A 115,343-nucleotide genomic window follows, 5' to 3' on the forward strand; every position below is an offset into this window, starting at 1 on the left:
GGCGCTCAGTTTCATAAAAGTTAATTAATAAGCTGGCAAAATGCTCCGCAAGCATATGGCTGCTAGGCTCGCCACAGCAAATCAATTTATTGCCATTAATTAAAGTCTGAGAAATGACGTAGGCAGCCGTTTCTAGTTGTTCTGGAAGTGCCTCTCCCGCTGCTATTTGCGCTTGAATGCTTTCGGTAAAGATGGCTTTGATAGATTCTTGCATATTAAAAAACGTTCTTTATCCATTGTATCGCATGTGGGGTGTTCCCCTGTATTGCAACAAAGTCTACGCGCAGCGCTATATTATGCAAGGTAAAATCTTGCATATATTGATATATACTGCGCCTTAGACGCTGTTGTTTTTGTTGTGAAAGTGTATTTATCGCACCGCCATATTTGAGACTTTTGCGATATTTAACTTCCACAAATACCCAAGTTTGGGCATCTTTCATGATTAAATCAATTTCTCCATGTCTACACAAGTAATTACGTGAAACTGGTGTTAGGCCGTGTTTTTTTAAGTAACGTTCTGCAATAGTTTCAAAGTAAAGGCCTTTCTCTCGTGTATTAGTAAAAATTCCTTTTAGCATCTTTTCTGTCCCTAATTAATTGCTCCTAGCAGCCAAGCGTACCCCAGAACTATACTTTACTCTTTTTGCATGAAAAGAGGGGTCGGCAGGCGTTCATCTAAACTCACGAGGCGAATACTATTTTTATGATATTGCCCCCAACTTAATTTTCTGTGTATTTGATTGGCTTCTTTAATGCTCAAAGAGCCAGTTAAACCATCGAATTCTTTGCCCGGTATTTTACTTAACTGCTTAAGTTCCGGAATGAGATTGAGTGCATCATGCGCCATTGCAAATAGTCGCTGCTCAATATCTGCTTGTTCTGGCCACAGGCGGGCGTAGGTATCACGCAAATTTCGTTCATTGATAGCATCGGGGAGCATCCAAGGGAGCTCGGTAAAGTATAATCCCTCTAAATCACCTTTGTCTGTTTTGTCTATTTGTTTGCTGTAACTCCGTGAGCTGGCGTAGAGCGGGATCCGCTCTGCAAAGGTACTAACGTTGACATCAAGGTAAGGCTTGATCAAGCGGGTCTCAATTGCGTCACCTAAAATATAAATCGCGTCTATATCTCGTCTAGAGCGTGTTTCACTTTCGACTTCGCTACGGAATAAGCTTTTAACTTCTTTAATCCTAGCTTGCGAGCGATCTACTTCAAGTAGCTGAGTGATCACCTCGACCATGTCTTCGCTGTTGTTGTAAAACCCAGCCTCTGGTTCTGTTTCACTGAAGTTTTGCCACTGCGAATTAAAGTGAGCAATGAGACGTTGACCAGATGGTGTATTCGGTGCGAGCAGCATAGGTTTTTGAAAACCTTTTGCTAAAAAGTGCACCATTGCTTGTTCTACTTCGTGCTCTGGGTTTAGGGCAAAATAATAGTGTTCAGTATGGATGCGCTCGGCATCTTCTGGGTCTATTTCATTCAAAAAAATAGCAGCAGATTGAGCGACAAAACTGCTAGATTTAACTTTGACGATATTGGATTTTAAAAGAGGTCCTATGATGAAGTCTGCTTGAACTTTTTGTAGTTCTCTTTCGATCAATTCAGCGCTGTCCATTTCATCAATAAAGTAAATTTCGTTTACTTGGCTTTTATCCATCGCAGCAAGGAAACCATTTTTTAATGCAGCACCTAAGCGCTCGCTACTACCTGATTGCGGTAATAAAATTGCTAGCTTAGTGGCTTGGTAGGGCGCTAAATTGATGGTCGACTTGACTTCATTGGGAATAATGAAACTGCCAGGATGATTTTTATAGCGCCTTTGCCAATTATTCATGGCTTGATGCAGTTGCACTGTGGAGCCTAAATAGACTTGATGATATTTTGCGAGCTTGACCCACCCTTGTTGAATAACCGAGCCGCGGTCGAAGCGCTCGAGCGCATAGGAGGATAACTGTTGCAACGCGGACCAAATATCATTGTCTAGTCCTGCGATGGTGAGTTTATTTTGTTGCGCGATATCTGCGCTCTTAAAGTAGTGAACGAGCGCCTTTTTGGGAAGTTTTTGAGACGCAAAAATACTGCCTGTCAGATATTGATGCCATCCTCGATGTTCTGCAAGTTTTAGTTGTGCATCGACTGATTGCAATATGGTGTGGGCACTCTCAAATTTTCCTTGTTCTTTTTGGGCAAAGGCAATATATAGCTTGTTTTGCACATGATCGACACTTGCTTTAGTCTCTAGTTCAAAACATACCTGCTCTAGCACCAACCAATTTCGTTCGATGATAGCTGCTTCTCGCGCATTATAAAGTAACTGTATTCTGCTCGCGCCTTGCTTGGAAAGGGCAAGGGTATACAATGCATTTGCATCTAGGTTTTCCTGCGGCTGTGCTTTTTGGACCTGAGATTGTGGGTTACTTACAGGTTGTTGGTTTTTGGGGGTTGTACCACACGCTGATAACCCGGACAATATAGCCACTATTAGACTTAATTTTTTCAGTTGCACGCGTATACCTTCACTCATCACCTTGTATGTGAATATCTTACTGACTGATCTTGGAGAGCTCAATGACAAAAGCCGAAACCTTAGACAAAATAGGCACCCTTTACATCGTCGCAACACCTATTGGCAATTTAGACGATATTAGTGAACGAGCGCTGAAAACCTTAGCTGACGTAGATCTGATCGCAGCAGAAGATACACGCCACACAGGCAAGCTATTGAGCCACTTTAATATTAAAGCAAAAACCTTTGCTTTGCATGATCATAATGAAAAACAAAAAGCGCAACAAATCGTAGATTGGTTGAACGAAGGAAAAGACATTGCTTTGGTGTCAGATGCTGGTACACCTTTGATCAGTGATCCAGGTTATGCGGTGGTCAATTTGTGCAGAGATGTCGGCGCAAAGGTTACACCCGTGCCCGGCGCGTGTGCCGCGATTGCCGCTGTGAGCTGTTCCGGCTTGCCGACTGACAAATTTCAATTTGTCGGTTTTACACCTGCAAAAAGTCAGGCAAGACAACAATTCTTTAACGATGCGTTTGATTCGGGTATCACTAGTATTATGTATGAAAGCACCCACCGCATCATGGCCAGTTTAGGTGACTTGGCCACCGCGCTGGGAGATCAACAGCAGGTGGTTTTTGCAAAGGAATTGACTAAAACTTACGAGACGTTTTTTAGTGGTCCAGTGTGTGAATTGATTGAGTTTTTGACTGCTGAGCCGGAGCGCCAGCGAGGAGAGCTGGTGTTAATTTTGCCTGGAAAAGGGAAGGAAACGGCTGCAATCACACCTGAAGCTCAGAAACTAATCACACTTTTAGAGACTGAAATGCCGCTAAAGAAGGCGTGTGGAGTTGCAGCAGAGTACTTCGGATTAAAGAAAAATGCACTGTATAAAGCCATCATTGCTCAAAGAGAAGAATCCTAGAAAAATCGCTGTGATTTAGCCTAGAAAAGGGTATAATACGCGCCGAGTTGGCCGGATAATCGCTGCTTGTGACGAAAATGATCAAGGGGAGGAAAGTCCGGGCTCCACAGGGCAGGGTGCCAGCTAACGGCTGGGGGGTGAAAGCCCACGACAAGTGCAGCAGAGAGAAGACCGCCAATTTCGGTTGGTAAGGGTGAAAGGGTGCGGTAAGAGCGCACCGGACCACTGGTAACAGTTGGTTGCAAGGTAAACTCCACCCGGAGCAAGACCAAATAGGGTTCCTTATGGTGTGGCCCACATCGGAACCGGGTAGGTTGCTTGAGCCTAAGAGCGATTTTAGGCCTAGACGAATGATTATCACCTCGCAAGAGGGACAGAACCCGGCTTATAGGCCAACTCACACTTTCAACTGATCGCCCATTTGTTTGCTGGGCGATCAGAACTCACCTGACTAACTTATTATGCTTTATCTAGTGATCAAACTTCACTTTCACCATGGCACGCAAGTTGAATAAGCTCCTTTTTCATATCAATCCGGTAAGCATAGTTAATAATTACCTGTGATCTATATAATTTTAGTAAATACAATAATGTAGGAATAAAAGCGTAACTTAGTTGACATGTTCCTGAAATAAAAAAGTCATTTTTAAATCGTAGACTTGCCGCTGCTCACAATCGATTACGTTTTAGGAACATAAAAATGAAAATGAAGCTTATTGCGCTCGCGGTGTCCGCAGCTGTGCTTTCTGGGTGTAATGATGATACTTCGACAGTTGAAGTCCTCAAAGAAGTTGAAGTCGTCAAAGAAGTCCCAAAAGAAGTTGAGGTGATCAAGGAAGTTGAAGTAATTAAAGAAGTACCAACAACACAACCTGAACCACCTGCGCCACCAGCACCACCAACACCAACTACCTCAGTTAAAAATGTCATCTTAATGATTGGTGATGGTATGGGACCTCAACAAGTTGGTTTATTGGAAGAGTATGCTCAACGTGCACCGAACTCTATTTACAAAGATAAAAATAATCAAACAGCGCTATCCAAATTTGCCAATGCTGGACACCTAGGTCTTTCACTTAATGCACCTCATGGCCCTTCTGGTAGTCTGGTAACTGACTCTGCGTGCTCTGCAACTCAGCTTGCAACAGGTATTGCGGCCGGATCAGAGATGATAGGCCTAGATACACAAGGCAACAAAGTTGCGACTATCCTTGAAAAAGCCAAGGCCATGGGTAAGGCAACGGGTTTAGTTTCTGATACGCGTATTACCCATGCTACTCCAGCGGCATTTGCGTCACACCAACCACATCGCTCCTATGAAGATAAAATTGCGCAAGAACTTATTTCATCAGGCAATGTGGATGTCATGCTTTCTGGCGGTGCGCGAGTTTTCCTTCCTAAAAATGTGGCAACAGATACAAAAACGCGGGATCAGTTAGCTAAGCTAGGCATGCCTGCAAGTGTGTATAAGAAGTCAAAACGCGATGATTTGAAGAACCTTGTTTTAGATGCGAAAAATGAACACGGTTATGCGCTGGCTTTCGATAAGACACAATTGAGTAAAGTAGAAGGTGATAAGCTACTTGGCTTGTTTGCAAATTCAGGCATGGACGATGGTATTGCTTATAGAAAGTGCCAGCAAGCTAATGACTGTACTCAACCATCACTGAAAGAAATGACTGTCAAAGCGCTTGATATCTTGGCTAAAGATGAAGATGGCTTTTTCTTGATGATCGAAGGTGGCCAAATTGATTGGGCTGGTCATGCAAACGACGCGGGTTGGATGCTCAACGAATTACTGAAGTTTGATGAAGCTGTAGAAGCTGTTTATGAGTGGGTCAAAGATCGTGACGATACGCTAGTCGTAGTAACAGCGGACCACGAAACGGGTAGTTTCGGCTTTAGTTATTCCGATCACAATACACCAACAGCTGTGGCTTTACCAGGTGATGGTATGGGTGACTCTCTTTATAAACCCAAGTTTAATTTTGGCGCACTGTCTTTACTTGATACTTTGTACAATCAAGAAGGGACATTTTACGACATTATGGGTGACGTAGATGGCGACTATAATTTTGCCAATAGCAGCGCTGAGCAATGGCAAACTGCCATTACTAAACACACTCCTTACACTGTAACACTGGATCAAGCGGCAACCATTCATGCCTCTCACGAGGTTAATGACGATGGTCACCCTCTGCCTCATTTTGAAGATTTCTCTGACTTTTATGTCTATGGCACAGAAGACTTTACTGGAAAGATTGCACGTGTTGTTGCAACTCAGCAAAATGTGGTTTGGGGTACTGGTACCCATACCGCTGCACCCGTACCTGTCTATGCATTTGGTCCTGAAGACGTGACCAAGCAATTCTCAACACTACAGCATCATGTTGATATCGCAACTAAGATGATGAATGCGCTGGGTGTAAATAAATAATTGATTCAATCCAAACAACCAAAGCCATCTAAATGATGGCTTTTTTTATGCGTTGCCATGTTCTAGGTAAGAAATAAATGCTTCTTTTGGTAATGGTTTACTATAAAAGTATCCTTGTCCAAAATCACAACCTGCCTGTTTGAGAAGTTCATGCTGTGTTGCTGTTTCAATACCTTCAGCTATCACTTTGAGACCCAGTTGATGCGCCATCAATATCATTGTTTCGCACAGAACTAAATCATCTTCATTGATTTCAATACCGTCGACAAAGCGTTTATCAATTTTGATAAACTCAGTATCCATTTGCTTGAGGTACGCCAATGATGAATAGCCAGTGCCAAAGTCATCTAAAGCGATAGCAAACCCTTGCTGAATGAGTTTAGTAAGGCGTTTTTGGCTTCGTCCTTCACCTTGCATCATTAAACCTTCAGTGATCTCAAGTACCATCATATCAGGCGTGAGCTGATGTTTAGTGAGTTGATTTTGCCAAGCTAGTAGCGTTGTGTGCTTAGCACTAAATTGGATAGGTGACACGTTAATACTGAGTTGTAACTGACTATTCAGGCTACGCGTCTTCTGTAGTACTTCGACAGCCTGATCGAAAGCAAACTCGCCCAATTGATGGATCAACTGGGTTTCTTCCGCTAACGGAATAAATTGATCGGGGCTTATCATCCCTTTGTTAGGATGTTGCCAGCGGATCAAAGCTTCAGCTTTGGTGATTTGGCGCGTATGCATTGAAACAATAGGTTGAAAGTGCATTTCAAACTGGTTTTGTGCTAGTGCAAAGCGCATATCTTTCAGGAGTAAAATTCGTTGTTCTGCTTTTTCTCTGAGCTCGGAGCTAAATAAGGCAAAACCGTTTCTGCCAATCTGTTTGGCTTTGTACATGGCTTGATCGGCTGCTTTCAATAATTGCTCGGTGCTTTTACCATCCTCCGGAGCGAAAGCGATACCAATACTTGCGGCGATAGGGTAGGTGTCGTTTTCTAGCGTAAAAGGAACTTTTAGTGAGTCTAAGATCTGCTCGGCTAATTCAATGGCATTTTTACGATCTGTACAATGATCGTAGATCAATACGAATTCGTCACCGCCTATGCGCGTTAGTCGTGCTGAGGATTCAGATAATTTTTTGAGGCGTTTGGCAATTTGCTTTAGCAGGATATCTCCGTAATAGTGTCCCAGCGTATCATTTATATCTTTAAAATGATCAATATCGAGCAGTAGTATTGCAAAGGTATGTTCAGGCAGTCCAAACAGAGTATTAAGCTGTTTTTTTAGGCTGGTTCGGTTAGGGAGCTCGGTGAGCTCATCAAAGTGGCTTTGTCGCCAAAGTTGTTCATCCTTTAACTTTTTATCTGTGATATCAGCAAAAATACCAACTCGGCGATAGGGTTCATCATGTTCATCGTAAACCGTATCTATGGTCAGCCACTCAGTATAAAGCTCACCATTTTTACGCTTATTGATGATTTCACCTTGCCACTTTCCTGTCTTAATAATTGATTGCCAGAGTTGCTCATAAAAGCTGGCATCGTGGCGACCTGAACTAAGAATCGAAGTTGTTTTACCAACGACCTCATGCTGTTCAAATCCAGTTACTCGAGTAAAAGCAGGGTTAATATCTAAAATATATCCTTGAGCGTCCGTGATTACCATGCATTCACTGCTGTTATTGTATGTTAATGCTGCTAAGTTAAGTGCCTCTTCTTGCTGCTTCTTCTGGCTAATGTCGCGCATGATAAGTATGGCTTCATCCTTGTGTTCGATACGTTGTATACGGATCTCAAAAACTGTATTTTGGCCATGTTCTTTGTGAGCATACTCAAAATAGGTACTAGCTTGGTTTTCAAGCATTGCCATAGCGGCTTTAATGCGAATATTGATATGAGTGGGAAAGATTTCTTGAATGTATTGTTTATTGTTGACTCTATCACCATGTTTATCCAAGATCTTTGCCGCTTTGTTTAATCTGAGATAGTTATCAGGAAGGGCTTTTATCAAGGTATTAAGTTCGGCATTCTTATTCTGTGCAATGGTTTCAGCTTGCAGCCGCACAGCAGCCATTCGTTCAAAGTGTGCCGCAAGCTCAGCCAGCTCTTTGGGCATATCGGTGTGCTCAATTTTATGCTCTTTCCCGTGTGCCAATGCACCTATCGCCCGACTAAAGTTATTTAAAGGTGTTAACAAGGAGCGATTGAGTTGCGCACGGCCAGTCCAGAAAAGCACCAGTATTGTAAGTAAAAACAATGCTGTTACGAGCATAAATTGACTGTTTACTTCATGCAGTGCGTCATCAAATGGAAAATCAAAATATATACTTAGCTCAGATTGGGGGGCTTGTAGCGGTAACTTAAAATAAACGTGATGAAGTCCTTTATTATCTTTGACTGTTTTAGTTACATAAGCTTGAAGGTCACTAGGCCAATCGTCGCTTACTGAGCGGCCAAGTGTTTTTTTCGAATACGGGTATTCGGCCACTATCTGTGCGTAGTTGTCTGCAACCATAACACGAGTGCCGATTGGCAGGGGAAGATGAGAAAGTGATTCACTCCAATTTGTTAGTCTGCGCACGGCAAAAATTACCATCTTTAACTGACTTTGTTGATAGACAGGTTGAGCAAAATTGAGAGTTTCAGTATAGACACTCCGATCGTTTTGGTATTCACCGATGCTAAATGTTCCGGTTCTGATGGCCTGCAAGAAATAGGCTCTATCGGCAATGCTAATGGGAGCTTTGAGTGGGTGTAATGAACAAAAAACATGTCCAGTGGGGGTTGCTAAGCCAAAATTTGCAAACTCTTTATTAATGATCAACGCATGTTTTAGTAACTTTGGACAGCCTTGTTGTTGCGTATCTAACAGTGTCGCATCTTTGGCTAAATTATAGAGCAAATGCTGCGTGTCAGTAATGTCTACCCGTTGCAAGGTGGCGATCTGGTTAGCAAAAAATAGCGCATCTTGCTCTTTGCTATGCAAAATATCCGAGCGCTGTTCAACCAAAAGTGCTAATACCGCTAAAAAGCCTGGTATGGACAGCAGTAACATTAGTCTAAAAAAGCGCTGTTTTATTGATGAATAAAGAATAGTGAGATCTCAATTTGTAAATACATGTATATGATAACCGCGAGTTTGTAAATCGCCAAACACAAGCACTACTTATCTAATTCAGGAGCTGATTTTTATCGGATAGTTGTGTGTGAAGGACATACTAGGTAGTGATATTTTTCATTCATTAAAACCGGTTTTTCGCAAAATTTATTATTAATTTGCGCTTTATTTTCTTCTATTCCCACTTTTTACCACACTTATCATAAACTTCGTTGAAAGCCTGATTTTTTCTGGATTTTGGCTTGCTTTAAGACGCCCTGATAGCTTGACAAAATGGCTTGTCAAGCCCTAGACTTGTCAACTGTGGTAGAATGTGGGTTAAAGTGGATCAATTTGGATCAAAATGTACATTTCTTAGTGAACAGGGCAACAGCAAGATGTTTCGCGGCGCGAACTTAATTAGCCTGGATGATAAAGGGCGATTCTCGATACCGACTAAGTATCGCGATACCTTGCTGTCTGAAGAAATGGGCACAGTCATTTGTACCATTGCGATTAATGAACCTTGCCTATGGGTGTATCCCTTATCTGAGTGGCAGGATATTGAAGCGCGTTTACAAAAGTTATCGAATACAAATCCAAGAGTCAGGCGGTGGCAAAGAATGCTTTTAGGGCATGCTACTGAGTATCAATTGGATAAGAATGGCCGCATTTTATTAGCTCCTGCCCTGCGCAGTTATGCCAATTTGGGGAAGAAGTTAATGCTTGTCGGTTTGTTAAATAAGTTTGAGATCTGGGATGAAGCACGTTGGAATGAACAAATGCGTCTCGATACAGAGATCGAGCGCAGTGGTGACGTGGAAGAAAGTTCAGATCTTGATGGTTTTTCTTTATAGAGTACAGGTGTAGCTCACAATTATGAGTTCAGAATTAGAACATATATCGGTGTTAATGGATGAAACACTCGATGCACTAGATATCAAACCCAGTGGTATATATATTGACGGCACTTTTGGACGTGGTGGTCACTCGGGGCAAATTCTGAAACGTTTAGGTGAGTCGGGGCGTTTACAGGCGATTGATCAGGATCCTCAGGCGATCCAAGCTGCTCAGAAGTTTGCTCAAGATACACGCTTTTCTATTGCACACAATCGCTTTTCAAATATCGCGCAAGTTGCCAGTGAAGCAGGGCTAACTGGCAAAGTCGATGGTATTTTATTAGATATCGGTGTTTCATCTCCGCAACTGGATGATGCAGATCGTGGTTTCAGCTTTATGAAAGAGGGACCTCTGGATATGCGAATGAATCCGGAGGCAGGGCGCAGTGCAGCTCAATGGCTTGCAGAAGCAGAGCTGGAAGACATGGTATATGTAATTAAAAAGTATGGTGAAGAAAAATTTGCCAGACGTATTGCGCACAAAATTATTGAAACCCGTGAAGAGACTGATATCACGACGACAAAGCAATTGGCAGATTTAATTGATGAAGCTGTGCCAGTTAAAGATAAACATAAACACCCTGCAACACGCACATTTCAAGCTATTCGCATTTACATCAATAGTGAACTAGAAGAAATTCAAACGGCTCTGTCAGCATCTCTAGAGGTATTGAAGCCGGGTGGCCGTTTGGTTGTTATTTCTTTTCATTCACTGGAAGACCGAATCGTTAAACAATTTATAAAAAAGCAGAGCAAGGGGGAAGCAATTCCGAGAGGGTTACCTTTGACAGATGAGCAAATCAATAAAAACTTAACGCTCAAAGCGATTGGTAAAGCGATCAAACCAAGTAAGACGGAAATTAATAATAACCCTCGAGCGAGAAGCTCTGTACTGCGTATTGCTGAGAAATTATAAATGGCTAAACCTGCGCAACGTCAACCTCAGCTTTTTTTGGAGATTTGCCATGTTTTATTGGCGAACAAGCTGACATTTTTGCTGCTCGTCAGTGTGTTTATATCGTCTTTGGTGGTGGTACAAATAACACATTCGACTCGGCAACAGTTGATATTGCAAGATCAGTTACTCCAGCAAAGGGATGAGTTGGATCTGGAATGGCGCTACCTACTTGTAGAAGAAGAGTTTTATTCACAGCATGCGAGAATAGAAGAAATTGCAAAAACACAACTAAAAATGTTGCGCCCTACAAGTAAAGAAGAACAGGTGATAGAGCTGCCATGAAAACGAAGAATACGTCACCACAAAACTTAATAGCATGGCGGTTCATCCTTGTTTGCGTTATGTTGGGTTCAGTGTTTTTAGCATTGATTGCTAGAGCTGCTTATTTGCAGGTGATAGAGCCTGACAAAGCGCGAGAAGAAAATGCCAAGCGTACTGTGAGAAAAGAAAAATTGCATGTTCAGCGGGGTATGATCTATGACCGCAACGGCAAAGAACTTGCGGTAAGCGTTCCGGTTGTCAGTGTATATGCTGATCCTTATGCGCTGGAAAAAGCCTTGAAGAAAAAGGTGCTACGTCAGGCGAGAAAAAACCGTGAAGACCATGTTGCGCTGGCCGAAAACGAAGAGCAGCTCAAAACACGTACCCAACAATTGTATCAAGGGCAAGCTCGTTGGCGTGAGTTGTCCGATGTATTGCAACTTCCGTCTGATCAAGTTAACACTAAGTTGCGTGGTAACGCTAAGCGTCGTTTTGTCTATTTAAAACGTCAAGTAACGCCTGCGGTGGCAAAATATATCAGGCAAATGCGATTGCCTGGAATTCATTTACTTGATGAATCAAAGCGCTTTTATCCAAGTGGTGAAATTGCTGCACACGTTTTAGGTGTGACTAACATTGATGGCATTGGTATTGAAGGAATTGAAAAACGTTTTGATACGGCACTCACGGGCACCGAGGGGCTACGGACTATCCGTAAAGACGCACAAGGTCGAGAAGTACAAGTCTTATCTGAAGAAGAGCGTGTCGAACCGGAAGACATTCATCTCAGTATTGATCATCGTATTCAAACGATAGCGTATGTAGCGTTAAAATCAGCGGTTTTGACATACCAGGCAACCTCAGGATCAGCCATGGTTGTCGATGTGCATACCGGTGAAATCCTCGCAATGGTGAATAGTCCGAGCTTTAATCCAAATGATATGAGTACCGCTGCACCATATAAACGCCGTAATCGCGCTATTACAGATTTATTTGAACCAGGCTCAACGCTTAAACCTTTAGCAATATTAGCAGGCCTAGAATATGGTGCGATTACAGCTGATGAAATCATCGATACTTACCCCGGCTGGATGCGCCTAGGTGGTAGCTTAGTAAAAGATACGCGCAATCATGGTGAAATGTCACTGCGAGAAATATTAAAAGTATCGAGCAATATGGGCGTGGCTAAAATCAGTCAAAAATTACCCAAAGATTATTTTGTTGGCACGTATCAAAAAGCGGGATTTGGAGAAGATACTGGCACCATGATGATTGGCGAAAGCTCAGGATTATTCTATCCAAATAGACGATGGTCAGACTTTGAAATTGCTACATTATCATATGGTTATGCTGTTTCGGCCAGTACGGCGCAGATTGCTAGGCTCTATGCGATGATAGGTGCAGGTGGTATATCTAGGCCCCTAACAATACTAAAGCAGGATCAACCTCAACCTGGTGAGCGCATATTTAAAGAAGAAGACACCAAAGCGGTGATCTCAATGATGGAATCCATTTTCGAGAAAGGCGGGACGGCATCCATGATCAAAGTGGACGGCTATCGTGCAGCTGGCAAAACAGGAACATCGGAAAAAGCCATTGCTGGTGGTTATGGTGATGAATATGTTGGCTATTTTGCCGGCGTTGCTCCTGTCAGTGACCCTCGTCTGGCGGTAGTGGTGATGGTTAATGAACCCGGTGGTGATGTGTATTATGGAGGTCAGACCGCAGGCCCTGTTTTTGCCGAGATTGTTTCTAATTCATTGCGTATGTTGAACGTAGCCCCAGACAAAGAAAGCGTAGCATATTTATCAGGAAAAAATGACGATGCGTGACTTAACTAAAGTACTCAAAAACTTTGGCGTAGTAAGTCCCCAAATCAGCGTGAATGCACTGCGTTTAGACAGTCGCGAAATATGTGTGGGCGACTGCTTTATTGCTATTGCTGGGCACCAATTGGATGGTACACAATTTATATCTGCGGCGATTAAACAAGGCGCAACATGTATTTTGGTTGACGACAGTACACATCTTGGCAGTTTCGCGGTGCCCGTCATACGCGTTGCAAATTTAAAACAAAATCTATCGCAAATTGCAGCCCAATTTTATCAAGAGCCCAGTACAAAAATGACCGTTATAGGTGTCACAGGCACTAATGGGAAATCAACAACAACTGCTATGATTGCTAGCTTAGCACAGCAGTGTGGTACACCTAGTGCCGTGATAGGAACATTGGGTTATGGTGAACCTGAGCGACTAACTCCCTTAACCAACACGACCCCTTCGTCAGTATTGCTACAGCAAATATTGAGTGAACTACAGACACAATACCAGCAGGTGGCGATGGAAGTGTCGTCACACGGTATTGTGCAAGGGCGCGTTGAGCATATTGACTTTGACATTGCTGTTTTTACTAACCTAAGTCGTGATCACTTAGACTATCACGGTGATATGGAAAATTATGCACAAGCTAAAAAACGCTTGTTTACCGAGAGTAATGCCAAAGTTAACATACTTAATATCGATGACGCGTATGCACAGCAGTGGCTTGGCGAGTTAGACGCACAGCAGTGTGTTGTTTATGGCAAGCAGCCACAGGATAATGCGTATGAGCAATATGTATTTTTTGAAAATGTGCAATGTCACCAAAATGGAATTTCTCTAAACCTTAATACTTCGTGGGGCAATACTAAGATCACAACAGGCTTGTTTGGACAGTTTAATATTTATAATCTGTCGGCCGCGATAGCTTCTCTACTAATTCAAGGTTACGCCCTTGAACAGCTTCAGGTTGCAGCAACCAATTTGTTACCTGTTGATGGCCGTATGCAAGCATTTTATCAACCCGGATTCCCAACCTGTATTGTCGACTATGCGCACACCCCTGAAGCGCTGGAATTAACACTGCGGGCTTTGCAGCAACATGTGCCGGGGAAGGTTAGCTGTGTGTTTGGATGTGGTGGTGATCGTGATAAAGGGAAAAGACCATTAATGGCCCAAGCAGCAGAACAATTTGCTGATACAGTGATTATTACCAGTGATAACCCTCGAAGTGAAGACCCTAACACAATTATAAGTGACATTAAGGCTGGGCTCAGAGAACCTCAGTATGCTGTGTCACAACCTGATAGAGAAAAAGCCATTAGATATGCGATTGAACATGCCGATGAAAACAGCGTCGTATTGATTGCAGGTAAAGGCCATGAAGACTATCAAATTATAGGAAACCAGACACTAAGCTTCTGCGATAGAAGTTTAGTGAAATTAATATTACAGGGGGAAAGTGCATGATCAAGATGGATTTTTCTTGGCTTGCAGAAGTACTTGAGGCCCCTTTTTGTGGGCAGAATTTGGCAGTTGCCAATATCAATACAGATACAAGAACAATAACCGATAATGAAGTCTTTTTAGCACTCAAAGGTGCAAATTTTGATGGTCATAAGTTTGTTGAAGAAGCAAAGAGCAAAGGTGCCATAGCGGCCATTGTATCAGAGCGTGTCGACGCTGATATTGTACAGTTTGTGGTATCTGACACACGTGATGCGCTGGGCAAGCTTGGACAAGCGGTTATAAAGCAGGTAGCGCCAAAAACCGTAGCAATAACGGGCAGTGTGGGAAAAACCACAGTAAAAGAGATGACTGCGGCAATATTATCACGCCGTGGCAAAGTGCTCGCGACCAAAGGAAACTTCAACAATGATATTGGTGTCCCTTTGACTTTACTGCGTTTATCGGAAGATGACGAATATGCTGTTATTGAGCTGGGCGCTAATCATATTGGGGAAATAGCCTATACAAGCGGGTTAACCAACCCAGATGTCGCTGTTGTGTGCAATGTTGCCCCTTCTCATTTAGAAGGCTTTGGCTCTATTGAAGGTATAGGCCAAGCCAAAGGAGAAATATTTGGCGGGTTAAAGTCTGATGGTGTAGCGATTATAAACTGTGATAGTGAGTTTGCCCCCATGTGGGAGGACAGCTTGACCTCCCAATCAGTTCAACGCTTTTCTATGAACAGTAAGCTGGATGTTTGGGCTCAAGACATTCAATTAGATGAGTTTGGTTGTGCCGAGTTCGTTCTGTGTACGCCAGATGCGTCGCAAAATGTAAAGTTAGCACTGCCTGGCAAGCACAATGTGATGAATGCTGTGATCGCAGCATCTCTTACGCTGCCTTTTGATACGTCGCTGCAGGATATCGCCATTGCACTTAAAGATATGCCAATTGTAAAAGGTCGGGTCAATGTCATCGATGTTTCCAGTTCACTGCGCATTGTAGATGACACCTACAATGCCAACGTCCGCTCAGTCAAGGCTGCCATTGAGTTATTAAAAGACATGCCTGGTACACGAGTACTGGCGCTTGGAGACATGGCTGAGTTGGGTGAAGACGCTCGGGCTTACCACAAAGAAGTGGGTGAATATGCGAAGCAGCACGGTATTGACGCTGTGTATACGCTGGGTGTGCTGAGTCGCTATGCAAGCGAAGTATTTGACACGCCAAATCGTCACTTTTCTACCCGTGAACATATGCTAGAAGAGCTTTCACAATTCATTAAACACGAAACAGAGCAGTGCACACTGCTTGTCAAAGGATCGCGTAGTGCCCGCATGGAGCTATTGGTCGCTGATCTGATTTCAGCGCATACAAACTCAGAAAGTGGGGACCGATAATGTTAGTTTGGTTAGCAGAGTATTTAACGCAATACTACAGCGGTTTTAACGTATTCTCGTATTTGACTGTACGAGCTATTTTGGGGATTTTAACCGCTTTACTTATATCACTGTATTTTGGACCTAAACTTATCCGTGCATTACAGCGCATGCAGATAGGTCAAACGGTAAGAGATGATGGCCCTGAGTCTCACTTGTCTAAATCAGGTACGCCCACAATGGGAGGTTTGCTGATCCTAGGCGCCATCTTTGTCAGCTCCTTAATGTGGGGAGATTTGAGTAATAAATACGTGTGGGTCACATTGTTTGTGATAGGTTCACTGGGTATTGTCGGTTTTGTTGATGATTACAGAAAAGTGATCCGCAAAGACAGCAAGGGATTGATTGCAAGGTGGAAATATTTTTGGCAATCCGTTATTGCAATATCCGTCGCCGCATTTTTATATTCTACGACAACATCTGCCGCTGAAACGTCCCTTGTTGTGCCGTTTTTCAAAGATGTATTGCCACAGCTGGGACTGTTTTATCTCGTAATGAGTTATTTTGTGATTGTGGGAACATCCAATGCTGTAAATCTAACCGATGGCTTAGATGGATTGGCGATCGTACCTACAATTTTGGTGGCTGCAGCTTTGGCGATCATTGCTTATTTAACTGGTAACGTAAACTTCTCAAATTATCTCCACATTCCTCATATACCATTGGCCAGTGAGCTTGTGGTTGTCTGCACTGCTATCGTCGGAGCTGGACTTGGATTTTTGTGGTTCAACACCTATCCAGCCCAAGTATTTATGGGTGATGTTGGCTCTTTAGCGCTGGGCGGTGCTCTCGGAATAATCGCTATTTTAGTCAGACAAGAATTGGTATTAGTGATTATGGGGGGGGTATTTGTAATGGAAGCCTTATCTGTCATTTTACAGGTAGGTTCATATAAGTTACGTGGCCAGCGAATTTTCAGAATGGCACCTATTCACCATCACTATGAACTAAAAGGTTGGCCTGAGCCACGTGTTATTGTGCGTTTTTGGATCATCTCCTTCATCTTAGTATTGGCTGGTTTGGCGACCTTAAAGATAAGATAATGAATTATTTAGATACGTTGAAACAGAAAAAAGTCACTGTGTTAGGGCTCGGTATATCCGGGCTTGGCACCGTACGCTTTTTGTTACGACACGGGATCTTTCCTAAAGTTGTTGATACGCGACCGGTACCACCAGGCGCGGATTGGCTAGCGCACAATGCACCAGAATGTGAGGCTGTTTTCGGTCCACTTGCTGAAGGCGCGTTGGTTGATACCGATATAATTATTATTAGTCCCGGGATCCCGCTATATGACAGATATGTTGTAGAGGCGATAGCACACGGTGCTGAAGTGGTCGGTGATATAGAGGTTTTCGCGCGACTAAACACGACTCCAGTCGTTGCGGTCACTGGATCAAATGGAAAATCTACGGTGGTAAGCCTAGCTGAAACGGTTTGTCAGTCGGCGGGGTTGAAAGTTGGTTTGGGTGGCAATATTGGTACGTCCGTGCTGGATTTACTTGATCAAGATTTAGATATTGTCATTTTGGAGCTATCTAGCTTTCAGCTCGAGACCACTCAAAACTTAAAGTGCCACAGTGCTATGATCCTCAATATTACAGAAGATCACATGGATCGATATCCTGACTTTGAAGCTTATTGTGCGGCGAAAAAGCGTATCTATCAAAAAACAGACTTACTTGTTTTCAATGCTGATGATGAAAAAACACATCAAGCACACACACACTCGATTGGCGTTGGTTTACACAAAGCGGATTACTGTATTGCCACGACTGAGCAGGGCGACTTTTTTAGTATAAATGGCAAACATGTGTTCGCTGTGGATAGTTTATTGCTGTCTGGCAAGCACAACCAGTTTAATGCTTTGGCCGTCATGGCGCTATTGTCGCCTTTTACAATTGGTAAACGGGCTTATCAAGACGCATTTTCTCGCTTTGGTGGACTCTCACACCGCTGCCAACTGATTGCAGAAGTAGCCGGTGTAAAATATTTCAACGACTCTAAAGCGACGAATGTCGGAGCGACGGTTACAGCACTTGAGAGCTTGCAAGCTGAGGCTCAGAAAATAATTCTAATTTTAGGTGGAGATGCAAAAGGAGCTGATGTCTCACCATTGGCTGCACCTATCCAAAGCCATTGCAGGGCGATTTACTGTTTTGGCAAAGATGCGGCTCTGTTTTCTTCGATGCATACTCAAAGCCATCTAGTTGGTTCATTAAAGGATGCTGTTATTGGGGCAAGCCAGCAAGCACAGGCTGGCGATATTGTATTACTGGCTCCTGCGTGTGCGAGCATTGATATGTATCCAAATTACATGGCACGTGGTGATGAGTTCTGCAAATGGGTGGGAGAGCTGTAAATGATTGCGACCATCAACCTTAAAGGCATATTTAAATCAAGCAAGACAGATACATTGTTTGATTTGCCATTGTTGTATGCGATGTTGTGCTTAATTGGGGTTGGGTTTGTGATGGTCACCAGTGCCTCTATGCCTGTTGCAGAAAGGCTTTACGATAACCCTTATCATATCATTGTACGTCACGGCATGTTTCTGATTATGGGGATGGTACTTTTTTGGTTAAGTACATCTGTGTCCATGGCTTGGTGGAAACGTTTTAACCCTTACTTATTGCTCTTTGGCGTGGTGTTGTTGATCTTGGTTTTAATCGTTGGCCGAGAGGTGAATGGGGCGAAACGTTGGATCCCTGTTGGACCCGTTGGTGTGCAAGCTGCGGAAGTAGCAAAGCTTTACTTTATAAGCTATATCGCGGGCTACTTGGTTCGAAAACGAGATGAAGTGCAAGAAAACATTAAAGGGTTTGCAAAACCTATTGTAGTGTTTGCGGTTTATGCCTTTTTAATACTGATGCAGCCAGATTTAGGCACAGTTGTTGTGATATTTGTCACCACTGTTGGGTTATTGTTTTTAGCTGGTGCAAAGCTATGGCAGTTTTTTGTACTCATGCTCACCGGTATTTTTTTGGTGATTATGCTGATCATTTTTGAGCCTTATCGAATGGCCAGGGTAGTTGGATTTTTAGAGCCTTGGAAAGATCCATTTGGTAAAGGGTATCAGCTTGTTCAGTCTTTAATGGCTTACGGACAAGGCGGCTGGTTTGGTCAAGGACTTGGTAATAGTGTGCAAAAGCTACAGTATTTACCTGAAGCGCATAATGACTTTATTTTTGCTGTCATTGCCGAAGAGCTAGGCTTTTTGGGCGTTGTTTGTGTGTTATTTATGTTGGGTATGTTGGTCTTTCGAGCTTTGCTCATTGGCCAACAAGCGCTAAAGTCGCAAAAAGAATATGAAGGATATTTAGCACTGGGAATCGGGATTTGGTTTGCGTTTCAAACATTAGTCAATGTCGGGGCGAGTGCAGGGATGTTGCCAACGAAAGGGCTAACTTTGCCATTTGTATCTTATGGTGGCTCAAGTTTATTGGTCATGACAATTGCAGCTGGGTTGCTGCAACGGATAGATTTCGAAACCAAAATGTCTACGAGGCAGGCAACATCAAGAGGTGGTAAGCGATGAGTAGACGATTATTGGTTGCTGCTGGTGGTACAGGTGGGCACATTTTCCCAGGTATCGCTGTTGCAGAAAAATTAAAACAACTTGGCTGGGAAGTTTCTTGGGTTGGAACTGAGGATAGAATGGAAGCCCAGGTTGTACCTGGTCATGGTTTTGAGATTGACTTTATTAAGGTAAAAGGGTTGAGAGGCAATGGTTTAAAACGCCTGTTAAAGGCCCCTTTTATGATACTTAAAGCCATCATTGCAGCGAGAAATATACTCAAAACCCATAAACCGGATGCCGTACTTACAATGGGTGGGTACGTAACAGGGCCTGTCGGGATCGCAGCAAAAATGTTAGGCGTACCACTTATCATCCACGAGCAAAATGCGGTGGCGGGTTTTAGCAATAAACTGCTGGCTAAGTTGGCTACACGTGTATTGTGCGCTTTTCAAGGTGCGTTTGCAGATAGAGCGTGTGATATTGTAGGTAATCCAATAAGAGATTCGGTGACCCAGATTCAGTCTAAATCGATTACTCACCAAGTGAATTGCCTCGTGGTTGGTGGTTCTTTGGGGGCAAAGGCATTAAACGATATATTGCCTGATGTCTTTTCATCTCTTAATGAGAAAAATCACGCATCGTTAGCTGTTTGGCATCAGTCAGGAAAAGGGAATGGGGGCGGTGTAACCAAGCGCTATGAAGGTCAATCGTTTGACTATAAAGTTACTGAGTTTATCGAAAATATGGATCAAGCTTATGAGTGGGCTGATATTATAGTCTGCCGTGCGGGTGCCTTGACGGTCAGTGAAGTTGCAGCGGCAGGAAAAATGGCCGTTTTTGTACCACTGCCTCACGCCGTTGATGATCATCAAACATTAAATGCTCGTGCTTTAGTGGATAAGCAAGCAGCCTTGATTGTTCCTCAATCTGAGCTGAATATGTCAAATATGGTTTCACTATTAGAGCCGTTTTTTGCTGAACCACACTTAATTGAAGAAAAAGCACTGCGCGCCAAAGCGTGTGCGCAACTTGATGCCACAAATTCAGTGGTTGAAATAATTAAAGAAGTTACTAATCAAAGAGAAAGTTGTGAAAGAAAATAAATATCGCCGGGCTATGAGACGCATCAACACCATCCACTTCATTGGAATAGGTGGTGCTGGTATGGGCGGTATAGCAGAAGTGTTGGCGTATGAAGGGTATCGGATCACAGGTTCAGATATCGCGCAAAATGCTATGACAGAAAGGCTGTTAAAAATTGGCGCTGAGATTTTTATCGGTCACGATTCGGCCAATGTCACTGATGCAGACGTGGTGGTAGTCTCCAGCGCAATAGATACATCAAACCCTGAAATTATGGCGGCTCAGCAGGCACGCATTCCGGTTGTAAGGCGTGCTGAAATGCTCGCTGAGTTAATGCGCTTTAGACACGGCATTGCGGTAGCGGGTACCCATGGAAAAACAACAACGACTAGCCTAGTAGCAAGTATTTTTGCAGAAGCAAAGTTGGATCCAACATTTATTATTGGCGGATTGCTAAATAGCGCAGGAAGTAACGCTAAAGTTGGCAGTAGCGACGTGCTGATTGCCGAAGCAGATGAAAGCGATGCTTCTTTTTTGCATTTACAACCAATGGCTTCAGTAATCACCAATATTGAAGCAGATCATATGGATACGTATGGTGGTGATTTTGAAAAGCTCAAAGACACCTACGTTGACTTTATCCATAACTTACCGTTTTACGGTTTGGCAGTTGTATGTATTGACTCGCCAGTAGTAAGAGAGCTGTTACCGAGATTTGCTAGGCCAACGATTACTTATGGTGAGAGTGAAGATGCGGATTATCGAATGACCGACTATGTGCAAAACGTTGAGAGTTGTAGCTTCAAGGTGTTGCATAAATCTGGGTCAAGTATTGAGATCACGCTAAATATGCCAGGTAAACACAATGCACTTAATGCCACCGCAGCCATTGCAATAGCCAAAGATCACGATATTGATAGCAGTGCTATCCAAGTTGCTTTAAAAGAGTTTGCAGGTATCGGAAGACGCTTCCAGCACTACGGTACATTTACAAATGATTCTGGTGAAGTGATGTTAGTCGATGATTATGGTCATCATCCATCTGAAGTGGCCGTGACTATTGAAGCTGCGCGTGCCGGTTGGCCCGATAAGCGGTTGGTGATGCTGTACCAACCACATAGGTATACGCGTACTCGTGATCTTTATGAAGAGTTTGTTAAAGTGCTCTCGGAAGTTGATCAATTGATCTTATTAGATGTCTATGCTGCTGGTGAAGCGACCATTGTCGGTGCAGATAGTAAAGCATTGTGTAGGAGTTTGCGCCAGAGAGGGATTGAACCTATCCATGTGGCGGAGCATGAAGAGTTGATGACCGTTTTGGCGGATGTGATAGAAGACAATGATTTAGTGATCACTCAAGGTGCGGGCAACATAGGTCAGATCGTGAAGCAATTAGCTGCGACAGAGCTATCCAAGCAAAAGTTAAGAGCGGAGAGTTAATGAGTAAATTTGGAAAAGTTGCTGTATTACTGGGTGGAAGTTCAGCTGAACGAGAAGTCTCTTTGGCCTCAGGTAATGCGATCGTTGCGGCATTAAAAAGCCAAGGGGTTGATGTGATCGCCTTTGACCCTGCGCAGCGCAATATCTCGGAATTAACAGCTCTGAATGTAAAGCGTGTTTTTATCGCTTTGCATGGAAGAGGTGGTGAGGATGGTACGGTGCAAGGTGCCCTTGAGTTTATGGGGATCCCTTATACAGGTAGCGGTGTGTTGGGAAGTGCATTGGCAATGGATAAAATTCGTTGCAAGCATCTATTTGAATCGGCCAAGCTGAGTACAGCAAAATACGCGGTGGTTGATAAACACAGTGGCTATGATGCCAAAGCTATTATTAAAGAGCTAGGACAAGTCATGGTGAAGCCGAGCCATGAAGGTTCAAGCGTTGGTATGGCAAAAGCACAAGATGAAACGTCATTAATAGAAGCTTTGAATGCTGCGTTTAAGTTCGATAATCAAGTGCTAGTAGAACAGTGGATAGAAGGGCGAGAGTTTACAGTTGCAATCTTAGATGGGCAGCCGTTACCTGTTATTGAAATGCGCACACCACGTGGGTTTTACGATTATCAGGCAAAGTATAAAGAAACGACAACTGAATACATATGCCCAGCAGAATTAACGCCAGCTTATACTGAGCAATTGCAAGTGATGTCGCTACATGCATTTGAATTAGTTGGCGCTAGCGGTTGGGGACGCGTTGATGCAATGCAAGATGCAAATGGACAGTTTTATTTACTCGAAGTAAATACTGTGCCAGGTATGACGGAAACCTCTTTGGTACCGAAGGCGGCAAAAGCACAAGATATCAGCTTTGAACAGTTAGTCGTTCGCATTTTAGAGCAAACGTTATAATATGCGCTCAAATATGAAAAAAGCGTTTACGAAAGTCGGCAGGCTGAATTGGTCTGCGATACTTGGTGTGGGCTTTTTTCTAGGTGTATTGATTTTTCTAGTACGCAGTGTGTTTTGGGTCAGCGACTGGTTGGTCGAGCACAGAGATGCACAGATTAAAACGTTAACCGTGTTGGGAGATCCTTTTTACACTGAGGAACACGACATTGTTGAAGCGATAAAACGAACAGACTTAACCAGCTTTTTTCAGTTAAATGTGAAATCGGTTCAGGCTGCTGTTAAGGATTTACCTTGGGTTGCATCTGTATCGGTGCGTAAGCAGTGGCCTGATACAATTCAGGTTTATGTTGTTGAGCATAAACCTGTCGCATTTTGGAATAGTGATTCACTACTGAATGCGGATGGCGTCATATTTCAAGCTGATAGCACTAAGCTATCTACTAACTTACCTCAGTTATATGGTCCAGAGGGAAGTGAAGGTGAAGCTTGGGAAACGTTTTTGCAATTGAAGGCCATGTTGGCAGTCAATTCATTTGAATTAACTAGTTTGGCGCTTTCCGAGCGGTTTGCTTGGCAGCTATGGTTAAAAAATGGCATCGAACTAAATTTAGGCAGAGAAGAAAAAGCAAAGAGAGTGCAAAGGTTCATTGACGTGTATCCGCTTTTAAAAAGACCCGAAGGTGCACTGCTTGATGTGATCGATTTGCGTTATGATACAGGGCTGGCGGTAAGTTGGAGATACCCCCAGGTACATGAGAAAAAAGAAAAGAGTAAAGCATGACCAAGTCAGCAGAAAGAAACTTAGTGATAGGACTCGATGTAGGTACTGCAAAAGTAGTTGCTACTGTCGGTGAGATCACATCCGATAATCAATTAAGTATTGTTGGCGTTGGTAACCAAGTTGCGCACGGTATGGATAAGGGCGGAGTCAACGATCTTAATTTGGTATCTGATTCGATTAAACGTGCAATTGATGAAGCCGAATTAATGGCGGATTGCAGAATTAGCTCGGTGTATCTGGGTATTTCGGGTAAACATATTCAATGCCAAAACGAAAGTGGCGTAGTGGCAATTAATAACACAGAAGTCACAGATGATGATATTGCAAATGTTATCCATATTGCTCGGTCTGTGCCTATTTCGGCTGAGCGTAAAATGCTGCATTCGTTGCCACAAGAGTACAGCATTGATATGCAAGAGGGGATCAAAAACCCACTTGGTATGAGTGGAGTAAGGATGGAAGCGAAAGCGCATATTATTACTTGCTCCAATGACATGGCCAAGAATATAGAAAAGTGCGTAGAGCGATGCGGGCTTGAAGTTGACCAGCTTACCTTTACGGCCTTAGCTTCTTGTTATTCTGTTTTGACAGAAGATGAAAAAGAACTGGGGGCGGCTGTAGTCGATATCGGCGGCGGCACTATGGATATTGCCATTTATGTAAATGGCGCGCTGCGTCATACAGCAGTAATTCCTGTTGCTGGTAACCAAGTTACCGGAGATATTGCAAAAATATTTAGAACGCCACTCTCACATGCTGAGTCTTTGAAGGTACAATACGCGTTTGCTAGCAGTCAAATGGCCAGTGTTGAAGAAACAATTGAAGTGCCAAGCGTTGGTGGTCGTCCCTCTCGGATCATGTCTCGTCATACCTTATCAGAGGTAGTTGAGCCGAGATTTAGAGAACTATTTGAGTTGGTTCAAGAAGAAATTCGTCGCTCTGGTTTTGAAGATCAAATTGCGGCAGGTGTTGTCATGACTGGTGGCAGCGCCAAAATGAAAGGGGCTTTGGAAGTTGCAGAAGACATCTTTCAAATGCCCGTAAGGATAGGAAAGCCTGTTGGGATCACAGGATTAACAGATTATGTTGATGATCCGGCATATGCTACAGCGGTAGGTTTGTTACAATACGGCCGTACGCTGCAAGCCAAAAATGCACAAAAGGCGAAAGTAGATGCCGAAGAAGGTTGGTGGAGCCGAGTAACTAAATGGTTTCAAGGTGAGTTTTAAAGCTCAAGTCGGAGAGTGAAGATGTTTGATATTATGGAGCAACACGGCGAAGAGGCCGTAATTAAAGTAATTGGTGTTGGCGGCGGCGGTGGCAACGCCGTTGAGCATATGGTAAAGCAAGAAATAGAAGGTGTACGCTTCATTGTTGCCAACACTGACGCGCAAGCGTTAAGAAAGTCATCTGCGGATGTCACTGTCCAACTTGGTACGCAAATTACCCAAGGTTTAGGGGCGGGTGCTAATCCAGAAGTTGGTAAAAGTGCAGCCGAAGAAGATGTTGAAACGATTAAGGCGAGCCTTGAAGGTGCTGATATGGTCTTTATCGCCGCAGGTATGGGTGGCGGTACAGGTACTGGTGCTGCACCTGTGGTTGCGCGTGTCGCCAAAGAGCTGGGGATTTTGACCGTTGCCGTCGTTACGCGTCCTTTTGACTTGGAAGGTAAAAAGCGTATGGCTGCAGCTGATCATGGGATCGGTGAATTGTCTGAAATTGTAGATTCACTTATTACAATTCCTAACAACAAGTTACTGAAAGTACTTGGCAAAGGAACTACATTATTAGACGCATTTGCAAAAGCTAACGACGTTCTTTATGGCGCGGTGCAAGGCATTGCAGAATTAATTACCCGTTCAGGTCTAATTAATGTCGACTTTGCTGATGTAAGAACGGTAATGTCGGCAATGGGTACTGCGATGATGGGTACCGCAGCAGCATCTGGTCCAGATCGCGCACAAGAAGCTGCTGAAGCTGCTATTTCAAGTCCGCTGCTTGAAGATGTGGATTTGACAGGTGCAAAAGGTATTTTGGTTAATATTACCGCTGGTATGGATATCACCATTGAAGAGTTTGAAGTGGTGGGTAACCACGTCAAGGCACTGGCGTCTGAAAATGCAACAGTGGTGGTAGGTGCAGTTATTGATCCTGAAATGAGTGACGAATTACGCGTTACTGTTGTGGCCACGGGCCTTGGTGGCGAACGTAAACCTCAGTTTGGCATTGTTGATAAAGGCATTCAAGGTCTTGCTGGACAAGCTGCAACAGGGACTCATGGCCCAAGTCATACTAACGATGACTTTGTGCCAAGCTTTGGCGGTGCGGGCAATAAGCCTGTTGAATCACAGCCCAGCAGTGATACGGGTGCAGGGTTTAGCGCAGAGCCCAACACAATACAGACCAAAGAGACAATTAAAACGACTGAGCAACCAAAAGAAACTGGTGAAAAAGAAAAAGGTGACTATTTCGATATCCCAGCATTTTTGAGAAAACAGTCAGACTAGGATAAAAAATGACCGATTGGCAAGGGGTGTTATATGTGATACACTCCGCGGTCTATCTAACTTAAAGTGGGCGAATATATGATTAAACAACGTACAATTGCAGAAGTTGTTAAAGCCACAGGTGTAGGTTTACACAAAGGTGAAAAGGTCACGATCACTCTCCGACCTGCGAGCGCAAATACGGGCATTGTATTTCGTCGCGTAGATCTAGACCCTGTTGTCGATTTCGAGACAACTCCTGAAGCTGTGGGTGATACGCAATTGTGTACTTGTTTAACTAATAAAGATGGTGTTCGCCTTTCTACGACTGAGCATTTAATTGCGGCGGTCGCAGCTTTGGGCATCGATAATCTTATCGTTGAACTAGACAGTGCCGAAGTACCAATTATGGATGGTAGTGCATTACCATTTATATACTTGATACAAAAAGGCGGTATTGCTGAGTTAAATGTAGCGAAACGATTCATACGTATCAAAGAAACTGTACGTGTTGAAGACGGTGACAAATGGGCCGAAATCGAGCCGTACGATGGATTCCATATCGATTTTGAAATTGCATTTGATCACCCTGCAATTAATGCAAGTCGTCAACGCATTGGTCTAGATATTACTGCACAAAGCTTCACGCAGGAAATCAGTCGCGCGCGTACTTTCGGTTTTATGAAAGACATTGAGTATATGCATGCTAATAATCTGGCACTTGGCGGTAGCATGGATAATGCTGTTGTGTTAGATGAGTTTAAAGTGCTTAACCCAAATGGTCTGCGTTACAAAGATGAGTTTGTAAAACACAAAATACTAGACTGTGTGGGTGATTTGTTTATGACGGGTCACAACATTTTAGGTAAGGTGACATGTTATAAGTCTGGTCACGGTCTAAACAATAAACTACTGCGCGAAGTCATGGCAAATGAACAAGCGTGGGAGTGGGTTAGCTTTGACGAGCCAGTCACCATGCCAGCACCTGGTTTGGAAGCTGGACAACAAACAGCAACAGCATAAAAAAATGACGCGAAAGCGTCATTTTTTTTTAGCTATTGCCTCACAACTATTTACTGGCGTGTTTTGCCAATTTTAAAAGTTTTTCTTTTAGCCCTGCAGGTGCATTGTCGGCCAGCATTGTGAGTTGCTGTGCAGTAGACTCGCTCAAACGGTGCTGTTGGGTAGGCGGCTTTTTCGGCTCGACGACACGTTGTGATAACCGCTGTTGAGCCTCTGGGGTAGCGGTGATTTTCACTTGACTGCAATCATGAAAGCCTGATTGCCTGAACTCCGACAAGATTTCCATTTTGAGATATCCAAGGCGAGTAGCCAATGTTGCAGAAGCGGCTTCGATATGTAAAGTACCTTGACTGTAGTTAGATACACGGCACTTTTTACTTAGAATTGGACCCAGTGCCTTATTCAAGGGAGCTTGTAACGCTGCAATGTCTTGTGCTTTTTCGACATAGTTGGATAATTTGTTAGACCACTTAGGTGCCAACTCAGAGAGCGATTTAGGGTCAAATCTATTTTTAGCCATACCGTCTCCTCTATTTGAACATAGTGTATGATTTGCGCTTATTCAGCTTTATACCTAGCAAAGAGCATTGCAATATCTCTACCTGTTCTATTTTACCTTAATTTTACGCTAGGGTAATGCTTAGTCGCATCTGAAATGTCGATATCTAATATAGGAGAGCCTTGTTCTGTGTATTCGACTTGAAGTTTAGAGCGACTATCCCCATATCTGCATAATTGACAAACAATACCGTCATATCTGAAGGATATTATAGAGTGACCATATGCGTAATTACGTGTATTCTGAACCCCCCTTGCGATAGACATGTTATTAAATAGGAACAGTTTTCGCTTAGGTGGTTTGCAGATGCGCATAGTCTGGTATGATAGGGTATAAAATTAACTCGGCACACAGCACAAATTCGACTTTGTCGCCAACAGGACTTAGTAAGCCTTTTGGGAATACGCGAATGCACGGGCTTACAAACATAAGATTGAAATGGTTTAAACATGATAACTAAAATTTTTACCAAGATTTTTGGTAGCCGTAACGACCGGATGATCAAAAATTTACGCAAAACGGTCGCTTTAGTTAATGCTTTGGAAGAGCAGTATAGCAAGCTATCTGATGAACAACTAAAAGCAAAAACAGCAGAGTTTAGACAAAGATTTGAGCAAGGAACCAGCTTAGACGAATTACTTCCTGAAGCATTCGCTACTGTTCGTGAGGCCTCAAAACGCGTCTTTGAAATGCGTCATTTCGACGTGCAAATGATAGGTGGTATGGTTTTGCATCAAGGCCGTATTTCTGAGATGCGTACTGGTGAAGGTAAAACACTGACAGCAACCTTACCTGCATACCTCAATGGTTTAACAGGTAAAGGCGTCCACGTGATCACCGTGAATGATTACCTAGCAAAGCGTGATGCTGAAAATAATCGCCCGCTATTTGAATTTTTAGGTTTGAGTGTAGGCTGCAATATTCCAGGTATGATGCCAGCACAGAAAAAAGAAGCTTATGCCGCTGATATCACGTACGGCACCAACAACGAGTTTGGTTTCGATTATTTACGTGACAACATGGCGTTTAGCATTGAAGAGCGTGTACAGCGCCCACTGCATTATGCGGTTGTGGATGAAGTTGACTCGATCTTAATTGATGAGGCAAGAACACCACTGATCATTTCAGGTCCGGCAGAAGATAGCTCTGAACTTTACACCCAGATCAACAAAATTGTCCCTGAACTTATTCAACAAGAAAAAGAAGATGAAGAAGGCGTTGAAGGTGATGGTGATTACACAATTGATGAAAAATCAAAGCAAGCCCATTTAACCGAGCGTGGTCAAGTTAAAGTCGAAGAGCTGTTGATTAAGCACAGCTTGATTGAAGAAGACGATTCTTTGTATTCAGCAGGTAACATCACATTATTAAGCCATGTTTATGCGGCGCTACGTGCACATAAGTTGTATCAGAAAGATGTCGATTATGTGGTCAAAGACAATGAAGTAATTATTGTTGATGAACACACGGGTCGTACAATGGAAGGCCGCCGTTGGTCAGAAGGCCTACACCAAGCTGTAGAAGCCAAAGAAGGCGTTCGTATTCAAAATGAAAACCAAACTCTTGCTTCGATCACATTCCAAAATTACTTCCGTCTGTATGACAAATTATCAGGTATGACCGGGACAGCAGATACTGAAGCATTTGAATTTCAGTCAATCTATGGCTTAGACACTGTAGTTATCCCAACCAATAAACCGATGATACGTGATGATCGTGCAGATTTGGTTTACCTGACTCAAGAAGAAAAGTTTGAAGCAATTTTAGCCGATATTAGAGACTGCCAAAAGCGAGGACAGCCTGTTCTTGTTGGTACTATTTCAATTGAAAGTTCTGAATATCTATCTCACTTTTTACGTAAAGAAAAGATTGAGCACAATGTACTTAATGCTAAGTTCCATGCGCAAGAAGCTGACATCATTGCTGATGCCGGTTTACCGGGGAATGTTACAATCGCTACAAACATGGCGGGCCGTGGTACGGATATCGTACTAGGTGGTAACTGGCAAAATGATATTGCAAAAATTGACAACCCAAGTGAAGAACAAATATCAGAAGCAAAAACAAAATGGAAAGAGCTTCACGATAAAGTATTAGAAGCTGGTGGTTTACATATCATTGGTACTGAGCGCCATGAATCGCGACGTATTGATAATCAGCTACGTGGTCGTTCTGGTCGTCAGGGGGATGCAGGTTCAAGCCGTTTCTACCTGTCTATGGATGATGCATTAATGCGTATTTTTGCTGGTGAGCGTATGACAACCATGATGCGCAAACTTGGCATGCAACGTGGCGAAGCAATTGAGCACCCATGGGTAAACCGTGCAATAGAAAACGCACAACGCAAAGTAGAAGCGCGTAACTTTGATATTCGTAAGCAGTTACTAGAATACGATGATGTTGCCAACGATCAGCGTCGAGTTGTCTATGAGCAGCGTAATGAGCTACTGGAAGAAGGCGATATCTCAGAAACAGTGAATGCGATCCGCAGTGATGTACTCAACGGTACGATTGATCGCTTTATTCCACCGCAAAGCTTAGCTGAAATGTGGGATATCCCAGGTTTAGAAGAGCGCTTAAAAGCCGACCTACTATTGGACTTACCAATTGGTAAATGGCTTGAAGAAGACAGCAAATTGTATGAAGAGTCACTACGTGAGCGTATCATCGAAGAGGCCGAAACTGCATACAAGCAAAAAGAAGAACAAGTTGGTGTTGAAGTACTGCGACATTTTGAAAAAGCAGTCATGCTACAAAGCTTGGATCAACATTGGAAGGATCACTTGGCTGCAATGGATCACCTGCGTCAAGGTATTCACCTACGTGGTTATGCACAGAAAAATCCTAAGCAAGAGTATAAACGTGAGTCATTTGAACTGTTCTCTAATATGCTTGAAACGCTTAAAGTTGATGTGGTTGGTGTACTGAGCAAAGTACAGGTGCGTGCCGAAGAAGATGTTGAGAAAGTTGAAGAGCAGCATCGTCGTAGCGAACAAATGCCAAGACAATATCAGCATGAAGAAGCTGAAAAAGTCGGCGGTGAGGCCCCACAAGGCGCAGCGGTTGCGGCGAGAGCGGAACCTAAAGTTGGCCGTAACGAGCCGTGTCCGTGCGGTTCAGGTAAGAAATATAAGCAGTGTTGCGGTAAACTAAGCTAGGCGCACACTGAATTTAATACAAAAGCGACCTAAAGGTCGCTTTTTTTATGGGGTAAAAAGATGACTAAAAAAGTAGTCAATGTTGCAGTTGGTGTGATTGAAAAACAAGCACAGTACTTTGTCTGTAAGCGAAGTGATGAGCAACACCAAGGTGGACTCTGGGAGTTTCCGGGTGGAAAAGTGGAAGACAATGAAAGTGTTGAGCAGGCGCTTTCAAGAGAGCTCGCCGAGGAAATAGGTATTCAAGTTGAACGCTCGGAGCACTTAGTTACCATTGAACATGATTATGGTGATAAACAAGTCTGTCTTGTTGTACATGTCGTGACAGCGTTCTCTGGTGAAGCCACAGGGCTAGAAGGGCAACCAAGTCAATGGGTCAATTTTGAACAGCTTAAAAAGCTTGATTTCCCATCAGCCAATGTGGCTATTATTGATGCTTTGGCAACGTCAAAATAAGCAGTTACAAATGAATTAAATACCTTGGATTTTAATCTGATTTGCTGCAAGGTATGATTCATATATGATTTAAAAGGAGCCGACATATATGCGTAAAACATTCGCGGCAATTGGTGTGGCACTGGGCCTTGTTGGCTGTAGTGAGCAGCCACAAACAGAGCAAACTCAAGAAATAGTACAGCAACAAACGTTAATTTCAGGCATTGAGCTCGAAAATATAGACTCATCCGTTCGTCCTCAAGATGATTTTTATAGGCATGTAAATGGTAAGTGGTTTGAGAGAACTGAAATCCCTGCTGATAAATCAAATTACGGATCTTTTACTGAGTTAAATGAGAAATCGAAGGCTGCACTCAAGGTCATTTTAGAAAAAGCTGCCAACAACCCATCGGCTGCGCCGGGAAGTGACGAATACAAATTGGGTGCATTTTACAAAAGTTATACAGATGAGCTCGCGCGAGAAGAAATCGGTGTTTCGGCGCTTGACGAGTACTTAGAACCAATAAAAGCCTTAAAAAATAAGTCTCAGTTACCGGCACTGATTGCCAAATTGCAATTGCAAGGTGGCACGACTCCCTTTTCTTGGTATGTTCACAATGATGCTAAAAACTCTACCATCAACACTTTGTATCTGTACCAAACAGGCCTAGGGTTACCTGATAGGGATTTTTACCTGACAGAATCTGAGAAATTCAGCAAAACAAAAGCGGCATATCAAATTTATATTACCAATATTTTATTTGAGTTTGGATACAATGAGCAGCAATCTGAACAAGCCGCAAAGCAGATATTGGAACTGGAGACGAAAATAGCACAGGCACAATGGAGCCGTGTCGATAGCCGTGATGCATCAAAAACATATAATAAACTTAATGTCGGTGAACTAAACCAGCAAATGGCTGGGTTTGATGTTGTGGATTATTTCGAGGCTCTGGGCATTAATATTGAGGAGTTGGTTGTCTCTCAACCTTCATATTTTACCCAATTAGCAAACATCATTCAAAACACTGACGTTGAAGTTTGGCGTGCATATTTGACTTTCCATTTTGTGAGCAACTTTGCAGATCTACTCGAGCGCAAGTTAGTGGATTTACACTTTGGCTTTTATGGAAAGACGTTACGCGGTTTGGAAGCACAATCGCCAATGTGGAAAAAGGCTGCGGATGCCAGCAATGATGTGTTAGGTGAGTTACTCGGCAAAATTTATGTTAAAGAGCACTTTCCGCCAGAGGCCAAAGCTCGAATGCGCGAAATGGTTGACAATTTGATCCTTGGTTTTGATAAATCAATTGATGACTTGGACTGGATGAGCGCAGAAACAAAAGTTGCTGCAAAAGCGAAGCTCAAAAAGTTCACACCTAAAATTGGCTATCCAGACAAGTGGCGTGACTACTCCAAGCTGGAAATCAATGCGGATGACTTGGTGGGTAACTATGTTCGTTATAACCAGTGGTCATATCAAGCAATGATCGATGAAGTCGGAAAACCTGTAGATCGTTCAAGATGGTACATGACGCCGCAAACAGTGAACGCCTATTACAATCCAGTAAATAATGAAATCGTGTTTCCTGCAGCAATTTTACAACCGCCATTTTTCAATTTAGAGGCGGATGATGCCGTAAATTATGGTGCGATTGGCGCAGTAATTGGCCATGAGATTGGCCACGGTTTTGATGACCAAGGCGCTAAGTATGATGGCGATGGAAACTTAAGAAACTGGTGGAGTGATAATGATTTATCACAGTTTGAGGCCCGTGGAAAACAACTGATTGATCAGTTTAATGGGTATAAGCCTTTCGACGATGCCCATGTTAATGGCGAGCTGACTCTCGGCGAAAACATAGGTGATTTAGGAGGCTTAACTGTTGCTTATAAAGCTTATAAATTGTCTTTGCAAGGTAAAGAGGCCCCTGAGATTGATGGGTATACCGGCTCACAGCGATTCTTTATGGGTTGGGGGCAGATTTGGCGCAGAGAATACCGTGACGAAGAGCTCAGAAACCGCTTAATGACAGACTCTCACTCGCCTAGTGAATATCGCGTTATCGGTATTTTATCTAATATGCCGCAGTTTCATGAAGCCTTTGATGTGAAAGAAGGTGACGGTATGTACATAAAGCCAGATGAACGAGTAAAGATCTGGTAATTCTAAGTACACGTTAATAAAAGCCCGCTACAAGTAAATCTTGAGCGGGTTTTTTTGTGGAATAAACGGGCTTTTATAAAATTTGATAGCGCTGTCATTTTTTCTTCGATATGATGAAAAGCTAACAATAAGTTGGTTAGTATTATTCCCTTGAGTCGCGTCAATCGTCTGCAGTAACGCTATACCATAAAGTCGTATAATTCAGTATGCGCGGCAGCGACGAGTAGCTTTTGCTAGAATGTGGTTTCAAGGAATAGCCTTTAGGAGCGAATATGAATCTACGAAAAAACATGCTGGCGCATATGTTTGCGACGACCCTGATCACGTCCTCGTGGGGGGCGAGCGCAATGCTCTCTCAATCACAGCTTGATGCCTTTGCTAAAGACACGCAACTCACTTTCGCGGTAGAAAATAACTTTCATGGTGGTGCTGGCAGTTTTATCGGCTCCATCTCTTTAAAAAACAACTCGAAAATCGCACTACCTAAAGGTGAAAGCGATTGGCAGATTTATGTGCATTCGGTGAGAAAAATTAAGACCTTGGCGTCAGCAGGTTTACGTATTGAACATGTCAATGGAGACTTACATCGTTTTGTTCCTACACCGGAATTTGCGGGGTTAGCTGCAAATGGCTCCTTGAAGATCGAATTTGAGGCTGGCGCGTGGATTGCCGCTTATACGGATTTTATGCCTCGCGCATTTATTGTTTCGGGTCAATCACTACCAGTTGTGTTCGCTAATACTGATACAGAAGACATGCTGGCATTTGTTGCCCCCATCGAACGTGACAATCAGCTAAAAAGGCATAATGAGCCGCTTGATTACTCTCCGATTGCCAATGCCGCTTGGCGCTATGAGCACAATCAGCACAGTGTCAAAGTAAATAGAGAAGCGGCACTAAAGCGAATTATCCCTAAACCTCAGAATGTTGATTTTAATCGCGGCGTTGCTGAGTTAAATGGGCAGTGGCAAATTAGGTTTGCGGGCAGACTGAAGTCAGAAGTGAGCGTCTTCCAAGAGGACCTTTCTGAATTTGGATTAAAATTAGATGCCAAAGCAGATCATATTCCAACTGGTGAATCTCCAACTATCTATTTGAAAGTCGAATCAGAGCAGGGACGATATGAAAATCGTTCTGGGAGCTACAAACTAGAAATTGATGACGATAAAATTGAGATTATCGGTGTTGATAATGCTGGTGTATTTTATGGCATACAAAGTCTGTTGGCATTGCTATCAAAAGAGTCGAATGGCGGGGTAACTGCGCCAAACGTTGAAATTGAAGATACGCCGAGATATGACTGGCGAGGTATGCATTATGATAATGCGCGAAACTACCACGGCAAAGACGCATTATTTAAACTTGTTGAGCAAATGGCACGTTATAAACTCAATAAGTTTCATTGGCACTTTTCTGACGATGAAGGCTGGCGATTAGAGATCCCGGGTTTACCTGAGTTGTCAGAAATAGGCGGATATCGCTGTTTTGACTTAGAAGAGCGTCAATGTTTGCTAACCCAACTAGGCACAGGTCCATTCAAGTCAGGATCAGGTAACGGCTATTTATCGCGAGAAGATTTCGTTGAACTCCTCAAGTTTGCTAAAGCTAGGCATATCGACATAATTCCAGAGATAGAAGGACCTGGTCACGCTCGAGCAGCTATTATTGCGATGGAAGCGAGATATCACACGTTAATGGAGCAGGGTAAAGAAGCTGACGCGCGTGCGTTCTTATTAAGCGACCCTGAAGATAAGTCTGAGTACTTAACTGTTCAAAATTACACAGATAATTCATTCAATGTCTGTATGGATTCTACTTATGCATTCATAGAGAAAGTGACTTATGAATTGCAAGGTATGTATCGTGAAGCTGGCACCCGACTGGAGAATTTGCACTTTGGTGGTGATGAAGTTGGCGCGGGCTCTTGGACCCAGTCACCAGCTTGCGATGCTCTGTTTAAAGACGCTAACAACGGCATTGCTGGCCCTGCGGATTTAAAGCCCTATTTTACGCAACGCATCGCAAAGATCTTTGCTAAGCGTGGTATCGCACCGGGTGCGTGGGAAGATGGTTTAATGTATGACAGAGTGAATCCATTTAAGCGTGATGAGTTTCCAAATCAAGTGTTTACTGCCAATGTGTGGGATAATATCTGGGAATGGGGTGTGGCAGATAGGGCATATCGTTTAGCTAATGATGGATATCAAGTTGTACTATCTCATGGTACGCATCTTTACTTCGATCACCCGTATGAGGCACATCCTGAAGAGCGCGGGTACTATTGGGCTGCAAGGTACACAGATACTAAGAAAGCATTCGGCTACATGCCTGATGATGTATATGCCAATGCCGATTTCACGCGTAATGGTGAAGCAATTGACAACCTTGAAGCGCTAGTTGGTAGGCCGTTACCTAAATTAGAAAAACCGCAAAATATTCTAGGTATGCAAGGGCAGGTATGGACAGAAACCATTCGCACGGAAGAGCAGGTGATGGCGATGATATTCCCGCGTTTACTTACTGTTGCTGAACGTGCTTGGCACAAAGCAAGCTGGGAAGGTGAGCTGCCAAATGAAAAATTGCGCGCAGCAGATTGGCAAGAGTTCTCAGCGACACTGGCACTTAAAGAGTTAGATAAACTAGTTGCGTCAGGTGTCAATGTGAATTTACCAGTCCCAGGTGCGGTAATTGAAGGTGGTAAGTTACTAGCAAATAGCGCGTTTTCTTTCTTGACCATAGAAGTGAGCCAAGATGCAGGTAAAACATGGCAAACTTATACAGGTCCGATGACGGTTTCAAAGCCATCTGATATTCGTTTGAGAACGGCATTAGCTGGTAAAAAATACAGCCGAATTACAGGTTTAGAGTAATTTAATTGGGTCTTTTGGAATTAATTAGGGGCGTTTGCCCCTTTTTTAAATCCAGAATAGTATAATTTCTAACTAGAAATACGTGTAAAATTAACGTAAAGTTAAATGTCAGCGCTGTCATTTTGTTGCATTAGTTGTTTTTTGTATTCAACATCAGCTGAGCAGCGCGGCTATAAACCATGAATAATGGGTATAACAAAAACACATATCGTGTGCTTGTGACTTAAGAGTCGTGAGTACAACTTGTCATAAGATTTTATTGCAACAAGAAGAGTATTATGGAAGCAACAGTGGATATGAATGAAAAAGCGAAGCAGAGTGTCTGGTTGCCGATGACGCTGGCTGGTTCTATGTTTTTTATATTGGGGTGCATAACCTGGCTAAATGGTGCAATCACACCTTTTTTACAGCAAATGCTTGAGCTATCACCTTTACAAGCGTCATTTATTATATCGTCATTTTATATTGCGGTAACAATTGCAGGTATCCCTTCTGCGATGGTGATCAAAAAGGTGGGCTATAAAAATGGCATGGCAGTGGGTTGTGTGATTATGGCTCTGTCTGCGCTTCTTTATATTCCTGCGGCAAAAATGCAGGCGATTGAAGTATTCCTTTTAGCCCAGCTATTGATTGGTGTTGGTCAAACTGTGCTACAAACTGCGGTGAATCCCTATGTGGTAAAAATGGGATCTGAAAAATCAGCAGCTGTGCGCGTATGTATTATGGGCTTATTAAATAAGTCAGCTGGCGTGATTGTCCCAATTGTATTTGCAGCTGTTGTGGTTAGCGGTGTTGTAAATGGTGGTGAGAGCTTGTCTCAAGAACAGAAAGACGCAATGGCAAACAGCCTGATAGCACCATACTTGGCGATTGCTGGTTTGATATTCTTGTTTGCGCTTTTCGCAAAATTTGCGCCACTACCTGATTTGGTTTTCGAAGAAGAGAGTAAAACATCTAAAGGTGAATTGAGAGAAGCACTTCAGCATCCTCATCTTGTACTGGGTGTTGTAGGTATTGCTTTATATGTTGCTGTTGAAGTGATCGCAGCAGATACAATAGGCTCTTACGCGTTACATTTAGGTATTGCAGATTATTCAATTATGACATCCTATACTATGGGCTGTATGTTGTTAGGCTACGCGATCGGTATTGTATTGATACCGCGTTTTATGTCTCAGCAAAGTGCGCTGGTGATGTCTGGCATAGCCGGTATTATTACCGTATTGGCTGTTGTAATGGGTGACAACAACTCTTTTGCAATTTCTAACCTATTGTTAGTGCCTTTTGGTGGACCTCAGCTGCCAGATCCGCTATTGTGTATCGCATTACTTGGTTTTGCTAACGCCATGGTATGGCCAGCAATTTGGCCTCTGGCTTTAGATGGTCTAGGGCGATTAACTGGTACAGCCTCTGGTTTATTGATCATGGGTATTGCCGGTGGTGCTTTAGGTCCACTATTGATTGGTTTAGGGAATGTTGCAGGTTTAGGTGCGCAAGGTGCATATAGCCTGATGATCCCAAGTTATATATTTATACTATTCTATGCTTTGAAAGGTCATAAGATGAGAAGCTGGAAATAAGTGAACAGAATTTCTATTTATAAGTAGAAATAATCCCGTGTGTAATGCCACCTAGCTTTAGGTGGCATTTTTTGTTTTAAACTTCCTATCAAAGCTTAAAGATGCGAATTCACTCATAATTGGAGTGAGCTGCCAAGGGGTCCTGTAAGCTTGCGAGTAGAACTATACCCTTTTAGAACCATATATCGAAAGCGCGTACTCAAAATGCGCTAGAGAAGCTGTGCTGTGAAGGTTTATCGTATAAGTGAGTGGGTTTGAATGAAACAATCGTCGCAACGCAAATCCAATGCACAGAAGATATGTCAGTGTGAATCACAACGTTGAAAAGATGTTTTTATATTTTTTAGGGATGTTTTTGAATTATTTTAGATTACACGATAGAAGAAGGGGAGATGGGGCGACTGATGGGGCTCGAACCCACGACAACCGGAATCACAATCCAGGGCTCTACCAACTGAGCTACAGCCGCCACAATGTTTCGTGTAACACCTCTTGGGTGTGGCGCGCATATTACAGAACTTTTCATTTAATGCAAAGCCTTTTTTTATTTTTTTGAAGATTTTTGTCGGTTTGGGGAAAATTCCCACATTGTGACTAATATTTATACCTGTTGTTAATGGTTGTACAAAAATCTCGGTAACAGGAAACTTTATGGACATATTATTCGATTGGTTCAATAACAATTCAGATTTGGTTATGCACTATATACTCCAAGGTCTGCTCGCCTTACTCATCTTCTTTATAGGGCTCAGAGTTACACGCTTTTTATCGAGCTTAACTGAAAAGGCAATTTGCAATCGGAAGGTAGATAAAGCAGTTGGTGTGTTTTTATCGAATATTGTCTACGCATTAGGTTTTGTCGCTACGCTACTGATGGCATTGTCACAGGTTGGAGTTGAAACCACGTCTTTCATTGCTATTTTAGGTGCAGCAGGTTTGGCTGTTGGTTTAGCGTTGCAGGGTTCATTATCTAATTTTGCCTCTGGGGTGCTCATCATTATTCTGAGACCTTTTAAGTCGGGTGATTATATTGATGCTGGCGGTCAATCCGGCAGTGTTAGGAAGATTGAAATATTTTCTACAGAATTGATTACGCCTGACAACAAAGTCATTATAATACCCAATTCTTCAGTTATGTCTGGCGCGATAGTAAACTATTCCAGAGAGTTGACCAGACGTATCGATTTAGTCATTGGGGTTAGTTATGATGCCGACCTCAAGCAGGTTAAATCAGTGTTAGAAGGGGTCCTGACAAGTGAATCTCGAATCTTGAATGACCCAAGCTATACCGTGGCCGTGTTAGAGTTGGGAGACTCTAGCGTAAACTTTGCTGTTCGACCATGGGTGAACACCGGTGACTACTGGCCAACGTATTTCGATTTGCTTGAAAACATTAAAAATGCATTAGATGATGCACAAATTAATATTCCGTATCCGCAAATGGATGTGCACTTACAAAAAACTGAAAAATAAGGTTGATTTTAGAATGAAATTAAAACTGATCTCTCTGTGTGCATTAGTCGCTATGTCGTCACAGTTAGCAGCTAAAGAAACAAGCTCTGATAGTGTGCCTGCTGAAGAGAAAGAGTGGGATATAACGAGTGAAGTAGGCGCTATTGTGACGAGCGGTAATACGGAAACAACTACTCTAAAAGGTGAAATCAAAGCGAAACATCACTTAGATAATTGGCGCAACGAATATAAAATCGATGGTATTTTCAAAGAAGATGAAATAGAAAATGAAGATGGCGAAAGAGTAAAAGAGCGTACCAATGAAAAGTACTCTTTATCTGTGCAGGGAAATTACAAGCTAGTTGAGGACCACAGCCATTTGTTTATTTACGGTGCATATGACTCCGATTATTTTGGCGCGTATCGTAGCGAAACAGTATTTTCGGTTGGTTATGGATTGAGACTTGTAAAGCGCAGTGATATGTACCTTGATTTTGAAATTGGGCCGGGTATAAAGCGCTTTGAATATCAAGAAGACAGTACAGAGACTAACAAAGATGGGAAGTCTTTGGCAGGAGAAACGGAGAGTGAAGCGATAGGTGTTGCAAAACTTGATTACGAGTGGACACTGTCTGACAATGCTAAGTTTACCCAAGTAGTGGCAATAGAGTACGGTGATACGAACACAAAGACAGAATCAGAAACTGCACTGCTGGCAAAAGTTAATGGCTCTTTGCAAATGAAAGTGGCCTATAAAATCACTAACAATTCGGAGGTTGACGATGACAAAGAGAAAACGGACACAGAAACATCGTTGACTCTGGTTTACAGTTTTTAACGTGCTGGTACGTTTGATAACAAAGATATGACAAAAAAAAGGGCTTTGGCCCTTTTTTTATTGGTTTGATCTCGTGTAAAATGCGCAGTCTTAAATTTTTGATGTGCTTCAGGGTGTATAAATCAGATGATTCTTAAACGAATATTAGTTTTTGTTTTGCTAAGTTTTAGTGCTATTTCTGTGGCTTTTACGCCTACACCAGAGCAAATTGAACAATTTTCGAAGTTACCTAAAGCGCAACAAGAAGCACTTGCCCGCCAGTATGGTTTTGATGTCTCTAGCCTCAACAACTCAACAGATAAGAATAAAGATTCTGAAGGCTTCAAATCTAGCATTAGACCCCGAAATACTGATGAGGAAGACGTCGAAAAGCAAAAAGATGAATTTGACCCAACTGAAGACCCTTTGACACCATTTGGCTACGAACTGTTTTCTGGTGAGCCAACTTCTTTTGCACCTACTGAAATCGCATCTGTACCATCTGATTACATCATTGGCCGTGGTGACTCTGTCAGTGTAAATCTCTATGGTAAAGAAAGCACTACACATACTTTACTAGTAGACAACGAAGGCAGGTTAACTATTCCGGATTTTTCACCAGTACAAGTAGCTGGCCTGACATATGATGAATTAAAAAAGCTAGTCGCAAATAAAATTGCAAAAGAGGCGATTGGTTTAAATGTATTTATTTCAATGGCTGAATTACGCTCAATGCGTGTAATGGTGGTTGGTGAAGCTTATAAACCAGGTAGCTACACAGTATCTCCTTTATCTACGGTGACGCACGCTCTATATGTTAGTGGTGGACTGACAGAAATCGCAAGCTTACGTAATATTCAAGTAAAACGTGCAGGAAAGACCGTAGCGGTCTTAGATCTATACGATTTACTATTGAATGGTGATACAAGTGGTGATGTTAGTTTACGCTCAGGTGATGTTGTATTTATTCCTTCTGTAGGACCTCAAGTTTCAGTTGAAGGTGCAGTAAAACGTGCTGGCATTTTTGAATTGACCGCGAAGGACGACAAAGAATCACTTGTTAAAATGTTTGGTGGATTTAAAGAAAATGCGTTTACTAAACGTGTTCAAGTGCGCCGAATCATGAATGGTACTAAAAACCTTGCTGTGTCCGCAGACTTTTCGTCAGAAGATAGCGATTTCGCCCCACAAGGCGGTGACCACTATGTGGTACAAAGTGTTAACGATGAAGTGGTGGATTCAGTCACTTTAATTGGTGCAGTAGTAAGGCCTGGGCTATATGAGTGGCAGTCAGGAATGACTGTAGATCAGCTGTTAAGTAATTTAAAATCAGATTTACTACCTCAAGCTGATTATAGCTATGCGCTAGTGGTCAGGGAAAAGTCTGTTTTAGGTGATGTAGAAGTTATTCAATTTTCTTTAGCGGATGCCTTAAAAAGCAAAAATATGGCATTACAAAAAAATGATGAAATATATATCTTTAGCCGCTTTGAACTGAGAGAGACTGAAGAGCAAGCTCTGGCAAATTTGGCATTAACTGAAGAGCAAAAAATTCAGCAACAAAAAGTTAAGTTGTGGCACTTATTTGAGTATCAAGAGTTTAAAAACAAAGTACAAACTTTTGATGATATTGTACAAATTGAGTTAGAGAAGGCTGAGTTGCTAGAAGATGATTTAGAGCCTCAAGAAGGACAATATGCAACTTTCAGTCGTACAGAATTACTTAAACCTCTATTAAAACGACTTGAGTTTCAAGCTTCGTCATCTGATAAGTCTGCAACCATTGAAGTATTAGGGCAGGTACGTTTCCCAGGTGTATACCCGCTTGCAAAAAATGCGACTGTTGGTAAAGCCATTGATGCTGCCGGTGGTGTATTAGAGTCAGCCTATGCCCAGCGTGCAGAACTTACGCGTTTTATCAACCAGAAAGATCAGCAGTTTAAGCATATTCAAGTCAATTTTAATGAACACGAAGCGCTTGATATAAAGCTGCAAAGCAGAGACACGCTAAACATTCTTATGCAACCAAATTGGCTAAATGGCTATAAGGTAACGGTAGAAGGCGAGGTGCGTTTCCCCGGAACTTATACAGTGAGTCGTGGTGAAACGCTGCAAGATGTTATCAAGCGTGCAGGTGGATTATCTGAATATGCAGAGCCAAAAGCAGCTGTATTCACTCGTGAATCAATTAAAGAGCAAGAGCAGCTTCAACTAGCAAAACTATCCGATGAGCTAAGAAAAGATATCGCTTCTAAAAGCTTCCAAAATTCAATCGGACAGAACAATAGTATTAGCTATGACGAAATGAATATGCTTTTAAAAGATCTTGCTAGTGTTAAAGCAGTTGGTCGATTAGTAATTGATTTACCAAATATACTGGAAAATAAAGACTCTGTTGTTTTACAAGATGGCGATGCTTTATATGTTCCAGGAAAGCAAGATTCTATTTCTATTATTGGCGAAGTTAACTATGCTTCATCTCACTTATTTAAATCAGGTGTAACTATCGATCAATACCTTGAGTTGAGTGGTGGCGTGAAAGACAGAGCGAAAGAAGACCAGATTTATGTCATTAAAGCAAATGGTGCGGTATTTATCCCCAATTCATCAAGTTGGTTTGCTGTAAGTAATGAACATGAATTAGGCCCAGGAGATACTATTGTTGTTCCAATGGATGCCTCTCATATGGATAACCTAACGTTGTGGAGTACAGCAACACAGATCTTTTATCAGTTAGGTGTTGGTGTCGCTGCTATTGCGCGAATATAGGCATTACAGTGTATTCATTTTATAGTTTTTTAAATGTGCAGTGGTTAGAGAGTAGGAATAAGAGATTCAATGGAAACATCTAAATTAAATACTGAAGACGGTTATCAATCTAGATTCGAAAAAGATGAAGTTGATGTTTCTGAACTGTTTACCGTCGTTGCCTCAAGGAAGTGGTTTTTATTTGGCATCACATCGATTTTCGCAGTTTTATCTATTGCGCTATCTTTGTCATTACCAAATATATATAAATCAGAAGTGCTGCTTTCTCCTGCACATGAATCAAAAAGCTCGAACCTTGGTGGGTTAGCAGGTCAACTAGGAGGAATCGCTGGGCTAACCGGGATTTCTTTGGGTGGAGGCGATGATAAAACAACGCTTGCATTAGAAGTTTTAAAGTCGAGACAATTCATTAAGAGTTTCATTGAAAAACATGACTTACTGCCAGATTTAATGGCAGTAAAAGAATGGGAACAGGGCAAAAATGAAATTGTTTATGACGAAGAGTTATACGATGTTGATAGTAAAACTTGGGTAAGGGATGTTGAGCCGCCAAAGACAGCTAAGCCTTCTCGCCAAGAAGCATATATAGAATTTAAAAAGATCTTTGAGGTCAACGAAGCTAAGGATACTGGTTATGTAACAATCAGTATTGACCATCAATCACCAGAAATTGCACAGCGTTGGGTCGAGCTTCTTGTAATGGAAATTAATCAAACGATTAAAACTATGGATGTTGTTGAAGCTAAGAAAAGTATAAAGTTTTTAGAAGAGCAGCTTTCAAAGAACGATATCGCTGAGCTTAAAACGGTTTTATTTGGCTTAATTGAAGAGCAAGTTAAGACTATTATGTTCTCCGAATCTCGCGCTGAATATGTGTTTAAAACAATAGATCCTGCGATTGTACCTGAGTTGAAGCACTCACCTAAGCGCGCTGTAATCTGTGTCGCAGGTACTGTATTTGGATTTATTGTTGGAATTGTAATTATTCTTATTGGCTTATTTAGAAATGGTCAAAAGGGTTAGGTAAAGGGTTGCACCCTTACTAATTAAACTGAGTGAAGTCTTAGATGGTTTATTTTTTACCTTTTATAACATCTTTCGTTGCTTGCGTTTTAGCCGTTTATTTGGTGTATCCGTTATCTATTAAATATGGGCTAGTCGATTCGCCATGTGCGCGTAAGCAACATAAAGGAGAGATCCCTTTAGTTGGAGGGATTGCAATTTATATAGCCATATTGCTCTCTTCATTACTGTTTTTTAGAGATGACCTTTTAATCGTGTATGTAATATCAAGTACAGCCATACTGATTGTAGGGGTGTTAGACGATAGATTTGAGTTATCGGTAAAGTCACGCATCTTGATCCAAGTAATCGCTGCGCTATTTTTGATCTCACAATCAGGCCTGTACATAGATAGCTTCGGATATATTCTAGGTAACGATTTTGAGTTATACCTTGGCAAGTTTGGCGTGGTTGTTACTGTGATCGCTGTTGTGGGTGCGATCAATGCATTCAATATGGTAGATGGTATTGATGGCCTTGCAGGTATGTTGAGCTTGGTTTCATTCACTTGCTTAGGCTTCCTGTACTATTACACTGGTAGCCAATGGGCTATTTTACCAACTGTATTTATGGCCGCAATCTTGGCGTTCCTTATGTACAATTTGCGTTGGCCCTCTCGCTCAGTGCACAAAATATTTATGGGTGATGCAGGCAGCATGCTTATTGGCTTCACCGTTGTTTGGTTACTTATTGTTGGTGTCGATACGAAAGGAGACGCAGAGGCAATTTTAAAACCTGTCACAGCTTTGTATCTAATAGCTGTTCCATTTATGGATATGGTTGCAATTATGTACAGACGGGTGAAAAAAGGTAAATCTCCGTTTAAACCAGACAGAGAGCATCTGCATCATATTTTTGAACGTATCGGATTCAGCCGTAAAAGGTCGTTACTCTACATTTCCCTAATAGCAATTGTCATCGCAATTGCTGGATGTTTGATGCAAGTCTTAGGTGTACCTGAGTGGGTAATGTTTTCAATATTTTTGTCGCTGTTTTTAATTTACAACTTTGCTTTGATGCATGTATGGAAAATCACGACTTGGGTGAGAAAGCATCGTGATAAACGACTTTCCAAACGTTAGTAAAAGTTAATTTAAGAGATTCAGCATGAAACAAACTCTCAATTTGATTGGCAGAAAAGAAGCATTATTTACTCAAGATATCTTAGCTGCTGAAGAAGAACTAAAAAAAGCAGTATCTACATCTCGGTTTTTGGTGTTAGGTGGTGCAGGTTCAATTGGCCAAGCCGTCACCAAAGAAATATTTAAAAGAAACCCAAAGAAACTTCATGTTGTTGATATTAGTGAAAACAACATGGTGGAGTTGGTTCGTGATATTCGCAGTTCTTTTGGTTATATAGACGGTGACTTTCAAACGTTTGCTCTAGATATTGGTTCAATTGAATATGATGCCTTTATCAAGGCTGATGGCGAGTATGATTATGTTTTAAATCTATCGGCATTGAAACACGTACGCAGTGAAAAAGACCCGTTCACTCTGATGCGTATGATTGATGTAAATGTTTTCAATACAGAGAAGACAATTCAGCAGTCTATTGATAAGGGTGTAAAGAAATACTTCTGTGTATCAACTGATAAAGCTGCAAACCCAGTCAATATGATGGGGGCATCAAAGCGCATCATGGAAATGTTCTTAATGCGTCGCAGTGAAGAGATTGATATTTCTACTGCTCGTTTTGCGAATGTTGCATTTTCTGATGGTTCTTTGTTACACGGATTTAATCAGCGTATCGAGAAGAAGCAGCCTATCGTAGCTCCGAGTGATATCAAACGTTATTTTGTTGTACCTCAGGAGTCCGGTGAACTATGTTTAATGTCGTGTATATTCGGTGAAAATAGAGATATCTTCTTCCCTAAATTGAGTGAGTCTCTACACCTTATCACTTTTGCAGATATCGCTGTTAAATACCTCAACGAACGCGGTTATGAACCTTACTTGTGTAAAGACGAAGATGAAGCGCGAGAGCTTGCCAAAACACTACCTGCAGAAGGTAAGTGGCCTTGTTTATTTACTTCAAGTGATACAACGGGTGAGAAAGATTTTGAAGAGTTTTTCACCGATAAAGAAGTGTTGGACATGGAGCGATTCGAAAATCTAGGCATTATCAAAAACGAAGCGCTTTATGACAATGAGCTTTTAGAGTTGTTCGAAAATACTATTGCCAAATATAAGTCAGACAAGCAGTGGAGCAAAGAGGAAATCGTAAAGCTATTCTTTACTATGATCCCTGATTTTGGACATAAAGAAACAGGTAAGTACCTCGACAGCAAAATGTGATTTGGAGCCATAATGACGCCATTAAAAATCAATGACTTTGTGCGCGAACTTTACGCAACAAATGACTTTATTCCACTACATGCGCCTACATTTCAAGGTAATGAAAAAGCCTATGTTACTCAAACAATTGACAGTACATTTGTCTCAAGTGTGGGTAAATTTGTCGATGAGTTCGAAACAAAAATGGAAGAGTTAACAGGTTCTGCTAAGGCGGTTGCTACGGTAAATGGTACTGCTGCATTACATGCAGCTTTGTACATGGCTGGGGTTCGCGCCGGTGATCTTGTAATTACTCAGGCTTTAACATTTGTGGCAACGTGTAACGCTGTGCACCATATGGGGGCAGAAGCTGTTTTTGTTGATGTATCGCCAAAAAGCTTAGGATTATGCCCTAAAGCGTTAGATGAGTTTTTGCAGGAACATGCAATTCAAACTGAACAAGGGTGTATTCATAAACAAACTAAGCAGCGCTTTCAGGCTGTAGTGCCTATGCACACCTTTGGTCATCCTGTTGAGCTAGATGAGTTAATGCAAGTATGTAGTAAATGGAATATTACCATTGTCGAAGATGCTGCAGAAAGCTTGGGCTCATACTACAAAGGCGTGCATACGGGGACTTTTGGTGAGTTTGGTGCAGTTAGCTTTAATGGCAATAAAATAATAACAACGGGCGGTGGTGGTATAGTTTTGTGTAAATCAGCGGAAGCTGGCGCTCATACCAAGCATATAACCACTACAGCAAAGGTGCCCCACCCATTCGAGTTTTATCATGACGAAGCTGGCTTCAATTATAGAATGCCAAACTTGAATGCCGCATTAGGGTGTGCTCAATTGGAGCGGCTTGAATTATTTGTAAAACAGAAAAGATTGCTTGCAAACAAGTATTGTGGCTTTTTTGCAAACTCGGACTTTAAATTTGTTGTTGAGCCTGAATACGCACAATCAAATTATTGGTTAAACGCCGTAATATGCCCAGACAAAGAGGCAAGAGATAGGCTACTTAAAGAGACGAACGCAGCAGGTGTGATGACTAGGCCAATTTGGCAATTAATGCACAGATTACCTATGTTTGAAAGTGCACTGCGAGGCGATCTAAGTAACTCTGAATATATTGAATCTAGGCTAGTTAACTTACCAAGTACTCCTTTGGAATTAATATGAAAGTAGCATTAGTTACAAGCACAAGAGCTGACTTTGGCTTATTGTTGCCTCTGATACAAAAGTTAGAAGCCGACCCTTCTTTTTCTGTTAGCATTTTGGCTACGGGCAGTCACACAGATAGCTCGCGGGGTGACACACTTCAAGAAGTTCACAATGAGGGTATCCAAGACCTTCATGTGATAGAAGTTGATACTAATGATACGTCAGATGTGGGGGTTGCGGTTTCTGCAGCACACACTTTAGAGAAGTTCTCGACTAAATTCGAAGAGTTGAAACCGGATCTAGTAGTCTTATTGGGCGATAGGTATGAGATTTTATCGGTCACAATGGCGGCATTTTTATTAAAATTACCTATTGCGCATATCTCAGGTGGAGATGTAACCACGGGTGCTTTAGACGATTCTATAAGACATAGTATTACCAAATTATCTCACATTCACTTCCCTACAACTGAGGAATATCGACAGAGGGTTATCCAGTTAGGAGAACAACCTGACCGAGTATTCAACGTAGGGAACCTGTGTATTGATAACGTAAAGATGCTTGAGAAAGTTGAGCTTAAAGAGCTTGAACAGTTTTTAGAGTTTGACTTGAATAGATTCAAGCAAAACATATTAGTTACTCTGCACCCGGAGACAACGAGAGACAACCAAGCATCTTTGAATGATGCTTTTTTTAATGCGTTAGCACAGTTAGAGGACGTGGGTATAATTATTACCTACCCCAATCATGATGCCGGCGGGGATACCATTATCGAAAGCATTCAGAACCTTAAACGACAAAAAGGCGAAGCAGTATGTGTGCGCGAGTCGTTAGGCATGCGCCGTTATCATTCATTATTGACTCATGTAAATGCAGTAGTTGGTAACTCCTCCAGTGGGATCACTGAAGTACCGTCATATGGTATACCAACAGTTGATGTTGGTGACCGACAGCAAGGTAGGATCAGAGCTGAGTCCGTTATAAACGTCGATTATGGTGATGCAAGCATTCAGAATGCAATCACCCTAGCTCTGGGTGAGAAAATGCAGCACGCGTGTTTATCCGCAACAAATCCATATGGCGATGGCAATACCGCAGAGAGAATAGTTGAAACCCTGAAGCGTATCGAAACAAATGGGTTAATTAAGAAGGTTTTTTATGATGCATAATATTAAGCATGTTTACATTATTGCTGAGGCGGGCGTAAATCATAACGCAGACTATGATATGGCTAGGGAAATGATTAAAGTCGCAAAGGACTCTGGCGTAGATGCGGTTAAGTTTCAAATAGCTGTGCCAGAGCTTGTTATGACTAAGTGGGCCGACAAAGCTGATTATCAAGAAGCAAATACTGGCGGTGATGAAAGTCAGCTAGAAATGTGTAAAAAATTACACTTGAAATTGTCAGACTACGCTGGCCTTAAAGATTATTGTGATGAGCTTGGAATTACGTTTTTAGCAACTGCATTTGACCAACCTTCGTTCGAAGTACTCAAAGAGTTGGGTGTAGATACGTATAAAATACCTTCTGGTGAAGTAAATAACCTGCCTTATTTACGAATGCACTGTGAAAAGGGTATTAAGATTATTCTTTCAACTGGTATGGCAACAATGGCAGAAGTTAAAGAAGCTGTTGCTGTATTGACTGAAGGTGGTGTCGATAAAGCGGATATCACAGTGCTCCACTGTAATACTGAATACCCAACACCTATGGGAGATGTCAATCTTAAGGCTATGGCTCATATTCAGAAAGAGCTAGGGGTAGAAGTAGGTTATTCTGACCATACCAAAGGTATCGAAGTACCTATTGCTGCTGTTGCTCTAGGGGCTACTTGCATTGAAAAGCACTTCACATTAGATCGGACATTGCCTGGCCCAGACCACATTGCAAGCATTGAGCCTGATGAACTGAATTTGATGGTTAGTTCAATAAGGAATATCCAAGAAGCAATAGCTGGAAGTGGTGAAAAGAAGCCCTCGGAAAGTGAAAGTAAGAATATCGCCATTGCGAGACGCTCAATCGTTGCGAGTGGCGCAATCAAAAAAGGTGAAGTTCTCACGGAAAAAAATATCACAGCAAAGCGTCCAGCAACGGGGTTGAGCCCAATGCTTTGGGATGAAGTAATTGGTACTGCTGCGATTAAAGATTACGCTGAAGATGACCTAATTGAGTTATAAAATGAACAAGACTGTATTATTCCCAAATGCTGGCAGAAGAGTTGAGTTAATTAAACGTTTTAGAGCTGCGGCTGAAAAAAGCGATATTCAACTGACCATTATTGGAACTGATATTACAACGGATGCACCAGCGCTCCAGTTTTGTGATGCAACTTACATCTTCCCAAGAGAGCGTAATGAAGCAACAGTAGAAAAGTTTATCGACCTTATTGCAAAGCACAACATCGATATTGTTGTTTGTACTATTGATCCGGACCTTGAGTTTTTCTCTAAATACAGAGATCAACTATCCAACGTGAATGGACGTAAAGTCAATCTATTATTATCTGATGTGAGTGTTCTCAATGCATCTTCAGACAAACGTAAGACAGCTCGTTTTTTTGAAAGCATTAATGTTCGAACACCTGAAATTCTGAATAAACCGACTACTTTTCCTGTATTTGCAAAGCCAAATAATGGAAGTGGCTCATTTGGCGCCAAGTTACTTAAAGACGAATCTGAACTTGAAACGTATTTAAAAGAGTTTGGTGAGCATGATCCCATTTTCCAACAGTTTATTTCTGGGACTGAGTATACTATAGACTGCTTTGTAACCGATGACGGTGATGCTGTTGCTTCTCCTCGAGAGCGCGTAAAGGTCAGGGGCGGAGAGGTAACGGTCAGCAAAACAGTAGCACTTCCAGAGTTGGAGAAGCAAGCGAAAGAAGTTCTGTTATCAGGTGGTTTTTATGGCCCTGTAACACTTCAGGCAATTGTGGATGAAAAGCTAGGTGTTGGTTATTTTATTGAAATAAATGCACGCTTTGGTGGCGGCTCTATTTTATCTATTGAAGCAGGATTAAATAGCCCGAATTACATATTGTCAGGCAGTCCAGATTGGTTTGAAGGTCTGAGACGAAATCTCACAATGATGAGATATGACATGTCAGTATTTAGTGAAGGTTAAGATGAAGAAGCTGGTAATCTTTGATTTAGATGACACTATATATGCGGAACAGCAATATAACTTGGCATGTTATCGTGCAGCTGCTGATAAATTTCACGAAGACTTTAAAGTAGATATATATCCTTATATTTTTCAGGAGTTTAGTCAAGGTAATTACCGTGACTTATTCTCACTGGCAATACAAGAGGTCGGGGTGGAGTGTTCAGAGGACTATATTCGAAATGAACTCGTTTCAACTTATAGAAGTTACCAGCCTGAGTTAACCCCTTATGATGGGTTTGAGCGTCATATTAGTAATCTGCGTGATAAATATGCGTTAGCAATTATCACGGATGGACCTTTAGATATTCAAAAGGCAAAAATTAAGGCCTTGGGAATTTCAAAATACTTTGATGTTATTCTTTGCTCTTCAGAGTTGGGTTCTGATGTACGTAAACCAAGTGCTCAACCTTATGAATATGTGTTAAATAAGCTAGGTATGTCACACAAAGATAGCGTTTACATTGGTGACAACAAAAAGAAAGATTTCGTGTACCCAAATAGTTCAGGTATGCATTCTATCCATATATTAAATAAAGTGGAGAATGATAACCTCATCTACGGACGCCAAGAAGGCGAAAGTGCGCAACATTACTGTGAGTCGTATGAAGAATTAGTAGTGTTGTTAGAGTCTATTTTTGAATAATAGCTTTTTGTAGCTAAGTATGTTGTACAAAGTTAAATCGCTGAAAAAATCACTAACTGGTGATAGAGAGAGTATATGAGCCACTGTTGGAAAAACGCATTAATTTTTGAAAATTACACAATCAAGCAAGCCCTTGAAGTAATAAATAGAGAAGCTTTGCGTATTGCAATTGTTGTTGATGAAGACGGCAAATTAACAGGAATGATCTCAGATGGTGATATTCGTCGAGGTTTACTTGAGGAAGTAGCGCTAACTGATTTAGTTACTGAAGTAATGAATACTACACCAGTAACAGCGATAGAAGGCACGCCTAAGCATCAACTTGTTGAGTTAATGCGAGAAAAAGATATTTTATCTATACCTTTGCTTGATTCTGAAAATAAAATTGTAGGCCTCGAAACACTACACAGCGCACTTCAAATAGAAAAGCACGACAACCCTATATTTATTATGGCTGGCGGGTTTGGGACACGACTCAGACCGCTTACAGACAACTGCCCTAAGCCAATGCTTAGAGTCGGCGGTAAACCGATGCTAGAAACTTTGATAAATCACTTTAAATCAAGTGGATTCTATAAGTTTTATATTTCGGTCCACTATTTGCCAGAGGTGGTCACTGAGTACTTCGGCGATGGAAGTAAATTTGGCGTAGATATTACCTATGTATACGAAGACAAACCACTAGGCACGGGTGGTGCCTTATCACTATTGCCGGATGATATTCCTAAGTCTCCACTAATAATGGTGAATGGCGACATCTTAACAAATGTAGATTTTGCAAAGGTTGCGCATTTTCATGAACAAAATAGCGCAGAAGCGACTATGTGTGTTAGAGACTATGAAATCCAAGTACCGTTTGGTGTTATTGAAGGGGAAGGTCATACAATTTCGGGTATCGTGGAAAAACCTACCTATCGTTACTTTGTTAATGCCGGGATTTATGTGATCTCTCATAAAGTGATAGAGTCTCTAAAAGGGAAAAATGAGTATTTGGACATGCCGACACTGTTTGAGCTCAAACAGCAAGAAGGACAGAAAGTGCTCAAATTCCCAATTCATGAGTACTGGTTAGATATAGGCCGACATGACGACTTTAATAAAGCGCAAATTGACATTCACAATTTAGGCTTAGTTTAATATGTTGAAAGTATTAGCGATTGTACCTGCTCGGGCTGGAAGTAAAAGACTTCCTAAAAAAAATGTAAGAAAGCTTAATGGCATTCCGTTAGTTGGCTACACCTTGAATGCCGCAACGGCTTCAAAATATGTTAGCCACACTATCGCAACGTCAGATTGTCCAGAGGTTTTAGCGATAGCAAAAGAGTACCCAAATACAACGGCATTGCTACGTCCAGATGAACTTGCAAGTGATACCGCAACCTCAATTGATGTTGTAAAACATGCTATTGATTATGCGCAAGAGCAAGGCATTGAGTTTGACACGATTTGTTTGTTGCAGCCTACTTCGCCTTTGAGGGATTCGGAAGATATCGACAACGCGATAGAGCTATTTATAGATAAAAGTGCGAAGGGTGTCGTATCTATGACTGAATGTAGCCACTCACCGTTGTGGGCGACTCCACTGGAAACTGAGGGGCAATTTAAGCAATTTTTAAGTACGCTGACTGGAACACGTTCACAGGACTTGCCAAAATATTATCAACTGAACGGTGCGATTTACCTTGTTGATAGGGTCATTTTCAACCAGGAGGGGAAATTGCTTTTTGAACAGGAATTTTATCCTTTCATTATGTCTAGTGAAAACTCGGTTGATATAGATACAGAAATTGATTTTATGACAGCTGAGCTGTTAGTTAAAAATAGAATTTAGTCTTTATCTAATGTCTTTTGCATTAGCTCTTTTTATGGGTGCCAACTACTAACTGCGCTCAAGCCTCTATAAGTAACCAAAATTTAGTTGAATTTTATTATTCGGATGAAAAATATATGCAGTTAAGTGGTATCTATTACCAAAACGCAATTTCAAGGCTGGTATTGTTTCTATTTTTCTTTACACCATTTTTATCATTGTTAGTTTACAATGCCTTTGGAGTAAAGATTCTAGCTGCAGTACCTGCTTTGCTCAGAGACATGTTAGTATTGCTTTTTGTCGTGTTTGGTGTGATCTACAAATTCTTCTTAGATAGAAGAGTTCACTTTACTCTGTTACTTTTTTTCTTATTAATTACATCTATCTCCATTTCAATTCTATCTGTAAATTTAAATTCCGTAGGCTTTGATGAATTTGTAAGTGTTATTGCAAACAACATTAGACGCTTTATATTTCCATTTCTAATTTTTTACTTCTTCTTATTTTACTTTAAACACAAAGATATAAACTTACTCGCTAAGTTTATTACGGCATTTTGGATTTTTGGCCTTTTTGAATGGCTTATGCCACTCATGTTTTGGGAGAAAATGGGGCTTTTAGAATACTGGAACGAGTATGCCAATTCCGTATCGTCGACAGGGGGAACTCATGATGAACTGCAAGGTTACCCTCGATTGTTTACATTTGATACATATTATTTAATTGGACAAAAGTCTAGGCGATTGATCTCTTTTTATATCGAGCCAACAACGACTGCTGCATTAGCCCAGGCGTCTGTTATTTTTGGGTTGCTGTTCAAAAGAAAAGCGATTGTTTGGTTAGCGAGCATTGCTGGCTTTCTGACTTATTCCAAAGGCTTTATTATATTTTTTATTCTTTTAACGCCAATGTTAATTCTATATAAATATGTATCTCTTCGTTTGCTGAAATTTTACTGTAACATAATTGCTTCTTTGCTCTTTGGTATGCTATTCGCTGGCTTTTTTATCTTTTTAGCATTCCCTCAAATTGTTCAGTTCGGGTTGTTCGCACACTTGGAAGGGCTGTATGAATATTTCATTCACTTTAATATTCTTGGTTACGGTGTGGGTAACGTAGGTAGTTTTAGGTTTGATTCTATGTGGGGGGGAGTATACCACCGCGTTGGCGTCGAATCTTCATTGGCAAATTTAATATCTCAACTCGGTGTATTAGGCTTCTTAGCTGTTTATGGCTTATTCGTATTCTTCTTAAATAGGGCTATCACAGAAAAAGAGACCATTTATGTCTATTTTGGGGTGATCTTGTATGTATTTGTATACTCTACAAGTAACTCTTCCACAGGCTACTCAGGTAACTTCCTAATTTATTTGCTTGTTGTGATTGTTTATAAATATTCATCCATGAACTCCATTAAATTGGAAAAAGGGAAGTAAATGCCTAAGGTACTGTATTTAGATAATTTTAATAACTTTGACTTTTTTCTTGAGCTTTCTAAGCAGGCAAACAATATTGATATGGATTTCATTGTTTTTAACAACCAGAAAGATGTGGTGGTTAAAAAAACGGATGCTCAGAGCTTTATCTTAAAAGCAAACATGACAAAATCCCCTAAGAGTAATGCAATTACTGACCAAGAGTTTCGAATTGCAATAAAAAATGATCGCTTGTTAGGGTTACTACCAGAGAAGTTGAGCTTGAGGTTGATGAAGGGCTATATCAGTCAGCTTGAAGAAATCCTCGATGCTAAGCAATACGACATTGTATTAGGTGAAATTTCCTGGGCGCTGGAATATTTAGCGTTTTTGCTGTGCGAGAGAAAAGGGGTTAAATATAGGCATCTATTAAATTTACCTCTGCCGAAAGTGAGGGCCGTGGCGTTTGATGCTGACCATAGCATGGCAAGCTTAAAAGAATGTGCAAATTGTCCATCGGACTCTTCATTTGAAATTAGTTATCAAAGCATGTGTGTACGTGTAAAAGAATGCTTTGAAAAAGGCAATCTTCCAATGAATTATAAGCCACTCATTTCGAGCGATTATAGAGAGTGGAAACCTCTTTGGTGGTTGAGTGCGTTCTCGTACCATGCTAACAAGCGTACATATGTGCCCTTGTATGAGAAAAGAGCTGTAACATTGAAAGAAGCCTTGAGCGTTTCCAACAAAAAAGTGCTTTATTTCCCGCTCCATGTTCAGCCTGAGTCTACACCAGATTATGTATCGCCTTATTACAGTGATCAGTTTGAACTAATCGCAAAGGTGAGCGAGCAGCTCGGCGACGAGTACGTTATCCTAGTAAAAGAGCATCCAAATAAATTCTCCCCAAGATCTGTAAAATCATTTGAGAAACTGAACAAGATTAAGAACGTAATATTCTTGTCGTTATCAGAAAATGCAAAAGATATTATGGAAAAAGCGGATCTTGTGCTCACTATCGCTGGTACAAGTTGCTTGGAAGCAGTCAATATGCGCAAACCTTCGGTTGCCTTCTCTAATATCTATTACACAGATCTGCCGGGTGTATTCGACGGTAGGCAAGCACTAGAGAAAAATCAGCTAAAATTATTGCTTGAAACTGCGCTAGAACATACGGAATTTAGTGACAATGCTAACGGTCTTGTTGAAGAGTTTGGCGTAATCGGCTTTGTGCATGATCCAGCTTTATTTCCGGAGTTATTGGAAAGTCACAATCTGAAAGCGGTAGAAGACCTTGTTGTTCACTTGTGTGAAAGTAGGATTGATCCTTGAAAAAAGCAATAAGTGGTGTCCTTGGTATCAAGGTATTAAATCAGTTATGTGCATTTTTGGTATCTATCGGAATTGCACGGTTTTACGGTGAATACCAGCTAGGTCAATTTGCTTTGTTTACGACACTGGCTATGGTGTTTTGTATTGTTTCTTCTCTTGGTAGCAATATTTATGTACAGCGAGAGCTTTCCGGGGAGTCTTTAGAAGATAATAAGTACTTACTTGCGCAGGCTTGTTTATTTCGAGCCTTTAACACCGGTATTCTTATTATTTTAGCGGGTATATTTAATGCTGTAACGGACTCTTTTGATTGGGGTGAGTTTGCCGTATTTTTTGCAGTTCTATTTTTCTTTCAATTTCTTAATTTTGCTGCTTATCTACTCAAATCTCAAAGTAAATTTGTGGTGTCGGAATTGCTTGAGTGGGGTGTATTCAGACTCGGCATTGTTATTGGCTTTGTTGGCTCTCTGATTTATCTAAATGCTGATATCATTTACATGTCCCTATTGGTCGTCCTTGCGTTGACAAGCGGCTTTGTAATTTACAAAGGTCAGCCAAAGCTGAGGTTGGAATCGGCAAACTTTACTTTTGACTTCAAGAAAGTAAAAACCATTGCAGTCGGATCACTCCCATTTCTAGTAACGCAAATCTCCGCATTATTGCTTATTTACACTGATACGTTATTTATCGCGGCTTTGCTTGGATATGAACAGCTGGCTTATTATGATGTATGTTATAAATTAGCAGCAGTGGTGCTATTCTTAAATGCTTCGATTACATCGGTCATCTCTACCAGAATTAGCCAGCTTTATAAGGCTGGGGAGCTAAGCTCTGTACACAACTTGGTTAAAAAAGTTTGTGTTTACGCGTCACTTGCTGCAATTGTTGGCTTTTTTGTAGCCATGTTGCTATCTAAATTTGCATTAGGCTTATGGGGAGAGGAGTTTATACAGTATAATGATCTGTTTATGCTGTTATTAGTAGGAATTCTCTTGCAATTTGCTCTGAGCGCAACTGCGACGTACCTTTCTATGTCAAGCAAAGCGAAGTTGTGTGCTAAAATTACGCTTTTGTTTGGTACGGTGAACTTATTGCTCAACCCATTGCTAATCTCAATGTATGGGCTTATAGGGGCTGCAACTGCAACGTTGTCAGCTCAGGTGGCAATAACGTTATCATGTGCATATTTCTATTTAAAACAGCGCAAAGCTGAGCTACTCATCGTGGGTAAATAAGCTCGTTTGCGAGAGAGTTTTGTTAAATAAATATTTTCGTAGCTACTGTAGATGTCAACATTGAAGGTAGCTACAAACCTATGGTTTCCTAATGAAAAAAATGCTGTTTATCAGTCCGCGAGAGCCAGTCAATGTAGCAGGCGGCGGGTTATATAAAACTAAAAGGCTGTTAGCTTATTTTTGCGAAAAGTTTCAGGTCAAAGAGTTCTATCTAACTGAATCGAACCCTGTTAGCCAAGAAAATATGTATCAAGTTAAAATCAATGATAAGAAGTATCAGCCTACGCTGGCAAACTTGATAGGCAGCTATATTGAGGGAGTCCCGCTATCCGTATATAGAAACACTCCTGAAGACTTTGATCGTGAGCGATTTAACGAGTTGGCTAGTTGGGCTGATATAATTTTTGTTGATCACTTCTTTATGTATCAATTTGTACCAGACTCTTTTGCTGGTAAAATTATATTTCATGAACATAATGCGGAATTTAATATTTGGGAAAGGCGTGCTTCAATCGAGGGAAGTATTCTCAAGTCTTTATTGCTAAAGCGCGAGGCAAAGCGCGTTTTTCAATATGAGAAAAAAAGTGCATTGGCATCTGATCTGGTATTCGCTGCGCCAAATGATATTGCTTGCTTGAGAAATGCTGGTTGTGATTCTGCGAGCTTTGCAACAACCTATCACCTAGGTGAAGACAGCCTACTGGATACGACACCAAATAATTTTAAAGACCTTGGGAATAACTTGGTATTCCTTGGTGGGTTAGACTGGGAGCCAAACTTTAATGGTGTGCTGTGGTTCTTAGAAAATTGCTGGGATACTCTGCGCAGTGAAACGAATGGTGAAGTTCAGCTGCACTTAATTGGTAAAATAAGTGAGCAGCAAAAAGCCCAGTTGTCAGAGTATGAGGGTGTAGTGTGTTTAGGCTTTGTTGATGACCTCAATGATGCGTTGTCTCAAGCGAAAGTATTCATATGCCCGTTGCAGTTTGGCAGTGGTATGAAGGTAAAAAATATTACCGCCTGTTATAAAGGCCTGCCTATCGTAACTACTACTATCGGCGCTGAAAGCATTGAGTTTGTCGATGGTGAGAATTGTTTGATCGCTGATCAGCCCAAAGAGTTTGTTAACGCGATTAGTTCATTGTTAGGCAGCAATGAATTATGCGCAGAGATCGGGGCGAATGCTAGGGCAATGTCAGAGAAAGAGTATTCTTGGGATGAAATGCTAAACAGCATGTATCTTGAGATAATTAAATAAAAGGTTTATAGAGTTAATTTCATGTCTTTAAAAGTTTTTGGAATCGATTTTAAAGGGTTGTCTAAAAAAGAAGTAATGAACGTCGACGACGAGTTGAAGTTCGTAACAACGGTGAATGCTGAATTCATCGTTGAGGCCAATAAAAATAAAGACTTTCTTAAAATCCTAAACAACAGTGTGGCAACGTTCGATGGGCAAATTCCCTATATAATTGCCAAACTAAAGTCAGGTAAAAAGTTTGACAAGATCAGTGGCTCAGACCTGATTTACGATGTCATAAAAAAATCTAAAGATCGTCAAGAGCATGTTTTCCTGCTTGGGGATAGAGAAGAAGTCAATCAGCGCGCTGTAGATAAAGCAATAAATGAATATGGCGCTCGCTGCTCGGGGTTTTCGCCTCCATATGAAGCCAATGGGTTTTCTGAGCAATCCAATAACGCTATGTTGGAAAGAATTTCTGATGCTAAACCAACCTACTTGTTTGTTGCATTTGGAGCCAAAAAACAAGAACAGTGGATTTATGATAACTTAGAAGCCTTGAAAAAAATTGGCGTAAAGTGGGTTGTCGGGTGTGGCGGCAGCATCTCATTTTTCTCAGGAGAAATTAAGAGGGCGCCTTTATGGGTTCAGAAAGCGGGCTTTGAAGGGGTATATAGATTAGTCCAAGAGCCTAAACTATTTCGCTTAGTTCGACTAATTAAGAGCCTGAGAGTTTTCTTTTACGTCTGGAAGTAATCTTTTTACGATTGGATATAAGGTGCCTCTGCTGATACTAAATAAGTTGGCGTTAACCTTAAAGGTTGATATAGCTTAAATTGGGCCTTAAGCCTGATTTTTGGCCTGTTTATAGGAAGGCATTTTCAGCCATTTGATGTGGTTCACCTTTGCGATTGCATACTACAAAGCAGTGTTTGCAAAGGTTCACAATATTATTGTTTATTTGGTGTTTAGTTACCAATAAATAGGCAAGTAGTTTTAAGGGTAAGTCTGCAATTTAGTTGTAAGGGTTGGCCCATATTATATTTAAGAAGTTAGGTGACATATGATTTTACCAATTATAATGGCGGGTGGTTCGGGTACACGCCTATGGCCTTTATCACGCGGCAATTATCCTAAGCAATTTTTAAAACTACATGGTGAAAACACCATGTTGCAAGAGACTATTTCTCGTTTGAATGGTCTTGAACACAGCCCAGTTATGTTGATCTGTAATGAAGAGCATCGCTTTATCGCTGCAGAGCAAGTGCGTCAACTTGATGTTAAACACAGTGGGATATTTTTAGAGCCAGTAGGACGTAATACTGCGCCTGCTATCGCGCTGGCTGCTTTCAAAGCTATTGAAAATAATGAAGACCCTTTGTTGTTGGTATTAGCTGCAGACCATGTGATCGAACATCAAGCTGCATTTTTAGAGAGTGTTGAGAAAGCTAAATCTTTGGCGTTGCAAGGTAAATTAGTGACTTTCGGGATTGTTGGAAACACGCCTGAAACTGGCTATGGTTATATCAAAAGAGGCGAAGCTATTGAAAATGGCTTTGTGGTAAATAGCTTTGTAGAAAAGCCAGATTTAAGCACCGCAAAACAATATATTGCAAGTGGTGATTATTACTGGAATAGCGGCATGTTCTTATTCAAAGCCAGTCGATATCTAGAAGAGTTAAAGGCATTTCGTCCTGATATATATTCAGCTTGTGAAAAAGCAGTTGAAGTTCAAAATAGCGATATGGACTTTGTCCGTGTTGATAAAGCGGCTTTTGAAGCTTGTCCAGATGAATCGATCGACTACGCTGTAATGGAGCATACTAAAGATGCTGTGGTTGTTCCTATGGATGCGGGCTGGAATGACGTTGGTGGATTTGCTGCACTGTGGGAAGTTTCCGAGAAAGATGAAAATGGCAACGCATTTATTGGTGATGTTAAGTCTGTAGATACAAAAAATACATTAGTGTTTGGAGAAGATAAGCTTGTTTCAACAGTAGGTGTTGAAGATCTCGTTATTGTTAACACTAAAGATGCAGTACTGGTCGCACATAAAAACGAGTCGCAAAAAGTAAAAGAAGTTGTTAATCAGCTTAAACGTGATCAGCGCTCTGAAGTCACATTTCATAGAGAAGTATATCGCCCTTGGGGTAAGTATGACTCAGTAGACAATGGCGAGCGTTTCCAAGTTAAAAGAATCACAGTCAAACCAGGCGCGAAGCTGTCAGTACAGATGCATCATCACCGTGCCGAGCATTGGATTGTTGTATCAGGTACTGCCAAAGTACACCTAGATGGTGAGGAAAGATTTGTTACTGAGAATGAGTCTGTCTATATTCCCATTACATCTATTCATGCACTGGAAAACCCTGGCAAAGTAGATTTAGAGCTAATTGAAGTGCAGTCTGGATCTTACCTTGGAGAGGACGACATTGTCCGTTTTGAAGACCGATACGGAAGAGTTAAATAATGACAAACGCAAGCCATTTAATTAAGCAAAGCGGAATTGCATTTGGAACTAGTGGTGCACGAGGGCTGGTTGAGCAATTTACACCAGCTGCGTGTTGTGCCTTCACGGTCGCATTTATCAAAGCATTAGAAGCAGACTTCTCATTTGGGAAGGTGGCTATTGCAATTGATAACCGACCAAGCAGTTCTGCTATGGCGAGATCTATTTCTGCAATGGTACAGGCATTAGGTTATGACGCTGAGTTTTTTGGCGTATTGCCCACGCCAGCTCTTGCGTTGTATTCGATGCAAAACCGTATTCCATGCATCATGGTTACAGGCAGTCACATTCCTTTCGATCGCAATGGTTTAAAGTTTTATCGACCAGATGGCGAAATCACTAAGGCTGATGAGCTTAAAATTATTAATAGCGATGCCGAGGTTGTTACGCCTGAGAATGAGCCTGAACTTGAGACTCTGAGCGCCGCAAAGGAATTGTATATTGAGAGATATACACAACACTTTCCGAATAAACCTTTTTCAGGTAAAAAGCTTGGCGTGTACGAACATTCAAGTGCTGGCCGTGATATCTATAAACAGATTTTTGAATCGCTAGGCGCACAGGTGATTTCACTAGGGCGGAGTGATCAGTTTGTCCCAATTGATACAGAAGCCGTTTCGGAAGAGGATAAGTCTAAAGCGCTTAATTGGTCTAAAGAATTGAAGTTAGACGCTATCTTTTCAACCGATGGCGATGGCGATAGACCTTTAATTGCTGATGAGTTAGGGCAGTGGTTACGCGGTGACATATTAGGCCTTGTGACTGCAAAGTATCTTGGTGCTAAGTTGTTGGCGACCCCTGTAAGTTGTAATAGTGCAATTGAATCCTCAGGTGCATTTAAACAAGTTGTGAGAACAAAGATTGGCTCTCCGTATGTTATTGAAGCATTTAGTGATCAAGAGGAAAGCTTAAAGCCATATGCTGGTTTCGAAGCAAATGGCGGTTTTCTTTTAGGCAGTGATTGTTATTATGCTGATGGCCTATATCATGCGTTGCCTACACGGGATGCGGTACTTCCTGCACTGGTTCTTTTCAATGAGGCGTGGTCAAAACAAAAAGCTATCAGCACAATTATTAGTGATCTTCCAAAGCGATTTACTGCCAGTGATCGAATAAAAGACATCCCGCGTGAAAGTAGTCTTTCTTTAATTGACAAATTAGCAAACTCTGAAGATGTGAGAAATGAGCTTAGACAGGCACTTGTCATTGAAGGTGTTTTGGAATTAACCAATGAAATAGATGGTTTTAGAATGTTTTTTACAAGCGGTGAAATCGTTCACTTTAGACCATCGGGCAATGCACCTGAGTTAAGGTGTTATGCTGAGGCAGATACGCAGAGTCGTGCAGAGGAACTAGTAGAACTTGCTTTGGCGTATATAAATCAAATCTCAAACATCTAAAGCAGAGCCATGGATAAGGTGAACTTGCTTGTTGTAGTTCACTTTATCTTTGCTTGAATTTGAGGGGCTTTAGCACCCATTTTCGGGCTTGGCACTGATGTGGTATGCTCGTAACCCCCTTTCAATTTGTACAGCTTGTCCAACATAACCTGCTTGGTCAATCGTTATCATGATGGTCAATATATTCAGCTCTATTCGTCAAGAGTCTAGTTTTAAAGGCGCTGTGTTGCAGAGTTACTAAGCTTCATCATTACAACATCAAACTATTCGTTTTGAATATATGCTAAGACCATACGGAATGATAATGTTCTGACCAACCATTTGTCACTCCATTGACTTGCTGCAACTGTTCGTGTAGCCATAACTCCTTTATTTTTTTAAGGACTTTAAGTGGCTATTTGGAATTGATGTGTACTCACAAGGAGTTGCTTTATTATCTCTATCCACGTTAATTATTCTTCACCAGATATCAATTGAGGTGAGGGCTATTTCGGTCTCACTTTATGAAACATGATATCTGTTTTCACATTAAAAAAGAGTATCAACCGCTCACGCGTTAACATTTTTGACACTTTCCCCATGCATTATGGAGCTCAATCCTTGATTTATTGATCAAGCCCATTGAAAGCGCAGGCGAATGTAATTTAATTAACCAGTTGGTTGGCAGGGAAGGTGAAATGAAGATAGCTGTGGCAGGTATAGGTTATGTTGGACTTTCGAACGCAGTGCTTTTGGCACAACACAATGACGTTATTGCCTATGATATTGACCCAAGTAAAGCACAGGCGGTCAACAACAAGGTTTCCCCAATTCTTGATCCAGAAATTAGCAATTATCTTGCGGAAGGTAAGCTACAGTTAACTGCTACGACTAACAAAGAGGCCGCTTTTTCCCAGGCGGAATTTGTTATTGTTGCGACTCCAACAAATTATGACCCTACGAGCAATTGTTTCAACACCGCTTCAGTTGAAAGTGTGGTTGAAGACATTATTGACATTAACCCGCGCGCGACCATCATTGTAAAATCAACGGTTCCGGTTGGGTATACAGCGAGTCTAAGAGCAAAATACCAATTTGAACGCATTATCTTTTCTCCTGAATTTCTGCGTGAAGGTAAAGCGCTTTATGACAACTTATATCCGTCGCGCATTATTGTTGGAAGTCAGTGTCAAAAAGCACACCACTTTGCAGAATTAATGAGTCTTGGCGCAAAGAAACGAGATGTTGAAATCCTATTTACTGGCTCAACAGAAGCTGAAGCTGTTAAGTTATTTTCGAATACCTATCTTGCTATGCGAATAGCCTATTTCAATGAACTTGATAGTTACTCAGAAGCACATAAGTTAAATACCCGACAAATAATACAGGGAGTGTGCTTGGACCCCCGAATTGGAGACCATTACAATAATCCGTCGTTTGGCTACGGAGGCTACTGTCTGCCTAAAGACACCAAGCAACTGGTTGCCAATTATCAAGATGTGCCTAGTAATATTATTGGCGCAATTGTAGATGCCAATCGAACCAGAAAAGATTTCATAGCTGAGTCTATTATGAGTAAGAAGCCAAATGTTGTTGGCATATATCGATTGGCAATGAAATCTGGATCTGACAACTTCAGAGCTTCGGCAATTCAAGGTGTCATGAAACGCATAAAAGCGAAAGGGATTGAGGTTATTGTATATGAGCCAATGTATCAGGGAGAACGCTATTTTAATTCTAAAGTGACTGACAATTTGGCGTTGTTGAAACATGAAGCCGATATAATTATTGCAAACCGCATGTCACCTGAACTCATGGACGTTAACGATAAAGTGTATACGCGAGACTTATTTGGTAAGGATTGATGCGAGATGCAGCCAGCGTGAGGTGGAAAGTCGATTTTAAAACTTACTACCAAGCATCTTGAGGTTTAAGTGACACATCATCAATGGCTCTATTAGAATATTCACGGCTTTGCTTTTGCTACTAATGCAGATTTAAGCTCTGAACTTATATGCCGCTGACCAATATTTTTGCATAGTCAGTAGAGCCTCGCCACTTGGCTTAAAACCCGCCTTAACGTAACTTTTTATTGGCTTGCTCAGCAAAAAAGGTCACTCCATGAATGACTTGGAATAAAGTGTGATTTGTCTTGTTGTCAGTTCACATGAGCACGTACTCCAGCTGGCTTGTCTGAGTTGTTAACATACAATTGTCAATGTGACGTTTTTTATTTTGTTCCCACAGTTTTATAATTGGCGGTCGAAAAATTATTCTGTATAATGCCTCGCGTTGAGAAGGTATGTCCAATCAGATACAAGGAGTAGTATGAAACCGAACCCAATTTTTATTCAGTTATATTCGTATATGGCGGTCATTGAGCCTAAATTATTAGGTTGAGATTAAGCATAGGTGGGATATAAGTCTTTAGTCTAGTTGATGTGTTAAATTTCGAAGATTGAATAATTGCATTTTTTACAATTTTCGAGTGCGATTTAAGCTTTTTGGTAACACGTTCTGGGAAGGTTAAAACTTCTCAAAAATGCATGAAAATCGGCACAAGATTAATACTTTAATATATGAATTTCTCTTACCTTGAAAAAAATCTACTCGAATAGCTATTGCAATAAATCTTTAGTAAAGCTCATGTAACATTAACGCAATGTAAACTTGCGATTGGAATCGGTGCATGCTTTAATTAGCCATCTCGTAAGTGTAGCTTAATGCTCTTAAGTGACTGAGAACTTAGTAACAAAGAATAAGTATTAAAAATATTTAGGAAGAAAAAATGGCCCTATGTTGTAAAAAAACCATTGCCACTTCTATCGCGTCAGCATGTGTATTGGTAATGAGTGGCTGCACCTTGATCCCCGGTGGGCATTTTGAAGGAATTACGTCAGGTGATAAAACAACAAGCTTGGAGCAAGAGCTTTCAAAAGTTAATATTCAGCTAATTGATTCTAATTTAATAAACCAACAGAAGCGTCTCCAAGATAAAGCGCAAAATACTCTTTCCCAAGGATTAGACTTGTCCAGCTATGAGTATCGTCTAGGAGTAGGGGACGTAATTACTGTTGGCGTTTGGGACCATCCCGAATTAACTATACCAGCAGCAGTTCAAAGAACGGCAGAGTTTGATGGTTTTAGGGTTCAAGCAGATGGGACTATTACTTATGCCTATGCGCCAAAAGTGCAAGCGGCAGGTAAAACCGTCGTTGAAATTAGAGAGCAATTGGTAAAGCGCCTAGGGCGAGTAATCGAAGACCCTCAAATCGATGTTAAAGTTGTCGGGTTTAAAAGCCAAAAGGCATATGTTACTGGTGAGGTGCGTAAGCCTGGCGTTTATCCAATAACTGAAACCCCCCTGACACTTATTGATGCGATCAGTCAAGCTGGTGGTTTGAGTGAGCGTGCTGACTGGAAAACGGTCACATTCACTCGCGGTGAGCATAAAGAGTCAATCAAGTTGGATGATTTTTATGCTAGCGGTGATATTTCGCAAAATAGGCTATTACAACATGGCGATGTAATACATGTGTCTCGTAACGACAAAAGAAATGTTTATGTTATGGGAGATGTGACTAAAGTTGGTACTGTAGAAGTGAAGCGCTATGGTCTAAGCTTAGCTGAAGCTTTGTCAGAGGTTGGCGGTATAAATGAACGCAGTGCGAACGCAAACGGTATCTTTGTATTAAGAAAGCGGAATTTTGAAACAGACGGTGTTATTGCCGATGTATATCAGCTTAGAGCAAATAATATTGCTGCACTAGTTTTTGCTGAGCAATTTGAGCTTGAACCTCAAGATATTGTTTATGTTACGAGTGCGCCAATTGCTAGATGGAATAAAGTTATAAGTCTACTTCTACCTTCACTCTCAACAGTTGATGCGTTACAAGATATAGATAATCAGTAGATAGGTATTTAAAGAATGTTTGATAGTATATTGGTTGTCTGCGCTGGAAATATTTGTAGAAGCCCTACCGCTGAGTATGTCTTAAAAAGCAAGTTAATTGACACAGATATCAAAGTGTCATCGGCAGGTTTGACAGCTCTTGAAGGCAAGCCTGCTGACGGCATGGCTAGCGAACTTGCCAATAAGCATGGTATCGATATGGCACCGCATCAAGGGCGTCAACTTAACTCTTCACTTGTCGCGCAGAACTCTCTGATTCTAGTGATGGAAAATAGGCATGTTCAAGATTTATGCAATCGTTACCCAGAGGCTCGAGGCAAAACGTTTTTGCTTGGTAAGTGGCTCGGTGATAAAGAGGTGCCAGATCCTTACCGACAAAGCCGAGAAGCTTTTGAACATGTTTTTGAGTTAATAGATAGCGCTTGTAGCGCTTGGCAGAAGTATTTATAAGGATGAAAGAGTCAATGAATGCTCAATCAAACCTAGTAAGTGGCTCGCAAAATAAGCAAACAGCCGAGCAAGCGCAAGAAATTGATTTAATGGCTCTATTTGGAGCACTATTAGACAGAAAGCTTTTCATTATTTGTGTAACAGCCATATTCATGTTAATTGGTGTCGCTGTTGCAGTATTTAGTACACCAATTTATCAAGCGACTGCAATGATACAGGTGGAAGAAAAAGGCGGATCTGTTCCTGGGTTTGATGAATTAGGAGGCATGTTTGAAAGTACTTCAGCTGCCGTGACTGAAATCGAGCTGCTTAAATCTCGCAGTATCATCGGTGAAGCAGTTGATAGCTTAAAACTAGATATAGTGGCTGTCCCTAAATTATTCCCGATGATTGGTGGTCGTTCTTTTCGTAAATTTACTCCGTTGAGTGAAGGGGACTTAGCTGAACCGAGCTTTGGTGCCGATAGTTACGCATGGGGTGGAGAACAAATTGAAGTATTTAAATTCGAGGTCCCTCAAAATGCAATTGGTGTTAACTTCACTCTAATTGCGCTAGAAAATAACCAGTTTAGTTTATTGAATGGCAATGGCGACAGTCTGCTATCAGGTAAAGTTGGTGAAGAAGTCTCAAATGGCGTTTTTAAACTAACGCTAAAAACTTTGAACGCGAGACCAGGCACTGAATTTTCATTGCTTAAGCGTGACCGTTTGAATACGATTTTGGATTTGCAAACTGCCATAGGTGCTGGGGAAAAAGGTAAAGACTCCGGTATCATTAATTTAAGCCTTCAAAGTACAGATGCTGAATACGCAAAAGTAGTACTCAATAAAGTTGCTGAAATATATGTCAGACAAAATGTTGAGCGTAACAGTGCTGAAGCTCAAAAATCGCTTGATTTTCTAGAATATCAATTGCCACTTGTTAAAAAGCAATTAGAGTATGCCGAGCAACTTTTCAATGATTATCAAGTTAAGCAACAATCTGTAGATATCACTTTAGAAACTGAAGGTGTATTAAGACAGTTAGTTAAACTTGAAACTCAGCTACAAGAACTTGAGCTGAAAAAACTAGAATTGGGTCGCAAATTTAAGCAAGGTCACCCTAGTTACCAAGCTGCGATTGAGCAGATCGACGCGGTTGAAAATCAGAAGCGTCGTTTGGCCGCAGAAGTGCAAGTATTACCTGAAACACAGCAAGAATTGTTGCGTTTGACTCGCGATGTAGAAGTAAATAATGAAATTTACACTTTGCTATTGGCGAAAACTCAAGAGTTAGATATTGTGCGAGCAGGTACCGTTGGTAATGTGCGTGTGATTGATCTCGCCGAGGTTAATATTTCAAAGCCGGTCAAACCTCAAAAAGCGTTGATAGCTATTATAGCTACCTTGCTTGGTGGTCTGATTGCCGTCGTAATTGTGATTATTCAAAAAGCGATTCATAGAGGGATCGAAGATCCAAGTGAAATTGAAGCTTTAGGACTTCCTGTGTACGCAAGTGTGCCTTACTCAGAATATCAAGTTAAGTTGACTGGTTTTGCAAGAGCAAGAAAAGGCAAAACAGCAAAAGCGAAGTCAATTCTTGCAATGGATAACCCAGCAGATCTATCAATTGAGGCATTACGTAGTTTAAGAACTAGTTTACATTTTGCGATGATGGAAGCAAAAAATAATGTCATTGCGATTTCAGGCCCAAGTCCAGGTGTTGGTAAATCATTTATTTCCGTTAACCTTGCAACAGTATTAGCTCAAAGTGATAAGAAAGTACTGATTATTGATGCCGATATGCGTAAAGGCTATTTGCAAACACAGTTCGGTATGCAATGGGATAACGGTTTAAGTGACTACCTATCGGGCAGAGCAGATCTTGAGACGGTGACTAAGCACAGTCAGGTTGAAGGTTTAGACGTTATGACTCGTGGTCAAATACCGCCAAATCCTTCAGAGCTATTGATGCACGAAAGCTTCTCAATATTGGTAGAAGAAGTAAGTGCAAAATACGATTTAGTTATCATAGATACGCCACCTATTCTAGCGGTTACAGACCCTGCAATAGTCAGTGCACATGCAGGTGCAACGCTTCTTGTCACACGATTTGGTCAAAACCATGTGAAAGAATTGGAGTTAACTCGCAATCGTTTTGAACAAAACGGTATTGATGTCAAGGGTGTTGTATTTAACGGCGTAGTCAAAAAAGCGAGTAACGCATATGGCTATTATGGCTACTACAACTATGAATACAAATCAGATAAATAATTTTAAGTTTTAGAAAAGAGAATGAGTATGCAAGAGTTATTAAAAGGGAAGAAAATAGCCATTATCGGTTTGGGCTATGTAGGTTTACCATTAGCGGTTGAATTTGGTAAACAATATCAGACTCTTGGCTTCGATATAAATCAAGGCCGGATTTCAGAATTGTTGAATGGTCACGATACAACTCTAGAAGTTAGTGACCAAGAGCTTCAACAGGCTCCGTTACTTAGCTACTCATACAATGTAGAAGACTTAAAAACTTGTAATGTTTATATTGTAACGGTCCCGACTCCAATTGATCAGCACAACCAGCCTGACTTAACACCATTGATAAAAGCAAGTGAGATGTTAGGTAAAGTGGTAAGTCAGGGTGATATCATTATCTATGAATCTACGGTATACCCTGGTGCGACTGAAGAAGACTGTATCCCAATTGTTGAGGCTGTTTCAGGTCTAGAGTTTAATAAAGACTTCTATGCTGGGTATTCACCTGAGCGTATCAACCCAGGTGATAAAGAGCATCGTGTAACAAATATTTTAAAGGTTACTTCAGGTTCTACACCTGAAATCGCCGATTTAGTTGATGGTTTATATAAATCAATTATCACCGCAGGTACACATAAAGCATCGAGCATTAAGGTTGCAGAAGCTGCAAAAGTGATTGAAAACACTCAGAGAGATGTCAATATTGCATTGATCAATGAGCTGTCTATTATTTTTAATCAGCTGAATATCGATACTTTAGAAGTTCTTGAAGCCGCTGGTACTAAATGGAACTTTTTACCATTCCGCCCAGGTCTTGTTGGTGGTCACTGTATCGGTGTTGACCCTTATTATCTAACACATAAAGCTCAAACTGTAGGTTACCACCCTGAAATGATTTTGGCTGGACGTCGCCTCAATGATGGTATGGGTCAGTATGTTGTTTCTCAACTTGTCAAGAAAATGCTCCATAGACGCATTCACATTAAGGGTGCGAATGTGTTAGTTATGGGATTCACTTTTAAAGAAAACTGCCCAGATTTAAGAAATACTCGAGTAATTGATATCGTTGAAGAGTTAAAAGAATACAGCGTCAATGTGGATGTTGTAGATCCTTGGTGTTCAAGCGATGAAGCCAAACATGAGTACGGTATTGAATTAGCGTCAGAAGCGAAACAAGGGCACTATGATGCAATTTTGTTGGCCGTTGGTCACAATGAATTCAAAGAGCTTGGTGCTGAGGAAATTCGCAAGTTAGGCAAACCTGAGCATGTACTTTATGACCTTAAATACGTTTTAGATAAAAACTCAGTAGACATGCGTCTGTAGTCGAACTTAGGTTTGAAGCAACCGCGTTTGATTTTTTACGGTGGTAATAAAAGCTTCAGCTGAAAGCTTTATCTTAAATAAAAAAGGACACTCATGACTCGTTTTGACGAAATTAAAAAAGAATTAAAGAACACGCCTAAAACTTGGTTAGTAACTGGTGTTGCAGGGTTTATTGGTTCCAACTTGTTAGAAACACTTCTAAAGTTGGACCAGAAAGTGGTTGGTTTAGATAACTTTGCCACAGGTCATCAACATAATCTTGATGAAGTGAAAGGGTTAGTAAACGAAGAACAGTGGAGTAACTTTCAATTTATTGAAGGTGATATTCGCGATTACAAAACATGCGAAGACGCAGTGAACGGTGTTGAATATGTGCTTCATCAGGCTGCACTTGGTTCTGTTCCTCGCTCTATTGCTGACCCCATTACGACAAACTCAGCAAACATTACTGGCTTTTTAAATATGTTGCAGGCTGCGAAAGAAGCAAAAGTAAAAAGCTTTACGTATGCTGCGAGTAGCTCAACTTATGGAGATCACCCTGCTTTACCTAAAGTAGAGGAAAATATCGGAAACCCACTATCTCCATATGCTGTCACTAAGTATGTCAATGAACTGTATGCGGGTGTATTTGCAAAGACTTATGGATTCAAAACGATAGGATTACGTTATTTTAATGTATTCGGTAAACGTCAGGATCCTAACGGTGCATATGCAGCGGTTATTCCTAAATGGACAGCGGCTATGATTCAAGGTGAAGATGTTTTTATCAACGGAGATGGTGAGACTAGCCGAGATTTCTGCTTCATTGAAAATACAGTCCAGATGAATATTCTTGCGGCGACCGCTCCGGATGAAGCCAAAGATAAAGTGTATAATGTGGCCGTAGGTGACAGAACAACATTGAATCAACTTTATGGTGCAATTCAAGAAGCTTTGAAGGAATGTGATGTAATCGTTACAGCACAGCCGAACTATAGAGACTTTAGAGCCGGTGATGTTCGTCATTCACAAGCTGATGTGAGTAAAGCGCGAGATTACTTAGGCTATTCACCAGAGTACCGAATTTTAGAAGGTATAAGCAAAGCGATGCCTTGGTATAAAGCATTTCTAAGTGATACAAGTAGCATATGAAAATTTTAGTCACAGGTGGAGCCGGTTTTATCGGCTCTGCAGTTGTTAGATATATTATAAATAATACAAATTACTCGGTAGTTAACTTAGATAAGCTGACTTATGCAGGTAACCTTGAGTCCCTAACCAGTGTTGCTGAAAGTGAACGATATGCTTTTGAGCAGGTTGATATTTGTGACGCTGTCGCTGTCAATCGTGTATTAGAAGAGCACCAACCTACCGTAATTATGCATCTTGCAGCTGAAAGTCACGTAGATAGGTCAATTGATGGCCCTGGTGAGTTTATGCAAACCAATATTATTGGAACATATACTTTACTAGAGCAGGCTCGTCTATATTGGTCAAAGCTTGGTGAAGATGTTAAATCTCATTTTAGATTCCATCATATTTCGACTGATGAAGTCTATGGTGATTTACCTCACCCAGATGAGCATGACGGCGATTTACCACTGTTCCATGAACAGACACCATATGCACCAAGCTCGCCTTACTCTGCTAGTAAAGCGAGTTCAGATCATCTAGTACGTGCTTGGGCGAGAACATATGGCTTACCAGCAATAATAACCAATTGTTCAAATAACTATGGTCCGTATCACTTCCCAGAGAAGTTAATTCCATTAGTAATCTTGAATGCGTTAGCTGGCAAACCCTTACCTATATATGGCAAAGGTAATCAAATCCGAGATTGGTTATATGTAGAGGATCACGCTGAAGCACTTGTAACGGTTGCGACACAAGGGGTGGCCGGAGAAACTTACAATATTGGCGGATATAACGAAAAGCAAAATATTGAGGTTGTACAGACCATTTGCGCCATTCTAGACGAGATAAAACCAAAAGAGACTATGTATCGTGACCAGATAACCTTTGTGGAGGATAGACCAGGCCATGATATGCGTTACGCAATTGATGCCAATAAAATTAAAAAAGAGCTTGGTTGGGAGCCAAAGGAAACATTTGAATCAGGCTTAAGAAAAACAATTCTTTGGTATTTAGAGAATGAGCAGTGGTGGAAAAATGTTTTGTCAGGTGACTATAAACTTGAAAGGCTAGGTAAAGCCGAACAGGAGAATAAATAGTGAAAGGAATCATTCTAGCTGGGGGCTCAGGTACGCGTCTTTATCCAATAACTCGCGGAGTATCCAAGCAACTTTTGCCTGTATATGATAAGCCAATGATCTATTACCCGCTATCTGTATTGATGTTAGCTGGTATCCGAGAAGTATTGATTATAACGACGCCTGAAGACAAAAGCAGTTTTCAAAGGTTACTTGGCGACGGTTCAGACTTTGGAATAGAGCTATCATACGCAACCCAGCCTAGCCCTGACGGTTTAGCGCAAGCTTTCATCATTGGTGAAGACTTTATTGGAAGTGACTCAGTGTGCCTTGTTCTAGGTGATAATATTTTTTATGGTCAGGGTTTTTCCCCGAAATTACAAAGTGCTGCAGCTTTAACTAAAGGTGCCACTGTATTTGGCTATAAAGTAAAAGATCCTGACAGATTCGGTGTCGTTGAGTTTGACAGCGATATGCGCGCAATTTCAATTGAAGAAAAGCCCGAAAATCCAAAATCACGTTATGCAGTTACGGGTTTATATTTTTACGATAATGATGTCGTTAAAATTGCAAAATCAATAAAGCCATCTCACCGAGGCGAGCTTGAAATCACAAGTATTAATCAGGCTTACTTAGAGAGAGGTGATTTGACAGTCGACATTCTAGGTCGAGGGTATGCGTGGTTGGATACTGGCACACATGGTAGCTTGCTTGAAGCGGCACACTTTGTTGAAACGATAGAAAAGCGCCAAGGGTATAAAGTTGCCTGTCTAGAAGAGATTGCTTTTAGAAATGGCTGGTTGAGCAAAGAGCAAATCATCAAGGCCGGTGATTCTTTATCGAAGAATGGTTATGGCCGATATTTATTAGAACTAGTGGAAGAGTGATATGTTATCCAAATCATTGATAAAATTTGATAATTTGGGAGATAAACGCGGATCGCTCATCTCTTTAGAACAGAATAATAATATCCCCTTTAATATAAAACGTATCTACTATATTTTCGATACTAAAGAAGGGGAAGCTCGTGGTTTTCATGCACATAAAAACTTGGAGCAAGTTGCTGTTTGCGTGAAAGGGAGCGTTACCTTTATTCTTGATGATGGTGACTCAAAAGAAGAGTTTCAACTCTCTTCCCCCGATGTTGGCTTGTACATCAGTGGTCTAAAGTGGCGAGAGATGCACAACTTTTCAGATGATTGTGTTGTTATGGTTATTGCCAGCGAGTTGTATGATGAGTCTGATTATATTCGTGATTATGATGAGTTCTTAAGGTGTGCTAAGTGAAAGTTATAATCGGCGGAAAGAATAATATTGCAATTGGTGTTGCTAAACATATAAAAGAAAATCTACCTGATGTTGAGTTAGTTGCCGTATTTAATCGTAATGATGATGGCGTTGATGGTCATCAACTTTCATTTAAAAAATATTGTTTAGAGAATGATTTAAGATCTGTAAGCTTAGATGAAGCGTATGTCGAAAAAGGTGATGTTTTCCTATCTTTAGAGTTTGATCGAATTATTAAGCCATCAAAGTTTAAGCATGAAAAAGTTTTTAACATACACTTTTCTAAACTTCCACAATATAAAGGTATGTATACCTCAGCACTTCCAATATTAAATAATGAAAGTGAGTCGGCGGTTACCTTCCACTATATTGATGATGGTATTGATACTGGTGATATTATATATCAGAAAGTGTTTAGTATCGATTTGAATGAAACTGCTAAATCTCTTTATTCTAAGTATATTAACTATGGTACTCAGTTGGTTATAGAGAATATAGAAAGTATTCTTTATGGTCAATGCTCTGGTAAAAAGCAAAGCGCTGTAGATTCCTCCTATTATAGTAGTTCATCAATAAATTACAGATGCTTAGAAATTGATCTCAACAAAACCGCTATTGAAGTAAAAAAACAAATAGACGCTTTTACTTTTAGGGATTATCAATTAGTGGAGCTATTTTCCACTAAGGTGTTAGGAGCTGAGATTCTAGATGAAGTTAGTGGTTTAAAACCAGGAAGCGTAATTTCAGAAAATGAGCAGTTTATTTTACTCTCAACAGTAGATTATAACCTGAAAGTCTATAAAGATTGTTTGGATAGCCTATTAGAGGCCTCTTCGTGTAATAATCTCACTGAAGTTAAATCACTAATCAACCCTTTTAATATCAACGAAAAAAATGAGAAAGGATGGTCTCCCATAATAGTTGCTGCATATCATGGCTCACTCGATGTCATAGCTTACCTAGTAGAAAATGGTGCTGATATAAATGACATAAATAACAATGGTACGAGTGTGTTTATGTACGCCAAAAACTTTGCTTTAAAAAGCTTTAACAGAGAATACCTTGAAAAGCTAATTGATTTAGGCGCAGATGTTAACTTGAAAGATTTTCATGGTTTAGATGTTTTTGATTATGTTGCAATGAATAAGCAACAAGAGCAAATAGAATTTATGGAGAAGTTCAGATGATCCATTTTTTAGAGCTAAAGAGGCTTAATGCGCCTTATGCTGAAGAATTAAAAGAAGCTTGTTCTCGTGTTATCGACTCAGGTTGGTACATTTTGGGGAGCGAAACAAAGCAGTTTGAAAGTCAGTTTGCACAGTTTTGCGGCACAAAGTTTTGTATTGGGGTCGCAAATGGTTTAGACGCCCTTACTTTGACGTTGAAGGCGTGGATCGAGCTAGGAAAAGTAGAAAAGGGTGACGAGGTTATCGTCCCTGCCAATACTTACATTGCTTCTGTGCTTGCTGTTACAGAAGCGGGATTAACCCCTGTATTTGTTGAGCCTGAAGAAAGATCTCACAATATATGTCCTCAAAAAATCAAAGATGCGGTTTCCAGTAAAACTAAGGTGATTCTGCCGGTGCACTTATATGGTCAATTGGCAGACATGAAACCAATCATGGAGATTGCTAAAGAGTTTGATTTACTAGTACTGGAAGACAGTGCTCAAGCACATGGTGCTGAATTAGACGGAAAGAAAGCAGGGTCTTGGGGTGATGCATCTGGATTTAGTTTCTACCCAGGAAAAAACTTAGGTGCGCTAGGTGATGGAGGAGCTATCACCACAGATGATGAGTCCTTGGCTAAAACTTTGGTGGCCTTAAGAAACTATGGCTCACATGTTAAATATGAAAACCTTTACCAAGGTCATAACAGCCGATTAGATGAGATCCAATCGGCGATGCTAGCGGTAAAGTTGAAATATTTACCAACAGAAATCGCCAATCGAAGAAAGGTTGCTGAATTCTATCGTTCAGAAATTAATAACCCTTTAATTTCTTTGCCAGAGGTTGACTTGCAAAGCGCACATGTTTGGCACTTATTTGTTGTGCGTACAGAGCATCGTGAAGCGTTAGCAAACCATTTGATAGAGCATGGTGTTCAAACACAAGTTCACTATCCTATCGTGCCTTATAAGCAAGAAGCTTATAGGGAATATCAGCATATTTCTCTACCATTGGCGGAACGTCTCCAAGATGAAGTTCTATCCATTCCAATATCACCATACATCGATATAGAAGAGCAGAAAAAAGTTATCACTGCAATGAATAGCTTCATGATTTAAGTTATGAAGTTAATCAAAACGTCGCTCTTAAGTTTTATAGCAACAATGACCAAGCTAGTATCTGGCTTGGTTATTAATAAAGTCGTTGCTGTTTATGCTGGTCCTAGCGGACTTGCTCTGATCGGCCAGTTTCAAAGTCTGATTCAAATATTAATGTCTTTTTCTCAAGGAGGAGTGAATCAAGGTGTTATAAAGTACACTGCTGAAAAAAAAGAAGATGCAGAGCAGCTTACTTTATATACTTCAGCATCTTTAAGAATAACCTTATTTAGTTCTGTCCTGGTTTCTGTTTTCTGTATTATTTTTGCTTCCATGCTATCAGAGGCCGTATTTGGCGAAGATAGCTATATTACATTAATCAGAGTTTTTGGAACTATGGTACTTCTTTATGCAGTTAACCAATGGTACCTGTGCACTTTAAACGGCAGAGGGTTGATTGGGGATTTTATAAAAGTACAAATAATTCAAAATATTTTCATGCTGTTTTTTTGCACAGCAATGGTTATTAATTTTGAAACCTTGGGTGCTCTTTATGCATTAGCTATTGGTCAATCAATGGTGCTTGTATATTTGATTGTGTTAAGAGGCGCTGACTTTTTTAATACATTAAAGTCATTATTCATTACTCCTAGCAATACCTTATATATTAAGTTTTTTAAATTTTCTTTAATGACCTTAACGACAGCTGCGGTTGTTCCGTTAGTACAAATTCAAATAAGAAATATTATTGGTGATCAGCTTGGCGATGATAGTGTTGGGTATTGGCAGGGAGTTTGGTATATCTCAACGATGTACTTACTGGTTTTAACAACCGTATTGAGCACTTACTTGTTGCCTAAACTGTCATCTATACAAGAAGTTGAAAAGCTAGATACTGAGTTAATTCGGGTAATGAAACTGGTTATTCCAGTGTCTGTCTTATTTGCTCTATTTATATTCGTAACAAAAGGAATACTTGTTAATTTACTATTTGATGACAGCTTTCAAGGAATGCTTCCGCTTTTTAAGTGGCAGCTGATAGGTGACGTTGTTAAAATAGCATCGTGGGTATTTTCTTACCTTATGTTAGCCAAGTCGATGACTAAAGTGTATGTCTATTCTGAAGTTTTCTTTGGCTTACTATTACTTACATTAAGCCATATCCTGCTAGATAGTCATGGACTTGAAGGGATTACTTTAGCTTACCTAATAAACAGTGTGTTTTATTTTGTGTTTGCTTATTCTAATTATATCCGGTGGAGAAAAAGAAATTGAAATCGAGTCCATTAGTTAGTGTCGCAATTATAACTTATAACCAAAAGGACTTCCTGAAAGAGTGTATTGAATCAATACTGGCTCAATCTTATAGTAATGTTCAAATTGTGGTCGCAGATGATTGTTCAAGCGATGGTACACAAGAGATGCTGCGCGAGTATGATGAGGAGTATCCAGGCAAGTTCACTTTATGCTTATCAGAAAAAAATAGAGGTATAACAGCAAATTCAAATGCTGCGAACGATGCTTGTATTGGACAATACATTGCTTGGACTGGAGGCGATGATCTGATGCTTCCCAATAAGCTATCACGCCAAGTAGATTATATGGAGAAGCACCCTGAAGTTGCTATCTGTTATCATGATTTAGATGTTTTTGAGTCAGATACAAATAAAACTATTCGTAAGTTTTCAGAAGGCGCAACTCCTCGTAGAGGGGGCATTGAAAAGCTTATGCGATATGGCTGCTTTTTAGGAGCCGCATCGGCAATGGTGAGGAATTCTGACAAGTTACCTTCCTATGATACTAGAATGCCAATCGCTTCTGATTGGATGTATTGGATTAGGTGCCTCGAAGATGGCGGGACTATTGAATATATTCCAGAAGTATTAGGCCGCTATAGAAGACATAGCAATAATGTCACAAGTGCCAGTAAAAAGGTTCACGGCTCAGCATTGCAGGATCATTTTATTACCTGCGCCATTTTGAAAAGTGAGTTTCCAAAATACATCTCTAGTATACTTAAAAGAGAGTCAGATCTTTTAAATCAGTGTGCGAACTACGATGTTGATGAAAAGAAAAGTTATCAAGTTTCTGCGTTAAAGAATAACTTTAGGCTTAAGGTTTTATATAGACTTTTGTTTAAATAAGATTTTTATGTCTGAACGACTGTGAAAGCGCTATCTAGATAACGAGTATTAAAACTGTTATTCGAGCTTAGTGCTTTAAACTGGATTGCACTCTTCATGTTTGTATTTGGAATGTTGGTATTTATACTACTTGGTAATTAACTGAATTTGGAAATTGAAATTTATGAAGCTTTTGTATAATGCTAACTTTTCGCTTCAGGTTTGTTGGCTTTTTTTATTTCTAAATAATATTAGCTTTGTCTTTATGCCGAGTGTAACTACTTCTAGGCTTGTATTACTGTTTACTTTTTTAGGTATGGTGTTACTAGGTAGGTTACGGTATTTTGATAAAAAGCAGTTGTCTTTTATATATTTATGCTTTGCTTTAAGCCTTGTTAATTTACTTGTTTCTATATACGCTGAAGGAGATAAAACGCAGTTTAGCCGCTTTGTTCACTTTGCATTATTTTCGTTATTTTCAGCTGGTATGTATGTCAAAATATTTAATGACGAAATTCAGTTTCACAAAGCAATTGTAGGAGCTACTCTCGTTCAGGTAGCATTTGTTTTTATCACTTACTCTTCACCAGCAGCAAATAATTTTATTTTTAGTTACGTAAACGTATCCCACAACTTTTTGTCTAACCTAGGCCGAGCACCTGGGCTATCAAGCTCTGGTGGTGCTACGTTGTCCTTGATTATTTCATTTGGGGCATTTTCGATAGTGCGATTGGCTATTTTTGGAAAAAAACCTTGGCATTTACCGGTCATGCTATTGATATGTTTCTCTCAAGTATTAGTCGGTCGAACAGGACTACTGCTGTCGCTGGTTGCTTTATTGCTTTTATTTTACTATTCCAAAGTCAATTTAAAAACGGTCTTTTTAACAATCGTCGGTGTCGTTGTTGCTAACACACTACTGCTTGATTTTGTATTGAGTAATGAGCAATTTTTAGCATATACATTAAAATGGGCTGAAAGTACCCTCACCGGAGATGATCAAACAATCAAAACCTTACTGTCTATGGGGATCAAAGAAATGAACACTATGGACGTCATACTCGGCAGTGGACAAGTGGCTTTGCAAAACGGTTTGAATGCATCGGGTAGCGATATTGGCTATGTTCAAACTTTTTATGCCGCTGGGTTACTCGGTGTCCTATTTTATTTGGTTCTCTTTGGTTTTCTTTATTCTTATTATAAAAACATCAGAAACAGTGGATTCTTTTTAATCCTATTGTTACTACCTTTTATAGCTGAACTCAAAGAGCCATTTATCTTCAAATACATGGTAGTTTTCTTCGTATTCACATCTTTACTCTATGGCTGTAAAAATGCAAACACTCAATAAAAACAATAAGGTTTTATTTGTTCTGGCTAGCCTAAACGGCGGTGGAGCTGAGAGACTATCTGTAGACTTGGCAAATCACGCTAGCGAAATGGGGATGGATGTAAGCTTATTTGTTGGAAATTATACAGGCCCTTATGTTGAGCAAATATCTCACTCGGTTCAAGTTAAGCGTGGTTCAGGTGCTGGACTATCTAAATCTTTATTTTCCCTAGCTCAGCTAATAAGAAAAGGTGAGTTTGATTATATATTTTGTTCTCAAGAATATGTTATTTGCATCACTTATTTTGCGTTACTTTTATCTGGAAAAGCTGGTAGTTGTAAATTAATAGCACGTGAAGCTAGCACCCCTTCAGTTAATGTGATTAAGAACTTCAAAGGAAAATTATTTAAGAGGTTAATTAAACAGGTTTATGCTTCGGTTGACACGCTCATTGCTCCTACGGCAAGTGTTAAAGAAGACATAGTACAGTTTTATGGTATTAACCGAAGAGTTGAAGTTTTAGCAAACCCTATCGACGAATATAAAATTAAACGAGAGGCGCTAGAGAATGCTTGTTCGGAGTCTCTTCCTGAGCCTTATATTGTGACGGTTGGCAGGCTAATTGAATCTAAAGGTGTTCAAACAATTCTAGCAGCAATGAGCAAAGCCAAATCAAGCAAGTTTTCATTAGTGGTGTTAGGCGAGGGGGAGTTTAAGAGCGACTTAGAAAATCTAACTCGCCAATACGGGCTGGAGGATAGAGTTGTTTATTTAGGATTTAAGAGCAACCCATTCCCCTATATTGCTAAGGCAAGCTTGTTTGTTCTGGCATCACGATATGAAGGTATGCCTAACGCACTCATTCAGGCTAGCATTTTAGGTGTTCCGTGTTGTTCGTCTTTGAGTACCGGTGTAGTAAAAGAATTGGTAGATGATAATTGCATATTCCAGTATGGTAACGACAAAGAGTTGACCACAATACTTGATCGCGTTTTTGAAGACAAAGAGCTGCCTGTTAATAAAAATTATGGCTTTTTGTCGCCGAAACAGTTCATTGAAAATGTTTTTGAATTTTAGTGTAAGTGGTAAGGGCGTTATCTTAACGTGAATATTAGAGAGTGGTGAGCACCTCAAGATTTAATAGGTCGACAACGGCACCTTCTCGAAAAGCAAAACAAAACAAAAATTATTGGAAGCGTTTAATGGAATGTAATTACGTTCATGTCATAACTAATTTTAGTGAGGTAGGCGGTGCTGAAAGTATGATGATTAGGGCAATAAACGCCTCTGACAGTTCTCATACAGTCATATCGCTAATGACGATTTCAGAGAAAATGTCTAATCGGATTATTAATCAGAATGTAAAGTTTATTGCGCTAAACACTACGAATGCCCTTAATTTAGTCGCTTCGGCTTGGAAGTTAAGAAAGATCTTATCAAATTTAGGTGAGATCAATGCGATTTATTCTTGGATGTATCATGCTAATTTCGTTTCGGCGTTGAGCAGCTTGCTCAGTCGCAGTAAAATACCACTGATTTGGGGCGTGAGGCATTCTTTGGATGATTATCAGGGAGAGAAGTTAAGCACCAAACTCGCAATTCAAGGTGGGAAGTTATTGAGCCGAATACCTAAACACATTGTGCATTGTTCAAAAAAAGCGATGCATCAACATATAGAGTTTGGTTATGGCAAACTATCACAATGTGTATACGTTCCTAATGGTTACCAATTTGAGCAACTAAAACAAAGGCGCTTTGAAGCTGATAGTATGGTAATAGGGGCCGCTGGTCGCTTTCACGAGGCCAAAGATTATCAGACTTTATTCCGCGCTGTTGCTCCAATATTAAGTCAAAATAAAAACGCTTCACTTAGAGTCGCCGGTAGAGATATGACTATGGACAATCCTGTACTGGTTGAATATTTGACGGAGTTTGGAATAGATTCAAAGCAGGTAGAATTGATAGGACAACAGGACGATATGGTGGGCTTCTACCATTCTGTCGATTTTTTCATTTTGAGTTCGAAAACCGAGGGGTTTCCAAATGTATTGGCTGAAGCATCAGGCTATGGTTGCATTGCTTTTTCGACAAGAGTTGGAGATGCACCAGAGATTATTGATTCAGAGCGGATTGTTGAAATAGCAGATGCATCAGCTTTGACTCAATTACTGCAAAAATATATTGCTAAAACACCCATTGAACTCATAGAGACATCACAATCATCAGCAGACTATATTCGAAATAGTTATGCAATTGATGTAATAGCTAACAAATTATTTTCTTTAGGACATACTCAATAATGTGTGGGATTGCAGGATTTTATAACCGCCATTTAAGCCAGGACGAAGCGCAGCAAAAGCTAGGCGCAATGTTGGATGCAATTGTGCATCGTGGGCCCGATGATTTTGGCATGTGGCAAAATAATGGATTACATCTTGGTCATCGAAGGCTAGCCATTCACGACCTAAGTGCTGCCGGTCATCAACCGATGCCTAGTGCATCAGGTCGTTACCATATAGCATTCAATGGTGAAATATATAACTTCGAGGAACTAAGGCAAGCTTTGCCTGCTCAATCTTGGCGTGGCAGCTCTGATACCGAAGTAATGTTAGCCGCGTTTGAGCACTGGGGCATCGAGCAGGCGATTGACAAATTTAATGGTATGTTTGGTTTTGCCGTATGGGATATGCAAGAGCAGACCTTAACGCTTGCAAGAGATCGTTTTGGAGAAAAACCTGTATATTATTTTTCTCAAGGGGATTATTTTGGATTTTCCTCAGAACTCAGTGCAATTGAGGCCCTACATGACATTTCTTTAACGGTGGACCGTGCAGCGGTGAGCCGCCAGTTGGAGACGTCCTATATACCAGCTCCATTGACAATCTATAAAGAAGTTAAAAAGCTACCGCCAGGGTCGGTTGTGACGTTTAAAAATGGACAGGTGTCAGATGTTAAAGCTTATTGGACTTTGGCAGATACCATTGAGCGTGCGCAAAGCCAGCAATTCAGCGACGAACAAGAAGCTATAGACTGTCTAGAGTCTGAACTATTGAAAGCTGTGAAGCTGCGTATGGCGTCAGATGTGCCACTGGGGGCATTTTTGTCAGGCGGTGTGGACTCCAGCTTAGTGGTTGCTTTGATGCAGGCACAGTCTAATTCACCAGTTAATACCTTCTCGATTGGTTTTAACGTAGAAGGATATAATGAAGCTGTTTTTGCTAAAGAAGTTGCTGAGCATCTGGGAACTAATCATACAGAGCGATATTTAAACCCAACGGATGCACTCGATATTGTGCCAAAGATGGGTCATATATTTGATGAACCTTTTTCTGACGCATCTCAGTTACCTACCTATTTGGTGAGCGCAATAGCCAAAGAAAAAGTGACAGTATGTTTGAGTGGTGATGGAGGTGACGAATTATTTTCGGGTTATAAGCGATACCAAGCAACACCGGATATTTGGAAAAAGATAAATAAGTTTCCATGTAGAAGTGTTTTTGCGAAAGTAATTCAAAGTGCACCAACCAGCGTGTTAGATAAAGTTTTTGCATTTCTATCTCCTTTGGCTGCAAAATACGGCAGAAAGGGTGCTATGGGTGCCAAATTAAAAACCTTATCAGGTTGGCTAAAAGCGCAAAGCATTGAAGAGCTCTACGAACTTAGTATGATGCATTGGAAAGACGTCAATGGTATTGTAATTGGTTGTGAGTCGTCGGATATTTGGTCTCCTAGTGCGCCTGACTTTTCAGAAGCCATTGAGCGCATGATGTATCAGGATTCTATTGCATACTTACCCGGTGATATTCTGACTAAAGTTGATAGAACTGCGATGTCAGTGAGTTTAGAAGGACGCATCCCGTTACTTGACCCTCGTGTTGCTGAAACTGCATGGAGATTACCCATGAATATGAAGCAGCGTGGAAATTGTGGTAAATGGGCGTTGAAGCAGGTGCTTTATAAATACTTACCGCAGGAAATGATGGAACGTCCTAAAATGGGCTTTGGAGTCCCTATCCACGACTGGTTGAGAGGGGAGTTAAAGGGCTGGGCACAGGATCTTTTGTCACCCGAACGATTGACTTCTCAAGGGCTACTCAACCCTGAGCCGATAGGACAAGCATTGCAAAAGCATATTGTTGGTGAAGAAAATAACGCAGCTATGTTATGGGATGTATTAATGTTACAAGCTTGGTTAGATGCCAACCCAGCTCGAAAAGGTAGATTATAATGAAAGTTGTCGTTATTGGGGCTTTACCAATGTCCCTGATTCGTTTTCGAGGCTTGTTGTTAAAAGAGTTGGGAGATAATGGGGCAACTGTAACAGCTATGGCTTCAGAGGCTGATGCTGAGTTTCAAAAAAATATCACGAATTTTGCGCATGACTATGTGGATTATCCAGTAGCTAGAAATGGATTGAACCCTCTTAAAGACTTTAAAACGGTTTCTTCCCTAGTAAGGCATTTCAAAAGAATTAAGCCTGATATCATTTTAGCGTATACAATTAAGCCCATTATTTGGGGCGGCATTGCAGCTAGGTTTGCCAAATCACCCAAGTTTTATCCTTTGGTGACTGGGCTAGGGTATGCTTTTCAGCCGGGAGGTTTTTTAAAAAGTCTGCTCATATTGTTAGTTAGAAACTTGTATAAATTGGCTTTAAAAGAGGCCAAAGGGGTCATTTTTCAGAACCCAGATAATATGAGAGTATTCATTGAGCAAGGTATTGTGTCTGAAGACAAGTGCCATTTGGTGAACGGTTCTGGCGTTGACCTTGCACATTTTGAAGCTGAGCCTTTGCCAAACAAGCCTCGCTTTTTACTCATTGCGCGCTTGCTTGCTGATAAAGGCATTCGCGAATATTATCAGGCTGCCGAAATTGTTAAGCGCCGTTACCCTGAAGCTGAGTTTCATCTTGTTGGACCAGAGGATCCCTCTCCTGATGGGATAAATATTAGTGAGGTGAATAAGTGGCATGACAGCGGTATTATTCACTACCATGGCTCCACGAATGACGTTCGACCGCATATTAAAGCGTGTAATGTGTTTGTTTTACCTTCTTATCATGAAGGGATGCCGAGAACCGTTTTAGAGGCTATGGCAACAGGAAGGCCGATATTAACGACGAATGTCCCAGGCTGCAAAGAAACTGTAGTCAATTCTGAAAATGGTTGGTTAGTTAAAAAAGCAAGTGTCGATGAGCTAGCAGATCGCATGATCTGGTTTATAGAAAACCTTGAAAACTTGGATGTTATGGCACAAAAGAGCAGAAAAATGGCAATGGATAAATTTGACGTACACAAAGTTAATGCCGAGCTCCTAAAAATTATGGAGGTAGTAAAGTGAAACGTGTATTTGACTTAGTAGTTTCTTTGGGCGCTTTTGTGTTACTACTTCCAGTGTTCGTACTAACGATGATCTTAATTCGTATAAAACTGGGTGCGCCGATTTTCTTTGTCCAAGAGCGCCCAGGTTTGCATGGTAAAGTATTTAAAATGTTAAAATTTAGAACCATGCTTGATAGTACTGATAAAGATGGCAACCCGTTGCCCGACGAGCAAAGAATGACAAAGTTTGGCGCATTTTTACGCTCCACTAGTTTGGATGAGCTGCCGGGGCTATTCAATGTAATAAAAGGCGATATGAGCCTAGTAGGCCCCAGACCTCTATTAGTGAGGTACTTGCCACTTTACAACGAGGAGCAATCTCGCCGACATAATGTTCGTCCAGGCATTACTGGCTGGGCTCAAGTAAATGGCCGGAATGCAATCAGTTGGGAAGGCAAATTCGAACTTGATGTATGGTACGTAGATAACCAAAGCTTCATCTTAGATATTAAAATTTTACTTCTTACGGTGAAGAAAGTGTTCGTTAGAGAGGGGATCACTGCCAGTGATTCTGCGACAATGCATGAATTTAAAGGGAGTAAAAAATGAAACCAATTTTAGTTATAGGCGGTGGTGGTTTCGCTAAAGAAATCGTTTGGCTTGCTCAGGACTGCGGGCGTACAGTTATCGGGGTTTTGGATGACAACCCTGATACGCATGGTACTGATGTACAGGGAGTTTCTGTTGTCGGCTCGATAGAAAAGTGGCAAGAATTTGATGCGGAAATTGTTATTGCTATTGGCAACCCTCGTACTAGGGCTATCGTCAAAGAAAGAATAGAACAGCAAGGTACACCTGAGTATGCTTGCCTAATTCATCCATCTGTTAAATATTCAAATACAGTGGTATTTTCTGAGGGTTGTATGGTGTGTGCTGGCACTATTTTAACCACAGACATAAAAGTTGGCCAGCATGTTATTCTAAATTTAAATGTTACAGTCGGACATGAAACCAACATTGGTGATTTTTCTACTGTCGCACCGATGGCTGCTATCTCTGGAAATGTAAATATCGAATGTTTCAGTGAAGTAGGAACAGGGGCTAGCATTCGTCAAGGCGTCAATATTGGGCGTGGGGCAATGTTGGGCATGGGAGGTGTTTTGACCAAAAATATCCCAGATTTTACAATATTCGCTGGCAATCCAGCAAAAAAATTAAAGGAGTTACCAGAAGTATGATAATTACACTCATAGGTTCAGGTGTTATGTCCGCAGGTATTTGCCAAGTTTTAGTGAGCGCGAATATTTCAGTTCAGGTGAATATTGTTGCTCGTAGCATTGAGAAGGGTGAAGCCCTAAAATCTCAAGTTATTAAACAGCTACGCAGGTTAGTGAGTAAGGGCAAGCTAGAGCAAGTTGACGCTGATAAAGCTGCTGAGTCTATCCATCTATACGACACGTATGAGGCTTGTAAAAATTCAGATATCGTTATTGAAGCTATTTCCGAAGATTTTACAGCTAAATTAGAGTTATTTGGTCAATTAGCTGAGCACATTGGAAAAGATACCATTGTCGCTACTAATACATCTTCTTTGCCAATCACAGCTTTTGCGAGCGTCTTACCGAATCCAAACAATGTTATTGGGCTGCACTTTTTTAATCCAGCTCCTTTAATGGAACTGGTTGAGATTGTATCAGGTCATGAGACTGATGCTGAGTTAGTTACTAAAATGTGCGAATTTACACAGTCTTTAGGTAAAAAGCCGGTAATCGTAAATGAAGCGCCTGGTTTTGTAGTAAATCGAATGTTGATACCTATGATCAATGAGGCTGTGTGCATTTTGGCTGAAGGTGTTGCTACTGCTGAAGATATCGATAAGGCAATGAAGTATGGGGCACATCACCCGATGGGACCATTGGCACTGGCTGATTTAATTGGTAATGATGTGAATTTATCAATCATGGATACCTTATATAAAGAGACTGGTGATCCAAAATACAGAGCACACCCTCTACTTAGAAAGATGGTACGCGCTAATTATTTAGGTCGAAAAACTAAACAAGGTTTTTATAAGTACTAATCATGTTAAATACTCCTTTTTCTCCTTGGCCTAGCTTTACCCAGCAAGAGGCTGATGCGGTCACTCGTGTTGTTTTATCTAATAAAGTTAATTATTGGACAGGAACTGAAGGCCGTGAATTTGAAAACGAATTTGCTACGTGGGCTGACAGTGAATATGCAGTTGCGTTGGGAAATGGCACGCTTGCATTAGATATTGCATTAAAGGCCCTTGATGTTGGAGCTGGTGATGAAGTCATCACCACACCTCGTACATTTTTAGCCTCTGCAAGCAGCATAGTAACAGCAGGCGCATCGCCTGTTTTTGCTGATGTTGATTTAAATAGTCAAGCGATTACCGCCGACTCAATCAAAGCCGTGCTAACGGCAAAAACAAAAGCGGTTATAGTGGTTCACTTGGCAGGTATGCCTGCAGAAATGGACGAAATAATGGCTCTAAGTAAAGAGCATGGCTTTTACGTAATAGAAGATTGTGCTCAAGCTCATGGCGCAAAGTATAAAGGGCGTTCAGTAGGCTCGATTGGACATATTGGCGCTTGGAGTTTTTGCCAAGATAAAATCATGACTACAGGTGGCGAAGGCGGCATGGTGACGACTAACTCAAAAGAGTTGTGGTCCAAAATGTGGAGTTACAAAGACCATGGTAAAAGCTTTGACGCGATATATAATCGTGAGCACCCACCTGGTTTTCGTTGGTTACATGAAAGTTTCGGCACAAACTGGCGCATGACAGAAATGCAGGCTGCAATCGGTCGTATTCAACTACAACGAATGGCTGAATGGAGCGGTAAGCGTCAATTGCATGGCCGTTTAATTGATGAAGCTGCAGGAAAGTTTGAGCTTATTCGTCTAGTCGATGTTCCCGACTATATTGAGCATGCTGAATATAAGCACTATGTGTTTATCAAACCTGATTTACTGGCTGATGGCTGGGATCGAGATCGCATTGTAAATGAAATTGTAGAGCGAGGTGTGCCTTGTTTTCAGGGTAGTTGCTCTGAAGTCTACTTGGAAAAGGCTTTTGATGGTACACCTTGGAGACCAAGTGAGCGGCTGAAGAATGCTGTAGAATTAGGTGAGACCTCAGTTATGTTTTTGGTTCACCCGACTTTAACAGAAGAAAACATGGCTAAAACGACTTCAGTTATCTCTGAAGTGTTTAATCTAGCTCAGAAGGCGTAATTTTATAGTGTTAAATAAGGTGAACGAATGAGTCACCTTATTTCATTCTATATTTAACTCCGCCCTTTTTGGATAAATTATGTTTTGGCAGGCGGAAATGCATGTCGTTAGCTATAATTTAACTAAATGTAACGACGTTTCCTTGCTTAGAAATTAGACTTTACTTTCGAGATACAAATACATGATTTCGACCTCAGCTTATAAAGCCTCTTTTTCTAATATTGACCCATAGAAACTACACGTTACTTTGTAATTTAATAATTCTGAAATGACAGGCGTTGAAAAGTTGTGTATATTTAAGGCCTGTAATTGAAGAATTACTTTGTACGCATAAAAATTTGTTAGCCTCAAGGATTTACAGTGGATAGTTGGTTCCGAACTCTTCTCACAGCATCTCGAAGAAAAAAACGCATACTTACACTTTTTATAGATTCAGCATTTATATTCAGCGCGTTCTGGCTAGCTCTAATTGTAAGACTCGATAGCTTTGACCCCTTTTTTGAGGTAACCAACTGGTTCTTATTAACACTGGTTTTACCTATTAGCTTGTTTACATTTGTTAATTTGGGCTTGTATCGGGCTGTGCTTCGGTATGTCGGTGCCCATGCGCTTGGTGCCATTGTTGCTGGAGCCATAATTAGCACTGTTGTATTGATGTTGGCCTCATTTTTCACCCACATTACCATACCTCGAACAATGCCAATTATTTATGCTTGGTTGTTGATCTTGGCTGTGGGTGGATCTCGCATCGTTGTTCGGGCCATGATGTTTCGCTTGGCGACAATTAATAAAACGCCAGTCGTTATATATGGTGCTGGCTCTGCGGGAAGGCAACTAGCGCCAGCGATAGCTGCGGGAGATGAGTATTTTGTTAGTGCTTTTATTGATGATGATAAATCAAAGCAGGGTGCGATATTACAAAATATCCCGGTTATAGCTTTTGAAGGTATATATAGTCTGCTTGAGCGTAAGAGGGTCAGAAAAATTCTTCTTGCGATGCCAAGTGAAAGCCGGGCTCGGCGCCGAGAGATTTTGGCACAACTTGAAAACTTGCCTGTTGAGGTTATGACTATCCCAGGTATGGCTGATGTTGTTGAGGGCCGTGCAACACTTGATGAAATTAAAGATGTTGAAATTGAAGACTTATTAGGTAGAGATCCAGTTACGCCTAAACAAGAGCTGATGGACGCTAATATTAAAGGGAAGTCAGTCATCGTAACAGGGGCTGGGGGCTCAATTGGTTCTGAATTGTGTCGACAAATTATAAAGTACGCCCCTTCGAAACTAATTTTATTTGAGTTAACCGAGTTTGCACTTTATTCAATTGAGAAAGAGCTAAGTGAGGTTATTAAATCAAATGGACTTGCGATAGAGCTAGTTCCAATTATGGGATCTGTTCAGCATGTCAATCGCTTAGAAACCTGCATGATTGCATTTGGTGTAAATACCGTATATCACGCAGCGGCTTATAAACATGTTCCTTTGGTTGAACACAATGTTGTCGAAGGTGTACGGAACAATGTGTTTGGTACTTATTACGCGGCGAAAGCGGCTATAAATGCAAAAGTAGAGACTTTTGTCCTAGTCAGTACAGATAAAGCTGTCCGCCCAACTAATGTTATGGGTACTACAAAGCGAATGGCCGAGTTATGCTTGCAAGGATTAGCTCAAAATAAAGAGAGTGGTAAGCATAATACGCGTTTTTGTATGGTACGTTTTGGGAACGTACTTGGCTCATCTGGTTCTGTCGTTCCTTTATTTCGTAGACAAATTAAGGAAGGTGGTCCAATTACTCTGACCCACCCAGATATTACTCGCTTTTTCATGACAATACCGGAAGCTGCACAGCTTGTTATTCAGGCAGGAGCAATGGGGAAAGGCGGAGATGTATTTGTGCTCGATATGGGAGAGTCTATAAAGATTATGGACTTAGCCACCAAAATGGTCCACCTCTCTGGTTTGGAGATCAAAAGTGAAACAAACCCCCATGGAGACATACAAATTCAATGCACAGGTTTAAGGCCTGGTGAAAAATTGTATGAGGAATTGCTGATTGGTGACAATGTTGAACAGACAAGCCATCCTCGTATCATGACTGCAAAAGAATCAATGTTGCCGTTAGCTGAATTAAATGTGTTCTTAGAATCTTTAGATATTGCTTGTCACAACTTTGAGCATGAAAAAATACGTCAACTTCTTTTAGATGCGCCCACAGGATTCAACCCTACAGATGGCATCTGCGATCTGGTTTGGAATGCAAAAAAAGAATCTGCCAACTTTGGTGATGGTAAAGTCGTAAGCTTTAAATAAACACAAAGTATTTTACAGACACAAGATAAGTCTTTGCCTACAAGTCATTTGTTGGCAAAGCATATGTTTTACGCTCGTTTAGTTGTTTGAAGTGATAAACTCGTTTTAAAGTAGTTATGGATATAACAACTTAACCTTTATCAAGTATTTGAATCTATTAAGAATCGAAAAACTTAAAAATAATAATCTGTCGGATCCTGAAAATGTCTAAATTTGTTCCTGTTTTATTGTCTGGTTTGACCATTGTTTCTGCACCGAGCTATTCAGAAAGTGAACTTGATACATATCGTTCCTTTACCGGCTTTACAGGATTAGTAAATACATCAAATGCTGAAGTGCTTGAAACTGGTTATTGGGATATTGGTTATAATAATATGCTCGATAACTACACTAAGAGTTATGTTGACGGCCATAACTTCGTATTTTCAGCCGGTTTATTTGAAGGATTGGAAGTTAGTGGTCTCATAGCATCTAGCACGATGCACGACAATACGTTTATACCACCTGCGGAGGGTGAAGAACTCCAAACGAGAGATTTATCATTCAATGCAAAGTATCAAATACCATTTATTCCTAAAGATTGGTTTAACCTGAGTGTAGGCAGTAAAGACATTGGCGGGGCTGCTAATAATTATGAAACTCACTTTGTGGTTGCTTCTAAAGAGTGGCGTAATTTTAGATTCTCGCTTGGTGCTTCTCGTAGTAAACATGAAACAGGAATGATGAATGGCGCGTTTGGCGGGATTGAATGGATGCCTTTGGATTGGCTTGCATTTCAGGTCGAGTATGATGCTGAGGCAATTAATAGTGCGGCAAGAGTTGTTATCCCTAAGGAATGGTTATTTGATTTAGGTGAGCTTTCATTGACGAGTCGATTTTACTCCAGTACTGACTTTACGGACGATGATATTTTCTGGGGAATAAACTTTAAAGCGCCGTTTTCTAAACTCGCTCAATCAAGCAAATCAAAAATTGAAGCTGCACCAAAGCCCATTGTTTCCTCAAGACCAGAGCAGAGAAACTTTAAACCTGTAGAAAAGGCTGCGACTGATACGCAAGCAGACCGCAATAGCCATGACAAAACAGCTAAAGCTAGTGGTCATGAACTCGAGAGAAAAGATTTAAATAAATTAGCGAGAGAGCTGAGAAACACGCTTATAGCAGATGGTTTTGAGTCTGTGAGAGTTGGTTTTAATTCACAACCAACGATTATCGTATCTCTTGAGAATGCAACTTTTAATAATAATGAAATAGACGCGTTAGGGTTAGCTATTGGCCGAGTGACAGAGGTATTTTCAGGCACCTCTGCGAAGTTTATTTTAGAACTGCAAAATCACGGTATTTCCATGATGGCGTTATCTGGCGATGTGGCCAGTTATGAGCGTTTTTTAAAGGATAATGTTGAGCCCAATATCAATGTGAAAATGGGCAGCAGAGCAAGTATTGCAGGAGTTACTTGGGTTGGTTTAGAAAATGCAAACCAGCGTTTTTTAAAGCCTAGGGTAACAATCAGCCCAGAGGTCAATTCTACGCATGCGACTGAGTTTGGCGTATTGGATTATTCTTTGGCTTTGAAAGCAGATGTTAACTTGCCTTTATGGAAAGGTGCAGGTTTTAACCTTACTGCGCAAACAGTCGTGTCTGAAAGCGATGATTTTAAAGAGAAAAAGATTTTTGATGATTTGTCAGAAGATAATGGGGTAAGAAGTGCTTTTCTTTACCAAACTTATCAGCTGCCATGGGGAATTTACAATCAAACGAAAGTCGGCTTCTTCAGAGAGTTTCATAAATATAAAGGTATTATCAATGAGACTGCATGGGTGAGCCCTAATGGTAGTCACAAATTCACAAATACATACGGTTACTTTGAATACCAAGATTTTAACTCTGATAGGGATTACCATACTTTAGACTATCAATATTATTGGGCTGAACGAGATCTGAGTTTTCATGTAACTGGTGGTAAATTTTGGCGTAAAGATAAAGGTGTAAAAGTTGAAACCAGGTTTTGGTTCGGCGATAGCTACGTAGCTGTGTATGGTGAAAATACAAATGCTAAAGTTGCCGGGGTAGCGATAAATATTCCATTATCAAAACGAAAAAATATGAATGTCACTAAGTATGGTCAAATTAAAGGCACTAGCTCTTGGCGCCATCAAATTGGTACGCGTATTGGCGATAGCCACAATAAATTAGTGTATCAGCAAGCGTATCAACCAAGATTGCCGGTGACTTTGAATAAGACCTTCTTTAATAAAGGGCGTAACTCAGTAGACTATGTTTATAGTAATCTGTCTAGATTACGAAATGCTTATTTGACATATAAATAGGCTATTGACCTCAACAGATAAGGATAGCCTCATGCGGTCGAAATGAGGCTATTTATATCGATATCAGTTCATCAACGCAGTTTTATACCTTTTAAGCAGTTCTGATAAATTCTCGATTGTCGAATTGTGGCGTTTCCAATTAGCTCTCAGAAGGCTTACCTCCCAGAGTATAAAACAGGTTTTTGTAATCATTAATGGCCCTGAACGCCCTCTTTGCTGTTAGGAATGCATCGAAAGCTAGAGTTTCTGATTTAGATCGATAAGCACCTAGTGGAATATCACAAAGCTACTTTTTTACTGCAATCTATCCACCGGAATTACAGCTTGGCGTTCTTACAAGTAAGCATCTATGGGTGGAGCTCTAAATGAACTATTAGCTCATCTTCCACTTTTTTGGGCAATATACCTGCTCAATTTTATGCTTTTATAACGGTCGGTAAGGCGGATATGCTCCAGTCTGTGTTACGGTCAACTTGCTTTTTCGCAGCGTAACATTGCCTCCCTATATTAATAGAAATTTCACTTACAAACATGAACAGTAATAGCAGCTAGCTGCTAGCTGCTAGCTGGTATATGTTAATTTACCCACAGAAAGCCCCTGTGCTTTCATTAAATGGAAGCTTCCACTTAATCCCTAACCGGGAGGAGCACACCGTACGAAAGTGTATAAATAAAGCCGGGAAGGGCAATGTTAGTTGTTTTTAATTTGAGTAGCTTTACATCTATAAGCTGGTTTCTGTTCAATGTGTAGTGAGGCAATGAGATTGTATTTAACCGCTTTTTAAAGAGAAAAGAGTGGGGGAATGGAGCTCGTTTGGTGTTCTATTGCATTTTCAAGCAAGCTGATATGGGGATTTACATAGCGTGAAGATTGATCCAATTTGAATTGGTAAAGGAGACTGTAAAACTAATTTGGTCCACCAATTGGAAGCATGAAATACTGTCGATATGTAATGAGAATAAATTAGTTGTGTAGTGAGGGTATGTGCATTGACCATCGCACCCCTAGGTCAGTATTTTGTCATCTAAAAATAAAAAAGCCGTGATATCTCACGGCTTTAAGTTCAGTTTACTTAATAAAATTAGTTACCACCAGTAGCACCGGTAGAAGTTGTAGTATCACACTCTGTTAGCATGTTTAGAGACAATGCATCAGTGCTGCCTGTAGCAGCTTGTGTTTCCCACGTATTAGTAAAGGTATTGAAGAATCTGAATGTATAATCAACACCTGAGTCCAAGTTGATATTGAACTCACTTCCGTAGAAGCTATCTTGTAGGTTATTTGCTAGAACTTCACCGCGATATAGCTGTACTGTTGTAGGGCTTAGTACAGGGTCAGCAGCTTGGTCTACAGCGTCATTGTTGCTACATACAGCAAATGTAGATACAGGCATAGTTACCACTTCTACATTATCAACAGGTGTTAGCTGTAGTGTTGCACCGTTTAGGTCACAAAGTGAACCATCATAAATTGAAGCTGTATTATCAACAGCAGGACCTGTGTCACCTTGAACACCGTCAAGTACGTTTACGTTGTTTTCTAGTACACGAACTTCTACGTCGAAGCTAGGTGGATTACGGAATGTTGCAGAGTTTAGCGCTGCACGGTTCCATGGCTGAGCGTCAAATCTGTAGCTGTTAGTTAACAGTTGTACAGAAGTAAAGCGTGAGCTTGGCTGGCCGTCACTATCAACAATGTTGAATGAAGAAACGTTACAACCACGCTGTGCGAAGAAGTCTAAGTTCCAGTAAGAAAGGTGGTCAACCTCAACTTCTACGTTGAAAGTTGGACCAGTTGGGTCTGTAGCATCTTCTGCTACTACACCAAAGCTTTCAAATGACCATTGACCATTCGACTCTTCATAACTCCAAACTGGGAAGATATGACCAGGTGCAATAGCAACTGGGTCATTTACAAGCGCTGATTCTTTACACACACCAGATGTAGTGTCGAAACCTCTTGCAGCTGCATCAGCTACGCTTTCACCATCCTGTTGCATGATTGGACAAGGAGTACGAGTTGACTTATCAACCTGCATTGCAACAGTGATTGATTTACCTTCACCGAATGTTTTTACTTTTTCGCCTTGCTCGTTCACAAGTTCAATAGCAACAAAACCACCAGTTGTGAAGTTACCTTCAACCGTTTCTGTGCCGCTTGAAACAGCTAGGTTTAAACCACCAGGGAACGCATCTAGTGAAGATGTCTGGTCTGCTGAAGCGTCATCTGAGCTTGCTTCAACAGCTGCTGCTTCGTTAGCGAAGTAAGCAACGGTTAGTGAAGGAGCTGACTGAAGTGCTTCGCCGTTTGCTTGAACGAACTCAGTGCCGTTAGGTAGAGTAACCGCAGCACCACCTGCTGCTTTAGCAGCTTGTGCGTCATCAACTTTTACAGGTAGAGTGATTGATGCTGCATCACCTAAATCTAGACCGCCTGTAGCGCTATACTCTACAGTCACGTCTGTATTTAATTCTGCAAGTGCTTTAGTTTCAGCAACTACAGGGATGTCTGCACTAGTAAAGTTACGTGCAGTTAAACGCACAACTTCAGTGATTGTCTCGCCAGAGCCAATAGTTACTTCAGCAGTATTTGAAAGGAAATTGTCTGACTGAACAGTAAATGCATAAGTTTTACTTTCGCCTGACGCAATCCCATCAACAGTATACGAGAATGAACCCGCAGTATTCGTGTTGTATGCGTCGTTTGCTGTTTCAGTCACAGTGATTGCTGTGCCCGAAGCAGTTTGTAAACCATCTACTGATGAATTGAATACAACTTCTACCGATGTACCTTCTGCTAATGGTGCACCAAGTGAATCAGTTACTGTGATAACGAAACCACCGTCAGACAGTTCTACCGCAGTTGGTGGAACCGCTACTGTTTGATCGCCGCCCGGATCTGGCGGAGTGATTGTAACATCGTTGTCATTGTCGCTGAAGCAGCCAGTTAAACCTACTGTTAACCCTAGTGCGAGGGCAAGTTTAGTTAGCTTCAAATTTTTATTTCCCATGATTTTTACCTTTTCCTTTAAATACAAGTAAACTGAGAGTTTTAACCAATTAAGTGCAGATGTAAGACAGCCTTGCCCTGCATACAAATTAGTGAATAAGAGAATAAGCGTACATTAAATGTTCGTCAAGTGAACAGGTCTAACTTTATCCAAAAATTCACGTTTAATAATAACACATTGATCTAGAATTGGGATCTGAACTGTGCAATGTTAATAAAATAATAATATACAGCTCATTACAGTCGAGAAAAAGCATCGACAAAATCGTTCAATGCATCCAAATCTATGGGCTTTAACCCCGAACTTGTCCGTTCTATCAGACCTTTTTCAACAAGTTCACTCACTACGCGCCGATATGCTCGTTCCGTTGTCGCAAAACGCTCTGCCTCTGCGCTCACTGTCGAGTATGCTCTAAGTAGTGTCGAATGTTTGTCTTCGGCTCTCAACAAACAGTCTTTAGCGATATTGTAACTTAAGGGCAATAGCAGCTTATCGAGGTTTATTTTTTGATTTTCAGTAAATTTAGCCGCAATTGTCTGCGCTGTGTAAAGGCTTAATTCCGGTTGCTCTAGTAGTAACTGGCGCCAGTGTTTTAACTCTATGAGGTTATACTGAACATCGCTTAAACATGTAACCGTGTAAATACATGGTTGGTTATTGAGCGCTTCAATTTCTCCAATAAGCGTGTTGTGGCAGTCCAATTGACCAAGTAACAGTCTTCTGCCATTGCCGACATCATAGCTAAATGAAACCGTACCACTTCTAACCAAGATCAATTTGCTCAGCGGCTCATCCTGATGGATCAAGATTTCTTTTTTACGATGCTGAAAACTATTGCCGGCAAAACTTAATAATTGTTCGACCAATGTAGTTGAAAAGTGATATTGGAACATCTGGTTAGCTCTCGGACAATTGTCCTATTTATTAAATTATTATAAAGATAGCATGAACTGAATTATTCAAGGCTATACGCGTTATATCTTTTTAAGACTTTATTCTTGCTTATCCTTAAATTAGTGAGTTTGAGACTCAGTGTTCCGTGCAAGAACTAAACTGTTCACAATGCGACTGATTAACTGAGCAATAGTGCAGAGAATCTAAGCGTAATTTGGGCTCTAGAAGCGCTATATGATCTGCTATTATCCTTAAAAAGTGACTTGAATATCGTTTTAATTGTCAATGCTAACCCAACTGAGAGGAGAGAACAAATGACTTGGGAATATTTAGGCTATCTGGCCTCAGTCTTTTTGGTGGTTTCTCTTATGATGACCAATGTTACTAAATTGCGTTGGTTTAATTTAGCAGGCTGTATCTGTTTTACTATATATGGCGCAATGATAAGTGCGTGGCCAGTGGTATTGACCAATGGTTTGCTTGCACTGGTCAATATTTATCACCTTTTTAAACTGGTCAGATCTAAGGACTAGTTACGTTTGTACTTGGGTTTGCCCGCAATCCAAGTTTGTTGCACTTGTATATTATGCAACTGTGCCTCTTCTACTTGGAAATAATCGCGATCAATTAGAATAAAGTCTGCCCATTTGCCATGCTCTAAGCTACCTATTTTGAACTCTTGAAAGGCCGCGTATGCAGCATCTAAAGTAAAAGCAGTGAGTGCTTGCTCTCTGCTCAACTTCTCAGTATTGCGCCATCCACCTTTTGGTTTTTGCGCTTTATCCATTCTTGTTATCGCTGCGTATAGGCCGTCAAATGGATTGGCCAATTCAACAGGGAAATCAGATCCAGCAGCGACCTTAATACCGTGTTTTAGAAACGTTTGCCATGCATAAGCACCAGTCAGTTGGGACTCTCTTAAGCGCTGTTGCGCCATATGCATATCTGAAGTTGCGTGAACAGGTTGCATTGATGGGATTATTTTCAAGCTTTTAAATCTAGGAATATCATCTGTATCGACAATTTGCGCATGCTCTACACGGTTGCGAAGTAACTTACCACCTGTTTCCTTGAACACAGTTTGATAGCTGTCTAAAACAATGCGATTAGCTCGATCGCCAATGGCATGGGTGTGTGCGCTAAAACCGTGCTTAACACTGAGGCGTATAAGTGCTTCGAGTGCAGGCTGCTGTTCGAGCATCAGTCCCCTGTGTCCAGGCCTATCTTTATAATCTTTCAAGAGGGCTGCACCTCTGCTGCCTAGTGCACCATCAGCATATATTTTGACACTGCGTATCGTGAGGTAGTCTGTTTGTTCTTTTACAATACCGGATTTGAGCATGTTTTTGAGATTGGGATCAGACGCGCTTAACATGGCGTAAACTCTTAGTGGCATAGACTGCTGAGCAGATCTGTTTTTATACAGACGCCAAGTTGCTTCATCAATTCCTGCATCATGCACGGAAGTGATCCCTAAACTGAGGAGGTGGCTAGCCGCTTTATCAAGCGCATTGTTCAGCTGGGTTGATGTTCGTTCAGGCACATGGTTCAAGATCAGTGGCTCTGCTTTGTCTATAAATAGGCCACTGGGGGCGCCATCGGCTAAACGCAAGATCTCACCTCCTTCTGGTGTTGTGACATCATTGGATATATTGGCTAATGCCATGGCTTTGGAGTTAACCCAAATAGCGTGACCATCGACACGAGTAAGTACCACGGGTCTGTCTGAAACGTATTTATCAAGATCTTGTGCTGTTGGGAACTGACTAGGGGTCCACTTTGTTTGGTCCCAGCCCCGTCCTATTATCCATCCAGTTGGGTTATTTTTGGCATATTGCTTTAGACGTTGGCCCACTTCAGACACAGATTTTGTATGTCTTAAGTCAAGTCTGGAGAGGTTTTCACCCAAGCCAATAACATGACCATGTGCGTCTATCAAGCCCGGCAACATAGTAAGCCCTTGACCGTCAATAACCGTTGATTGTGGGTATTGTTTTAGCGTGTCTGCATTGCCTGTTTTAACGACCTTACCATCTTTGATCACTAAAGTAGAAAACTGTGCAATTTCCCCGGAACGTGTCGGTGTATACCCTTTGACATTATGAACGACTGTAAAATGTGCATGGCTGACATAACTTGCCAAGCACAAACAGAGCAAAAATAATCTTTTCACGATATCGCCTTTTTGTTGTTATTTTTCCAAATAATATAAATGTATTATTTGTAAGTGTATATCAAGCTTTGGAATTTATTATTTTGGCATGCTTCAAGCCAATACCTTGATCTGGGACTAACGAGAGACGTTATTCGTCTTTATCTGCTTTAACTGCCAGTTTAATCGCAATGATCACAATCGCAAACATTAAAAATGGTAAGGCAGCAAGGCTGTACTCGGCCCAAGGAGTGTCTTGATAGCTTGGTTGTAATATAAAGTGCCCGCCTATACACAGCCCGATACTGATAAAAAGCAGTGGCAGCATGATCAATTCTTTTTTGTAGTTTGACTTTTTCATGTTTACCTCCAATTTTGAGTATACACACTTTGGTGGCTGTTAGGATTGACATCGATCAGAAGAACTCGGCTCAGTAAATATCAAGTCCCTCCACACCTTGAAATAATCTATATTTGTTTGCTTGCTTTGTATCCAATTAATGTAGCCCATGATATAAAAATAGCCATGTATTGGATTTGTGGAAGTAAAACAGATGGCTAGTCGCAAAGTGGTTGTGGTTAAGCTTGGAACTAGCGTGCTAACTGCTGGTGGAACATTGTTGAATAAGCCTCGCTTGGTCGAGCTGGCTAGTCAGTGTGTAGAGCTACGCTCTGCTGGTTGGCAAGTAATATTGGTGTCGAGTGGTGCCGTTGCTGCCGGGCGTGCAGCTTTGGGTAAGGAAGTAGGAAGTTCTATAGCTGAAAAGCAAATGCTGGCTGCCATTGGCCAAGGGCAGTTAATTCATTTATGGCAAAGTTTATTTTCAATCTATGACGTTTCGGTAGCACAGTTGTTATTGACCAGAGCTGATGTGGAGAACAGAGCCCGTTATCTCAATGCCAGAGATACGCTAAATCAGCTTCTGAGTCATGATGTTGTGCCAATTATAAATGAGAATGATGCGGTTGCGACGTCTGAGATAAAAGTAGGCGACAATGACAATTTATCCGCGATGGTCGCAATTTTAGCAAATGCCGATAGGTTACTGTTATTGACAGATCAGTCAGGTTTATTTACCGCCGATCCTAGGCAAAACCCAGACGCGCGTCTGATTGAAACAGTTGATGAAATTGATGAGGATATCATTGCTCTTGCGGGTGGTTCTGGTACGGCTTTAGGTACTGGTGGTATGGCAACCAAGTTGCAGGCGGCTCAAATTGCGCAAAGGGCTGGTATTGAAACGGTGATCGCAAAAGGGAGTGAGTCCAATGTGATCGTAAACATTCAATCGGGGCAGGCTAAAAGTACTAAGTTTATTCGTTTTGATGCGCCGTTGGATGGACGAAAAAAGTGGCTGCTATCGGGCCCGAGATGTAACGGTGCTCTGATCTGTGATGATGGCGCTGTCGACGCCGTAAGCACACAGGGAGCCAGCTTGCTAGCCAAAGGTATCACGGATGTAAGTGGACAATTCTCCAGAGGGGATTTAATCGAACTCAAAAGCTTACAAGGTAAAGTGATTGCCAAGGGGTTAGTGGCATTTGATCATCACGAGCTACAACAAATCAAAGGATTGCACAGTGCTCAAATCAGTGAGGTGCTCGGTTATCAAACTGCAAACGTGGTTATTCACAGAGACGACCTTGTCGTATTGGAGCACGTTGCAACCTAACTAAGAGGGGCTAAGCTATACAATGTGAGGGGATTGGGAGGCTTAAGTGTGGATATATCGCCATGCGGACATGATTTTGCGATTAGCTTACTGCAAATGCGCAGTGAAAATGATCTTTATAAACGTGTCCAACAAATCCTGACCGAACTGCTTCCCAATATTCCGATGGCAATGTATTTGGCGCCAAGTTTATCTGAGAAAGAACGTCTTAAGCTGCTGACGTTATCGTCAGCAGTTTCTCCCCCTGACCTAGAATATTTGCTTGCAAGAGCAGAAACCCTAAAGCACCAACATATATTGCGTGGAGAAAACCACCTGTGTATTGTGCTGAGGAATAACAAGGCTGTCATGGGGTTACTGTGGATTGGAGAGAAGCTGCCGACAGCGCGAAGTCACCTAATTGCACACTTGATAAACGTGTTTTATCACCAGTTAAATACCCTAGCATTGAGCCGTATTGATCCCCTCACTCAACTGCTCAACCGCCAGACCTTTGATGATAAAGTCATCGAAATCACAACTGGGGAGGGGTTTGTGATTGAGCGTGAGCAACAAGGTGTGCGAAAGTGGTATTTGGCACTGTTTGATATTGACCATTTTAAAATAGTCAATGACGATTTTGGTCATGTAATAGGTGATGAAGTTTTATTGCTAGTTGCACAGCAACTTAAGGATAACTTTCGAGCGGAAGACTTTGTCTTTCGATATGGGGGGGAAGAATTTGCAGTGCTATTCCAGTCACATGATAGAGCCGAAGCTAAGTCATTGCTCGATCGCGTTCGCAAGGTCATCGCTAATTTTAACTTTCCACAGGTACAGCGCTTGACGATTAGCATTGGTTATACTGTGTTGGAGGAGATAGCTCAGGTTTCAGAGCTGGTTCATGAAGCCGACTTAGCTTTGTACCATGCCAAGAAACATGGCCGAGATCAGGTGGTCGACTTTGAAGAGTTAGGCATAGCAGGTCAAGCTAAAGCGGACACTGATATCGAACTCTTTTAATCTGTTTTAACGATAATATTATCGTGCTTTTGAGAGTATAAATAGCCAGCGTTTTTGGGAACTTTTGCGCGTATGTTGTGCAACAATGTGATATTCTAGCCGGAAATTTGATTGGGAGAATATTCATGAAACTGATCCGTTGGTTGCTTGGTCGTCTTATCTTGCTATTTGATTTTATCTTTACACCAAGAAGCAAAAAACGCTCAACTCAAGCGCAACAACAACTGGACAATATTACGCAAAACCTCAAACTCTATCAGTTTAAGGCTTGTCCGTTTTGTGTCAAAGTCAGACGCGCGGCAAAACGAGAGGGGTTGAAGCTTGAAACTCGTGATGCAAAGGACAATACAACTTATCGTCAAGAGCTGCTGGAGCAAGGTGGTAAAGTTAAAGTACCGTGTTTAAGAATTGAAGAACAAGGTCAGGTGACGTGGCTCTATGAATCAAGTGATATTGTGAGCTATTTACAGCGATTAGAGCAACCAGCTTAATATTCGGTTCTTTAATGCTGGCTATTTTCCCTGTATTGAGGCTGTGCTAGCATTCCACTTATTATTTTAAAGTAACAAATTTAAGAGATTTATCATGACAATCCGTACACGTGTTGCGCCTTCTCCAACGGGTGATCCGCATTTAGGTACTGCATATATTGCCTTGTTTAACTACTGTTTTGCCAAGCAGCAAGGCGGTGAGTTTGTACTTCGTATTGAAGACACCGATCAGGTTAGAAGCACCCCAGAGTCAGAGCAAGCTATTATGGATAGCTTACGTTGGTTGGGTCTTAATTGGGATCATGGTCCGGACGTGGGCGGCGAGTTTGGTCCTTATCGTCAATCTGAGCGCACTGAGTTATATCAAAAATTTGCGCATCAGTTGGTAGAAGAAGGCAAAGCATTTTATTGCTTTGCAACAGCGGAAGAGCTTGACCAAATGCGCGAAGAGCAAATGGCTGAAGGCCTTCGCCCTAAATATGATGGTCGTGGTTTGCGTTTGAGCAAAGAAGAGATCCAGGCCAATTTGGATGCTGGTAAACCCTATGTGATCCGGATGACGATCCCGGAAGAAGGCACATTTAAGTTTAACGATTACCTACGTGGCGAAATTGAAATCCCGTGGGAAAATGTCGATATGCAAGTGTTATTAAAGGCTGATGGTTTCCCAACTTATTTTATGGCGAACGTGGTTGATGATCACCATATGCAGATCAGTCATATTTTCCGCGGTGAAGAGTGGATCAACTCTGCGCCTAAGTTATTAAAGCTGTATCAAGATCTGGGCTGGGAAGCGCCAGTACTTGGTCATTTGCCACTGCTTCGTAATCCAGATAAATCTAAGCTTTCTAAGCGTAAAAACCCAACCTCAATCAATTATTATAAAGAAATGGGCTTCCTACCTGAGGCTGTGCTCAACTATCTTGGTCGTATGGGTTGGTCAATGCCTGATGAGCGTGAAAAGTTTACCTTGGCAGAGATGATCGAGCACTTCGATATGAAACGTGTTTCACTTGGTGGGCCTGTTTTTGATGTAGATAAACTAAGCTGGTTGAATGGCTTGTGGATCCGCGAAAATTTGAGCGATGAAGAGCTGATCCAACGTTTTGTCGATTGGAAGTTTAATGCGCAAACACTGGCTCGAGTATTACCAGAAGCAAAAGCGCGTATAAATACGCTGTCAGATCTGGTTGACCTTGCAGGCCATTTTGTCGGTGGCATTCCTGATTACGATCCTACATTACTGACTGCGGGTAAAGCAGATGATGCGGTGATCATACAAGCACTGCAGTTCTTTATTTGGGAGCTTGAGAAGCTACGTAGTTGGAATAAATCGGAAATTTTTGCAATTGCAAAAAGTGTCGCAACTTTCCATGAGTTGAAGATTAAAGAGTTTTTAGAGCCGATTTTTGTGGCGATCACAGGTAAAACTTCTTCAACATCAGTAGTTGATGCGATGGAGGTGCTTGGATCTGACCTTTCTCGTGCACGTCTACGTGTGGCACTTAACCACGTCGGTGTGTCTAAGAAACTGGCTAAAAAGCTAGAAAAGGCTTATAGAGAGTATCCAACTATCGGTTAACCGACAACGCATGGCAAGTGGGCTTACTTGCCATGCGGTTCTTGAAGTTGTATCAATTGATCTAATAGTTGTTTAAGCTCAACGATTTTTTCCAACGACATATCGGTTTGCTTGAGCATTTGTGATGGAATGCAAGCACACTGAGTTTCTAAGCTTTTTCCCTTTTCTGTCAGATATACATAACATTGTCTTTCGTCTTCAGTGTCTCGCTCACGCTTTAGCAAGTTGCCTTGTTCTAAACGCTTTAACAGCGGTGTGAGTGTATTACTTTTAAGCTGTGCGCGTTTACCAATTTCTTTGACAAGAAGTCCATCTTGTTGCCATAAAATCAGCAACACAATGTATTGTGGGTAAGTTAATTCATACTTTTTTAATATTGGTTGATAAAGCCTTGTCACGTGTCTAGATGCTGCGTATAGACTGAAGCAAAGCTGGTTATCCAAGTTGAGTTCAGGAAACTTATCACTCATCAGCTGCTCTGTAATGCCTGTATAATATCCGCTTTAATTTTCTCTGGTTTTGTCGTCGGTGCATAACGTTTAAGTGGTTGCCCGTCTTTACCGATAAGGAATTTGGTAAAGTTCCATTTGATGTTATTGGTCAATAGCCCAGGCAGCGCTGTTTTTAAATATTGATAGATTGGATGTGCACGCTCACCGTTGACGTCAATCTTTTCCATCATCGTAAAGTCTACGCCATAGTTTATTAGGCAGCCTTGTTGGATATCTGATGCATTGCCTGGCTCTTGCTGTCCAAATTGATTGCAGGGAAAGCCAATAACTTCCAACCCGTCACTATGTAATTCTTGGTGAAGTTGCTGCAAGCCTTCATATTGTGGGGTTAAACCGCATTTGCTGGCAGTATTCACGACAAGAACAACTTTCCCTTTGAGGTTAGAAAAAGCATATGGTTTGCCTTGCAGTGTATTTGCTGTGAACTCGTAAAACATATTTGGTCTCTTATGATTTAATCGTGTGCGATTTAAATGTTAGAGCAAATTTATTGGACGTGCAAGGTTAAAAATTAACTTACGTGTTTAAGCAAGAAGTCAATTAGCAGCCTAACCCGCAGGGGCATAAGGTCCTTTCTCGGATAAACCAGCCAAGTCGCATTGTCCGTAACTTGATGGTCATCCAATAGTGAAATTAGCTCACCACTGGCAATACTGTGTTCAGCGATATCTTGAGCAAGGTGAGCGATGCCGAGGCCGGACTTGCAGGCATGTAGGATTGCTTGAGGGTTATTACTACGCCAACTTCCGGCAACTTTAACTTCATCGATCCCATTGTCGCCTAGAAAGCGCCAGCGATTTGAGATAGCAATTAAACAGTTGTGTTGGGATAAGTCCCGCGGTTTTTCCAGTGGTGGGGCATCATTTAGGTACTCAGGGCTGGCTAATAACTTCATATAGCGCGTGCTGAGTTTTCTCGCAATCAGACGTGAATCTTGTAGGCGACCAAAGCGAATGGCTAAGTCAAAACCATCTTCTACCAAATCGACGTTTCGGGCATTAAAATCAATATGTACACGCACCTTGGGGTATAGCTTGCAAAACTTGGCAATAACGGGTGCTACGCGGTTAGCCATAAAGTCTCCGGCACCGGTTATTTTAATGGGCCCTTTGGGAGTATGTTGAACGCCTTGCAGTTCGTTGTTGGCATCGAGCAACTCCTGTTGGATCACTTTTAACTTATTGGCATATGCGAGCCCTTCTTCAGTGAGCTTAATACTGCGTGTCGTTCTTTGTAATAACACTGTACCCAAACGAGTTTCCAGTTGTTGGATTTGGCGGCTAACATGTGATGTCGATACATCAAGTGCGCTGGCAGCCTTACTAAAACTACTATGCTCTACGACTGCTAAAAATATATCCAAGCCCTGCCACATTTTTAATTCTACCTGTGCAAATATCTATCGCTATATTAATTGATTATTGCTGCTGTGCAAAAGTGTATTGCGTTATGAATAATGATTTTCTGCGTTGTAGTTATTAGACTGTGTGCGAATTAACAAACCGACCGTCATTGCAGGAGCATGCATGCTGAACTTTAATTTTTACAATCCAACAGAGATTTTTTTTGGCGAAGGCCAGATAAGTCAAGTGGCTAACGCAATACCAAAAAATGCCAAAGTATTAGTTGTTTACGGTGGCGGAAGTATTCATAAAAACGGTATTTACGATCAAGTAAGTGATGCCTTAAGTGGCTTTAGCTGGGAAGAGTTTGCCGGCATAGAACCTAATCCGACATACCAAACATGCATGCAAGCTGTGGCAAAAATCAAGGCTGAAGGGTTTAACTTTATTCTCGCTGTCGGTGGCGGCTCAGTAATTGACGGCAGCAAGTTTATTGCAGCTGCTGCTGAGTTTAGTGGTGAACCTTGGGATATTTTGAGCAAGGGGGGGGAAGTGGAATCAGCGTTGCCAATAGGTGTAGTGTTAACACTGCCTGCGACGGGATCTGAATCGAATAGTTTCAGCGTTGTATCAAATAGTGAGACTCAAGATAAACTTCCGTTTGCCTCAGCTTATGTTCAACCTAAGTTTGCAGTGCTTGACCCACAAGTGATGAAAACATTACCTCAGCGTCAGCTGACCAATGGTGTGGTCGATGCATTTGTCCACACCATGGAGCAGTATCTAACATACCCAGTTGATGCAAAAGTGCAAGATCGTTTCGCAGAAGGGCTACTGATGACGTTGATGGAAGAAGGCCCAAAGCTGTTATCTGACGAGGTCGATTATAAAGTGCGTGCTAATGTGATGTGGTCAGCGACTATGGCATTAAACGGCCTAATAGGCGCGGGCGTACCACAGGATTGGTCAACACATATGATTGGACACGAAATCACTGCCGTATATGGTTTAGATCACGCCCAAACACTTGCTGTGATATTACCGAGAATGATGTTTGCACAGCAAGAATCAAAACGAGCCAAATTACTACAATATGCAGAGCGTGTTTTAGGTCTAGATATTTCAGATGAAGAGCAAGCGATAGCATCTGCTATTGAGCTAACGGAACAATTCTTCCATTGCGTTAATATGAAGACCCGGCTGAGTGACTACGGTGTGGGTGAAGAAGCTGTTGAAGTTATTACCAGCCAACTTGAGCGCCATGGGATGACAGCCCTTGGTGAACAGCAAGCCGTAACACTGGATAAGAGCCGTCAGATTATAGCGGCTAGTTTATAATATAGTCAGCTCATATGCGGGCCATATCAGTTGGCCCGTATTTTTTTGACATCTAACTGCCTCATTATTGTCTTGTCACAATAATTTTGCGCTTTATAACGCAAAAGCATCGTTTTTGATTTATTCCTCAGGTAACCTCTGCTGTCTCACAATCAATAATAGGGGCATTTATGATCAAAGTGTGGGATGGGTTTATTCGCGGTTTTCACTGGTTGTTAGTGATCGGAATTGCGGTTTTATATGTGTCAGGTGACGAGGGGTGGCTTGATCTCCACTTTGTCACGGGTTACTTATTATTGGCTCTTATGGTGACAAGAATTATCTGGGGAGTGATCGGCAGTGATACTGCAAAACTCAGCGCACTGTGTCATCACCCTAGAGCGATATTAAGCGCGTTCAAAAGTAAAGCCCCCCATGTTGGCCACAATCCAGCTGGAAGTTTGATGGTATTGTTTTTCTTTGTGGTTATTTTTGTACAGCTGGTTTCAGGCTTACTAACCTCAGACGATATTCTAATGGATGGGCCGCTGGTGCAATATGTTAGCTATGACTGGGTAGAGCTGGCAGGAAATATTCATCAAACCAATATCGATATATTATTGCTGGGTATTGCTATCCACATCATCGCCATTGCTCTTTATCGTTTTAAAGGAGTTAAACTGTTACGCACTCTATTGACGGGAAAAATGGCAGCATCTGAACACTCACCAAAATTAAAAAATGGGATGTGGGGCTATATTATTTTTGCTGTGCTTGCTGTTGCTCTTATCGTTTTTTGGGGCCTAGAGTCGCTTGGTGCCATTCTGTAGTTTTTAGGCTGTTATACGTCTACATAACTATTGTTGCACTTTGCGGTCAATTCACGGGTCAACTCGAATCAGGTGCAGTACCATTTCTGCAAGGTTTGGGTTGAAAGTTAATGTATATTATCCAGTGATATGACCTCTCTGTGCTTATTTTCTGCTAATATAGCGCGATTTTCATGCAAGAAAGAAGTTAACTATGCTTACACCTTACTATCAACAAGAAACCAATAAACTCGTGATCAGCCGTGAACAAGGTAGCCAATTTGCCAAGCAAGTGGCAGATGACTTTAACCCTTTGCACGATATAGACGCAAAAAAGTTCTGTGTTCCTGGTGATTTACTATTTTCATTGGTACTTGATAAGTACGGTGTGAGTGAAAATATGCACTTTACATTTGCCGGAATGGTAGACGAAACCTCTGAGTTAGAGTTTCCTGAGGGCAGTGATGCGTTTGATATTATTTCTAATGAAAAAACCATGCTTTCCGTGAAGCGTTCAGGCCAAAATAAACAATGTGCTCAATTGGTCGAGAGTTTAATCAAGAACTATGTAGCTTTTTCTGGTAAGGCATTCCCACATGTCATCATTCCTTTAATGGGTCAACAAGAGGTAATGATAAACCCGGCACGTCCTATGGTTATCTATGAGTCTATGTCGATCCACTTAGATACACTAGATATTGAAGAAGTGACACTAGAAGCAGCTGATCCTGAGTTTAGCTATGAAGGTAAGCGAGGGAAAATCATTTTACGTTTTGAACTACTAAGCAATGGCGAGAAAGTCGGCTTTGGTGAAAAGCACATGCTAGTTTCTGGTATCAAAGAGTATTGTCAGCAGGCAATAGATGACCTTATCGATTACTACAATGAGCGTAAAGTAACGTTAAAATAAGAAAAAGCCAGCTACTAGCTGGCTTCTTCTTTATTGAAGCAACATGTTTGGATCAAATTCAAAATGATCTCTTGGCTCGGTTTGATCTTGTCCATTGCTAAATGCTCGTCAGGCTGGTGAGCTTGAGCAATGGAGCCGGGGCCCATCACTATAGTTTCACATCCCAGTTGCTGCAAAAAGGGCGCTTCCGTACAGTAATTGACAGCAATAGCTTTTTGTTTTGAGAGCTTCTCTGCTAGTTTTACTAGTCCCGAGTCCGTTCTACCGCTAAATGCGGGAATTGGATCATGAAGATCAATGACATCTACGCTGCCCGGATATTGTTCGTTAATGGGTTTGAGCGCTGTAAGTAACATCTGCTCTAATTCAACAATACTGAGTCCAGGCAGCGGGCGAATGTCAATGTGCAATTCACAGCAGCCACAAATTCGATTGGCGTTGTCCCCACCATGGATGTGGCCTAGGTTTAGAGTTGGGTGTGGTACAGCAAAATGCTCAACTGAATATTTATTCTTTAATTCTTCTTTTAATTGCAACACTTGTGTAATCACTTGCTGCATAATTTCAATGGCATTCAATCCTCTTTCTGGATCTGAGCTATGGCCAGATCGCCCGGTAATGCGGATTGCACTGCTCATATGTCCTTTGTGTGTAAATACCGGCACCATATCGGTTGGTTCTCCGATGACGCAATACTTCGGTTTTAGAGAAGCGTGCTGTGCAACTTGTTGGGCGCCCGCCATTGTGGTTTCTTCATCTGCTGTGGCAAGGATCATCAATGGGGTGCTTTGTTGGCTGTGCTCTAGCTGGCGAATAGCATTAAGTACAAATGCGAAAAACCCCTTCATATCAATACTTCCAAGGCCAAATAGCTTGTTATCTTTTTCTGTTAATTCAAAAGGGTCTGAGTTCCATCGAGTATCATCGAAAGGTACTGTGTCGGTGTGGCCTGCCAGCATCAAACCGCCTTCAGTTAAATTTTTATCTAGCGGCTCTCGCCTTGCTAGCAAATTGAATTTGCCGGGAGAATGGGTTAATTCCGTGATCTCCACCTCAAAGTCCAGTTCACGGCACCAGTTGGCTAGCTCGTCTATAACGGCTTTATTGCTGAGATCTAAAGACCTATCGATGGCACTAACCGATGGATTGGCGATCAGCTTTTTATACATATCGAGAAAATTGGGCAAAGACATAATACTCCAAAATATTTATTCAAAGATGTTGCATAAAAATTTATATGTGTTTAGTATGAATATCAATTCATTTTTAAAGAATAATTATCTTAGGGGTGGGCGATGCGAAGAACATTTCATCTATAGCAAGTTTGACTCCCCAATCAATCAACTACAAAAGAGTTATCGATGTTAAATGTTTCTATTATCGGCGCCAGTGGATATAGTGGTGCAGAATTAGCCAAATTACTAGCAAATCATCCTGAATTTAATTTGATTGGCTGCTATGTTTCAGAGCAAAGCTTAGACAAAGGTAAATTGCTCAGCGACCTTTATCCAGAGCATACTGGACTATTGAATATAGAATTGGCTCCATTGACAGAACAAGCTTTTGTGCAGATTGCGGCACAATCTGAGTATGTGTGTTTGTGCACTGACCACAAGGTGAGTGTTTCTCTTGCTCCCAAACTGCTCGACCTAGGCCTTAAAGTTTTTGATTTATCGGGAGGGTTTCGTTTAGCGGATGCGTCCCAATACCAACAGTTTTATGGCTTTGAGCACCCACATCAACCCTTACTAGATGAAGCTCAATATGGTTTGGCTGAATGGAACACGCATGCGATTAAAGATGCACAGCTGATTGCCGTAGCAGGATGTTATCCTACCGCGGCGCTGAACGCACTAAAACCACTCAAAAATGCTGGTTTATTAACTGATTCGCAAATTATCATCAATGCAGTTTCAGGTGTAACTGGGGCAGGAAGAAAGGCATCCTTGACCACGCATTTTTGCGAAGTGTCTCTCTCGCCCTATGGATTATTCAATCATCGGCACGGCCCTGAAATTTCGCAGTATTTGGGGCACCCAGTTTTATTTACCCCCCATTTAGGCAATTTTTCAAGGGGGATCCTCGAAACTATTTATGTTCAGTTAAAAGAGGGTACCACGCCACACGACGTCGAAGCCGCTTACCAGTGTGTTGCGGATGAGCCTTTGATCAGACTCAAAGGAGACAAACTGCCATCTATTAAAGGTGTTGCAAACTCGCCTTATGTTGACATTGGCTGGCAGCAGCAAGATCAACAGTTGATTGTGGTTGTGGCAATTGACAACCTTCTTAAGGGGGCTGCAGGCCAGGCACTTCAATGTATGAATATTGCCAGTGAGTTTACACCGACTTTGGGGTTAAAAGGATGAATGAATTAGCTAAGAAAACCTGGGTTATTAAAGTTGGTGGCGCGGTGTTAAATACAGAGCAAGCCGCGCTATCTCTATTCCAAGTACTGTGTGAATTGAGTCAAGAGCAAGACAAGCAATTTGTAGTTGTTCACGGAGGAGGAGCTTTAGTCGACCGCTGGCTAGAAGATGCGGGTTTTGCTACAGCAAAACACCAAGGACTGCGGATCAGCCCTAAAGAGCAGCTGCCATACATTGTTGGGGCATTGGCCGGGTGTGCAAATAAACAGTTGATGTCTCAGGCCATTGTTGCTGGCTTACAGCCGGTTGGAACATGTTTATACGAAGCCGGATTTTTAGCCAAACAAAAACTTAAAGCTTTAGGTCAGGTTGGTACCTGTGTCGCTAAGGAAGGGCTTGGCTTGCTAGATAGCCTTTTGGCATTAGGCCGGACCCCTCTAGTTAGCTCTGTAGGGATTGGCCAAGACGGTGGACTTTACAACATAAACGCAGATGAAGCCGCTGCCGAAATCGCTCAAACGATTGGCGCAGAGTTGGTTTTTATGACCGATGTCGAAGCGGTTTTAGATGCACAAAAACAACCTTTGCACTCGTTAAATGCTGAGCAAATAAATGAACTGATCCAACAGAAGGTTATTGTGGGCGGGATGGAGGTCAAAGTTAAGACCAGTCTTCACGCTGCCCAACACTTACGACGTGGCGTTTATATCTCAAGCTGGCAAAAGCCAGAAAACTTAATCGCCTTATTACAAGGTGAGCATGTCGGAACACAAATTTTACCTTAGGATAAAACATGAATCAGTCATTCATTACGGGCTTAGAACTCGATAAAAGTAAGCTTTTAAACCTTCTTAATCTTGCCCATCAAATAAAAGCACAACCGCAGGACTTTGCGCAGGCATTGGCAGGTCAATCCATTGTTACTTTGTTTGAGAAGCCAAGCCTACGAACTCGCTTATCATTTGATATTGGCATTAATAAGCTGGGTGGTCATGCCGTTTACTTAGATCAGCAAAATGGAGCGATGGGAAGCCGTGAGTCCGTCAAAGATTTTGCATTGAACATTTCGACGTGGGCCGACGGTATTGTCGCTCGCGTAAATCAACACAGCACGCTCTCAACCTTGGCTGAATATGCGGAGGTACCTGTGGTAAACAGTTTGTGCGACCTTTATCACCCATGTCAGGCTTTAGCAGATTTTATGACGTTGCAAGAAGTATATGGAGACGTCAGTGGCCTTAAGCTAGCGTATTTGGGAGAGGGCAACAATGTGACACACTCCTTAATGTTATTGGCCGCAAACTTAGGAACAGATTTTGTTGCGGTATGTCCTAAAGGCCACTCCCCGGATGCACAAATCGTTAAACAGGCCGAGCAAATGGCTGCTGTTAACGGAGCGAGTATTTTGATCAGCGACCGAGTGGAAGCGGCAGCAGGCGCCAATGTGTTGTACACGGATACTTGGGTTTCGATGGGGAGTAATGTATCTCTTGAACAAGCAAAAGATACATTTATGCCATACCAAATTAATACACAGCTGCTAGAACAGACAGGTGCACAAACTGTGTTGCATTGCCAACCTGCACATAGAGAGTATGAAATTACCTCCGAGGTTATGGATGGCAAAAACGCAAAAATTATTCAACAAGCTGAGAACCGGATGCACGCCCAGAATGCGCTACTGGTGACTTTGTTAAACAAACAATATTAGAAAGGTAATGAAAATGAGTGAAGTAAAGAAGGTCGTACTGGCGTATTCTGGCGGTTTGGATACGTCTGCAATCGTGCCCTGGTTAAAAGAAAACTACGGCTGCGAAGTGGTCGCCTTCGTCGCCGACGTCGGTCAAGGTGAAGAAGAGCTTGCCGGTGTAGAGGAAAAAGCCATAGCTTCGGGGGCCAGTGAATGTCATATCGTTGATTTAAAAGAAGAGTTGGTAAGTGATTACATTTATCCAACGCTACAAACTGGTGCGATCTATGAAGGCACGTACCTGTTGGGAACTTCGATGGCACGTCCCATTATTGCAAAAGCACAGGTTGAGGTTGCGCGCAAAGTCGGTGCAGATGCCTTGTCGCATGGGTGCACGGGAAAAGGGAATGACCAAGTACGATTTGAGTCATGCTTTGCGGCGTTGGCACCGGATCTGAAAGTAATCGCGCCTTGGCGTGAATGGAGCCTATCAAGTCGTGAGTCATTACTCGACTACCTTGCACAAAGGGATATTCCGTGTACAGCTTCGGCAACTAAAATCTACAGCCGTGATGCTAATATTTGGCATATTTCTCACGAAGGCGGAGAGCTTGAAGATCCTTGGAATCAACCAAGTGATCAGGTTTGGACGTGGACATCTTCTCCTGAGCAAGCGCCAGACTCGCCAGAGTTTGTGTCTGTTTTGGTTGAGCAGGGACAAGTTGTGGCAATTAACGGCGAGAAATACAGCCCCTATCAATGCCTGGTGGCGTTGAATAAAATTGCGGCAAAGCATGGTGTTGGCCGGGTGGATATTGTTGAAAACCGGCTTGTAGGAATGAAGTCTCGTGGCTGCTATGAAACTCCGGGAGGCACAGTGATTATGGCTGCACTGCAAGCGATTGATGAATTGGTGCTAGATAAATCGAGCCGTAAATGGAAAGAGACTTATGCCAGTGAGTTTTCTCATCTTGTTTACGATGGCCGTTGGTTTACGCCACTAAAAGATTCTATTTTGGCAGCGGCGAAAGCCTTGGCTGAATGCGCAACTGGCGAAGTGGTATTGAAGCTGTATAAAGGGCAAGTAGTTGCTGTACAGAAGCAGTCGATCAATAGCTTGTATAGCGAAGATTTTGCAACCTTTGGTGAAGATGATGTTTATGATCAATCACATGCGGAAGGTTTTATTCGTCTGTTTTCACTTTCAAGCCGGATTGCGGCATTGAATAAGCAAAGTCAGTCCTAATTCGCGCACGAGGAGTTAAATATTATGGCATTATGGGGTGGGCGCTTTTCAACAGGGCCTGATCAAGCTTTTAAGCAATTTAATGATTCATTGCCGTTTGATTATCAGTTGGTTGAGCAAGATATCGTCGGCTCAATTGCTTGGGCGGGTGCTTTAAAACAAGTAGAAGTTTTGTCCAGTGATGAGTATGAGCAATTGGTCGCAGGGCTAAATGCACTATTGGATGAGTCTTTAGAAAACATGGCTTCGATTGCAAGTAGTGGCTTTGAAGACATTCACTCTTTTGTTGAAGCAAAACTCATTGAAAAGGTGGGAGAGCTTGGCAAAAAGCTACATACGGGTCGCAGTCGCAATGATCAAGTCGCAACCGATTTTCGCCTGTGGTCTCGTCAAACTGCTGAGCAGATCGTAACTGCGCTACAGTCACTTCAAGGTGCATTGGTAGAGTTAGCGCAGCGAGAGCTTGGCACTATTTTACCTGGTTACACACATTTGCAGCGAGCACAGCCTGTGTTGTTTAGCCATTGGTGTATGGCATACGTAGAAATGTTGAGCAGAGACATTTCGCGGTTGAGTGATGCCATTGATCGCTTAAACGAGTGTCCTTTGGGGTCTGGCGCACTTGCAGGCACCGCTTACCCTATAGACAGGGAGGAGCTGGCACAGCAGCTTGGTTTTCAGCGCGCTACTCGAAACAGCTTAGATGCTGTATCGGATAGAGATTTTGTAGTAGAGCTATTAAGTTGCGCGTCAATATCTATGATGCATTTATCTCGTCTGGCTGAGGATATGATTTTTTACAACAGTGGTGAGTCTGGGTTTATAGAGCTGGCGGACAACGTCACGTCTGGTTCTTCTTTAATGCCACAGAAGAAAAACCCAGATGCCTTGGAGTTGATCCGAGGTAAGACTGGCCGTGTGTTTGGTGCATTCAGCGCGATGATGATGACTTTGAAAGCGCTGCCTTTGGCATATAACAAAGATATGCAAGAAGACAAAGAAGGATTGTTTGATGCACTGCCCACATGGATTGCTTGTATCCATATGGCTGAGTCATGTATTCGCGGTGTAAAAGTGAATGCTGATACCACGCTTAAAGCTGCACAGGGTGGACATGCAAATGCCACCGAACTTGCTGACTACTTGGTAGCCAAAGGGATCCCATTTCGAGAGGGACACCATATTGTCGGCCAGCTAGTACAAGTCGCAATTGCGCAACAGAAGTGTCTAGAGGAACTTTCAATTGCTGAGTTTCAATCAGTTTGCCCGCAAATTGATGATGATGTATATCCACGGCTAGAAATTGCCGCCTGTATTGCCGCTAGGCAGGCGCTAGGCGGCACATCATTGCCTCAAGTCCGCACTGCGATCGAGCAGTTCAAGTCGCAAGGCTAAACTTTTCAAAATCTTCTATTGTAGTGAGGTTAGGTGACTGCCTCACTCATCTCTCAGAATGTACCTTTCATAACCTAAATATCATTATTGATATATTTAAATTATTTCATTATTAAAAATTATTAAGATCTTAACCCAATTTATTTTTATTTAAAAAGTGGCGAGAGGTGTAAGAGCATTGCGCTAATTCAATAGGTAACCTTCATCTTTGCATCGAGCTTTTTTTCATATATTTGGGTAGTGAAACTTTTATAACTTGATACTTTATATCGGGTTATAAATTGGCATCTACAATACGGGGTCTCGTGAAAATGACAAAAAGCAATAGTAGACAAGCTTGAGTGCAATGACAGAGCAAAAAATTTAAATTGTGCAATTGTTAATCGTTTGGTCTTTTTGGTAAAATATTTGTGTTTATTTTGAGGGTTTTGGCTTGGTTGTTGCTTATTTATAGCTGCAAATAGTTTTGGCTGTGAAAATTATTGTGTAAGCCGAAATGAATATATTTATTAAAGGGAAAACAATGGCTAATTTAAATATCAA

At 41.3% G+C, this 115,343-nt stretch carries 93 protein-coding genes, 1 tRNA gene, 1 other RNA gene and 1 pseudogene (2 of these 96 only partly in view); 82 read left to right on the plus strand and 14 right to left on the minus strand.

The window, feature by feature from the left end:
* The 3 genes in view from J8M00_RS17915 to J8M00_RS17925 are tightly spaced (at most 56 nt apart) and all read right to left on the minus strand, a layout consistent with a single transcriptional unit that may run on beyond the window.
* On the minus strand, positions 1-214 hold the 5' end (the start) of the coding sequence (locus J8M00_RS17915) for an SIS domain-containing protein (RefSeq protein WP_211011894.1). Its footprint begins 371 nt before the window's first position; the window shows 214 of its 585 coding nt (coding positions 1-214); it begins with the start codon at positions 212-214; the stop codon falls past the left edge of the window.
* A gap of 1 nt (position 215) precedes the next feature.
* Positions 216-581, minus strand: coding sequence for a YraN family protein (locus tag J8M00_RS17920; RefSeq protein ID WP_211011895.1), 366 nt, complete (start codon positions 579-581; stop codon positions 216-218).
* 56 nt (positions 582-637) lie between these two features.
* Complete coding sequence (locus tag J8M00_RS17925) at positions 638-2,509, minus strand: penicillin-binding protein activator (protein ID WP_211011896.1); 1,872 nt, start codon at positions 2,507-2,509, stop codon at positions 638-640.
* Between the two features lie 62 nt (positions 2,510-2,571).
* Between J8M00_RS17925 and rsmI the strand changes: the two genes are divergently transcribed.
* The 3 genes from rsmI to J8M00_RS17940 all read left to right on the plus strand — a co-directional run bounded on the left by rsmI (position 2,572) and on the right by J8M00_RS17940 (position 5,872).
* Positions 2,572-3,435: a 16S rRNA (cytidine(1402)-2'-O)-methyltransferase gene (gene rsmI / locus J8M00_RS17930; protein ID WP_211011897.1), complete on the plus strand. Its 864-nt coding sequence runs from the start codon at positions 2,572-2,574 to the stop codon at positions 3,433-3,435.
* A gap of 43 nt (positions 3,436-3,478) precedes the next feature.
* An RNA gene (rnpB, locus tag J8M00_RS17935) (RNase P RNA component class A) lies at positions 3,479-3,839 on the plus strand.
* Positions 3,840-4,135: 296 nt separating this feature from the next.
* Positions 4,136-5,872: an alkaline phosphatase gene (locus J8M00_RS17940; RefSeq protein WP_211011898.1), complete on the plus strand. Its 1,737-nt coding sequence runs from the start codon at positions 4,136-4,138 to the stop codon at positions 5,870-5,872.
* A gap of 45 nt (positions 5,873-5,917) precedes the next feature.
* Here J8M00_RS17940 and J8M00_RS17945 read toward each other — a convergent pair whose 3' ends face one another.
* Positions 5,918-8,920 (minus strand): EAL domain-containing protein, encoded by a 3,003-nt coding sequence (locus J8M00_RS17945; RefSeq protein ID WP_247687447.1) that lies wholly within the window; start codon positions 8,918-8,920, stop codon positions 5,918-5,920.
* A 440-nt stretch (positions 8,921-9,360) separates the two neighbouring features.
* Here J8M00_RS17945 and mraZ point away from each other — a divergent pair, with 440 nt between their 5' ends.
* The 16 genes from mraZ (at position 9,361) to lpxC (ending at position 27,027) form a co-directional block, all read left to right on the plus strand.
* Positions 9,361-9,819: a division/cell wall cluster transcriptional repressor MraZ gene (gene mraZ, locus J8M00_RS17950; protein WP_023397210.1), complete on the plus strand. Its 459-nt coding sequence runs from the start codon at positions 9,361-9,363 to the stop codon at positions 9,817-9,819.
* Between the two features lie 22 nt (positions 9,820-9,841).
* Positions 9,842-10,777 carry a 16S rRNA (cytosine(1402)-N(4))-methyltransferase RsmH gene (gene rsmH, locus J8M00_RS17955; RefSeq protein ID WP_211011899.1) on the plus strand — a complete coding sequence of 312 codons (936 nt, stop codon included), beginning with the start codon at positions 9,842-9,844 and terminating at the stop codon, positions 10,775-10,777.
* Positions 10,778-11,101: a cell division protein FtsL gene (gene ftsL / locus J8M00_RS17960; RefSeq protein ID WP_211011900.1), complete on the plus strand. Its 324-nt coding sequence runs from the start codon at positions 10,778-10,780 to the stop codon at positions 11,099-11,101.
* Complete coding sequence (locus J8M00_RS17965; RefSeq protein ID WP_211011901.1) at positions 11,098-12,912, plus strand: peptidoglycan D,D-transpeptidase FtsI family protein; 1,815 nt, start codon at positions 11,098-11,100, stop codon at positions 12,910-12,912. Before ftsL ends, J8M00_RS17965 begins: the two co-directional genes overlap by 4 nt.
* Positions 12,905-14,368 (plus strand): UDP-N-acetylmuramoyl-L-alanyl-D-glutamate--2,6-diaminopimelate ligase, encoded by a 1,464-nt coding sequence (gene murE, locus J8M00_RS17970; RefSeq protein ID WP_211011902.1) that lies wholly within the window; start codon positions 12,905-12,907, stop codon positions 14,366-14,368. The genes J8M00_RS17965 and murE overlap by 8 nt, the downstream gene beginning before the upstream one ends.
* The gene (locus J8M00_RS17975; protein ID WP_211011903.1) at positions 14,365-15,747 is read left to right on the plus strand and encodes a UDP-N-acetylmuramoyl-tripeptide--D-alanyl-D-alanine ligase; all 1,383 of its coding nucleotides are present in this window, start codon (positions 14,365-14,367) and stop codon (positions 15,745-15,747) included. Before murE ends, J8M00_RS17975 begins: the two co-directional genes overlap by 4 nt.
* Positions 15,747-16,829, plus strand: a complete 1,083-nt coding sequence (mraY, locus tag J8M00_RS17980) for a phospho-N-acetylmuramoyl-pentapeptide-transferase (RefSeq protein ID WP_023397204.1) — start codon at positions 15,747-15,749, stop codon at positions 16,827-16,829. Before J8M00_RS17975 ends, mraY begins: the two co-directional genes overlap by 1 nt.
* Positions 16,829-18,148, plus strand: a complete 1,320-nt coding sequence (murD, locus tag J8M00_RS17985) for a UDP-N-acetylmuramoyl-L-alanine--D-glutamate ligase (protein WP_211011904.1) — start codon at positions 16,829-16,831, stop codon at positions 18,146-18,148. Before mraY ends, murD begins: the two co-directional genes overlap by 1 nt.
* Complete coding sequence (gene ftsW / locus J8M00_RS17990) at positions 18,149-19,324, plus strand: cell division protein FtsW (RefSeq protein ID WP_211011905.1); 1,176 nt, start codon at positions 18,149-18,151, stop codon at positions 19,322-19,324.
* On the plus strand, positions 19,321-20,409 hold the full coding sequence (murG, locus tag J8M00_RS17995) for an undecaprenyldiphospho-muramoylpentapeptide beta-N-acetylglucosaminyltransferase (RefSeq protein ID WP_211011906.1): 1,089 nt from the start codon (positions 19,321-19,323) through the stop codon (positions 20,407-20,409). Before ftsW ends, murG begins: the two co-directional genes overlap by 4 nt.
* 13 nt (positions 20,410-20,422) lie before the next feature.
* A complete protein-coding gene (gene murC / locus J8M00_RS18000; protein ID WP_247687454.1) occupies positions 20,423-21,829 on the plus strand; it encodes a UDP-N-acetylmuramate--L-alanine ligase in 1,407 nt (468 codons plus the stop codon).
* A complete protein-coding gene (locus J8M00_RS18005; RefSeq protein WP_211011908.1) occupies positions 21,829-22,737 on the plus strand; it encodes a D-alanine--D-alanine ligase in 909 nt (302 codons plus the stop codon). The genes murC and J8M00_RS18005 overlap by 1 nt, the downstream gene beginning before the upstream one ends.
* A gap of 1 nt (position 22,738) precedes the next feature.
* Positions 22,739-23,518 carry a cell division protein FtsQ/DivIB gene (locus J8M00_RS18010; RefSeq protein WP_211011909.1) on the plus strand — a complete coding sequence of 260 codons (780 nt, stop codon included), beginning with the start codon at positions 22,739-22,741 and terminating at the stop codon, positions 23,516-23,518.
* On the plus strand, positions 23,515-24,747 hold the full coding sequence (ftsA, locus tag J8M00_RS18015; RefSeq protein ID WP_023397197.1) for a cell division protein FtsA: 1,233 nt from the start codon (positions 23,515-23,517) through the stop codon (positions 24,745-24,747). Before J8M00_RS18010 ends, ftsA begins: the two co-directional genes overlap by 4 nt.
* 21 nt (positions 24,748-24,768) lie before the next feature.
* A complete protein-coding gene (gene ftsZ / locus J8M00_RS18020; protein WP_023397196.1) occupies positions 24,769-26,025 on the plus strand; it encodes a cell division protein FtsZ in 1,257 nt (418 codons plus the stop codon).
* Between the two features lie 78 nt (positions 26,026-26,103).
* Entirely contained in the window at positions 26,104-27,027 is a 924-nt protein-coding gene (gene lpxC / locus J8M00_RS18025; protein WP_211011910.1) for a UDP-3-O-acyl-N-acetylglucosamine deacetylase, read from the plus strand.
* Between the two features lie 46 nt (positions 27,028-27,073).
* Here the strand turns inward: lpxC and J8M00_RS18030 are convergent, their stop codons facing one another.
* Positions 27,074-27,547 (minus strand): DUF721 domain-containing protein, encoded by a 474-nt coding sequence (locus J8M00_RS18030; protein WP_211011911.1) that lies wholly within the window; start codon positions 27,545-27,547, stop codon positions 27,074-27,076.
* Between the two features lie 488 nt (positions 27,548-28,035).
* Between J8M00_RS18030 and secA the strand changes: the two genes are divergently transcribed.
* The 5 genes from secA to nagP all read left to right on the plus strand — a co-directional run bounded on the left by secA (position 28,036) and on the right by nagP (position 37,796).
* On the plus strand, positions 28,036-30,744 hold the full coding sequence (gene secA / locus J8M00_RS18035; protein WP_211011912.1) for a preprotein translocase subunit SecA: 2,709 nt from the start codon (positions 28,036-28,038) through the stop codon (positions 30,742-30,744).
* Between the two features lie 60 nt (positions 30,745-30,804).
* On the plus strand, positions 30,805-31,200 hold the full coding sequence (mutT, locus tag J8M00_RS18040; RefSeq protein WP_211011913.1) for an 8-oxo-dGTP diphosphatase MutT: 396 nt from the start codon (positions 30,805-30,807) through the stop codon (positions 31,198-31,200).
* A gap of 88 nt (positions 31,201-31,288) precedes the next feature.
* Positions 31,289-33,346: a M13 family metallopeptidase gene (locus J8M00_RS18045; RefSeq protein WP_211011914.1), complete on the plus strand. Its 2,058-nt coding sequence runs from the start codon at positions 31,289-31,291 to the stop codon at positions 33,344-33,346.
* A 272-nt stretch (positions 33,347-33,618) separates the two neighbouring features.
* Positions 33,619-36,216, plus strand: a complete 2,598-nt coding sequence (locus tag J8M00_RS18050; RefSeq protein ID WP_211011915.1) for a family 20 glycosylhydrolase — start codon at positions 33,619-33,621, stop codon at positions 36,214-36,216.
* 278 nt (positions 36,217-36,494) lie between these two features.
* Complete coding sequence (gene nagP, locus J8M00_RS18055) at positions 36,495-37,796, plus strand: N-acetylglucosamine MFS transporter NagP (RefSeq protein WP_211011916.1); 1,302 nt, start codon at positions 36,495-36,497, stop codon at positions 37,794-37,796.
* 393 nt (positions 37,797-38,189) lie between these two features.
* Here nagP and J8M00_RS18060 read toward each other — a convergent pair.
* Positions 38,190-38,265 (minus strand) — tRNA-His (locus J8M00_RS18060).
* A gap of 182 nt (positions 38,266-38,447) precedes the next feature.
* Between J8M00_RS18060 and J8M00_RS18065 the strand changes: the two genes are divergently transcribed.
* The 44 genes from J8M00_RS18065 to J8M00_RS18280 all read left to right on the plus strand — a co-directional run bounded on the left by J8M00_RS18065 (position 38,448) and on the right by J8M00_RS18280 (position 92,404).
* Complete coding sequence (locus J8M00_RS18065) at positions 38,448-39,269, plus strand: mechanosensitive ion channel family protein (protein ID WP_211011917.1); 822 nt, start codon at positions 38,448-38,450, stop codon at positions 39,267-39,269.
* A 13-nt stretch (positions 39,270-39,282) separates the two neighbouring features.
* Entirely contained in the window at positions 39,283-40,086 is an 804-nt protein-coding gene (locus J8M00_RS18070; protein ID WP_211011918.1) for a DUF481 domain-containing protein, read from the plus strand.
* A gap of 126 nt (positions 40,087-40,212) precedes the next feature.
* Positions 40,213-42,834, plus strand: a complete 2,622-nt coding sequence (locus J8M00_RS18075; RefSeq protein ID WP_211011919.1) for a polysaccharide biosynthesis/export family protein — start codon at positions 40,213-40,215, stop codon at positions 42,832-42,834.
* 69 nt (positions 42,835-42,903) lie between these two features.
* Complete coding sequence (locus J8M00_RS18080; RefSeq protein ID WP_211011920.1) at positions 42,904-43,857, plus strand: Wzz/FepE/Etk N-terminal domain-containing protein; 954 nt, start codon at positions 42,904-42,906, stop codon at positions 43,855-43,857.
* Positions 43,858-43,901: 44 nt separating this feature from the next.
* Positions 43,902-44,978: a UDP-N-acetylglucosamine--undecaprenyl-phosphate N-acetylglucosaminephosphotransferase gene (wecA, locus tag J8M00_RS18085; RefSeq protein WP_211011921.1), complete on the plus strand. Its 1,077-nt coding sequence runs from the start codon at positions 43,902-43,904 to the stop codon at positions 44,976-44,978.
* Positions 44,979-45,003: 25 nt separating this feature from the next.
* A complete protein-coding gene (locus J8M00_RS18090) occupies positions 45,004-46,194 on the plus strand; it encodes a UDP-N-acetylglucosamine 4,6-dehydratase (protein WP_211011922.1) in 1,191 nt (396 codons plus the stop codon).
* A gap of 12 nt (positions 46,195-46,206) precedes the next feature.
* The gene (locus tag J8M00_RS18095; RefSeq protein WP_211011923.1) at positions 46,207-47,355 is read left to right on the plus strand and encodes a LegC family aminotransferase; all 1,149 of its coding nucleotides are present in this window, start codon (positions 46,207-46,209) and stop codon (positions 47,353-47,355) included.
* Positions 47,352-48,506, plus strand: a complete 1,155-nt coding sequence (gene neuC, locus J8M00_RS18100; RefSeq protein WP_211011924.1) for a UDP-N-acetylglucosamine 2-epimerase — start codon at positions 47,352-47,354, stop codon at positions 48,504-48,506. Before J8M00_RS18095 ends, neuC begins: the two co-directional genes overlap by 4 nt.
* A complete protein-coding gene (gene neuB / locus J8M00_RS18105) occupies positions 48,496-49,515 on the plus strand; it encodes an N-acetylneuraminate synthase (RefSeq protein ID WP_282099824.1) in 1,020 nt (339 codons plus the stop codon). The genes neuC and neuB overlap by 11 nt, the downstream gene beginning before the upstream one ends.
* Before the next feature lies 1 nt (position 49,516).
* The gene (locus J8M00_RS18110) at positions 49,517-50,461 is read left to right on the plus strand and encodes an ATP-grasp domain-containing protein (protein WP_211011925.1); all 945 of its coding nucleotides are present in this window, start codon (positions 49,517-49,519) and stop codon (positions 50,459-50,461) included.
* A gap of 1 nt (position 50,462) precedes the next feature.
* Positions 50,463-51,146 carry an HAD family hydrolase gene (locus tag J8M00_RS18115; RefSeq protein ID WP_211011926.1) on the plus strand — a complete coding sequence of 228 codons (684 nt, stop codon included), beginning with the start codon at positions 50,463-50,465 and terminating at the stop codon, positions 51,144-51,146.
* A gap of 75 nt (positions 51,147-51,221) precedes the next feature.
* On the plus strand, positions 51,222-52,283 hold the full coding sequence (locus tag J8M00_RS18120) for a nucleotidyltransferase family protein (RefSeq protein ID WP_211011927.1): 1,062 nt from the start codon (positions 51,222-51,224) through the stop codon (positions 52,281-52,283).
* A 1-nt stretch (position 52,284) separates the two neighbouring features.
* A complete protein-coding gene (locus J8M00_RS18125; RefSeq protein ID WP_211011928.1) occupies positions 52,285-52,977 on the plus strand; it encodes a cytidylyltransferase domain-containing protein in 693 nt (230 codons plus the stop codon).
* 116 nt (positions 52,978-53,093) lie between these two features.
* Positions 53,094-54,392 (plus strand): hypothetical protein, encoded by a 1,299-nt coding sequence (locus J8M00_RS18130; RefSeq protein ID WP_211011929.1) that lies wholly within the window; start codon positions 53,094-53,096, stop codon positions 54,390-54,392.
* A complete protein-coding gene (locus tag J8M00_RS18135) occupies positions 54,393-55,703 on the plus strand; it encodes a hypothetical protein (protein WP_211011930.1) in 1,311 nt (436 codons plus the stop codon). It begins immediately after the preceding gene.
* Positions 55,700-56,938, plus strand: coding sequence for an oligosaccharide flippase family protein (locus J8M00_RS18140; protein ID WP_211011931.1), 1,239 nt, complete (start codon positions 55,700-55,702; stop codon positions 56,936-56,938). The genes J8M00_RS18135 and J8M00_RS18140 overlap by 4 nt, the downstream gene beginning before the upstream one ends.
* 91 nt (positions 56,939-57,029) lie before the next feature.
* Positions 57,030-58,196 (plus strand): glycosyltransferase family 4 protein, encoded by a 1,167-nt coding sequence (locus tag J8M00_RS18145; RefSeq protein WP_211011932.1) that lies wholly within the window; start codon positions 57,030-57,032, stop codon positions 58,194-58,196.
* Positions 58,197-58,217: 21 nt separating this feature from the next.
* Positions 58,218-58,931 carry a WecB/TagA/CpsF family glycosyltransferase gene (locus J8M00_RS18150; RefSeq protein WP_211011933.1) on the plus strand — a complete coding sequence of 238 codons (714 nt, stop codon included), beginning with the start codon at positions 58,218-58,220 and terminating at the stop codon, positions 58,929-58,931.
* A gap of 307 nt (positions 58,932-59,238) precedes the next feature.
* On the plus strand, positions 59,239-60,645 hold the full coding sequence (locus tag J8M00_RS18155) for a mannose-1-phosphate guanylyltransferase/mannose-6-phosphate isomerase (RefSeq protein WP_211011934.1): 1,407 nt from the start codon (positions 59,239-59,241) through the stop codon (positions 60,643-60,645).
* Positions 60,645-62,084, plus strand: a complete 1,440-nt coding sequence (locus J8M00_RS18160) for a phosphomannomutase (RefSeq protein ID WP_211011935.1) — start codon at positions 60,645-60,647, stop codon at positions 62,082-62,084. The genes J8M00_RS18155 and J8M00_RS18160 overlap by 1 nt, the downstream gene beginning before the upstream one ends.
* Before the next feature lie 677 nt (positions 62,085-62,761).
* The gene (locus tag J8M00_RS18165; protein WP_211011936.1) at positions 62,762-63,928 is read left to right on the plus strand and encodes a nucleotide sugar dehydrogenase; all 1,167 of its coding nucleotides are present in this window, start codon (positions 62,762-62,764) and stop codon (positions 63,926-63,928) included.
* Positions 63,929-64,851: 923 nt separating this feature from the next.
* Positions 64,852-65,976, plus strand: coding sequence for a polysaccharide export protein (locus tag J8M00_RS18170; RefSeq protein WP_211011937.1), 1,125 nt, complete (start codon positions 64,852-64,854; stop codon positions 65,974-65,976).
* 15 nt (positions 65,977-65,991) lie between these two features.
* Complete coding sequence (locus J8M00_RS18175; protein ID WP_211011938.1) at positions 65,992-66,426, plus strand: low molecular weight protein-tyrosine-phosphatase; 435 nt, start codon at positions 65,992-65,994, stop codon at positions 66,424-66,426.
* A gap of 14 nt (positions 66,427-66,440) precedes the next feature.
* Positions 66,441-68,678 carry a polysaccharide biosynthesis tyrosine autokinase gene (locus tag J8M00_RS18180; RefSeq protein ID WP_211011939.1) on the plus strand — a complete coding sequence of 746 codons (2,238 nt, stop codon included), beginning with the start codon at positions 66,441-66,443 and terminating at the stop codon, positions 68,676-68,678.
* A 27-nt stretch (positions 68,679-68,705) separates the two neighbouring features.
* On the plus strand, positions 68,706-69,986 hold the full coding sequence (gene tviB / locus J8M00_RS18185) for a Vi polysaccharide biosynthesis UDP-N-acetylglucosamine C-6 dehydrogenase TviB (RefSeq protein WP_211011940.1): 1,281 nt from the start codon (positions 68,706-68,708) through the stop codon (positions 69,984-69,986).
* A 93-nt stretch (positions 69,987-70,079) separates the two neighbouring features.
* Complete coding sequence (locus J8M00_RS18190) at positions 70,080-71,117, plus strand: NAD-dependent epimerase/dehydratase family protein (RefSeq protein ID WP_211011941.1); 1,038 nt, start codon at positions 70,080-70,082, stop codon at positions 71,115-71,117.
* Positions 71,114-72,196: a dTDP-glucose 4,6-dehydratase gene (rfbB, locus tag J8M00_RS18195; protein WP_211011942.1), complete on the plus strand. Its 1,083-nt coding sequence runs from the start codon at positions 71,114-71,116 to the stop codon at positions 72,194-72,196. The genes J8M00_RS18190 and rfbB overlap by 4 nt, the downstream gene beginning before the upstream one ends.
* Positions 72,196-73,062, plus strand: a complete 867-nt coding sequence (gene rfbA, locus J8M00_RS18200) for a glucose-1-phosphate thymidylyltransferase RfbA (protein WP_211011943.1) — start codon at positions 72,196-72,198, stop codon at positions 73,060-73,062. Before rfbB ends, rfbA begins: the two co-directional genes overlap by 1 nt.
* A gap of 1 nt (position 73,063) precedes the next feature.
* Positions 73,064-73,462: a sugar 3,4-ketoisomerase gene (locus tag J8M00_RS18205; RefSeq protein ID WP_211011944.1), complete on the plus strand. Its 399-nt coding sequence runs from the start codon at positions 73,064-73,066 to the stop codon at positions 73,460-73,462.
* A complete protein-coding gene (locus tag J8M00_RS28625; RefSeq protein ID WP_211011945.1) occupies positions 73,459-74,649 on the plus strand; it encodes a formyltransferase family protein in 1,191 nt (396 codons plus the stop codon). Before J8M00_RS18205 ends, J8M00_RS28625 begins: the two co-directional genes overlap by 4 nt.
* On the plus strand, positions 74,646-75,749 hold the full coding sequence (locus tag J8M00_RS18215) for a DegT/DnrJ/EryC1/StrS family aminotransferase (RefSeq protein WP_211011946.1): 1,104 nt from the start codon (positions 74,646-74,648) through the stop codon (positions 75,747-75,749). The genes J8M00_RS28625 and J8M00_RS18215 overlap by 4 nt, the downstream gene beginning before the upstream one ends.
* 3 nt (positions 75,750-75,752) lie before the next feature.
* Positions 75,753-77,003: an O-antigen translocase gene (locus J8M00_RS18220; RefSeq protein ID WP_211011947.1), complete on the plus strand. Its 1,251-nt coding sequence runs from the start codon at positions 75,753-75,755 to the stop codon at positions 77,001-77,003.
* Positions 77,000-77,872: a glycosyltransferase gene (locus J8M00_RS18225; RefSeq protein WP_211011948.1), complete on the plus strand. Its 873-nt coding sequence runs from the start codon at positions 77,000-77,002 to the stop codon at positions 77,870-77,872. The genes J8M00_RS18220 and J8M00_RS18225 overlap by 4 nt, the downstream gene beginning before the upstream one ends.
* Positions 77,873-78,116: 244 nt before the next feature.
* Positions 78,117-79,202: a hypothetical protein gene (locus tag J8M00_RS18230; RefSeq protein WP_211011949.1), complete on the plus strand. Its 1,086-nt coding sequence runs from the start codon at positions 78,117-78,119 to the stop codon at positions 79,200-79,202.
* The gene (locus J8M00_RS18235) at positions 79,186-80,259 is read left to right on the plus strand and encodes a glycosyltransferase (RefSeq protein ID WP_211011950.1); all 1,074 of its coding nucleotides are present in this window, start codon (positions 79,186-79,188) and stop codon (positions 80,257-80,259) included. The genes J8M00_RS18230 and J8M00_RS18235 overlap by 17 nt, the downstream gene beginning before the upstream one ends.
* A gap of 125 nt (positions 80,260-80,384) precedes the next feature.
* Positions 80,385-81,482 (plus strand): glycosyltransferase, encoded by a 1,098-nt coding sequence (locus J8M00_RS18240; protein WP_211011951.1) that lies wholly within the window; start codon positions 80,385-80,387, stop codon positions 81,480-81,482.
* A complete protein-coding gene (gene asnB, locus J8M00_RS18245) occupies positions 81,482-83,410 on the plus strand; it encodes an asparagine synthase (glutamine-hydrolyzing) (protein WP_211011952.1) in 1,929 nt (642 codons plus the stop codon). The genes J8M00_RS18240 and asnB overlap by 1 nt, the downstream gene beginning before the upstream one ends.
* On the plus strand, positions 83,410-84,522 hold the full coding sequence (locus J8M00_RS18250; protein ID WP_247687449.1) for a glycosyltransferase family 4 protein: 1,113 nt from the start codon (positions 83,410-83,412) through the stop codon (positions 84,520-84,522). Before asnB ends, J8M00_RS18250 begins: the two co-directional genes overlap by 1 nt.
* Positions 84,519-85,112 (plus strand): sugar transferase, encoded by a 594-nt coding sequence (locus J8M00_RS18255; RefSeq protein WP_211011953.1) that lies wholly within the window; start codon positions 84,519-84,521, stop codon positions 85,110-85,112. Before J8M00_RS18250 ends, J8M00_RS18255 begins: the two co-directional genes overlap by 4 nt.
* Positions 85,109-85,741 (plus strand): acetyltransferase, encoded by a 633-nt coding sequence (locus J8M00_RS18260; RefSeq protein WP_211011954.1) that lies wholly within the window; start codon positions 85,109-85,111, stop codon positions 85,739-85,741. The genes J8M00_RS18255 and J8M00_RS18260 overlap by 4 nt, the downstream gene beginning before the upstream one ends.
* Positions 85,738-86,583: a 3-hydroxyacyl-CoA dehydrogenase family protein gene (locus J8M00_RS18265; RefSeq protein ID WP_211011955.1), complete on the plus strand. Its 846-nt coding sequence runs from the start codon at positions 85,738-85,740 to the stop codon at positions 86,581-86,583. The genes J8M00_RS18260 and J8M00_RS18265 overlap by 4 nt, the downstream gene beginning before the upstream one ends.
* A 2-nt stretch (positions 86,584-86,585) precedes the next feature.
* A complete protein-coding gene (locus tag J8M00_RS18270; protein ID WP_211011956.1) occupies positions 86,586-87,764 on the plus strand; it encodes a DegT/DnrJ/EryC1/StrS family aminotransferase in 1,179 nt (392 codons plus the stop codon).
* Between the two features lie 360 nt (positions 87,765-88,124).
* On the plus strand, positions 88,125-90,074 hold the full coding sequence (locus J8M00_RS18275; RefSeq protein ID WP_211011957.1) for a polysaccharide biosynthesis protein: 1,950 nt from the start codon (positions 88,125-88,127) through the stop codon (positions 90,072-90,074).
* A 203-nt stretch (positions 90,075-90,277) separates the two neighbouring features.
* On the plus strand, positions 90,278-92,404 hold the full coding sequence (locus J8M00_RS18280) for a YjbH domain-containing protein (RefSeq protein ID WP_211011958.1): 2,127 nt from the start codon (positions 90,278-90,280) through the stop codon (positions 92,402-92,404).
* Positions 92,405-93,486: 1,082 nt separating this feature from the next.
* Here J8M00_RS18280 and J8M00_RS18285 read toward each other — a convergent pair.
* A complete protein-coding gene (locus J8M00_RS18285) occupies positions 93,487-95,415 on the minus strand; it encodes a hypothetical protein (RefSeq protein ID WP_211011959.1) in 1,929 nt (642 codons plus the stop codon).
* A gap of 236 nt (positions 95,416-95,651) precedes the next feature.
* On the minus strand, positions 95,652-96,308 hold the full coding sequence (locus J8M00_RS18290) for a Crp/Fnr family transcriptional regulator (protein ID WP_211011960.1): 657 nt from the start codon (positions 96,306-96,308) through the stop codon (positions 95,652-95,654).
* 315 nt (positions 96,309-96,623) lie between these two features.
* Between J8M00_RS18290 and J8M00_RS18295 the strand changes: the two genes are divergently transcribed.
* Positions 96,624-96,842, plus strand: coding sequence for a YgjV family protein (locus J8M00_RS18295; protein WP_023397384.1), 219 nt, complete (start codon positions 96,624-96,626; stop codon positions 96,840-96,842).
* Here the strand turns inward: J8M00_RS18295 and J8M00_RS18300 are convergent.
* Both J8M00_RS18300 and J8M00_RS18305 read right to left on the minus strand, forming a co-directional pair.
* A complete protein-coding gene (locus J8M00_RS18300; RefSeq protein WP_284138393.1) occupies positions 96,839-98,482 on the minus strand; it encodes an amidohydrolase in 1,644 nt (547 codons plus the stop codon). The genes J8M00_RS18295 and J8M00_RS18300 overlap by 4 nt on opposite strands.
* Positions 98,483-98,612: 130 nt before the next feature.
* Entirely contained in the window at positions 98,613-98,822 is a 210-nt protein-coding gene (locus J8M00_RS18305) for a hypothetical protein (protein ID WP_211011961.1), read from the minus strand.
* A 193-nt stretch (positions 98,823-99,015) separates the two neighbouring features.
* Here J8M00_RS18305 and proB point away from each other — a divergent pair, with 193 nt between their 5' ends.
* The 4 genes from proB (at position 99,016) to gltX (ending at position 103,209) form a co-directional block, all read left to right on the plus strand.
* Positions 99,016-100,134 carry a glutamate 5-kinase gene (gene proB / locus J8M00_RS18310; protein WP_211011962.1) on the plus strand — a complete coding sequence of 373 codons (1,119 nt, stop codon included), beginning with the start codon at positions 99,016-99,018 and terminating at the stop codon, positions 100,132-100,134.
* A 48-nt stretch (positions 100,135-100,182) separates the two neighbouring features.
* Complete coding sequence (locus tag J8M00_RS18315) at positions 100,183-101,136, plus strand: GGDEF domain-containing protein (RefSeq protein ID WP_211011963.1); 954 nt, start codon at positions 100,183-100,185, stop codon at positions 101,134-101,136.
* Positions 101,137-101,261: 125 nt separating this feature from the next.
* The gene (locus tag J8M00_RS18320; RefSeq protein WP_023397389.1) at positions 101,262-101,627 is read left to right on the plus strand and encodes a glutaredoxin family protein; all 366 of its coding nucleotides are present in this window, start codon (positions 101,262-101,264) and stop codon (positions 101,625-101,627) included.
* A 94-nt stretch (positions 101,628-101,721) separates the two neighbouring features.
* Positions 101,722-103,209: a glutamate--tRNA ligase gene (gene gltX, locus J8M00_RS18325; protein WP_211011964.1), complete on the plus strand. Its 1,488-nt coding sequence runs from the start codon at positions 101,722-101,724 to the stop codon at positions 103,207-103,209.
* Between the two features lie 23 nt (positions 103,210-103,232).
* Here gltX and J8M00_RS18330 read toward each other — a convergent pair whose 3' ends face one another.
* The 3 genes from J8M00_RS18330 to J8M00_RS18340 all read right to left on the minus strand — a co-directional run bounded on the left by J8M00_RS18330 (position 103,233) and on the right by J8M00_RS18340 (position 105,084).
* Complete coding sequence (locus tag J8M00_RS18330) at positions 103,233-103,679, minus strand: MarR family winged helix-turn-helix transcriptional regulator (RefSeq protein ID WP_211011965.1); 447 nt, start codon at positions 103,677-103,679, stop codon at positions 103,233-103,235.
* A complete protein-coding gene (locus J8M00_RS18335) occupies positions 103,679-104,158 on the minus strand; it encodes a glutathione peroxidase (RefSeq protein ID WP_211011966.1) in 480 nt (159 codons plus the stop codon). The genes J8M00_RS18330 and J8M00_RS18335 overlap by 1 nt, the downstream gene beginning before the upstream one ends.
* A gap of 74 nt (positions 104,159-104,232) precedes the next feature.
* Positions 104,233-105,084 (minus strand): LysR family transcriptional regulator, encoded by an 852-nt coding sequence (locus tag J8M00_RS18340; RefSeq protein ID WP_247687450.1) that lies wholly within the window; start codon positions 105,082-105,084, stop codon positions 104,233-104,235.
* A 163-nt stretch (positions 105,085-105,247) separates the two neighbouring features.
* On the opposite strand from J8M00_RS18340, the gene J8M00_RS18345 reads away from it, so the two are divergent.
* From J8M00_RS18345 to J8M00_RS18355, 3 genes are all read left to right on the plus strand, one after another.
* Complete coding sequence (locus tag J8M00_RS18345; RefSeq protein WP_211011968.1) at positions 105,248-106,402, plus strand: iron-containing alcohol dehydrogenase; 1,155 nt, start codon at positions 105,248-105,250, stop codon at positions 106,400-106,402.
* 170 nt (positions 106,403-106,572) lie between these two features.
* Positions 106,573-107,211: a cytochrome b/b6 domain-containing protein gene (locus J8M00_RS18350; RefSeq protein WP_211011969.1), complete on the plus strand. Its 639-nt coding sequence runs from the start codon at positions 106,573-106,575 to the stop codon at positions 107,209-107,211.
* 193 nt (positions 107,212-107,404) lie between these two features.
* A complete protein-coding gene (locus tag J8M00_RS18355; protein WP_211011970.1) occupies positions 107,405-108,100 on the plus strand; it encodes a DUF3581 family protein in 696 nt (231 codons plus the stop codon).
* A gap of 14 nt (positions 108,101-108,114) precedes the next feature.
* On the opposite strand, the gene argE is transcribed toward J8M00_RS18355, so the two are convergent.
* Positions 108,115-109,293 carry an acetylornithine deacetylase gene (argE, locus tag J8M00_RS18360; RefSeq protein ID WP_211011971.1) on the minus strand — a complete coding sequence of 393 codons (1,179 nt, stop codon included), beginning with the start codon at positions 109,291-109,293 and terminating at the stop codon, positions 108,115-108,117.
* A 168-nt stretch (positions 109,294-109,461) separates the two neighbouring features.
* Between argE and argC the strand changes: the two genes are divergently transcribed.
* The 6 genes and pseudogenes from argC to J8M00_RS18390 all read left to right on the plus strand — a co-directional run.
* Positions 109,462-110,469: an N-acetyl-gamma-glutamyl-phosphate reductase gene (argC, locus tag J8M00_RS18365; protein ID WP_211011972.1), complete on the plus strand. Its 1,008-nt coding sequence runs from the start codon at positions 109,462-109,464 to the stop codon at positions 110,467-110,469.
* Positions 110,466-111,254, plus strand: coding sequence for an acetylglutamate kinase (argB, locus tag J8M00_RS18370; RefSeq protein ID WP_211011973.1), 789 nt, complete (start codon positions 110,466-110,468; stop codon positions 111,252-111,254). Before argC ends, argB begins: the two co-directional genes overlap by 4 nt.
* An 8-nt stretch (positions 111,255-111,262) precedes the next feature.
* Positions 111,263-112,180, plus strand: a complete 918-nt coding sequence (locus tag J8M00_RS18375; protein ID WP_211011974.1) for an ornithine carbamoyltransferase — start codon at positions 111,263-111,265, stop codon at positions 112,178-112,180.
* A 13-nt stretch (positions 112,181-112,193) separates the two neighbouring features.
* The gene (locus J8M00_RS18380) at positions 112,194-113,405 is read left to right on the plus strand and encodes an argininosuccinate synthase (protein ID WP_211011975.1); all 1,212 of its coding nucleotides are present in this window, start codon (positions 112,194-112,196) and stop codon (positions 113,403-113,405) included.
* A 24-nt stretch (positions 113,406-113,429) separates the two neighbouring features.
* A pseudogene (gene argH, locus J8M00_RS18385) lies at positions 113,430-114,794 on the plus strand (argininosuccinate lyase); the annotation flags it as partial.
* Positions 114,795-115,323: 529 nt separating this feature from the next.
* Positions 115,324-115,343: the start of a hypothetical protein gene (locus J8M00_RS18390; protein WP_211011977.1), read on the plus strand. Its footprint extends 157 nt past the window's final position; only the first 20 of its 177 coding nucleotides appear in the window; its start codon is at positions 115,324-115,326; its stop codon lies off the right edge, out of view.

This window comes from Pseudoalteromonas luteoviolacea (genome assembly GCF_018100925.1).
In the GTDB taxonomy this organism is placed as follows: domain Bacteria; phylum Pseudomonadota; class Gammaproteobacteria; order Enterobacterales; family Alteromonadaceae; genus Pseudoalteromonas; species Pseudoalteromonas obscura.

Coding starts and splice junctions, on each gene's coding strand:
- J8M00_RS17920 (WP_211011895.1), bottom strand. CDS start 581: ATGCTAAAAGGAATTTTTACTAATACACGAGAGAAAGGCCTTTACTTT.
- rsmI (WP_211011897.1), top strand. CDS start 2,572: ATGACAAAAGCCGAAACCTTAGACAAAATAGGCACCCTTTACATCGTC.
- J8M00_RS17940 (WP_211011898.1), top strand. CDS start 4,136: ATGAAAATGAAGCTTATTGCGCTCGCGGTGTCCGCAGCTGTGCTTTCT.
- J8M00_RS17945 (WP_247687447.1), bottom strand. CDS start 8,920: ATGTTACTGCTGTCCATACCAGGCTTTTTAGCGGTATTAGCACTTTTG.
- mraZ (WP_023397210.1), top strand. CDS start 9,361: ATGTTTCGCGGCGCGAACTTAATTAGCCTGGATGATAAAGGGCGATTC.
- rsmH (WP_211011899.1), top strand. CDS start 9,842: ATGAGTTCAGAATTAGAACATATATCGGTGTTAATGGATGAAACACTC.
- ftsL (WP_211011900.1), top strand. CDS start 10,778: ATGGCTAAACCTGCGCAACGTCAACCTCAGCTTTTTTTGGAGATTTGC.
- J8M00_RS17965 (WP_211011901.1), top strand. CDS start 11,098: ATGAAAACGAAGAATACGTCACCACAAAACTTAATAGCATGGCGGTTC.
- murE (WP_211011902.1), top strand. CDS start 12,905: ATGCGTGACTTAACTAAAGTACTCAAAAACTTTGGCGTAGTAAGTCCC.
- J8M00_RS17975 (WP_211011903.1), top strand. CDS start 14,365: ATGATCAAGATGGATTTTTCTTGGCTTGCAGAAGTACTTGAGGCCCCT.
- mraY (WP_023397204.1), top strand. CDS start 15,747: ATGTTAGTTTGGTTAGCAGAGTATTTAACGCAATACTACAGCGGTTTT.
- murD (WP_211011904.1), top strand. CDS start 16,829: ATGAATTATTTAGATACGTTGAAACAGAAAAAAGTCACTGTGTTAGGG.
- ftsW (WP_211011905.1), top strand. CDS start 18,149: ATGATTGCGACCATCAACCTTAAAGGCATATTTAAATCAAGCAAGACA.
- murG (WP_211011906.1), top strand. CDS start 19,321: ATGAGTAGACGATTATTGGTTGCTGCTGGTGGTACAGGTGGGCACATT.
- murC (WP_247687454.1), top strand. CDS start 20,423: ATGAGACGCATCAACACCATCCACTTCATTGGAATAGGTGGTGCTGGT.
- J8M00_RS18005 (WP_211011908.1), top strand. CDS start 21,829: ATGAGTAAATTTGGAAAAGTTGCTGTATTACTGGGTGGAAGTTCAGCT.
- J8M00_RS18010 (WP_211011909.1), top strand. CDS start 22,739: ATGCGCTCAAATATGAAAAAAGCGTTTACGAAAGTCGGCAGGCTGAAT.
- ftsA (WP_023397197.1), top strand. CDS start 23,515: ATGACCAAGTCAGCAGAAAGAAACTTAGTGATAGGACTCGATGTAGGT.
- ftsZ (WP_023397196.1), top strand. CDS start 24,769: ATGTTTGATATTATGGAGCAACACGGCGAAGAGGCCGTAATTAAAGTA.
- lpxC (WP_211011910.1), top strand. CDS start 26,104: ATGATTAAACAACGTACAATTGCAGAAGTTGTTAAAGCCACAGGTGTA.
- J8M00_RS18030 (WP_211011911.1), bottom strand. CDS start 27,547: ATGGCTAAAAATAGATTTGACCCTAAATCGCTCTCTGAGTTGGCACCT.
- secA (WP_211011912.1), top strand. CDS start 28,036: ATGATAACTAAAATTTTTACCAAGATTTTTGGTAGCCGTAACGACCGG.
- mutT (WP_211011913.1), top strand. CDS start 30,805: ATGACTAAAAAAGTAGTCAATGTTGCAGTTGGTGTGATTGAAAAACAA.
- J8M00_RS18045 (WP_211011914.1), top strand. CDS start 31,289: ATGCGTAAAACATTCGCGGCAATTGGTGTGGCACTGGGCCTTGTTGGC.
- J8M00_RS18050 (WP_211011915.1), top strand. CDS start 33,619: ATGAATCTACGAAAAAACATGCTGGCGCATATGTTTGCGACGACCCTG.
- nagP (WP_211011916.1), top strand. CDS start 36,495: ATGGAAGCAACAGTGGATATGAATGAAAAAGCGAAGCAGAGTGTCTGG.
- J8M00_RS18065 (WP_211011917.1), top strand. CDS start 38,448: ATGGACATATTATTCGATTGGTTCAATAACAATTCAGATTTGGTTATG.
- J8M00_RS18070 (WP_211011918.1), top strand. CDS start 39,283: ATGAAATTAAAACTGATCTCTCTGTGTGCATTAGTCGCTATGTCGTCA.
- J8M00_RS18075 (WP_211011919.1), top strand. CDS start 40,213: ATGATTCTTAAACGAATATTAGTTTTTGTTTTGCTAAGTTTTAGTGCT.
- J8M00_RS18080 (WP_211011920.1), top strand. CDS start 42,904: ATGGAAACATCTAAATTAAATACTGAAGACGGTTATCAATCTAGATTC.
- wecA (WP_211011921.1), top strand. CDS start 43,902: ATGGTTTATTTTTTACCTTTTATAACATCTTTCGTTGCTTGCGTTTTA.
- J8M00_RS18090 (WP_211011922.1), top strand. CDS start 45,004: ATGAAACAAACTCTCAATTTGATTGGCAGAAAAGAAGCATTATTTACT.
- J8M00_RS18095 (WP_211011923.1), top strand. CDS start 46,207: ATGACGCCATTAAAAATCAATGACTTTGTGCGCGAACTTTACGCAACA.
- neuC (WP_211011924.1), top strand. CDS start 47,352: ATGAAAGTAGCATTAGTTACAAGCACAAGAGCTGACTTTGGCTTATTG.
- neuB (WP_282099824.1), top strand. CDS start 48,496: ATGATGCATAATATTAAGCATGTTTACATTATTGCTGAGGCGGGCGTA.
- J8M00_RS18110 (WP_211011925.1), top strand. CDS start 49,517: ATGAACAAGACTGTATTATTCCCAAATGCTGGCAGAAGAGTTGAGTTA.
- J8M00_RS18115 (WP_211011926.1), top strand. CDS start 50,463: ATGAAGAAGCTGGTAATCTTTGATTTAGATGACACTATATATGCGGAA.
- J8M00_RS18120 (WP_211011927.1), top strand. CDS start 51,222: ATGAGCCACTGTTGGAAAAACGCATTAATTTTTGAAAATTACACAATC.
- J8M00_RS18125 (WP_211011928.1), top strand. CDS start 52,285: ATGTTGAAAGTATTAGCGATTGTACCTGCTCGGGCTGGAAGTAAAAGA.
- J8M00_RS18130 (WP_211011929.1), top strand. CDS start 53,094: ATGCAGTTAAGTGGTATCTATTACCAAAACGCAATTTCAAGGCTGGTA.
- J8M00_RS18135 (WP_211011930.1), top strand. CDS start 54,393: ATGCCTAAGGTACTGTATTTAGATAATTTTAATAACTTTGACTTTTTT.
- J8M00_RS18145 (WP_211011932.1), top strand. CDS start 57,030: ATGAAAAAAATGCTGTTTATCAGTCCGCGAGAGCCAGTCAATGTAGCA.
- J8M00_RS18150 (WP_211011933.1), top strand. CDS start 58,218: ATGTCTTTAAAAGTTTTTGGAATCGATTTTAAAGGGTTGTCTAAAAAA.
- J8M00_RS18155 (WP_211011934.1), top strand. CDS start 59,239: ATGATTTTACCAATTATAATGGCGGGTGGTTCGGGTACACGCCTATGG.
- J8M00_RS18160 (WP_211011935.1), top strand. CDS start 60,645: ATGACAAACGCAAGCCATTTAATTAAGCAAAGCGGAATTGCATTTGGA.
- J8M00_RS18165 (WP_211011936.1), top strand. CDS start 62,762: ATGAAGATAGCTGTGGCAGGTATAGGTTATGTTGGACTTTCGAACGCA.
- J8M00_RS18170 (WP_211011937.1), top strand. CDS start 64,852: ATGGCCCTATGTTGTAAAAAAACCATTGCCACTTCTATCGCGTCAGCA.
- J8M00_RS18175 (WP_211011938.1), top strand. CDS start 65,992: ATGTTTGATAGTATATTGGTTGTCTGCGCTGGAAATATTTGTAGAAGC.
- J8M00_RS18180 (WP_211011939.1), top strand. CDS start 66,441: ATGAATGCTCAATCAAACCTAGTAAGTGGCTCGCAAAATAAGCAAACA.
- tviB (WP_211011940.1), top strand. CDS start 68,706: ATGCAAGAGTTATTAAAAGGGAAGAAAATAGCCATTATCGGTTTGGGC.
- J8M00_RS18190 (WP_211011941.1), top strand. CDS start 70,080: ATGACTCGTTTTGACGAAATTAAAAAAGAATTAAAGAACACGCCTAAA.
- rfbB (WP_211011942.1), top strand. CDS start 71,114: ATGAAAATTTTAGTCACAGGTGGAGCCGGTTTTATCGGCTCTGCAGTT.
- J8M00_RS18205 (WP_211011944.1), top strand. CDS start 73,064: ATGTTATCCAAATCATTGATAAAATTTGATAATTTGGGAGATAAACGC.
- J8M00_RS18215 (WP_211011946.1), top strand. CDS start 74,646: ATGATCCATTTTTTAGAGCTAAAGAGGCTTAATGCGCCTTATGCTGAA.
- J8M00_RS18220 (WP_211011947.1), top strand. CDS start 75,753: ATGAAGTTAATCAAAACGTCGCTCTTAAGTTTTATAGCAACAATGACC.
- J8M00_RS18230 (WP_211011949.1), top strand. CDS start 78,117: ATGCCGAGTGTAACTACTTCTAGGCTTGTATTACTGTTTACTTTTTTA.
- J8M00_RS18235 (WP_211011950.1), top strand. CDS start 79,186: ATGCAAACACTCAATAAAAACAATAAGGTTTTATTTGTTCTGGCTAGC.
- J8M00_RS18240 (WP_211011951.1), top strand. CDS start 80,385: ATGGAATGTAATTACGTTCATGTCATAACTAATTTTAGTGAGGTAGGC.
- asnB (WP_211011952.1), top strand. CDS start 81,482: ATGTGTGGGATTGCAGGATTTTATAACCGCCATTTAAGCCAGGACGAA.
- J8M00_RS18250 (WP_247687449.1), top strand. CDS start 83,410: ATGAAAGTTGTCGTTATTGGGGCTTTACCAATGTCCCTGATTCGTTTT.
- J8M00_RS18260 (WP_211011954.1), top strand. CDS start 85,109: ATGAAACCAATTTTAGTTATAGGCGGTGGTGGTTTCGCTAAAGAAATC.
- J8M00_RS18265 (WP_211011955.1), top strand. CDS start 85,738: ATGATAATTACACTCATAGGTTCAGGTGTTATGTCCGCAGGTATTTGC.
- J8M00_RS18270 (WP_211011956.1), top strand. CDS start 86,586: ATGTTAAATACTCCTTTTTCTCCTTGGCCTAGCTTTACCCAGCAAGAG.
- J8M00_RS18280 (WP_211011958.1), top strand. CDS start 90,278: ATGTCTAAATTTGTTCCTGTTTTATTGTCTGGTTTGACCATTGTTTCT.
- J8M00_RS18285 (WP_211011959.1), bottom strand. CDS start 95,415: ATGGGAAATAAAAATTTGAAGCTAACTAAACTTGCCCTCGCACTAGGG.
- J8M00_RS18290 (WP_211011960.1), bottom strand. CDS start 96,308: ATGTTCCAATATCACTTTTCAACTACATTGGTCGAACAATTATTAAGT.
- J8M00_RS18295 (WP_023397384.1), top strand. CDS start 96,624: ATGACTTGGGAATATTTAGGCTATCTGGCCTCAGTCTTTTTGGTGGTT.
- J8M00_RS18305 (WP_211011961.1), bottom strand. CDS start 98,822: ATGAAAAAGTCAAACTACAAAAAAGAATTGATCATGCTGCCACTGCTT.
- proB (WP_211011962.1), top strand. CDS start 99,016: ATGGCTAGTCGCAAAGTGGTTGTGGTTAAGCTTGGAACTAGCGTGCTA.
- J8M00_RS18320 (WP_023397389.1), top strand. CDS start 101,262: ATGAAACTGATCCGTTGGTTGCTTGGTCGTCTTATCTTGCTATTTGAT.
- gltX (WP_211011964.1), top strand. CDS start 101,722: ATGACAATCCGTACACGTGTTGCGCCTTCTCCAACGGGTGATCCGCAT.
- J8M00_RS18330 (WP_211011965.1), bottom strand. CDS start 103,679: ATGAGTGATAAGTTTCCTGAACTCAACTTGGATAACCAGCTTTGCTTC.
- J8M00_RS18335 (WP_211011966.1), bottom strand. CDS start 104,158: ATGTTTTACGAGTTCACAGCAAATACACTGCAAGGCAAACCATATGCT.
- J8M00_RS18345 (WP_211011968.1), top strand. CDS start 105,248: ATGCTGAACTTTAATTTTTACAATCCAACAGAGATTTTTTTTGGCGAA.
- J8M00_RS18350 (WP_211011969.1), top strand. CDS start 106,573: ATGATCAAAGTGTGGGATGGGTTTATTCGCGGTTTTCACTGGTTGTTA.
- J8M00_RS18355 (WP_211011970.1), top strand. CDS start 107,405: ATGCTTACACCTTACTATCAACAAGAAACCAATAAACTCGTGATCAGC.
- argE (WP_211011971.1), bottom strand. CDS start 109,293: ATGTCTTTGCCCAATTTTCTCGATATGTATAAAAAGCTGATCGCCAAT.
- argC (WP_211011972.1), top strand. CDS start 109,462: ATGTTAAATGTTTCTATTATCGGCGCCAGTGGATATAGTGGTGCAGAA.
- argB (WP_211011973.1), top strand. CDS start 110,466: ATGAATGAATTAGCTAAGAAAACCTGGGTTATTAAAGTTGGTGGCGCG.
- J8M00_RS18375 (WP_211011974.1), top strand. CDS start 111,263: ATGAATCAGTCATTCATTACGGGCTTAGAACTCGATAAAAGTAAGCTT.
- J8M00_RS18380 (WP_211011975.1), top strand. CDS start 112,194: ATGAGTGAAGTAAAGAAGGTCGTACTGGCGTATTCTGGCGGTTTGGAT.